Origin of the sequence: Mesorhizobium sp. M0751 (assembly GCF_040320265.1) — a bacterium.
GTDB lineage: Bacteria > Pseudomonadota > Alphaproteobacteria > Rhizobiales > Rhizobiaceae > Mesorhizobium.
On record NZ_JAMYPH010000013.1, the window covers coordinates 53,461 to 162,969 of the forward strand.

Genomic DNA, 109,509 nt, shown 5'->3' on the forward strand with positions numbered 1-109,509 from the left:
ATCTCGAAGAAGGTCAGGTGGCGCGCAGTGTAGCCGACATTGTCGAGGTCGTTGTGCTTGCCGCCGGCGCGAACACTCTTCTGGGCAGTCGTGGCGCGCGAATAGGGCCGCTTCTCCAGACCGGTGAAAACGTTCTTGAACTGCACCATGCCGGCATTGGTGAACATCAGCGTCGGGTCGTTGCGCGGCACCAGCGGGCTCGAGGCGACGACCTCGTGACCTTCCTTGCGAAAATAGTCGAGAAATGCCGACCGGATCTCGTTGACGCCACTCATGAAATACTGCCTTTTCGAGAGAACCGCCGGCTTCCGGCGGAAAATAGACATGGCCTTTTAGCGGTCGCACCGCAGCCTGTCCAGAAACACCAAATGGCTCAAATCCTGGCTTTCACCAGCGCTTTGAAATGCGTCTGCCTCGCCGTCAAACGCCAACCGCCGGCACGGGGCCGGCGGTTCGAAACGCATCGATTACGCAAAATCAAAACATCAAATCGAAACCTGGCTGAGGTTCCGCGAGGCGTCGCCCGGTCCTACATCACCCCGGCATCGTCCTCGAAGCCGTCGTCGCTGCTTTCGGAGCCGCCGTTTTCAAGGAATTTCTCGGCGATCAGCCCGGCATTCTGCCGCAGCGCCAATTCGATCTCGCGCGCCGTGTCGGGATTGTCGCGCAGGAACAGTTTTGCGTTTTCGCGGCCCTGGCCGAGACGCTGCGAATTATAGGAGAACCAGGCGCCCGACTTTTCGACCACGCCCGCCTTGACGCCGAGATCGACCAGCTCGCCGGTCTTGGAGACGCCCTCGCCATACATGATGTCGAACTCAACCACCTTGAAGGGCGGCGCCAGCTTGTTCTTGACGACCTTGACGCGGGTCTGGTTGCCGACGACCTCGTCGCGATCCTTGACCGAGCCGATGCGGCGGATGTCGAGGCGGACCGAGGCATAGAATTTCAACGCATTGCCGCCGGTCGTCGTCTCGGGCGAACCGAACATGACGCCGATCTTCATGCGGATCTGGTTGATGAAGATGACCATGGTGTTGGAGCGCGAGATCGAGGCGGTGAGCTTGCGCAGTGCCTGGCTCATCAGGCGGGCCTGCAGGCCGGGCAGCGAATCGCCCATCTCGCCTTCGATTTCGGCGCGCGGCGTCAACGCCGCCACCGAATCGACCACCAGCACGTCGATGGCGCCGGAGCGCACCAGCGTGTCGCAGATCTCCAGCGCCTGTTCGCCAGTATCGGGCTGCGAGATCAACAGATTTTCGAGATCGACGCCGAGCTTGCGGGCATAGACCGGGTCGAGCGCGTGCTCGGCATCGACAAAGGCGCAGATGCCGCCCTTCTTCTGGGCTTCGGCCACCGTGTGCAGCGCCAGCGTCGTCTTGCCCGAGCTTTCCGGTCCGTAGATCTCGACGATGCGGCCGCGCGGCAGGCCGCCGACGCCAAGCGCGATGTCCAGCCCAAGCGAGCCGGTCGGCACCGTTTCGATCTCGACGACCTGCTCGTTCGCGCCGAGCCGCATGATCGAGCCCTTGCCGAAGGCACGCTCGATTTGCGACAGCGCCGCATCCAGAGCCTTTGATTTGTCCACCGCTTTGTCCTCTACAAGCCGCAAAGAATTCTGAGCCATGATACATCACCCCGTAGTCGTCAATGGAGGCCGGACAATCCCGCAATCCCTAAAAAGAATGTACCTCATTTGTTCTCATTTGTCAATGAGCGCCAAGGGTTTGAAAAATAACGCATATCCATATTTGTTCTATTTTTGTTTCGCAATTTTGCTTCCGGATGTATCCCGCCTCGCATGCGGCGCCGTTGCCGTCACCAACCGAATCGGAGCCGCGATTGCGGGGTTCCGCCCGGCGACCTAGTCTCCTCCCGGGCAACAGCAAAGGGCATTTTGCCGGCATGATGAAATCCCCGACGATCCTGGCCGTGGGCGGCGCCTATATCGAGCGGCGCGGCCGGGTTGCCGGCGCCTTCGTGCCGGCCGCTTCCAACCCCGGCACGATGCGCGAGCATGTCGGCGGTGCCGTCTTCAATGCCTTGCGCTGGGCGGTGCGGCGCGGCGTCTCGGCCTCGTTGCTTTCGGTGCGCGGCGGCGATGCCCTTGGCGACACGGTTTTACGCGCCATCACCGAGGCCGGCATTGCCGACCTGTCGGCGGTGTTCCTCGACCGCACGACGCCAAGCCATACGATGCTGGTCGATAGCGACGGCGGGCTGATCGCCGGCCTTGCCGACATGGTGCTCTACGAACTGGCGCTTCCCAAGCAGATCCGCCGCGCCAAGGTGCGGGAAGCGATCGGTTCGGCGGACGCGGTGCTGTGCGATGCAAACCTGCCGTCTTCCGCGCTGGAGCGGCTGGCGGCACTCGCCGCCGGCAAGCCGGTGTTTGCGCTTGCGGTCTCGCCCAGCAAAGCGGCGCGGCTGACGCCGGTGCTCGACCGTCTGGCCGTGGCGTTCATGAACCGGCACGAGGCCGGCGTGCTCGCCGGCGTTGACATCAATGCTGACGATCAAGGCGTCATCGACGGCCTGAGACGCGCCGGCCTGAAAAGCGGCGTGGTCACCGACGGCGACGGTCCATTGCTCGGTTTCGACCAAACCGGCGCGTTCTCGATCTCGCCACCGCCGCTACAAAAACGGACCGACGTTGCCGGCGCCGGCGACGCATTGGCAGGCGCCACGATCGCTGCCCTGCTGCGCGGCCTGACGCTGCGCGCGGCACTGCGCGAAGGCATTGCCGCCGCGGCGCTCGCCGTCGAGCGCGCCGCCTTCACCAGCGCCAGCTTTGCCGAGGCGCTGGCGCTCGTGCCCGAGGCGCGGGACCTGGTGTGAAATGCGGCCCGGAATTGCCGAAGCATGACGCAGCCTATTTGCCGGCGCGCAGTCCTGCCTCGTAGGCGCGGCGCGCCCAGATCGCCATCTCGTCTGGATCGTCGAAAGCGCTGTCGGGAACGCTCCAATAGGGCATCGACACGAGCTTGCCGTGGCGCGAGCCGGTGTAGGTCCATTGCCGGCACCCGGCCGCTTCGAAATCCGGGGCGCTTTCCGCGTCGGCCTTCAGCATCAATTCGCCACGGATGACGATGGCGACGATGACGCCGTCGAAATAGATGCCCTTGCCGCCGAACAGCTTACGGATGCTGACCGGGCCGAGGCCTTCGAAAAGCTCTTCTATGCGCTCGTTGTCCATGGCGCGATCATGTCACCTGGATTTCCCCTTGTCATCGACGCAACCGGCACCATCCTGACAAGTTCAGAATCAATTTCGTCGGAGTTTCTCATGCCGCTTCTGCTCAAAGGGTCCTGCCGGTGCAATGCCGTGCGTTTCGAGGTGGAAAGCCACACGCCGGTGCCGTTCATGCTGTGCTATTGCTCGATCTGCCGCAAGCAGCAGGGCGGCGGCGGTTTTGCCATCAATCTCGGCGCCGATTACGAGACGCTGAAAATCCAGGGCAAGCGCCATCTCGGCGTCTACCGCGCCGAGATCGAGGACGACGAGCACCCGCAACGCGAGACCTCGACGGGCGAGCGGAATTTCTGCACGAAATGCGGGACGGCGCTCTGGCTCTACGATCCGACCTGGCCGGAGTTGGTGCATCCGTTTGCCTCGGCGATCGACACCCACCTGCCGAAGCCGCCGGAGAAGGTGCATCTGATGCTGAAATACAAGGCGAACTGGGTCGAGCCGGATATCGGCAAGCGCGACAAGGTTTTCGATGTCTACCCGGAGGAGTCAATCGCAGACTGGCACAAGCGAACGGGGATGTGGGTGGATTAGCGTTCTTCTCCCCGTTTACGGCAGGGGAATCGCATATGAAGTTCGACCCCCACTCCGGTTCGCTTCGCGAACCACCTCTCCCCCGCTCGACGGGGGAGAGGAAGCGCTCGCCGCAATGCTTGGCGCCCTTCCTCTCCCTCACGAATGTGGGGGAGAGGTGGCGCGCGAAGCGCGACGGAGTGGGGGAGCGCCATATGCGATGGCCCTGCCGTAAACGGGGAGAAGGGAAGATCAGGCCGAAGCGCGTGCTTCGGCCAGCGCCTTCAGATCAGCCGGCTTCAGCTCGACCGATTCGCCGCAGCCGCAGGCCGAGCTCTGGTTCGGGTTCTTGAAGGTGAAGCCGGTGCGCAGCGTCGTCTGCTCGAAATCCATCTCGGTGCCGAACAGGAAAAGCGCGGCTTCCGGCGCGACATAAACGTGGGCGCCATCGCGCTCGATGTGATCGTCCTTAGTGTTGGGTTCGGTCACCAGGTCGACCGTATATTCCATGCCGGCGCAGCCGCCCTTCTTGATGCCAAGGCGAATGCCGTGCGCATTCTCACGGGTCGCGACGATCTCGCGCACCCGGTCGGCGGCCTTTTCGGTCATGGTGATGACGGCAAAGCGCCCCATGTTTTCTTTCTCCACTTTCGCGCAGGTTCAAGGCCTGCGGAACGTCTCATACCTCAAAATGGTTACAACTGCGTCTTACTGCAAGGGGTTTATTGCCACTGCCCCTTCAACGCGGCTGTTGCGTATGCGACCAGCGCGACAACGGCGGAATCCTGGTCATTTTCCTCCAACGTATAAAAAGCATCATCCAAGGCTTCAAAAGTTATGCCGTCGCCGACGCTTTTACCTACCAAATCCATCCTTACCGACCTGTCTTCGGGGAAATACTCTCCAAACAATGCACAAGCTTGGCGAGTCAAGTCTGCATGTCGCTCCAAGCCTATTGCAACAAAACCCTGAATAGCGCCGCTGGCGGTTATTCCATAAGAATTATAAAAATATTGCCAAAAGCCGCCGTTTAGAACCTGCCAATGCAATAGTTCTACGCAGAGTACATTCTTTATTGGCACGGGTATTTTTGAAATAACTTTATGGTATTCGGCAGGCTCGTCGAGTGCTTCCAGAACTGGATCGCCCCAAAGCTCTACGACTCTCGCCGAAGGCGGAATGTCACCATCGGGCAGTTCGGTCGGCAAGGCATCATCAGCCATCAAATTTTGCCCCGAGGCTCAATACCACCCAACCGCCACCTGCGCCTCTTCCGACATGCGGTCGGGCGACCAGGGGGGATCGAAGGTCATGTTGACCTCGACGCCGGAGACGCCTTCGACGGCGCCGACGGCGTTTTCGACCCAGCCCGGCATTTCGCCGGCCACCGGGCAGCCCGGCGCGGTCAGCGTCATGTCGATCTTGACCGAGCGGTCGTCCTCGATGTCGATCTTGTAGACGAGGCCGAGTTCGTAGATGTCGGCCGGGATTTCGGGGTCATAGACCGTCTTCAGCGCCGAGACGATGTCGTCGGTCAGCCGGGCCAGTTCGTCGGCGGGAATCGTCGATCCGGAAACCGCCGCATTGGTCGTCGTTTCCGAAGCGGTCTCGGCGGTGTGGCTGGCATCATCCATGATCGTCACCCGAAGAACTTTCGCGCCTTTTCCAGCGCATCGGCCAAAGCATCGACTTCGGCCCTGGTATTGTACATGCCGAACGATGCCCTGCATGTGGATGTTACGCCGAAGCGTTTCAACAGCGGCTGGGCGCAATGCGTGCCGGCGCGGACCGCCACGCCCTGCCTGTCGATGACCATCGACACGTCATGGGCGTGGATGCCCTGCAGTTCGAACGAGATGATGGCGCCCTTGCCCGGCGCGTCGCCGAAGATGCGCAGTGAATTGATGGCGCGCAGTTTTTGATGCGCATAATCCTTCAGATCGGCCTCGTGCGCGGCGATGCGCTCGCGGCCGATCCTTTCCATGTATTCCAGCGCCGCACCAAGCCCGATCGCCTGGACGATCGGCGGCGTGCCGGCCTCGAAACGGTGCGGCGGGTCGTTGTAGGTGACGATGTCTTGCGTCACCTCCTCGATCATCTCGCCGCCGCCCATGAACGGGCGCATCCGCTCCAGAATATCCTTCTTGCCGTAGAGCACGCCGATGCCCGACGGGCCGTAGACCTTGTGGCCGGTGAAGACGAAGAAATCGCAGTCGAGGTCCTGCACGTCGATCGGCATGTGCACGGCGCTCTGGCTGCCGTCGACCAGCACCGGAATGCCGCGGGCATGCGCGATGCGCACGATCTCCTTGATCGGCGTCACCGTGCCCAAAGCATTCGACATATGCGTGATGGCAACCAGCTTCGTCCGGTCTGTCAGCCGCTTTTCGAATTCCTCGATGTGGAAAACGCCGAGATCATCGACCGGCACCCAGACCAGCTTGGCGCCCTGCCGCTCGCGGATGAAATGCCACGGCACGATGTTGGAATGGTGCTCCATGATCGAAAGCACGATCTCGTCGCCTTCGCCGATATTGGGCATGCCGAAGCCGTAGGCGACCGTGTTGATCGCCGCCGTGGTGTTCGAGGTGAAGACGATGTTGTCGGTACTCGGTGCGTTGAGAAATCTCTGTACTATCTTGCGCGCGTTCTCATAGGCGTCGGTCGCCGCATTCGACAGGAAATGCAGGCCGCGATGGACGTTGGCATATTCCTGGGAATAGGTGTGCTGGATGGCGTCGAGCACCGCCTGCGGCTTCTGCGCCGAGGCGCCATTGTCGAGATAGACCAGCGGTTTGCCGTAGACTTGCCGCGACAGGATCGGGAAGTCGCGGCGGATCGCCTCGACGTCATAGGGGATGTTTTCGACTTTCTGGTCCATCACAAGCTCTCTCGAGGCACCGCCTCATTCCGTCCAGCACCCCTCATCCGTCTCGGCGCTGCGCGCCGATCCACCTTCTCCCACAAGGGGAGAAGGAAGAAGCGCTCTACCCGTGCGCCACGAACCAGTTGTCGAGCCGTGCTTCAAGCGCCTCGACGATGGCCTCGTCGTCCAGTTCCTCGATCACTTCGGCGACGAAGGCCTTGACCAGCAAGCCGCGTGCGGTCTTCTCGTCGATGCCGCGCGCCATCAGGTAGAACAGATGGCTGTGGTCGATCTCGGTGACGGTCGCGCCATGGCCGCAGACGACGTCGTCGGCAAAGATTTCCAGCTCTGGCTTGGTCGAGAACTCGCCGTCGTCCGACAGCAGAAGCGTGTTGCAGGCCATCTTGGCGTTGGTCTTCTGCGCATATTGGTGGACGTTGATGCGGCCCTGGAAGACGCCGCGCGCTCTGCCGGTCACCACGTTGCGGATGACTTCGGTCGAGGCGGTGTGCGGCACGGCATGGTCGAGCACCATGGTGACGTCGGTATGGGTGTCGCCGGCGAGCAGATTGATACCACGCAGCGTGAATTCGGCGCCCTCGCCGGTCGTCTTCACAACGACCTCCTGGCGGACGAGCTTACCGCCGGCATTCATGACGAACAGCGTCAGTTTCGAATTCTTGCCGAGATGCGCCTTGAACTGGGCGAGATGCGTTGCCGTATCCGGCTGCTCCTGCACGACCAGCCATGTCACATCGGCGCCCTCGCTAAGCAGGAGCTGGCTGACCGAACTGACCAGTGCCACCCCCTCGCCCGCCTGGCGCTCGACGATAACAGCTTTGGCGCCGGCACCGACACGGATGGCCAGGCGTACATGCGTCTGGCCACCGGCCTGCAAATTCTGCAGTTCGAGCGGCTTTTCCAGTTGGGTACCGTCAGCGATGTCGACGAAATAGCCGTCGGCAACAAAGGCAGTGTTCAGCGCACCTATGGCGTCGTCGCTGCCATAGGAATCCAACCCAGGTGCTGCGCTGCCGTCGGTCAGCTTCTCCGACAGGCGCTGCACGGCGACGCCTTCGATATCGGGCAGTTTCGCGCTCGAAACGCCGTTCAGCACCGGCAAAACACTGGAGCCATCGACGATCGGCGCAACGGCTTTCGCGACCGCTGCCGGATCGAATTCCGGCACCGAAGTCAGCAGCCGGCGTAGGTCCGTATAGTGCCAGGATTCGATGCGCCGCGTCGGCAGGCCGCTCTTGATCGCCTCGATGGCGTCGTCGCGCTTCAGCATCACCGCGCCATCGCCGGGCAGCAGCGACAGCCGCTCGCCAAAGGCGTCGATCAGCGCCGTTTCGGCCAATGTTCGCTGGGGTATCGTGTGCATATTCATCAGTATCGCCTTGTTTGGCTTGCCTTCCGGGCCTGCTGGCATCTCACGCGGCTTGCCCGATCACGCCGGCATAGCCATTGGCCTCGAGGTCGAGCGCCAGCGACTTGTCGCCCGACTTGATCACCTGGCCCCTGTAGAGCACGTGCACCGTATCCGGCACGATGTATTGGAGCAGGCGCTGGTAGTGAGTGATGACGACGATGGCCCGGTCCGGCGAGCGCAGCGTGTTGACGCCGTCCGCGACTATCTTCAGCGCGTCGATGTCGAGGCCGGAATCGGTCTCGTCAAGGACACAGAGCCTCGGCTCGAGCAGCTTCATCTGCAGGATCTCGGCGCGCTTCTTCTCGCCGCCGGAAAAGCCGACATTGAGCGGCCGCTTCAGCATCGCCATGTCCATGTTGAGCGAGGCCGCCGCTTCCTTCACGCGCTTGAGGAATTCCGGGATTTTTAGCGGTTCCTGGCCGCGCGCCTTGCGCTGCTCGTTCATCGCCACTTTCAGGAATTCCATGGTCGCCACCCCCGGTATCTCCATCGGATACTGGAAGGCGAGAAAGATGCCGGCGGTAGCGCGCTCGGCCGGATCCATTTCGAGGATGCTCTCACCGTTGTAGAGGATGTCGCCCTCTGTGACCTCATAGTCCTCGCGGCCGGCGAGGATGTAGGACAGCGTCGATTTACCCGAGCCGTTCGGCCCCATGATGGCGGCAACCTCGCCGGCCCTGACCGTCAGGTTCAGGCCGCGAATGATCTCGGTGCCGTCATCGACGATACGGGCATGGAGGTTTCTGATTTCAAGCATTTTTCTTCTTTCCACTACATCACGAGGCAGTCGATCTGCCCGTCGGCCATTCGACCCTTCAATTCGTCCTAATCGAGAACTGATGAATCGGCCCTACATCATCGACAGTCAGACCATCTTGATTTTGCCAGATAAGACACACGGCCAATATGGCAGTAGCCAGCCAGCAAACGAGTCCAACAGCCATTACCTTTCGGCTACTTTTCGTCGTCATCAGCCCACGCTTCCCTCTAGGCTAATTCCGATCAGCTTCTGCGCTTCGACCGCGAACTCCATCGGCAGTTGCTGGATGACGTCCTTGACGAAGCCGTTGACGATCAGCGCAATCGCCTCTTCCTCGGGGATGCCGCGCTGCATGACGTAGAACTTCTGGTCCTCGGAAATCTTCGAGGTGGTGGCTTCGTGCTCGAACTGCGCCGTCGAATTCTTGGCTTCCATGTAGGGCACGGTGTGTGCGCCGCATTGGTCGCCGATCAGCAGGGAATCGCAATTGGTGAAGTTGCGGGCGTTGGTCGCCTTGCGGTGCGCCGATACCTGGCCGCGATAGGTGTTCTGCGAGAAGCCGGCGGCAATGCCCTTGGAGATGATGCGGCTCGACGTGTTCTTGCCGAGATGGATCATCTTGGTGCCGCTATCGACCTGCTGGTAGCCGTTCGAGACGGCGATCGAATAGAACTCGCCGCTGGAATCGTCGCCGCGCAGGATGCAGCTCGGATATTTCCAGGTGATGGCGGAGCCGGTCTCGACCTGCGTCCACGAAATCTTCGAACGATGGCCGCGGCAGTCGCCGCGCTTGGTGACGAAATTATAGATGCCGCCCTTGCCTTCGGCGTCGCCGGGATACCAGTTCTGCACCGTCGAATATTTGATCTCGGCATCGTCGAGCGCGATCAGCTCGACCACCGCGGCATGAAGCTGGTTCTCGTCGCGTTGCGGGGCCGTGCAGCCTTCGAGATAGGAGACGTAAGCCCCCTCCTCGGCGATGATCAGCGTGCGCTCGAACTGGCCGGTGTTCTTCTCGTTCATGCGGAAATAGGTCGACAGTTCCATCGGGCAGCGCACGCCCTTGGGCACGAAGACGAAGGAGCCGTCGGTGAACACGGCCGAATTCAGCGTCGCGTAGAAATTGTCGGAGGTCGGCACGACAGAACCGAGATATTTCTTCACCAGCTCCGGATGCTCGCGGATCGCTTCCGAGATCGAGCAGAAGATGACGCCGGCCTGCGCCAGCTCCTTCTTGAAGGTGGTGACGACGGAGACCGAATCGAACACCGCGTCGACGGCGACGCGGCCCGACTTGTAAACGTTGTCGCTGGCTTCCTCGAGCTCCGACGCATCGGTCTTCTGCACGCCGGCGAGGATTTCCTGTTCCCTGAGCGGAATGCCGAGCTTCTCATAGACCTTCAGCAGTTCGGGATCGACCTCGCTGAGCGAGGTCGGCCCGGGCGTGCTCTTGGGTGCCGCGTAATAATAGAGATCCTGGAAATCGATCTTGGGATAGTGGACGCGCGCCCATTTCGGCTCGTCCAGCGTCAGCCAGCGGCGATAGGCTTCCAGGCGCCATTCCAGCATCCAGGACGGCTCGTCCTTCTTCGCCGAAATGAAGCGGATAATGTCTTCACTCAGGCCCTTGGGGGCCTTGTCCATCGCGATTTCGGTCTGGAATCCGTATTTATACTGGTCGACATCGATCTTTCGGACTCGATCGATCGTCTCCTGCACAGCAGGCATCAGCGTTCTCCATCCACGCCGGGGTCAAGGCCCGGCAGTTTTCAAACTATGGCACCGCAAACGAGCACCCTTGGGCACCCGAAGCAGCGTAAGTTTCATATAGTGCGTTCATGCCGCAAATTCACCCGGCCAAATGCGAACGCACGGCTCTACCAGGCCACAAGGGCCCAAATATTCCGTTGCCGCGCTCAGGCGGCCTTTTCCCTGTTTGCCTTTTCCGTACCGGCTTGCCGCGCGACGATTGTCGCCAGCGCCGAACGAAACAGCTCGATATCTTCAGCGCTGGTCGCGTGGCCGATGGACACGCGCAACGCGCCGAGGCTGTCGCCATAACCCATGGCTTTCAGCACGTGACTCGGCCCGACTTTGCCCGACGAACAGGCCGATCCAGCCGACAGAGCCACACCGGCAAGGTCGAAGGCGATCTGCGCCGTCTCGGCCTTGATGCCGGGAATAGCGAAGAACGTGGTGTTGGCAAGTCTTGGCGCGCCGGTCCCGAAGATTTCGGCGTCCGGAACAAGCGTTTTCACGATCGCCTCGACTTCGTCGCGGCGCTGCCGCACCGCTTCGATCGTTTGCAACCCGGCAAGCGCCTCGCGCGCTGCCGCGCCAAACCCTGCAATCGCCGCCAGGTTTTCGGTGCCGCCGCGATGGCCTTTTTCCTGGCCGCCGCCGCTGACCAGCGGTCTTGGCATCATCAGGTCCGACGCCGCGATAATGGCGCCGACGCCCTTGGGGCCGCCGATCTTGTGCGACGACAGAATCAAATAGTCTGCGTAACCCGCTGACATATCGAGCGGAATGCGGCCGGCAGCCTGCACCGCATCGACAACCAGGATGCCACCCGCCGCCTTGGCGATTTCGGCAATGCGGCCAATCGGCTGGATCACGCCGGTCTCATTGTTGGCGGCGTGGATCGCGACCAGCGGCAAACCGTCGGCCTTGTCACGCGCACTAAGTGCTGACGCCAGGACGTCGAGCCTGACGATGCCGTCGGCATCGACGCCGATCCGCGTTACCTGCCCCGCGGGGAAGCGCCCGCCATTGAGCAGGCAGGGATGGTCGGCCTCGGACACGTAAAGCCGGCTCATGCGGACGGCGCCGCGCCCCATCTGCCAGTCCGGCGTCAGCAGCGTCGAGGCCGCTTCCGTCGCGCCGGAGGTGAATACGACATGCTCGGCTTTGGCGCTGACCAGTCGCGCCACGTCGCGCCTGGCGTCTTCGATCAGCCGCCGCGCAGCGCGGCCCTCGGCATGGACCGAGGACGGGTTGGCGGCGATGTCGAGCGCAGCGACCACCGCCGCGCGCGCCGAGGCAAGCAGCGGCACGCTGGCGTTGTAGTCGAGATAGGCGCGTGCTCCGGCCATTTCCGTCCAACTGGTCCCTTCAAAAGCCGTTCCGCGAAGATAGCGCGTTATTTCCTTGAAATTGCAAGGCAAGACGTCCTATTTACGCGGCTTGCGGCGTGGGTGGCCGAGCCACAGCTTTTGGCCGCCCAGTTTTGAACAATTCTAAACTAGCTTCTAGAAAGACGCTCGCCCTGCGTCAAGGCCTAGGGAAAGTTGTTCCGGGCGCCGCGCAATTTATGCCAAGTGGAGTATTTCATGCCTGAGGTCATTTTCACCGGTCCGGCCGGCCGCCTGGAGGGTCGCTATCAGCCCTCGAAGGAAAAGAGCGCGCCGATTGCCATCGTCCTGCACCCGCACCCCCAGTTCGGCGGGACGATGAACAACAAGATCGTCTACGACCTCTTCTACATGTTCCAGAAGCGCAATTTCACCACGCTGCGCTTCAATTTCCGCGGCATCGGCCGCAGCCAGGGCGAGTTCGACCACGGCACCGGTGAGTTGTCCGACGCCGCCGCGGCGCTCGACTGGGTGCAGTCGCTGCATCCGGATTCCAAGAGTTGCTGGGTTGCCGGCTATTCGTTCGGCTCGTGGATCGGCATGCAGCTTCTCATGCGCCGGCCCGAGATCGAGGGCTTTATCTCGGTCGCGCCGCAGCCCAATACCTATGATTTCTCGTTCCTGGCGCCATGCCCGTCGTCCGGCCTGATCATCCATGGCGATGCCGACAAGGTCGCGCCGCCGAAGGACGTGCAGGGCCTGGTCGACAAGCTGCACACGCAAAAGGGCATTACCATCACCCAGAAGACCTTGCCCGGCGCCAACCATTTCTTTGCCAACCATGCGGAGCTTCTGATCGAGGAATGCGCGGACTATCTCGATCGCCGGCTGGCCGGGGAACTGTCCGACCCACGGCCGAAGCGGCTGAGATAATCGGCGATGTACCAACCACCCCACTTTCAGGAAACACGGCCGGACGTCCTGCACGGGCTGATCCGGGCGCATCCGCTTGGCCTGCTGGTGTCGAACGGCACCGAGGGGCCGGTCGCCAACGCAATTCCCTTTCTTCTAGACGCGCCCTCCTTGCTCAACGCGGATGTGCCGCCGAATGGCAGGCTGCGCGCACATCTGGCGAAAGCCAATCCGCAATGGCGGCTTTTGGCCGACAATCCCCTGGCGCCGGTGCTGGTCGTCTTCCAGGGCGCCGACGCCTATGTGACGCCGTCCTGGTATGAGACCAAGCGTGAAACCGGCAAAGTGGTACCGACCTGGAACTACGCCATCGTCCAGGTGCGCGGCATCGTCACGGTGATCGAAGACCAGGATTGGCTGGCCGAGCAGATTTCCGATCTGACGATGTCGCAGGAGGGCAACCGCTCGGCGCCATGGGCGGTAACCGACGCTCCGGCACCCTTTATCCAGTCGCAGATCAAGGGCATCGTCGGCCTGGAGATCGCAATCACCGAAATCAGCGGTAAATGGAAAGTCAGCCAGAACCGCCCGGCCGCCGACCGCGTCGGTGTCGCCGAGGGGCTCGAGAGCGAGACTGCCAACTCGGCCGACATGGTCCGGCTGGTAAGGTCCTACGGCGGGCTGGACGGCAAGTAATCTGGATTGCTTGCTCGACCGGTTTCAGGCCGGTCGCGGGCTCAATCGACCTTGGTCATCGCCGCCTTTCGCTCGTTGGCGATCAGCCAGAGATTGCGGATATAGATCAACAGGCCCATGGCCTGGCCGGCGATGAACACCGGATCCTGACGCTGGATGGCATAGATCAGCAGCAGGCCACCGCCGAACAGCGAAAAGAACCAGAAGGCGATCGGCACGACGCTGCGCTTGGCCTTTTCCGACGCCACCCACTGCACCAGAAAGCGCATGGTGAAGAAGAACTGGGCGACGAAGCCGAGCAGAACCCAGGCATCGAATTGCTTGACGAAAACATCGTGAAGCCAGGTCGCCAATTCCTGAAGCACGTTACCCATGCCTGATTTCCTCTACTTTGGGCATCCTGCGGCGCCTGCGGCGCAGCCACCAGACGCCGGCAAGATCGAGCACGCCCTGAAGGCCGCGATCGAAGATGCCGTAATTCGATTTGCCGTGACGGCGGGAGCGGTCGACGACGTCGCAATGGACGACGCGGTAGCCCTCCTGGATGACCAGCGCCGGAACAAAGCGGTGGGTGCCGTCGAAGAACGGCAATTTCCTCAAAATGTCGGTGTGGATCGCCTTGAGGCCGCAGCCGGTATCCCGCGTCTCGTCGTGCAGGATGGCTTTTCTCAGCCCGTTGGCGAAACGCGACGCCAGCTGCTTGATCTTGCTGTCGCGGCGCTTCAGACGCTGTCCCTGCGCGGCCCCGACTTCGGGACCAGCCTGCCGCAGTGCGTCGATCAACACTGGGATATAGCCGGGGTCGTTCTGGCCGTCGCCGTCAATGGTGGCGACGATATCGCCGCGCGCCGCCCAGGCGCCTGAGCGCACCGAAAGCGACTGTCCGGCGGATTTTTCATGCCTGAGATGGCGCAGCGGAAACCGGCGAAGCGCTGCTTCTGCTGCAAGCACCGAAGGCGTATCGTCTGTCGAGCCATCGTCGACGACAATGACTTCGAAGTCCCGCCCGGCCATGGCAATGCCGATCTCGTCGAGCAGAAGCGGCAGGTTCGCCGCCTCGTTCCGGCAAGGAATGACGATGGATATCTCCGGCATCTCGACTCTGTCACAGGATATGGCATTCGATCGATGCCGCGCGGTCCAGAGGAAGAGCCCCGCTGGCGCGGCGCCTCATTACGCCAGCCGAAACAATGACGCAAGCAGGCCGCACGCTATCCGCGCGGACACAAAACCGGATTCCACTTTTGCTGATCGCACAAAGCCATCCGAAGCGCGATCGGACGCAAAACCGGATTCCACTTTTGCTGATCGCGCTTGAGTGCTAAACGCCCGCCTTCATGCATAGCCGGGCCGCGTTCGGCCGGAAGCTTTTCGGGAAAGAAAATGTCCGCCTTCAAATCCGATTTCCTGCGCACCATGAGCGAGCGCGGTTTCATCCACCAGACCTCGGACGATGCCGGCCTCGACCAGCTTTTCGCCACGGAAACGGTGAGCGCCTATATCGGCTTCGACGCCACCGCGAGGAGCCTGCATGCCGGGTCGCTGATCCAGATCATGATGCTTTACTGGCTGCAGCAGACCGGCCACCGGCCGATCGCCCTGATGGGCGGCGGCACCTCGATGATCGGCGATCCGTCGTTCAAGGACGAGGCGCGCAAGCTTTTGACGCCGCAGGACATCGAGGACAATCTCGCCGGCATCCGCCGCAACTTCACGCCTTACCTCAAATTTGGCAGCGGCCCGAACGACGCCGTCATGATCAACAATGCCGACTGGCTGATGGACATCAACTACGTCAATTTCCTGCGCGATGTCGGCCGGCATTTTTCGGTCAACCGCATGCTGGCCTTCGATTCGGTCAAGCTCCGGCTGGATCGCGAGCAGTCGCTGTCGTTCCTAGAATTCAACTACATGATCCTGCAGGCCTACGACTTCGTCGAGCTCTACAAACGCCTCGGCTGCCGGCTGCAGATGGGCGGCTCCGACCAGTGGGGCAACATCGTCAATGGCATCGATCTCGGCCATCGCATGGAAGGCGCGCAGCTTTATGCGCTGACGACGCCGCTGCTCACCACCTCCTCCGGCGCCAAGATGGGCAAGTCGGCCTCGGGCGCAGTCTGGCTCGATGCGGAGATGTTGAGCCCGTACGAGTTCTGGCAATATTGGCGCAACACCGAGGATGCCGATGTCGGCCGTTTCCTGAAGCTCTACACGACCCTGCCGCTCGCCGAGATCGCACGTCTCGAACGGCTCGGCGGCTCGGAGATCAACGAAGCCAAGAAGATCCTCGCCACCGAAATCACCGCCATGCTGCATGGCCGCGAGGCGGCGGAGGAGGCCAGCGAAACGGCGCGTAAGACGTTCGAAGAAGGGGCGCTCGCCGAAACACTGCCGACCGTCGAGGTGGGCAGGGCCGATCTTGAAGCCGGCGTCGGCATATTGTCGCTGTTCGTCACCGCCGGGCTGGCTGGGTCGAACGGCGAGGCACGGCGGCATATCCAGGGCGGCGCCGTGCGCCTCAACGACCAGCCGGTTTCCGACGATCGTAGGATGGTGACGCTGCAGGACCTTGGCCCGGAAAACGTCGCAAAGCTATCGCTCGGCAAGAAGAAGCACGTTCTGGTGCGGCCGGTTTGAGCGCCAGCTGAGATTCAGGTGAAACCGGGACGGGACGGGCACAAGCAATGGATCGCTGCATTCCTCGGCCACTGTAACGGCGTGGCAGTTACCTCTAGGCGCTGCTACGCTGAACACACCTCACCCGGCCTTTTCGCCTCACCCGCCTCACCGATACTCGAAGATCGACCGGAAAATCCCGGGCGCGATTACCGACAGCGGATTGATGTCGAGGATTGGCTTGTTGGCGTTGCCCCTGAGCCGGTAGGTGACGCCGATCAGGCCGCGGTCGCGGCCGTTGCCGAGCAGCGCGCCGATCAGCGGCAATTCGCCGAAGATGCGGTTTACGCCATAGGCCGGCATGAACGTGCCGGTCATGTCCATGTTGTTGTTCTGGTCGTAGAGCGTGCCCTGGAAGGTGGTGCCGATGCGCGAGCCGCGCAGCACGCCGTTGCGCAGCTTGAGATAGCCGCTGCCCTTGTCGATTTCGCTGAAACCGCGCTCGAACTTCACCCTCGACGTGTCGAGATTGCCTTTGACCGCCTCGTTGAGGCTGCGGTTGTCGCCGGCCGGCGTCGTCGAGACGATCGAGGCGAGCTTCGGCTCGTTGACGACAAAGAAGTCCTTGGCATCGACCTGGCCTTTCATCGGACCGTCGCCAGCCCCGGTGAGCGCCAGCGTGATCGAGCCGCCTTCCATATGCTCGTAGATGTTGAGGAAGCGCAGTATGGCGCCGGCATCGGCCGACTTCATGTTGAGCGTTCGCAGGCCGCCGCCGGTCGTGTTGCTGACGGTGATCGCGGCTCCCGAACTTGCGGTGGCGCTCACCCTGAGCCCGTTCACCCTGGAGCCGGCGGCGCTGTAGTCGAGCTTCAGATTCGACAGCACCTCGTCGTGGAAGCCGGTCAGGGAGCTAACGTCGGCGCTGACCGAGATCGCATCGACGCCGGTGGTCTTGGTGGCGGTATCGACGTCGGACGTGAATTGCTTGATCAGCGAGCGTGCGTCCAGCGCGCTGCCGCTGACCTCGACTGCATAGGCCTTGCCTGACCGCTTCACCGAGACGGCGACGTCGTCGCCCCTGTTCAACGTGACCTTGCTGAACCGGGCCGAGGACAAGGCGCCGTTGACCAGCACCGCGCTGCCGTCGATGGAGAAGGTCTTGCCGTCGAGTTCGAAATTGGACAGCGTCGTGGTGTCGCCGGTCTTCGCCATGGCGAAGACGACCTTGGCGGGAATGCCGGGGCCCTTGCTCCAGCCGGCCCAGGGAATGTCCAGCCTGGCATTGGTCAGGTCGGCCGACACGTTCTGGTTGCCGGTGCCGCTCTTGTCGATCGCCACCTTGATGGTTCCGGAAAGCAGCGTCGACAGGCCAGGCATGGCGGTGGCGCGCGTCTTGTCGTCGAGCACCAGCGCCACTTTACGACTGCGCGGCGGGCCGCCATCCCTGAGCGGCTCGATCAGGTCGAGTTCGGCCGGAATGCCGTTGAGCAGAGCCTTGGCCGAGATCACCGCCCGGTCGGGCGCGACGGTGATCGAGCCGTCGGCATGGCTGACCGTCTGGCCCTCGAACGGCTTGCCCAGCGACAGGTCCTTGTAGTCGAGCGCCACCAGCCAATCGAGTTTGGACGAGTCGACACCGGACTGCAGCGGAATATCGGCCTTGACGTGGCCCGTCACCGTGCCGGACAGGTCGTCCGGCAGCAGGCCGACATGGCGCATGGCGTTGATCGGGTCAAACGATGCCAGTTCGGCGATTGCCGGCGCCTCGCCGGCGACATCGATATCGAGCGCGCCGATCACCGGCGGATGGTTCGCCGCCTTGACGGTGAGCGTGCCGTTGCTCGCCGCCACGGTGCGGCCGCTCGGCATATAGACGCTGCCCGAGGACAGCGCGACGTCGACGTCGTTGCCGTGGAAGCCGACGACGCCGACGGCATCGCGGATCGGCGGAATGCGGCCGGCCGTGTCGAAGCGCGATCCTTCAACCTGGAATCGGCCGAACACTTCATCGGCGGAAAGCGGCACGCCGTTGCCGAGCCGCCCGGGTACGACCTGGAACTGCAGGCTGCCATCGACGACGCGGCCGCCGAACAGGTTCTTAAGCACCCACAGCCTGGCATTGCGCGCCGAAAACCATGGCCATAATTGCTTGACGTGCGAGACCGGCATGTCGTGGACATTGAGCGCAACCGATATGCCCGGCGCCTGGTTGGCGACGAATGCAACCGAAGCCGTGCCCAGCACTTCGCTGCCCGGTCCAGAGCGGATGCCGATCTGCTCGGCGACCAGCTTTTGGCTCGTCGGCTGGTAGACCCCGGCGATACGGGCAATGAAGCTGAGTGCCGGCTCCGGCGAATCCGAAGGCGCCAGGGTCGAACCGTCGCTGGTCAGGTCGTAACGATAGGATGGTTCCTCGCCCGCTGTGCCGGTAACCGGCTTCGGCCCGATCGAACCGGCGAAATCGAAGGTCGAGCGGCCGGTTTTCACCAGCAAACTGTCGACCTGGATCTTGTTCGAGCCGGCGACGAGCGTCGCATCGAGATCGATGTCGGCCGGGAGCAGGCCGCGCGAACCGAGATCGAGCACCGACCCGGTCAGCGACAGGGCAGCGGTCAGCCGCGAGCCGTTGTCGCCGGCTCCTTCCGACCCCGTCAGCTTCAAGGCGATCGCGCCCAATTTGCCGCCTGCTGCCGCAGCGCCGGCATCCGCCGCCTGGATGCTGGCGTCCAGCGTGGTGATGCGTCGCGTCGCCGGATCGCGGGTGGCGGAAGCGGCGATGGTAAGCGCCCTGCCGTCGACATCGGCGTCGGATGAAAGCTCCATGCTTCCCGGTCCGGACTGCGAGACGGAGGCGTCGGCGATGGTGACCGACTTGACCGATCCGGTCTCGGGCAGTGCCAACTCGACGTTGCGCAGATCGATCTGGCGCATCGAATCCTCGCGCACCGCATCGAGCGCGCGATTGAGATTGGCGAAGACGGCGGCGGAAAGTTTTTCCGGATCGATGAGGCCGTCCTGGTTGCGCAGCCCGGCCGTCCAGTCGCCGCCGGACGGCATCGCCGCCATGACGATGTGCGCGTCGGAAATCCGGGCACTGGTCAGCCGTACCTCGCCCGAAAGCAGCGGGATCAGCCGGATGCCGAAGCGGACCCAGCCGGCATCGGCCATCGGTTTTCCGTCGGCGGTCTTGAGGCTGACATCGCTGACCTGCAGCGCAATGAAGCTCGACCCGTCAAGCGTCAGCCGGGCCGGCCCGACGGCAACGTCGACATCGAAGCCGGCCAATTTCTCGATTGCCGTTTCGGCTTCCGCGCGAAGCCGCTCCGAGCCGAAGCCGGACACGCCGATCGCATAGACGCCGGCGGCGGCCAGCAGCACAAGGGCGAAGAGGCCGGCAAACAGCCGCGCCATCAAACGAACGCCGCGACCGATCGACGCCTGCCCAAGCGGCGGGACGCGGCACGCGGACGGAAAGGTTCCCAGGTCGGTGATCTCGTCACGCCTGAACCTGATCTTCTCGTGCTGCGGCAGCTCCTGATCCACGCAATCTTCCGTTGAAACGAATTCGATCGTGGACGAATCCCCGCTCGATATTATATCGGTGCAGCCTGGCGCGTAACCTCAAACAAGGGCATCGGTATGGCTGACCTCGACGTGGGCGATGTTGCGCCGCAATTCGATCTTCCGCGCGACGGCGGCGGTTCACTCAGCCTCGCCGCATTGCTGGGAAAACCCATCGTACTCTATTTCTACCCACAGGACGACACCACAAGCTGCACCAACGAGGCGATCGGCTTTTCGCAGTTGAAGCCGGAGTTCGAAAAGGCCGGCGCTGTCGTCATCGGGCTGTCGCCGGACAGCATCAAAAAACATGACAAATTCAAGGCGAAATACGATCTGAGCGTCGACCTTGTCGCCGACGAGGAGCGCAAGGTGATCGAGGCTTACCATTTGTGGGTGGAAAAGAAGCTCTACGGCCGCACCTATATGGGCGTCGAGCGGGCGACATTCCTGATTGGCCGGGACGGACGCATCGCCAGGATCTGGCGCAATGTCCGCGTCAAAGGGCACGCCGAAGACGTGCTGGAGGCGGTTCGCGCAATTTGAGAGCTGCGCCAGGCCGCTGCAATTCGATACCCGTTTTGCGCGAAGACAAAACTTTGTTAACCCTAATAATGTGTAATCAGGCTCGTCGTTGGTGTCGTAACGAAAGCTTGGTCCCGTGAACGTAGCCAGTCAGTCAGCGGTCTTCGGCAGACGCAAAGAGCCCCACACGGTCATCATCGCCCGGGGCGACCAGATAAGGCATTTCACCATACGCCCGTGGCTGGCTGCATTTTGCGGCTCGGCGCTGGCGGCGATCGTCATTGGCTATCTGCTGGCGACCTCCTATCTGGTGCTGCGCGACGATCTGATCGGCGCCACGACGGCGCGGCAGGCGCGCATGCAGCAGGCCTACGAAGACCGCATCTCGGCACTGCGCAGCCAGGTCGACCGCATCACCAGCCGCCAGCTTCTCGATCAGCAACTGATGGAAACCAAGGTCAGCGAGCTGCTGGAACGGCAGAGCCAGCTCAGCCTGCGTCACGGCCGCCTCGGCCCGATCCTCGAACGAGCCGAAAACGAGGCCGCAACGCCGCCCGTGCCGACGGCAAAGCCGGACGAACATGCCGACGCGACCGGCAGCATCCAGCCGACGGCCTATTCCGTCGCCAGCCTTGCCGCTCCTGTGGGCGTTGACGACACCAGGCCGTTCTCGCTGTGGTCGACCCGCGCCAATCCGCTGCCGAGCGAAAGCGCGGCCGACCGGGCAGACAAGCTCTTCGTTTCGATCAACAACTCGCTGAAGGCCATCGAGAGCCAGCAGCTCACGCGAATCGCGACGCTCGCCGACAATGCCTACAAGAGCGCCGACGCGATCTCGCAGGCGCTCGAGGCCGCCGGCCTGCCGGTCGACAGCGAATTCGAAAAGAGCGACGTCGGCGGTCCGCTGATACCGCTCGACAGTTCGTTGGTCTTCGACAGCAAGGTCAAGGAGTTGGACGAAGCGCTTGACGCGCTGGATCATCTGAAAAAGGAAGCGCGCCGGCTGCCGCTCGCCAACCCCGCGCCCGGCCATAGCGTCACCAGCCCGTTCGGCGTGCGCACCGACCCTCTCCTCGGCACGGCCGCCTTGCATTCCGGCATGGATTTCAGGGCGCCGGTCGGTATGCCTGCCAAGGTCACGGCAGCCGGCGTCGTCGTCAAGGCCGGCTGGAACGGCGGCTACGGCCGCATGGTCGAGGTCGACCACGGCAACGGTTTTGTGACGCGTTACGGGCATCTCAGCGAAATCGACGTCGCCGTCGGCCAGAAGCTCGATGCCGGAGACGTCATCGGCAAGACCGGCAATAGCGGCCGCTCGACCGGCCCGCACCTGCACTACGAGGTCCGCCACAATGGCGAGGCCATCGACCCGCTGCGGTTTTTGACAGTCGGCAAGAAAGTCGAGCGGTACCTCTAGGAGCCGGGCTCTTCTCAGACGTCCCAGCATTTGAACGGCATCGGGCCGGCGCAGCCACGCCAAAGCGGCCTCACCTAAGTATCCTCGGGCCATCGCCCTTCGCTCTAGTCTCCCAGCAAACATTCGGCCCCAGCCCTTGATGTCTTGCGCCCACAGCGTTGACTCCGACGCAGTTGTAGGATGATATGTATAAGCCTATGCCTTAGCCTAGCAGGCTTGTAATGACCGTTCACGGTATCCCGCCTGAAATTCTGAATGCCCTGGAGAGCGCTGTCGGACAAAGCGGCGTGGCTGCCGAAGCGGCCGGCATGGCGAAATACCTTTTGGACTGGTCCGGGGATCATCGCGGCGGAGCCCTTGCGGTGCTGAAGCCGGCTTCCGTCGGCGAAGTCCAGGCCGTGGTGCGGCTCTGCGGCACGCTCGGGCTCGGAATCATCCCGCAGGGCGGGAACACCGGGCTGGTGGCGGGCGCAATCGACATCGAGACCCGTGGCGCGGTGGTCGTCAGTCTGGAGCGGTTGAACGGCATCCGTCTCGTCGACGCCGACAATTTCATCCTGCAGGCCGACGCCGGCTGCATCCTGCAGCACATCAAAGATGCGGCAGAGGCACAGGACTGCCTGTTTCCGCTGGCGCTCGGTGCGCAGGGAAGCTGCCAGATCGGCGGCAATGCGGCCAGCAATGCCGGCGGCACCAACGTGCTGCGCTATGGCATGGCGCGCGATCTCATCCTCGGCCTCGAAGTCGTCCTGCCCGACGGCGAGTTGTGGAGCGGCTTTTCCGGCCTGCGCAAGGACAATCGCGGCTACGACCTGAAGCAGCTCTTCATCGGCAGCGAAGGAACGCTCGGCATCATCACCGGCGTCGAGCTCAAGCTGTTCCCGAAACCGGCCCGGGTCGAGACCGCCTATCTCGGTCTCGCCTCGTTCGAAGCGGCCATCACCCTGTTCCGGCACGCTCGCCGCGCCTCATCCGATCTGATTTCGGCCTTCGAGATCATCGGTTCGGAGTGCATCGACCTCGCCCGCTTGATCGATGCCGACATCGTTTCGCCGGTCGAGGCTCCCGTCCACGTGCTGATCGAACTCTCCGCCAGCGCTGCGGTCGATCTGCGCTCCATGCTGGTCGATTTCCTGGCCGGAGCGATGGAGAGCGGCCTGGTTGCCGATGCCGTCCTTGCTGAAAGCGTTGCGCAGGCCAGGGCGTTCTGGGCCATTCGCGAGGGCTTGGTCGAGGGCCAGGCAAAACGCGGCTACCATGTGCGCACCGACCTTGCGGTCAGGATACCGGACATCCCTGTCCTCATCGATCAGGCCCGCCAATTCGTGGCGCTGGAACACCCCGGCTGGCTGCCGCAGGCCTATGGCCATGCCGGCGACGGCAATATCCATTTCAACGTCCTGCCACCGCCTGGGCTCGCCGAGGGTGAAGCTCGTGCCCAGGGCGCGGAGATCACCGCCGGACTCTACCAGATCGTCGGCGCACTTGGCGGCTCGATCAGCGCCGAGCACGGTATCGGCCGCACCCGCCATCGCACTTTCTGGGCCGGCCTGGCGCCTGCCCATCGCCAGCTCATCACGGCGCTCAAGAGAACGATCGACCCTCAGGGATCGATGAATCCCGGCTGCCTGCTGCCATCGACGGAGACCTTTCCATGAAGCAAAGACTGGCCGCTATCGGCACGGTGGAGGCGCTGCCGCATCGCGTCGCCGCGTTCCTCAGCCGCGAGATCGAATCCGGCGAGCTCAATCCGGGCACGCGACTGCCGACCGAGCAGCAGCTCTCGGAAAAATTCGGCGTCAGCCGCAACGTAGTGCGCGAGGCGATCGCTCAACTCAGGGCCGATGGCATGATCGAAGCCCGGCAAGGCGTCGGCGCCTTCGTGCTGGCGCCGGAGCAGCGCGCGTCGATCCGCATCGATGGCGAGGCGCTGAAAGCGACCGGGAATATGGAGCGGCTGTTCGAGCTGCGTTGCATACTGGAAGCCGAGTCAGCTGCGCTCGCCGCCGAACGGCGCGGGCAGGAGCACCTCGACGCAATCAAGGCAGCGCTCGACCGGATGAGCGGTGAGGAGCGCTGGGAAGAAGGCAGTATCGACGCCGACCTGTTGTTCCATCGCGAGATCGCGCGGGCGACGGGCAACAACTACATCCACACTTTTATCTCCTTCGTTTGCGAGCAGATCCGCCGCTCGATCCACTACGCGCGCCTCACCAATCCGCTGCACGACCTGGTCGAAGTCAATGTCGGGGAGCATGTGCGCATCTACGAGGCGCTGGTCGCGGGCGATCCAACGGCCGCCGAGGCGGCGATGCGCGCCCACATCGTCGGCGCCGCCTACCGCGTCGGCGTCAAGCTGCCAGCATCGCGCGCCGCGCACAGCACAGGGAGATAGCCATGCCGGTCGGAGGCGCATATGCGATCTCAGACGTCTGCCTGCTTGTCGAAAACATCGAGCGGACGGTTGAATTCTATGTCGAGAAACTCGGCTTTCGCCTGCGGCGCCGCGCCGAGGGCTTTGCCGATTTCCATGGCAAGGGCGTCACCCTGGCGGCGTGGGAGATCGGCCACATCAACCGGCACACCGGCGTCTCGAAGTTGAGGTCGCCGCGCCAGGCGCACAAGGTTTGCGTGGCGGTCAGGCTAGACGCGCCCGGCGAGATCGACCGGCTCCATGGCGAACTGGCAGCCAGGGGCGTCCCCTTCTACGGCCCGCCGGAGGATTATGTCTGGAACGCGCGCTGCGCTTATTTCACCGATCCAGACGACACGCTTTGGGAATTATACGCCTGGCTCGACGGCGGCCCCGGCGACTACCACGACGAACAGCCGTAGGCCGCGCCGCGGGAACGGCGCGCAATGAAGAGACGAGAACGTCTTGCAACAGGAGCGAAAAATGAGTGGGAACAGAGACTACGACATGAACCGCCGCAGCTTCGTGAAAGCCGGCTTCGCCGCGGTCGCGGCAGCTTCGGCCGGAATGCAGCTCGTGCTGACGCCGGGCGCCAGAGCTGGCGGAAAGGTCGTCATCCAGTATGACTGGCTGATGTCCAACGGACAGATCGGCGATATCGCGGCCGTCGCCAACGGCTATTTCAAGGAGGTGGGCCTCGAGGTGGAATTCAGCCCGGGCGGTCCCAATGCGGCGACGGTGCCGCCGGTGATTTCGGGCGCCGCACAACTCGGCCAGTTTTCCGAAACACCGCAGCTCTACGCGGCGCGTGAAAGCGGCGTGCCGGTGAAGATCATCGCCTGCGGTTTCCGCACCGGTCCCTATGCCTTCACCTCGAAGCCTGCCAAGCCGATCCGCGGCGTGGCCGATCTCAAGGGAAAGAAAATCGGCATCCAGCCGACGGCGCGCTTCGTCATCGATGAGATCCTGGCCAAGAACGGCATTGATCCGTCCGAGGTCACGGTCGTCAATGTCGGCTTCGACAAGGCGCCGCTGGTGCGCGGCGACGTCGACGCGATTGGCGGATGGATCACCAACACCCAGGCGCTGAGCGTCGTCGGCGACGACAGGATCGATCTTCTGGTGCGCGATCTCGGGCTGAACTCCTATGCCGATGTCTATTTCGCTACCGACACCGCGATCGAACAGGATGCGGAAACGCTGGCGAAATTCATCGGCGCCGTGGCCAAGGGCTGGGGCTGGGTGCACGCCAATCCGCAGGAAGCCGTCAAGAAGATGGTCGAGGCCTATCCGGAAATGGACCTCGGTTGGGAGCAGAAGACGATCAATCTGGTGCTGAAACTTTCCTTCGACGGTGCAACCGCCAAGGACGGATGGGGAACCTTCGATCCCGCCTCGATCGAGGAGCAGCTGGCACTGCTGGACAAGGTCGGCCAATACCCGAACGGCCGGCCCGCGGCAGCCGATGTCTACACCACCAAGATACTCGAATTGTCGGCCGCCGAGCGACCCAAGCTCGACGCGCCCGCCGCTTGATGGCGAACGCGATCGAGGCCCGCAGGCTGGATGTCGGCTATGGCGGCCGGCAGCCGATGGTGAAAGTTCTCTCCGGTCTCGACCTGTCGGTCGAGGCCGGCTCCTTCCTGTCGATCCTTGGACCTTCGGGATGCGGTAAGTCGACCCTGCTCCGTGTGGTCGCGGACCTGCTCGATCCGCTCGGCGGCTCGATCAGCGTGCTTGGCGACACACCGCATGCGGTCCGTTCGCGGCGCGACGTCGGTTTCGTCTTCCAGGACTCGACCCTGCTGCCCTGGCGCACCGTGCGCGACAATGTCCGCCTGCCGCTCAATGTCGGACAGGGACGCCTGACCCGGACAATCGACGACCGAACCGACGAGCTGCTTGATCTGATGGGGCTAGCCGGGTTCGGTGAGCGTCTGCCGCACCAATTGTCCGGCGGCCAGCGCCAGCGCGTGGCGATCGCCCGGGCGCTGCTCGGGCAACCCAGGCTGCTTTTGATGGACGAGCCTTTCGGCGCGCTTGACGAGATCACCCGCGACCGCCTAAACGACGAGCTTTTGTCTTTGTGGCGGCGCACCGGCGCGACCATCCTTTTCGTTACTCATTCGATCGCCGAAGCCGCCTATCTCGGAGAACGGGTCATCGTTCTTGCCGCCAATCCGGGCCGCCTGGCCAGGGACCTCGATATGCGGCCGTTCAAGCAGGCGGGCAACCGCTGTTCGCGCGAGGATCCGGCGATCGTTGCCGCGATGGCCGAACTGCGCGGCGCGCTGGAACAGGCCTCATGAGGCAGGCGCCCTTGCCATCGGCGCTGGCCGTCGCCCTGCCCGTTTTTGGCGCGGCTTCGATCCTGCTCGCCTGGCAGTTCCTGCTGCCATGGCTCGGCGTGCCGGCCTATATCGTCCCGACGCCGGCGGCCATATCAGGCGTGTTCCGGAAGAGTCTTGCTTTGCTGCTTAGCAATCTCTGGCCGACGCTGATCGAGGCGCTGGCGGGATTTGTCATCGGCAATCTTGCCGGTGTGCTGCTGGCGGTGCTGTTCGTGCACAGCCGCATCCTGCAGGCCGCCTATTTTCCGATCGTGCTGTTCTTCAACACCATTCCCATCCTGGCGCTGTCCCCGATCATCATCCTGATCTTCGGGCTCGGCATGACGCCGAAGATCGTGATCGCTGCGGTGATCTGCTTCTTCCCGACGCTGGTCAACATGATCCGCGGGCTGGACTCGGCCAGCGACAACGAGCACGAACTGTTCCGGGTGCTATCGGCTACGCGCTGGGAGATCTTCTGGAGCCTGCGCCTGCCAAGAGCATTGCCGATGCTGTTCTCCTCGCTGAGAATTGCTTCGGCCACGGCCGTGATCGGCGCCATTGTCGGCGAGTGGATCGGGTCGGATAAGGGCCTCGGCGCGCTCATCATCCAGGCGACCTTCAACTATCAGTCGGACCGGCTCTATGCGGCGATCGTGCTGTCGTCTTCGCTGTCGATCGCGCTGTTTGCGATCGTGGTTCTGCTGGAGCGACGTACCATCCGCTATTGATCATACCCTTGATGGGCCATCCGCCGGCTTCGCTCAGCGCGGCTGTCGATTTATTTTTGAATTCCATTTGACTGAATAAATCTTCGGTGCCAGTCTGGCCTCTCTCGAGGGCGCAAGGCATGGCACTGCGGGGAACCAATCAGGAGTTCGGGCGGCCGTATAACCGGCGCATCGTGCTCGAATCCATCCGCCTTCATGGCCCGATCGCCCGCGGCGACATTGCCAGGCGGGTCGGGCTCACCGTGCAGACGGTGTCGACCATCGTTCGCGAGCTGGAAGAGCACGGTTACGTGCTGTCGCTGCGCGAAGAGCCCAAGGGCCGCGGCCTGCCGCCGGCAACGCTGCGCATCAATCCGGAAGGCGGCTATGCCGTCGGCATCCACGTCACCCCGCTCGGCATCAATGCCGCGCTGATCAACCTCAGCGGCGACGTCATCGAGAGCAGCTATCGCGAAGCCCCAAATGCAACGCCCGACCGCGCTTTCGAGCTGATCGGCGCCATGGTGCTCGAATTGACGGCATTGCGGCCCGGTGGCCGCGTTCTCGGCATCGGCATGGCGCTGCCCGGCCCGTTCGGCGTGGAGTCCATGAGCTTTGTCGGACCGACCACCATGACCGGCTGGAAAGATGTGGCGCTGCGCGAGCGGCTGGCCGCCTCGACCGGACTGCCGGCCTTTTTCGAAACCGACATGGCGGCGGCTGCGATCGGCGAGCGCCTCTACGGCCTCGGCACGGCATATTCCGAATATTACTACCTCTATTTCGGCGTCGGCCTCGGCGGCGTCATGGTGCATGACGGAGCCGCATTGCGCGGCGCCTGGGGAAACGCCGGTGAAATCGGCCACATTCCCGCGGTGCCGGGCGGCGAGCCCTGTCCGTGCGGCAATCGCGGCTGCCTCGAACGGTATCTCTCGCTGGAGGCGCTGCGTCGCCGCAACATCGCCGACACCGACTGGGTCAGCGAGATCGCGCCGATCTTCCGCAACGCCGTCACCATCATCGAAAATCTGTTCGATCCCGAAACCATCATCCTCGGCGGGCTGGCGTCCACCGATCTGCTCGAAAGACTTGCCGGCGCGGCCGCGCACCTGCCCAATTCGGTCTCGGCGCGAAGCGACCGCACGACGCCCCGCGTCAGCGTCGCCAGCGGCGGCCAGCATGCAGTGTTGCGCGGCGCCGCCGCACTTGCCGTTTCGGGGGTGCTTTCGCCCCGCTTCGGCCAGATCTTCACCGCCGAACGCGAACGCGGACGGGATCTCTTGCATAACAAGGGGATCGCGGCATGAGCGAACCGCTGCTGGTGCTCGATAACGTTGCCAAGAATTATGGCGCCATCGAAGCGCTGAAAGGCATCAGCTTTTCGATCGGCAAGGGCGAAGTGGTGGCGCTTCTGGGCGACAACGGCGCCGGCAAATCGACGCTGGTCAAGATCATTGCCGGCGGCCTGGAGCCGACCTCCGGCCGCATGCTGTTCGAAGGCAAGGAATTCCTCGCCAAATCTCCCGCCGAGGCCAAGGCCGCCGGGATCGAGACGGTTTACCAGGACCTGTCCCTTTGCACCAATGTCGACGTGGTCGCCAATTTCTTCATGGGCCGCGAGATCACTAGAAAGGTTCTCGGCATTCCGGTGCTCGACGAGCGCGCCATGGAGCAGGTGGTACAAAAGGCGCTGGCCAGCGCCGGCACCCGCATTCCCTCGCTTCGCACCAATGTCGAGCACCTCTCCGGCGGTCAGCGGCAGGCCATCGAGCTCAACCGCTTCGTGCATTTCGGCGGCAAGCTGGTGCTTCTCGACGAGCCGTTCGCGGCGCTCGGCGTCGAGCAGACGCGGCGCGGCCTCGACATGATCCGTCAGGTGGCGAGCCAGGGCATCGGTGTCGTCATCATCACCCATATCATGCAGCAGGCCTTCCAGGTCGCCGACCGGATCGTGGTGATCCGGCAAGGCGTTGTGGCTGGCGATGTCGCACGCAACAAAACAAGTCCCGACGCGGTGATTAACATGATCACCGGAGAGACGCTCGCCGGTGCCGGACCGGCGAACTGAGGGACAAATGAGGGGTCCGGCGCAAGAGGAGCGAACGACATGAAGAAAATACTTCTTTCCGTCTTCGGTATCCTGGCACTGGCCTTTGCCACGCTCACGCCGGCATTCGCTCAGTCGAAGGGCACCGTCTACTACATGGTGCCGACATTGCTCGATGAGTTCCAGACCGGCTCGGTGAGCGCGCTGGAACTGTTCCTGAAGCAGGTCGGCTACGAGATGAAGACACTGAACGCCGACAACAAGACCGACGCGCAGCAATCGCAGATGAACGACGTCATCGCGCTGAAGCCGGCGGCGATCATTCTTGCCGCCGTCGATTTCAATGCGCTGAAACCGTCGGTCGAGGCGGCCCGTGCCGCCGGCATCCCGGTCGTCGAGTTCGACCGCCAGATCACCTCGACCCCGTCCGACTTCACCTCGGTGGCCGGAACCGTCGAGATCGGCTACGTCGCCGCCGATCAGGCGCAAAAGCTCCTGACCACGAAGAACGGCTCGGTGAAGGGCAAGATCCTGCAGGTGCTCGGCGATCCGGGCGACCCCTACACGCTCGACATCCAGAAGGGTTTCGAGGAGAAGATGAAGGCATTCCCGGACGTCAAGATCATCTCGCTGCCGGCCATGCAATGGGAGGCCAGTAACGCCGGCACCATCGTTGCCGACCAGATGCTCGCCAACCCCGACATCGACCTGATCTTTAGCCATGCCGCGCATCTTTCGGTCGCTGCCGTCGCCTCGCTCGAGGCCGCCGGCAAGAAACCGGGCGACGTCATGCTGATGAGCTCGAACGGCGCTCCGGTCGGCCTCGACCTGATCCGCAAGGGCTGGCTCAATGTCGAAGTCGAGCAGCCGCTCTACGCCCAGGCCGCGGCGGTCGCCATGTTCATGGACAAGGTGGTCAACAAGCAGGAGATCAAGCCCGGCGAATATGATGTGCTTGGCCTGAAATCGACCCTGACCAAGGAAGCGTGGGGGCCGAACATCAAGATCCCCGGCGCTGCGATCACCAAGGAAAATGTCGATAACCCGGCCTTCTGGGGCAACATGAAGCCGCCGACCGAATCCATCAAGCCGGTCGAATAGCAAACTCGCCAGAAGCTCCGGGCCACACAGGCCCGGAGCCAGCCCTGCAGCCCTGGTGCGTTCGAACGGACGCGCACGGGAACGTTGCAGCAATTTTCAACCGCGCCTGATCTTTCCGAACACCGAGTGGCTTTTTTCGGGGTCGGCGCCAACCGGATCCGCAGATGAACCCCCGCACGCGCCAAACCCTCGAGTTCATCCTCGACAATCTCGTCTGGTTCATGCTGGTCTTCGTGCTGGTGGTCTTTTCCATCCTCATCCCGAACTATTTTCAGCTCGGCATCTTCGCCAACATCATCGAGGCGTCGAGCGTGCTCGGCGTGATGTCGATCGGCCTGGCGCTGGTCATCATCGCCGGCCATATGGACCTGTCGGTCGAATCGGTGGCGGCGCTCAGCGCCATGGCGGTCGGCATCCTGTTCTGCTCGTCGGGCATCGGCCTTGGCATCCAGTTGCAGCCGCAATGGCTGATGGTTCCGGTTTCGCTGCTCATCGCGCTTGCCGTCGGCGGCCTGATCGGAGCCTTCAACGGCTATCTGGTGGTCAGGGTGAAGATGAGCGCCTTCATCATCACCCTGGCTTCTTACATCTGGGTGCGCGGCCTGGTGCTGGTCATCTCCGGCGGCCGCTCGGCACAGGACCTTGCGCCGGCGATACGCTGGTTCGCCATCCAGCGCCTGCTCGGCCTGCCGCTCACCGCCTGGATCGCCATTGCGTGTTTCGTGGTGTTCTCGCTGATCATGGCCAAGACGCCCTTCGGCAGGCATTTGGTCATGATCGGCGGCAACGAGACGGCGACCTTCCGCGCCGGCATCCGCGTCAACCGCAACCTGGTCATAGCCTTCGTTCTCGCCGGCGCCATCGCCGGCCTTGCCGGCTGGCTGCTGGCGATCCGCACCTCCGGAGCCAGTGCCAATCTCGGTGCGGGATTCTTGTTCAACGCCTTTGCCGCCGTCGTCATCGGCGGCGTCAGCCTGAAAGGCGGTGTCGGCACCTTGCCCGGCGTCTATGCCGGCGTGCTGCTGCTGTCGGCGATCAACACGGCGATCAATTTGATGGGCCTGCCGGCCAATTTCACCCTGGTGATACACGGCCTGCTGGTGCTTGCCGCCGTGCTGCTCGATGCATTCAGGCAGACCATCCGCCAGAGGCTCGCATGAGCAGCCGACCACAAAACCGGCGACTTTTTGGCAAGGTGGCGCTGGTCATCGGTGCTGCCCGCGGCATTGGCAAGGCGATCGCGCAGCGCTTTGCCGAGGAAGGCGCAAAGCTGGTGCTGGCCGATACCGAGACCGAAGCCGGGCAAGCAACGGCAGATGAGGTCGGCGCCCACTTCATTCGCACCGACATTTCGCAGATGGCCGATGCGGAAGCCGCCGTGGCGCTGGCCCTCGACCGTCACGGTCGGCTCGACATCATGGTGCAGAATGCCGGCATCTATCCCTGGCAATTGCTGGAAAACACCAGTCCCGACGACTGGGACCGGGTCATGGCGGTAAACTTGCGCGGCAGCTTTGTCGCCGCACGTGCGGCGCTGGTGCCGATGAAGGCACAGCATTTTGGCCGCATGCTGTTCACCTCCTCGATCACCGGCCCGCATGTCACCAGCCCCGGCCACGGCCATTATTCGGCGACCAAGGCCGGCATCAATGGGCTGATCCGTTCGGCTGCGCTCGAATTCTCGGGCTACGGCATTACAGTCAACGGCGTCGAGCCCGGCAACATCCTCACCGAAGGCATAGAGCAGCATCGCGGCGCGGCCTTCATCAAGAACATGGAAGACGCCATCCCGCTCGGCCGTCTCGGCAGCCCGCGCGATGTGGCCAATGCCTTCCTGTTCCTGGCCTCTGACGATGCCAGTTACATCACGGGCACGACCATCATCGTCGATGGCGGGCAGCTTCTGCCCGAGGGCAAGGACTTCCGGCTGCTGCCGCCATGATCCTCGATTTCGGCGGCGGTTTCTTTCTGCGCCGGGCGACCGCCGCCGATCACCAGACGCTTGCAATGATCTGTCTCAAGACCGGCGATGCCGGCAAGGACGCCAGCGGCCGCGAGGACGACCCGGACCTGCTCGGCCTGCTCTACACCATTCCCTACCAGGTTCTCGAACCCGATCTGGCCTTTATTGTCGATAGCCCCACAGGTGCGGCCGGCTATCTGCTTGGCGCCGCCGACACAGCCGCTTTCAATGCCAGCCTGGCGTCAGACTGGTATCCGGACCTGCAGCGGCGCGTCGCCGACCCGGGATCCGACAGCTCGCGCTGGCGCGGCAGCGATTGGGCGCGGCATCGGGTCCATCATCCCGATTTCGCTGTTCCACCTGCGCTGGCGGCCTATCCGTCGCACGGCCATATCGACCTGTTGCCGCAAGCGCGCGGGAAAGGCATCGGCAGGCGCGCGATGGCCTTCCTCGAGCAGCGCCTTGCCGCGAGCGGCTCGACCGGCATCCACCTCGAAGTCATGCCGCAGAACGATGGTGCGCTGAAGTTCTACAAGGCAATCGGGTTTGAGGTGGTGCAGGATCCGGAACCAGTGAAGCGATGCGTCTACGTCGGAAAACGGCTTGCGAATAGGGCGGAAGCTGCAGGCTGAGCCGCGGCGGGCAATCGCACAAGTCGCACACGACATCCACGGACATGGAAGGATCGCAGCGTCAACACGGTGCGGGCCAATCGGAGTCGTGGCGGAGCGTCTACTAGTTCAGCGTGGGCGGCAGGGGAACATCCGCGACCGTTTCCCCGGCCACAATGGAGAACACATAAAGCAGATAAATGGTTAGTACCAATAACGCTAGGAATGAGCCGCTGGCAAAGATTCCCGCAACCGTGGTGCGGCGATACGGTTCAACTTTTTCCTTCTTAAAGGTGTCTTCTTCGCTCCGGGTTGTCAAAACCCGTTCGCCTGGAAGCTGGATTTTTTCAGCCTCCTTCGATATCTTATCCGCGAGATCTCCTGCGATCACAGGATCATTCGCAAGATGACTCGTAAGCCATCCAGGAATATTTTCGCTCCCGCCCATGCCCATACGCAAGTAAGGTTTAGTTTTTGTTTGTGATCTCTAGAATTACTGCAAGTTTTAGCTTTCGGCAATCGTTTGCCACCTAAGGAGGCAGCAGATCAGACTTAGGTCCCAACGGGAAGACCGATTGATCAGACCAAAGTCCTAGCACTTATGCTCCCTACCCCGAACCGTGAAGCGTTTGGGAGCGAAGTTACCGCAACAAAGACGAAACCATTGGTTGCATTGATCGCTGGTCTGTTTGCCGGGCAGCTCAGTATCCAGGGTCCGTGTGCCCTACGAGGGACCTTAGCATCGACAACCCACGTGCTTGTTAGCCAATCTCGATACCATCACTCTCGAGACGCCCGCCTTGGCTCTGCGACCGCTTCAGCAGTGAATGCGACGCCTCGATCAGCCGGCGCGATAGGGCGATCGTGTAGCGAAGCTCTTCAATCAGCGCGGTCCCGTGTTCAGTGGCCTGACGAGCACGTGCTACTTGGCTATTGTCGGGCTTGCGAGGGAATTCTTTCACGCTCCGACCTCCAAACCAGGCCGACAATATCGCGAAGACCAACGCCTGGGTAGCGAAGAAGCCCGCCGCATCTTTTCGACGGCGGGGCGATCGAGGAGAAATGATAAGGGATGCCAGATAGTTGCGTCTACCAACCGCCAGTTGGACGATTCTGCGACAGTGCAGGCGTTTGAACCGGACATTGCAAAAGGACAATGCCTGGATGAACACATTGAGGAAAATGGTGGGCGATGACGGGCTCGAACCGCCGACATCTTCGGTGTAAACGAAGCGCTCTACCAACTGAGCTAATCGCCCGCTCCGGGCCGGACCTTTAAGCAGTTAGGACCGGCTTCGCAAGGCCAAATGAGCGGCCAGTGGCTTGGCCGGGGGCCGGTTTCGGCAACAAAGTTCGGCTTGTCAAAAAACCTTCTGCTGTTTGCCGTTATGCTGTCCGGGTCCGCTTGACACCCGCTGGCTTACCCCTTATCCACCGCCCCAACGACGAACACGGCTGACACGTGCTCGTCCATGCGCGGGTGTAGCTCAGTTGGTTAGAGTGCCGGCCTGTCACGCCGGAGGTCGCGGGTTCGAGCCCCGTCACTCGCGCCATTTCTCCTTCGGGCCACGGCCCTTGGTGTCGGAGAAATGTCGACGTTGATTTGTCAAAAACCATCGTCGTTCGTGAGGTAATCCACACGACCTCACCGCCTCGCCGGCAGTGCCTCGACTTCCTGCAGCGTCGGCATGGACGGGGCGGTGCCCGGGCGCGTCACCGAGATGCCGGCGACGGCGCAGGCGAAGCGCACGGCCTGCAAGGGTTCCATCCCCCTCGACAGCGCCGCCGCCAGGCCGCCATTGAAGGCGTCGCCCGCGCCGGTGGTCTCGACAACCGGGCCGGCGGCGACCGCTGCGACATGCTCGGAACGATCGGCCGTGTGCAGCAGCGCGCCCTTTTCGCCGAGCGTCACGATGACGGCGCCAACGCCCTTCTCGAGCAGGCTGTCGGCGGCGCGGCGGGCATCGTCGATGGAGGACACCTTGATGCCGGTCAGTTCCTCGGCCTCGGTCTCGTTCGGCGTGACATAGTCGCAAAGCGTATAGATGCGGTCCGGAAGCTTGGCCGCCGGCGCCGGGTTGAGGATGGTGGTCACCCCTGCCCCGCGCGCGATCTCCAGCGCCCGCAGCGCCGCCTCGATCGGCTGTTCGAGCTGGGTGACGAAGACGCCGGCCGCGCGGATCAGGCCGGCATTTGCCTCGATATCGGCGGGCGAGATCAGCATCGCCGCACCGGGGCTGACGATAATGGCGTTGTTGCCGCTCGTCTCCTCGATGAAGATATAGGCGGCACCGGTGTAGCTTTTCGGCGTGTCGATGACGGCGCTCTTCACGCCGGCGTGCGACCAGGTCTGTCTCGCCATGTCGGCAAAAGGATCGACCCCGAGGCGGGTAAGGAAGGTGATATCGGCGCCGAGCCGGCCGGCCGCCACTGCCTGGTTCGAGCCCTTGCCGCCGGGGCCGAGCGTGAAGGACGTGCCCAGGATCGTCTCGCCCATGCGCGGCTGGCGGGCGGCGCGGTAGGCGGTGTCGGCGACGAAGACGCCCAATATGACAATAGGCTTCATGACAATCGGTCTTCCCGGCATGCCGCTACTCCGCATCCGGTGGCACGACGCCCTTGCGGAAGGCAAAACAGCCATAGAAGCGACGCTCGCCGGTCTGGATGACGCAATAGGCCTTCTTGGCGCGTTCGTAGAAGGCGTAGCGCTCGACCGAGATCATCGGCCAGGCCTTGCCCTCGGCGGCATCGATCTCTTTTTGCACTTCCTGCTGCACGGCAGGGATTTCGACCGGCTTGCCGACGATCTCCATGCGCGCGGCCGCGTCGTCGACGAAGGTGTCCAGCGGATAGAGCGAAAGCACCGCCTTGACCACCTCGGCCGCCGACGCATCGATGCGCAGCAGCCGGCCAAGCACGGTCTGGCGCGCCACCGAATCGGACGGGAAATTGGTGTCGGCGATAATCAGATCGTCACCGTGACCCATCGCCCGCAGCGCCTGCAGCACATCGGCATTGAGCAGGGGATTGATTCCTTTGAGCATGGTATTCCTCGCGAAGTTTGCTGGGGCGAAATCAGAGCCGCTTGCCGGTCTCTGCGTCGAAGAGATGCACCTGGTCGAGCCGTGGTTTCAGGTGCAGTGTGTCGCCCGGCTTGAAGTCGTGGCGCTCACGGAACAGCGCCACCATCTCGCCCTCGCCGAAGCGCAGGAACACCAAAGTCTCGGAACCGGTCGGCTCGACCACCGAAATCTTCGCCGGAACACCATCGGGATGGATTTCGAGATGCTCGGGCCGCACGCCGTAGACGACATTACGGCCATCCTCGACGGCACTGGTCGCCGCAATCGGGAACGGCGTCCCGGCGATCTCGACGACGGGCTTGTCGCCCTTGCGCACGACGCCCTTGAGCAGGTTCATCGAGGGCGAGCCGATGAAGCCAGCGACAAACAGGTTGGCCGGCCGGTCGAACAATTCCAGCGGCGCGCCGACCTGTTCGATGCGACCGTCGCGCATCACCACGATCTTGTCGGCCATGGTCATGGCCTCGATCTGGTCGTGGGTGACGTAGATGGTGGTGGTCTTCAGCCGCTGGTGCAGTTCCTTGATCTCGGTGCGCATCTGGACACGCAGCTTGGCGTCGAGATTGGAGAGCGGCTCGTCGAAGAGGAACACCTGCGGGTTGCGCACGATGGCGCGGCCCATGGCGACACGCTGACGCTGGCCGCCGGAAAGCTGGCGCGGATAGCGCTTGAGGTAGGGGTTGAGGTCGAGGATGTCGGCGGCGCGCTTGACCCGCTCAGTGACCACCGCCGGGTCGGTTTTGCGCAGCTTGAGAGCAAAGGCCATGTTCTGCTCGACCGTCTTGTGCGGATAGAGCGCGTAGTTCTGGAACACCATGGCGATGTCGCGCTTGGCCGGCGGCAGATGGTTGACGACGCGCTCGCCGATGGCGATGGTGCCGCCGGAGACCGTTTCCAGCCCGGCCACCATCCTCAGCAGCGTGGACTTGCCGCAGCCGGAAGGCCCGACCAGCACCACGAACTGCCCGTCGGCGATGTCGACGCTGACATCGTGCAGAACCTTGACGGTTCCGAACGCCTTGGCCACATTGCGGATCGCGACTTGAGCCATCATTCCCCCTTCATTTGCCGTGAAGCTAAACAACGCAAACGGCGAGGGCAAGTCAGTCTCTTATAGATAAAAAACCCATTCACGTTGACACCGCACTTCGTTGTGCGAATAGTGACAACTGCCCGGCTTATGACCCTGTTCCGGGCGCACCGGTACGCTTGTCCGGCACTGAATGCCAAGCGTCGCGGGAGGGAGAATTCGGGCCGCTATTTACGGGAGTCGCTGTCGTTGGGGAACATAATCGGCGCTCCACCATCTGAACCTATTCACAATTGACCTTCTGGGAGGAACGAGATGAAAATCAGCCTTTATAACCAACTTGTCCGCGCCGGGGCCACCCGCCGCGACGTGCTGAAGGGGGCGGCCAGCATGGCCGCGATCGCCGCGGCATCCGGCGCCGGCCTCGGCGCACTGACGCGGCCGGCTTCGGCTGCCAGCGAGCTGCGCACCAAGATCCTGCAGATCCCTGGCGTCGGCAAAGGTCAGCCGACCGATGCCGACTTCCAGAAGGTCGGCGAGCTTTGCCTCGAAGCCACCAAGGCCAACGTTAAGGAAGGCGAATTCGCCGGCGTCGAGCTCTCCTTCATGGGCCTCAACAACCAGAACCTGCACAATGTGCTTTTCCGCGGCTTCCTGAAGCCGTGGGAGGCCTATACCGGCGCCAAGATCAACTGGATCGACCTTGCACAGGCGGACTACAATCCGCGCCTGCAGCAGGCTATCGCCACGAACACAATCGACTTTGATATCGTCGAGATGGGCGCTCCTTTCGAAGGCGATGTCTGCGGCAAGGGCCTCACTTCCGAGATGCCCGACTGGGTAAGGAAGCAGATCGATATGGACGATCTGGTGGCCTATCTGAAGCCGCCGGTCGGCACCTGGAACGGCAAGCAGTATCGCGTGACCGTCGACGGAGACGCGCACAACTTCAACTACCGCACCGACGTGTTCTCCGACTCTGATCTGGCAGCAGCCTGGAAAGCCGATAGCGGCGACAAGGCAGGCCTGACGGAATGGGGCGTGCCGAAGACCTGGCAGCAGGTGCAGGCCGTGACCAAGTTCCTCAAGGGCAAGCAGATGAAGGGCCAGGACGTCTACGGCTACCTCGACGCGCCCAAGGCATGGGGTGGATTCGGCTTCTACTTCCTCGGCAGCCGTGCCAGTGCTTATGCTAAGCACCCTGATGACAAGGCGTGGCTGTTCGACGCCGATACGATGAAGCCGCGCGTCAACAACCCGGCTTGGGTGCGGGCGATCCAGGACGTGATCGACGCGCTGCCCTTCGAACCGCAGGATCAAATCAATGCCGACCCGAACCAGACCTGTTTCTCCCAATTCCTGGGCGGCACTGGTTCGATGCTGGCTTGGTGGGGAGACGCTGGCTCGAATGCGAAGACTAACGACTCCTCGGTCGTCGGCGACGTCACAGGCTTCTCGATCCTGCCGGGCTCGGACGATGTCTATAATTCCAAGACCGGCAAGTGGGACAAGCTCGCCAGCGGCCCGAACTATGCGCCAAACTGCGCCTATCTCGGCTGGGGCGTCTATGTCATGGCCCGCGTCGACAGCGACGAGAAGAAGAAGAAGGCAGCCTGGTCCGCCGCCGCCCATCTCGGCGGCAAGGACCTGTCACTGTGGTGCGCGGCGTATCCGTCGGGCTTCCAGCCTTACCGCAACAGCCATTTCGATATTCCGGAGTGGGTGGCGGCCGGCTACGACGAGGCGTTCATCACCTCGTACCTCAAGTCGGAATCCGACAGCTACAACCATCCGAACGCGGCGATCGAGCCACGCATCCCCGGCATCTTCCAATACTACAGCGCCGCCGAGGATATTTTGGCCAACACCTTCGCCGGCAAGATGAAGGCACAGGAAGGCGCCGATGCCATTGCGGCGGCCTGGGAGAAGCTGACCGACCAGATCGGCCGCGACAACCAGATCAAGCTCTACAAGGCCTCGCTCGGCATGTAGGCTATGTGAAACCGTGGTCCGGCGGCAACGCCGGACCACACCAGACAGCTCCGGCTCCTCGATGAGCCTTCAAACGGGCGAAATTTGTGGCTGACCAGACTTCGACCGTAAACCCGTGGCCGGCGGATGCCGTCCCTTCCGATCTGATTTCCCCTCGCCGCAAACGGCTCGGCTGGGGGCTGATGGCCGTTGCGACGCTTGGCTTGCTGGCGGTAATCGCGCTGGAGATCCTGTACAAGACCGAAGCCGACACCATCGGCTTCGAGACCTGGCGGCCCGTCGTCTATGCCTATGTTCTGTGGGGCCTGGCGATTGGCGCCGGCCAGGTGCTGACCCGCGGCGAGGACGGCCAGCGTGCCCTGTTCCTGCTGCCGGCGCTGCTGTTCACCATCGCCATGGTGATCTTCCCAACCCTGTTCGGTTTCTACATCGCGCTCACCGACTGGAACCTCAGTTCCTTCAGCGGCCGCACGTTCAACGGGCTCGCCAATTTCTGGCAGATGCTGGGCGATCCCTACTACCGCAACGCGCTGTTCAACATGGCGCTCTATGTGCTGGCGGTGTCGGTCGAATATATCATTGCCTTTGGCCTGGCGTTGTTGCTCAACGCGCAGATCCGGGCGCGAAAATTCTTCCGCGTTGTCTTCCTCTTGCCCTTGATGCTGTCACCCGTCGCGGTGTCGTGGATGATCGGCAAATCGCTGATGGAGTACCGCTTCGGACCGGCCGCGACGCTGGCGCGGCATCTCGGCTGGGAAAACCCGGCCTTCTTCTCCAACCCGATCACTGCCCGCATCTCGATCATGGTGCTCGACGCGTGGACCTTCATCCCGTTCATGATGATCATGCTGCTGGCTGGGCTGCAGGCGATGTCGCGCGAGGTGCTCGAAGCCGCGCGGGTCGACGGCGCCAACGCCTGGCAGACCTTCTGGCAGGTCACTTTCCCGCTGATGCTGCCGGTGTCGGTGACGGCGGTGATCCTGCGCATCATCTTCAAGCTGAAGCTTGCCGACATCATCATCACGGTGACGTCCGGCGGTCCGGGCGGTGCGACAGATTCCGTGTCGAGCTTCATCTATCGCGAGTATCGCGACCGCTCGAATGTCGGCTACGGCACTATGCTGGCGATGGCCTATCTGGTCATCATCATTGTGTTCGTCACGTGGCTGTTGAAATTTGCCAACCGCTTCGTGCGCAATGTCAATTGAAGCAAGATCGGGTGAATTGAAACAAGATGAGCGTCCAGACCACCGAATATGTCGCCTCGGAGATCCGCTCGCCGGCGAGCTTCGTCGCCAGTCGCGTCTTCATCTACGGCGCGCTCGCCTTCTGGGCGTTCATCTGCCTGTTCCCGATCTATTGGACGATAACCACCTCGTTCAAGACCGCGGTCGACGTCACTCAAGGTCATTTGATCCCGTTCGTCGATTTCCAGCCGGATTGGAAAGGCTGGCGCTCGCTCGGCCTTTCACCGGACTCGATCTTCCAGACCTCGACCGTGCGCGAGGAATTCCTCAAGCGCTTCATGAATTCGGTGATCACCTCGGTCGGCGCATCGAGCCTCGCCATCATCATCGGCAGCCTCGCCGCCTACGGACTTACCCGCTATCGCTACCATTTCGCCTGGTTCAAGAACGAGGACATCTCGTTCTTCTTCCTGTCGCAGCTGATCCTGCCGCCGGTCGTGTTGGCGCTGCCCTTTCTCGTGCTTTACCGGGAAGTCGGCATGCTCGACACGCGCGTCGGGCTGATCCTGCTCTATACGCTGATGGTGCTGCCGATCGTCATCTGGATCATGCGCGACCAGTTCAATTCCATTCCCGTCGAGCTTGAGGAAGCAGCCCTCGTCGACGGCCTGTCGATCTGGGGCGCGTTCTTGCGCATCGTCATGCCGATCGCGCTGCCGGGCATGGTCGCCGCCTTCATCCTGGCGATGGTGCTGTGCTGGAACGAGTATTTCTTCGCCGCGCTTTTGACCTCGACCGACGCCAAGACCATTCCTGTCATGGTGGCGAGCCAGACCGGCTCGCAAGGCATCAACTGGTGGTCGATGGCAGCGCTTGCCACCGCCGCCATCACACCGCTCGCCGTCATCGGCATCGCGCTCGAGCGTTACCTGATCATGGGCATGACCGCGGGCGCGGTGAAGTAATTGCGCCAGCCTTCCCTTCTCCACAACAAGGGGAGAAGGGAAAAGCGCGCTAACCCGAAAGTGTTGCCCGCAAATGCTCGAGGATCATGGCAACCCCTTTTTGCCCCAGTTCCGCCGAGGCTTCGGAGGCGCTTGCCGTGTACCAGCCGGTGTTGTCGGCGAAGCGATCGGCATCGACCGCTTCCGGGCACAGCGCCAGCATCAGTGACGTCTCGCCGATGCCGGCATGATCGAACGGGTACCGGCTGTGCATTGAAGCCGGCATCAGCGGATGCACCTGCACCCAGTTGAAGAAATTGATGCCCTCGGCGTGCTCGGCATAATAGTCGGCCATCGCCGCAGAGCCCCACCAGCCTTCACCGCGTTCTTTCTCCAGGAAGCGGAAGATCGCCTGCCGGCCGGCGGCCTTGAAGGCGAGATCGGTTGGCATGCCGGCGGCAAAATTTTCGGTCTGGTGGTGAATGATGGCGTGGATGTTGCGGAAGCCGATGCGCAGCAGGCTATAGAACAGTTCTTCCGCAAATGGCGTCAGCACATTGCCGCCGACCTGCACCGAACCCCTGCCCTCCGGTGCTGCAACCGCATAGCTCGCCGCGCCGTAATAGAAGGGCGGCAGAATGACGATCTCGGCTTCTTTTTCGAACAGTTCCAGGCTCTTGACCACCACCAGCGTGTCCATGCCGACGGCCATGTGCTCGCCATGATATTCGAGCACACCGAGCGGCAACACGACCGGCCGGTTCTCGGCGATCGCCTTGCGGATCTGATGCGGCAGCATCAATTCGTAGCGCATGACACCTACTCCATATTGGTGTGGCGGGCGCGCATCGCTTCCGGCGAGACGCCGGTCAGATCCCTGAGCTTCAGCACCATCACTTCGAAGAGGACGAACAGCGCGCCTTCGAAAACCGAGCCCATCGGCAGCACGGATGTCTTTTCCGGGCCCTGGTCGTCGGCCATGGTCTGAGCCGGGATAAGCAGTGTGAAGTCGGCCAGCTTCGCGGCAGTGCTGTCGGCTTGCGCGGTGAGCAGCAGAACGGCGGCACCGGCATCGCGTGCGACCCGCATCAAGGTCAGCACCGTCGACGTCTCCCCCGGGCCGGAACTGGCGAGGAAGACATCGCCCGCGCCCAGCGGCGGTGTGGTCATGTCGCCGACGACCGACACCGGCAGACCGAGATGGTAGAGCCGCATGGCAAAACCCTTGACCTGCAGCACCTCGCGGCCGCAGCCATAGGTGACGATCTTTTTCGCGCCGGCCAAGATGGCGCAAGCGGCGTCGATGCGGCTTGCGTCGATGCGCTCCAGCACGGTGCCAAGCTCGCTCAGCGCAATCCCAAACAGGTTATCGCCGGCGTCCGTCATCACATTTGCACCAGCTTGCAGGTGCCGGAGAACCACTTGAATATCTCAGTCACATCTGCCCCGAACGGCTTGTTTTCATTCATGCTATCACCGCGAAAATCGGTGTCCAACGACACGCAGTGCTTTTGATGCGCCGCAGCCGTGATAGTGTCACGGCAAATCCAAATGAGGAAACGACAGCATATGAAGACACGGCATTTCGACCGCATCGGCAATGGCGGCATCAACTTCACCGAGCTCGGCTTCGGCACTGCGCCGCTCGGCAATCTCTACCGCGCCGTCTCCGATGCGGATGCCAATGCCACCCTGGAGGCGGCGTGGCGGGTCGGCTGCCGCTACTTCGACACCGCGCCGCTTTATGGGCTGGGGCTAGCCGAAACGCGGCTCAATCCGTTCCTGCGTTCGAAGAAGCGCGACGACTACGTGCTGTCCAGCAAGGTCGGGCGCATCATGCGCGCCTGCCCGCCGGAACAGCGCACCGGCATCGGCAAATTCTTCGACACCCCATCGCGCCGCGAGGTCTACGATTACAGCTATGACGGCGTCATGCGCTCCTTCGAGGCCTCGCTGGAACGGCTCGGCGTCGACCGCATCGACATCCTCTTCGTGCACGATGTCGACATCTTCACCCATGGCAGCAAGGAAGCCTCGGACCAGCGGATCCAGGAATTCATGAGCTCCGGCTATTACGGATTGCTGGCATTGCGCGACCAGGGCGTGATCAAGGCGTTCGGCGGCGGCATCAACGAGTGGCAGGTTGCCCAGACGCTGGCCGAGCGCGGCGATTTCGATCTGTTCCTGCTTGCCGGGCGTTACACGCTGCTGGAGCAGGAAGCGCTGCAGTCTTTCCTGCCGCTATGCCAGCAACGCGGCATCGGCATCGTTCTCGGCGGGCCTTACAATTCCGGCATCCTGGCAACCGGGCCCAAGCCCGGCGCCTACTACAACTATTCGGAGGCGCCGCAGGACATCATCGACCACGTCGCTCGCATCGAGGCCGTCTGCAAGCGCCACGGCGTGCGCCTGATCGAGGCGGCGCTGCAGTTCCCGCTGCTGCATCCTTCCGTCGTCTCGGTAATCCCCGGCGGCCAGCGGCCGGGCGAAGTCGAAAGCAATCGCTCGCTGCTCGACGCGAAGCTGCCATCGGCGCTGTGGGCCGATCTCAAGAAGGAAGGCTTGATGCGCACTGACGCGCCGACGGCATAGCGCCGCTTTTTCCAACAGAAAAGAAAAACCGGATATGCCGGCTTTTCTTTTCTCTGAAAGACTTAAGGAGGCGCTTAGTTGACCGCGTCCTTGAGGCCCTTGCCGGCCGAGAACTTCGGCACGGTGCGCGCCGGGATCTTCACTTCCGCACCGGTCTGCGGATTGCGGCCGGTCGACGCGGCGCGTTTTGACACGGTGAAATTTCCGAAGCCGACAAGCCGGACATCGCCGCCCTTTTTCAGTTCGCCGGTGATGACGGAAAACACCGCATCAACCGCCGACTGCGCGTCACCCTTCGAAATACTCGCGGCATCGGCGACAGCGGATACCAGTTCGTTCTTGTTCATAAAAATTCCCTTCCATGAGAAAACCGGAACACTCGACTCATCCGGCAGGAAACGGACTTTAGAAAGAAGCGCCCCGGCAACCAAGTCGAAAAGCGCCAAGAAAGTTGAAAAAAGCCCGGAAATCCGCGGTTCTTCACATGAAAAAGCCGGGCTCAAGGCCCGGCTCTCTCTTTGTGCATTGCAACTTTAGCAAGTGCTAATGCGCCAGCGATTTACCAGCCTCGTCTCCGACATCGACCACGGCCGGCGCATTAACGGGTTCCACCCACTGGATCGGTTCCGGCATGCGCACCAGCGCATGGCGCAACACTTCGCCAACGCGTGAGACCGGAATGATTTCCATGCCGCTCTTCACGTTTTCCGGAATCTCCGCCAGATCCTTGGCGTTCTCTTCCGGGATCAGCACCTTCTTGATGCCGCCGCGCAGCGCGGCAAGCAGCTTTTCCTTAAGGCCGCCGATCGGCAGCACCCTGCCGCGCAGCGTGATCTCGCCGGTCATCGCCACATCGGCCCTGACCGGGATACCGGTCAGCACAGAGACGATCGCCGTCGCCATCGCCACGCCAGCCGACGGTCCGTCCTTCGGGGTTGCACCCTCCGGCACGTGGACGTGGATATCGCGCTTGTCGAACAGCGGCGGCTCGACGCCGAAATCGATGGCCCGCGAGCGGACGTAAGAGGCCGCCGCAGAGATCGATTCCTTCATCACGTCGCGCAGATTGCCGGTCACCGTCATGCGCCCCTTGCCGGGCATCATGACGCCTTCCACCGTCAACAGCTCGCCGCCGACTTCCGTCCAGGCGAGCCCGGTGACCACGCCGACCTGATCGTCGCTCTCGACCTGGCCGAAGCGGAAGCGCGGAACACCAAGGTAATCGGCAAGATTGTCCGCCGTGATGTTGATCGTCTTCTTCTTCGTCTTCAGGATCTCGGTCACCGCCTTGCGACCGAGCTTCATCAGCTCGCGTTCCAGGCTCCTGACGCCCGCTTCACGGGTGTAGGTCTGGATGATGCCGCGGATCGCATCCTCGCCGACGGAGAACTCCTTCGGCTGCAACGCGTGGTCGCGGATCACCTTGGGCATCAGGTGACGCTTGGCGATCTCGATCTTCTCGTCCTCGGTGTAGCCGGCGATACGGATGATCTCCATGCGGTCCATCAAGGGCGCAGGGATGTTCAGCGTGTTCGCCGTCGTCACGAACATCACGCTCGACAGGTCGTATTCGACCTCGAGGTAATGGTCCATGAACGTCGAGTTCTGCTCGGGATCGAGCACCTCGAGCAAAGCCGATGACGGATCGCCGCGGAAATCCTGGCCCATCTTGTCGATCTCGTCGAGCAGGAAGAGCGGGTTGGATTTCTTCGCCTTCTTCATCGACTGGATGACCTTGCCGGGCATCGAGCCGATATAGGTGCGGCGGTGGCCACGTATCTCGGCCTCGTCGCGCACGCCGCCCAGCGCCATGCGGATGAACTCGCGGCCGGTCGCCTTAGCGATCGACTTGCCGAGCGAGGTCTTGCCGACGCCTGGAGGTCCGACGAGGCACAGGATCGGCCCCTTCAGCTTCTTCTGGCGGCTCTGCACGGCGAGGTATTCGACGATGCGGTCCTTGACCTTGTCGAGGCCGAAATGATCCGTATCGAGCACATTCTGGGCAAAGGCCAGATCCTGCTTAACCTTGGAGTTCCTGCCCCACGGGATCGACAGCAGCCAGTCGAGATAGTTGCGCACGACGGTCGATTCAGCCGACATCGGCGACATCGTCCGCAGCTTCTTCAGTTCGGCTTCCGCCTTTTCGCGGGCCTCCTTGGAGAGCTTGGTCTTCTTGATGCGCGCCTCGATCTCGGCGGCCTCGTCGCGGCCGTCCTCGCCTTCGCCGAGCTCCTTCTGGATCGCTTTCATCTGCTCGTTGAGGTAGTATTCGCGCTGCGTCTTCTCCATCTGGCGCTTGACGCGCGAGCGGATGCGCTTCTCGACCTGCAGCACCGAGATTTCGGCTTCCATGAAGCCCATCGCCTTTTCCAGCCGTTCCTTGACGGACAGCGTGGCGAGCATCTCCTGTTTCTCGGGGATCTTGATAGCAAGATGCGAAGCGACCGTGTCGGCGAGCTTGGAATAGTCGTCGATCTGGCTGGCGGCACCCACCACTTCGGGCGAGATCTTCTTGTTCAGCTTGACGTAGTTCTCGAAGTCGGTGACCACGGAACGCGCCAGCGCCTCGACCTCGACCTCTTCTTCATCCGGTTCGACCAGCGCCGCAGCACGGGCTTCATGGAAATCGGGACGGTCGGTGAACGCGACGATTTTCGCGCGCGATGCACCTTCGACCAGCACCTTCACGGTGCCGTCCGGCAGTTTCAGCAATTGCAGCACGTTGGCGAGCGTGCCGATGTCAAAGATGGCATCGGGCTCCGGATCGTCGTCGGCGGCATTCATCTGGGTCGCGAGCAGGATCTGCTTTTCCTGACCCATCACTTCTTCCAGCGCCTTGATCGATTTCTCACGCCCGACAAAGAGCGGAACGATCATGTGCGGGAACACCACGATGTCGCGCAGTGGGAGGACTGCGAAGACGCCGTCGCTGGGAGCCTTGGATAATTTGGCCATTGTCCAACCTTTCATGTCGCGGCCGCCAATCGGCCAACCGCGAATCTCATATTAACGACCGGGGATCGTTCCGCCTACCACCGTTTGTGACGGGAGTTTTACAGCACAGAATTCGGCACCACGGCCTTCTGCCATTAGTTGGAGGCACAGGGGGTAAAGATCAAGGGTCAACACGGTCCGTCCCTCCAATCCGCGGCCATTACGCGGCGCCGTAGGCTGTGTGCGACAGCAAAACGGCGCCCTGCGGCGCCGTTTCAGAAAAATCCATTGCCGGCTCACGTCAGGCGCTGACGTTGCCCTTCTTTTCCTTCTGCTCGGAATAGATGTAGAGCGGCCTGGCGTTGCCTGACACCACCTCTTCCGAAATAACCACTTCGCGCACGCCTTCCAGCGCCGGCAGCTCGAACATGGTGTCGAGCAGGATCGCTTCCATGATCGACCGCAGGCCACGAGCGCCGGTCTTGCGCTCGATGGCGCGCTTGGCGATCGCCGACAGCGCGTTCTCGTGGAAGGTCAGGTCGACATTCTCCATCTCGAACAGCCGCTGATACTGCTTGACCAGAGCGTTCTTCGGCTCGGTCAGGATCTGGATCAGTGCCGGCTCGTCGAGATCCTCCAGCGTCGCCAGGACAGGCAGACGACCGACGAACTCGGGAATGAGGCCGAACTTCAAGAGATCCTCAGGCTCGACCAGGCGGAAAACATCGCCGGTGCGGCGATCCTCGGGCGAAGCGACGATGGCGCCGAAACCGATCGAGGTCTTCCTGCCGCGATCCGAGATGATCTTGTCCAGGCCGGCAAAAGCGCCGCCGCAGATAAACAGGATGTTGGCGGTGTCGACCTGCAGGAATTCCTGCTGCGGATGCTTCCTGCCGCCCTGCGGCGGCACGGAGGCGACAGTGCCTTCCATGATCTTCAAAAGTGCCTGCTGCACGCCCTCGCCCGACACGTCGCGGGTGATCGAGGGATTGTCCGACTTGCGCGAGATCTTGTCGATCTCGTCGATATAGACGATGCCGCGCTGGGCGCGCTCGACGTTGTAGTCGGCCGACTGCAACAGCTTCAGGATGATGTTCTCGACGTCCTCGCCGACATAGCCGGCCTCGGTCAACGTCGTCGCATCGGCCATGGTGAAGGGGACGTCGATGATGCGGGCCAGCGTCTGCGCCAGCAGCGTCTTGCCGCAACCGGTCGGGCCGATCAGCAGGATGTTGGACTTCGCCAGCTCGACGTCGTTGTTCTTGCCGGCATGGGCGAGGCGCTTGTAGTGGTTGTGGACGGCCACCGACAGCACGCGCTTGGCGTAGGGCTGGCCGATGACGTAGTCGTCGAGAACCTTGAGGATTTCCTGCGGGGTCGGCACGCCCTCGCGCGACTTCACCATCGAGGTCTTGTTCTCCTCGCGGATGATGTCCATGCACAGTTCGACGCATTCGTCGCAGATGAACACCGTCGGCCCGGCGATCAGCTTGCGCACTTCGTGCTGGCTTTTGCCGCAAAACGAGCAATAAAGCGTGTTCTTGGAATCACCGCTGTTGTTGCCGACCTTGCTCATTTTCCTGTCCTTTCATGGCCGCCCGCCGATGGTCTGGTTGAAAGGGCGCATATTCAATCTATCGCGGGAATCCGCTGCCGCCAGTGCCCCGGCTCCCGCAACGCATTCCGTACGAAACACAAATCGGAAAACGGGGCAATGATTCGAACAACCCCACGCAAAGCTAAGCCGTCGAAAATCAACATAGCCTTAACGTAGGCAATTGCACCCGTCGAGGGAACAGCCAATTGTGGCCGAAATGCCGCAAGCTGCGCCAAAAGCGCGTGATCCCGCCACTCATTGCCACCGCGGGGCCACCGCGGACCTATAAGGCAATACCTTCGACCGGCTCACGTGACGAAATGACCTTGTCGATGAGACCGAAATCCCTGGCCTCGTCGGCAGTCATGAAATGGTCACGGTCGAGCGTTTTTTCAATCTCATCGTAGCTCTTGCCGGTGTGCTTGACGTAAACCTCGTTGAGGCGGCGCTTCAGCTTGATGATGTCCTGGGCATGGCGCTCGATGTCGGAGGCCTGGCCCTGGAAGCCGCCGGAAGGCTGGTGGACCATGATGCGGGCGTTCGGCGTGGCAAAGCGCATGTCCTTGTGGCCGGCAGTCAGGAGCAGCGAACCCATCGATGCGGCCTGGCCGATGCACAGCGTCGACACGGCAGGCTTGATGAACTGCATGGTGTCGTAGATCGCCATGCCGGAGGTGACGACGCCGCCGGGTGAGTTGATATAGAGGTTGATTTCCTTCTTCGGATTCTCCGCCTCGAGGAACAGCAGTTGCGCGCAGACCAGCGTCGCCATGCCGTCCTCGACCGGGCCGGTGATGAAAATGATACGCTCCTTGAGGAGCCGCGAGAAAATGTCGTAGGCCCGCTCGCCGCGATTGGTCTGTTCGACCACCATCGGAACGAGGTTCATGTAGGTTTCGACGGGGTTCTTCATGGACTATCCCTTTTTGAGGATGGGATTCCGGCGCCGGAGATTTGCAATCGGGCAGAATCGGTTCTGGATCGTTATTGTGTAAATAGGATGCCGGCTCACCCTAGCGCAAGGCCGCCTCTCCTAGCCATCCGGTTAAGTCGAATCAAGGTTTCCAAAGCAAGTTTCGCCCGTCGCCGTGCCGGCAGCCCCTCTCCTGCCGTGGGACGGGGCGCTCATGCTGGTCGTTATTTAGCAGTTTCTTAATCACATCGCTTAACGAAAAGTGGTGAAACCGCTTTTTCCGGCCACGGCTTACCCTACAATTCAACGTTGAACTCGCTTCACGCAGTTCAAACAGGGGAGTGCAATGATCAGGAAAGCTGCTTCCTTGGCCCTTACCGGCATCACCGTTCTCGGCATGGCGTCCGAAACGGCCGCCGGCGGACGCGCGGTCGAATGCTACGAGCAGGTCAACCGGCCGGCCGTCTACGACACGGTCTATGAGGACGTGCTCGTCAGCCCGGCCGGCCAGCAGGTGGAATACGAGGCGCCAATCTACGGGACGCGCGAGCGCGTGGTGCAGATCGCACCGGCGCGCGTCAGCTACGAGATCGTGCCCGCCATCACCCGCACCATCTACCGCACCGTGAGGGTTGCTGACGGCGGCTATTCCTGGGAATGGCGCATCATTCATGGCCGCAAGGTGCTGTGCAAGGTCAAGCACAAGGCGCGCTATGAACGCGTCGCCGAAATCGTCGTGGTTGAGCCGGAACGCCGGCGGCGCGTTGTCCTCCCCGCCGAATACGAGAGCGTCGCCGAAGAGGTGCTGGTGCGGCCGGAGCAGCGACGCATCATCGACGTTCCGGCGTCCTATCAGACAGTGGCTCGCCGCGTGGTGGTCAGGGAGGGTTCGTCGAGCTGGCGGCGCGTGCATATTCCGAGGCATTGCCGATACTAGGCGCTCAGGCCGCCTCGGCCCTGAGCCATTTCTTCAGGCCGTCGACATCGCCATTGCCGACGCAGGCCGCAACCCTTTTGCCAACTGCCGCGCCGAACTTGTAGCCGTGGCCGGAGCAGGCCGAGACGACCAGGCATTTGCCTTTCCGGTGGGCCAGGAACTTCTCGTCGGCGGTGAAGGTATAGGCGCAGGTGACCACTTCGGTGACCTTGTACTCTTCGATGCGGGCAATCGGCGGCGAAAACAGGTTGCGGATCGCCTCACCCTCGCCCGGTACCGGCTGCCGGTTCCAGTCGGCATCACTGGTCGGCACCCTGTGCAGGCCCGAGCCGAATTTCATGCCGGCCCCGCCTGTGGGCGGGATAGCATAGCCGTCGACAGTGCCGCCGACGTCGAGCACAACGGGTGCTGCCTGCCAGGCTGCTTTCAAATCCGCCGGCGGTTCGACATAGGCGAGCGCGGTGCGCCAGGTTTTCAGTTCGCCATCCAGCTCTGGGAACAGTTTTAGCACCCAGGCGCCGGCAGCGACGATGATCCGGTCGGCCTGCATCGTTTCGCCGCTCGCAAGCACGACATGTCCGGCGTCGGCGTCGATCTCGACCACCTTGCTGTTTTCGTAGACATTGGCGCCATTCGCGCGCAGCCATCGGGCGAGGCCCGAGGCGATCTTGCGGCAATGCAACGCGCCACCGTCCGGCGAAAAATACGCATAGCGGAACGAACCGGGCTGTAGGAACGGCCAGCGTTCGACCGCGGCGTCCGGTTCGAACAATTCGAACGGATAATTTCCCGTTTCCATGCCCTCGCGGTATTCCTCCGCCTCATCTCCCGGCTCCCGCGAAATACAGATGAAGCCGCGCGGATCGAGATGGCTTTCGCCGAGATCGGCCCACATCTCGTCCCAGGCTTCGTAGGCTTCGGTGATCAGCCTGCCGTAGCCCGTTCCGGCCCGGTAGGCGCGGCGGATAATGCGATGGTGGTCGCCGGAGGCGGCGAGCGGATTGGGGATCGATCCCTGCTCGACGATCGAGACAAGGTGACCGGCCTTGACCAGAGACCACGCCGTCGAAAGCCCGGCAATGCCTGCACCGACCACGATCACATTCATGAAAACTGTCCTTCCGCAACCGCTTCGGGCGGCTCACCTCACGGGAGGGCAACATACGGTCTGGCACCAGACTGGCAAGCCGCGCTAATGATCTGGCATGACCGAATTGAAGCCGCCCTACCTTGCCTTTGATCCAGCCACGCGTCGCCTGCGGCTCGATCCGCACGAGCCGGCTTTTTTCCAGGACCCTTACCAAGCCTACGCCTTCCTGCATGGCGCATCGAACGCCTTCTTCTGGGAAGAATTTGGGTTCTGGTGCTTTGGCGGCTTCGACGACGTCAACCGTCTGTTGCGCGATCGCCGCTTCGGCCGGCAGAACCCGGCCGGCATTCCGGACAGCCGGGACATCGGCCAGGACCGCACTCATCTCAGCGCCTTCGACGGCGTCGAGGCCAATTCGATGCTGGAGCTGGAGCCGCCCGTCCACACACGGCTCAGAACGCTGGTCAACCGCGCCTTCGTCTCGCGCCAGGTCGAGCGGCTCAGGCCGCGTGTCGAGGCGCTGGCCAATGAATTGATTGACCGTTTTGAACCAGGACCAGGAGGAGTCGACCTGCTGCCGGCGTTCGCCGCTCCCTTGCCGATCACCATCATTGCGGAAATGCTCGGCGTGCCGGTCGACATGGGGCCGCAGCTGCTCGACTGGTCACATCGGATGGTCGCCATGTACATGCATGGCCGCACCCGCGAGACGGAGGACACGGCCAATCGCGCCGCGGGCGACTTTTCCGATTTTCTGCGCGGCTACGTCGCCGAGCGGCGAAAGAGGCCGGGCGAGGATCTTCTGTCGCTGCTGATTGCGGCACAGGACGACGGCCAGAAACTGTCGGAGGACGAACTGGTGTCCTCGGCAATCCTTTTGCTCAATGCCGGCCATGAGGCAACTGTCCACCAGACCGGCAATGCGGTGCGCTCGATCCTTGCGCAAGGCGGCGACCCGCGCCGCTTCTTCACCTCGCCGGAAGCAACAGCCGCGACAGTCGAAGAGTGCCTGCGCTTCGACGCGCCGCTGCACATGTTCACGCGTTATGCCTATGAAGAGATCGAGGCCGGCCCCGGGGTCATCGTGCGCCCTGGCGAGACGATCGGCCTGCTGCTCGGCATGGCCAATCACGACCCGGTGGCCTTTGCCGAGCCCTTCGCCTTCTGGCCGGACCGTGCCGACCAGAAGAACGTATCGTTCGGCGCCGGCATTCATTTCTGCATCGGCGCGCCGCTCGCCCGGCTCGAATTGCAGGTGTCGCTGAAAACCCTGTTCGACCGGCTACCGCAGTTGCATCTTGCCGAACAGCCGCGCTTGCGCGACACCTATCATTTCCATGGGCTGGAGACGCTCGCCGTGCGCTTTTGAGCATTCGGTCCGGCAGGCTCAGCCGCAGGGGTGATCAAAGCTCGATCACATACTCCTTGCGATTCGTTTCAAGCACTTCCCAGCTGCCCTTAAAGCCCGGCCTCAGCACGAAACTGTCGTCGGCCTTGACAGTGCGCGCATCGCCGCCGTCTTCGGCGATCACCGAAACCCCTGACAGGATGTGGCAGAACTCCCACTCATCATATTCGATGCGCCATTTGCCCGGCGTTGCTTCCCAGACGCCGGCAAAGAGGCGGCCGTCCTGTTCCTCGACATTCCAGGTGCGGAATTTCGGATCGCCCGAAATCAGGCGATCCGGCGCCGGCGCGCCAAGTTCCGGCTCGACTGTGTCGACGCCGACGGACAGAAATTTCGGCGTTGCCATGGCGATCAAACCTTGGCGAGGGCCTGTTCCAGATCGGCGACGATGTCGTTGACGTCCTCGATACCGACCGAAAGCCTGACCGTGTCCGGCCCTGCCCCGGCGTTGATCTTCTGCTCGTCGGAAAGCTGGCGATGCGTGGTCGATGCCGGGTGGATGACCAGCGACTTGGTGTCGCCGACATTGGCCAGGTGCGAGAACAGTTCGAGCGCTTCGACGAATTTGATGCCCGCCGCGTAGCCGCCCTTCAACCCGAAGGTGAACACCGCGCCGGCGCCGAGCGGCGAGTACTTCTTCTGCAGCGCATTGTTCTTGTCGCCGGGCAGGCCGGGATAGGACACCCAGGCGACCTTGGGATGGTTAGAGAGCCATCCGGCGACCGCCGCCGCATTGTCGCAGTGGCGCTGCATCCTGAGCGGCAAGGTTTCCAGGCCGGTCAGGATCAGGAAAGCGTTGAACGGCGAAATCGCCGCGCCGATGTCGCGCAAGCCGAGCACACGGGCGGCGATGGCAAAGGCGAAATTGCCGAAGGTTTCGTGCAGGACGAGGCCGCCATATTCGGGGCGCGGCTCCGACAGCATCGGATACTTGCCCGACTTCGACCAATCGAACGTGCCGCCGTCGACGATGGCGCCGCCGATGGAATTGCCGTGACCGCCGATGAACTTGGTCAGCGAATGCACGACGATGTCGGCGCCATGTTCGATCGGCCGCAGCAGATAGGGGGAGGCCAGCGTGTTGTCCACGATCAGCGGCAGGCCGTGCTTGCGGGCAATGTCGCCGATTTTCTCGATGTCGACGAAGACGCCGCCCGGATTGGCCAGGCTTTCGATAAAAATCGCCTTGGTCCTGTCGTCGATCTGGCTCTCGAAGGTCGAGATGTCGTTGGTGTCGGCCCAGCGCACCTGCCAACCGAAATTCTTGAAGGCGTGGCCGAACTGGTTGATCGAGCCGCCGTAAAGTTTTGTCGCCGAAACAAAATTGTCGCCGGGCTGCATCAGATTGTGGAAGACCAGCACCTGCGCAGCATGGCCGGAGGCGACCGCAAGGCCTGCCGTGCCGCCTTCGAGTGCCGCGATGCGCTCTTCCAGCACCGCCTGGGTCGGGTTCATGATGCGGGTGTAGATGTTGCCGAACGCTTTCAGCCCGAACAGCGAGGCGGCATGGTCGGCATCGTCGAAGACGAAGGAGGTCGTCTGGTAGATCGGCGTCGCTCGCGCACCGGTCGCCGGATCCGGCTTGGCGCCGGCATGGACGGCGAGCGTGTTGAAACCGGGCGTGCGGGCCATCGAAAACCTCCCTCAATGGTGAATGGTGAATGGTGAATGGTGAATGGTGAATGGTGAATGGTGAATGGTGAATGGTGAATGGTGAATGGTGAATGGTGAATGGCAAAGTCGGCCAGCCCCACCCTGATTGCAAGCGGCTCATATGCCGCGTTGCCCGCCTTTCAGAAAAATCCTTCTATTCACCATTCACTATTCACTACCTACTTCTGGCGAACGCCGAAACTCTGGAACCCCGGCCGCATCAGCGGCTTCTTCGACGACAGCACGCCTGAATTGACGCCGGTCCAGCCGATCTCGCCGGACAGCTTGCCATATTCGATCTTGGGGCAACGGTTCATCACCACCTTGATGCCGGCGGTTTCGGCGCGTGCGGCCGCCTCGTCATGGCGTATGCCAAGCTGCATCCAGATAACCTTCGGCAGCGGATCGAGCCGCAACACCTCGTCGACAATGCCCGGCACGGCAGAGGAAGCGCGAAACACGTCGATCATGTCGACAGGTCGCGGAACGTCGGCGACCCTCGCATAGGTCATCTGGCCGAGGATCTCCTTGCCAGCCTGGCCGGGATTGATCGGGAACACCGAAAACCCCTTGCCGAGCAGATATTTCAGCACGAAGTAGCTCGGCCGCACGTCATTGGCCGACGCGCCGACCATGGCGATGGTCTTCACCGAATTGAGGATGCCGGCGATGTAGGCGTTGTCGTAGGCGTCGTGGTTCATGCCTCGTCCTCATACAGCGCTTCGGCGAGAAAACCATCTGGATCATTGCAAAAATTGCGCATCATGCGGAAATGGTCGGTATCGCTAAGATCGGTGGGGTCGAGCCCGGACCGGCCGATGCGGAACAGCCGCGCGCCGGGACAGGCCATCAGCAGCGGCGAATGCGTCGCCATGATCACCTGTGCCGTGCCGGACTGGTCCATCCGCCGCAGCATCTTGAGAAGCTCGATCTGCCGCGTCGGCGACAAGGCGCTTTCGGGCTCGTCCAGGATGTAAATGCCTTGCCGGCGGCAGCGCTCCTCGAAGAATCTGATGAAGCCCTCGCCATGCGACCAGGACAGGAAGTCGGGCGGCGCCTCATGTGCGTCGATGGCAGCCTGATCGAGATAGCGGGCGACCGAATAGAAGGATTCGGCGCGAAAGAACCAGCCTGCGGTGACCTTCGGCAGCCAGTGACCGCGCAACGTTGCCGCCAGCGCCGCGCCGCTCTTGTCGATGGCGCGGGAGTGGTCGACCGGCATGTAGCCCTTGCCGCCGCCGGCTTCATCGTAGCCGGCCAGCGCGCCGATCGCCTCGAGCAGCGTCGATTTGCCGGTGCCGTTCTCGCCGACGATGATGGTGATCGGCGTGGTGAATTCGAGCTCGAATTCATGGCCGTGAAAGATCGGCAGGTTCCAGGGATATTTTTCCCAATCGACGACCCGGCTGGGCTCGATCAGGATGCGTTTGAGATAGGGCGCCTTCAGCCGCGTCAGTTGCTTGCGATGAGCCAGAGGGGAACCTCGTCAGGCCGGCAGCGAAATCGATCCGTCTTCCGAGATCGGAAAGGCCGGATTGTGCGCGACTTCCCAGACATGCCCGTCCGCATCGGCGAAATAGCCGTACCAGCCGCCCCAGAAAGCGCGCCCGGCCGGCTTGACGATCTTGCCGCCGGCCTTCTCTGCCATCGCCAGCACTTCGTCGACTTCGGCGTCGGAGCGGGTGTTGTAGGCAAGGTAGACCGCCGACGGCGCCTTGGAGAAGGTAACGCCCGAATCCTCTTCGGCGCTTGGGCGTGGAAACAAGCCAAGAATGGCGCCGCCCATCTGGAAGAAGGCAACGCCGTCGGTGATCCCGGCATGGCGGGTCAGGCCCATCGCCTCATAGAAGCGCGTCGCGCGCTCGAGATCGTCGGTGGCGATGGTGATGATGGAGATGCGCGGATCCATATCCGGCTCCTATTCCTCCGGCCATTCCGCCTTGCGCTTGCCGATGAAGGCGCCAATGCCCTCTTCCGCATCGCGCGCCAGCATGTTCTCGACCATGACGCGCCCGGTGTAATCATAGGCCTCGGCCAGTCCCATTTCCGCCTGCTCGTAGAAGGCTTCCTTGCCGATCTTGACGACCAGGGAGGATTTGGACGCAATGGTTTGCGCGTATTTGGTGACAATCTGATTCAGATATTCGCGCGGCACGACGCGGTTGACCAAGCCGAATTCCTTGGCGGTTGCCGCATCGATCGTCTCGCCGGTCAAAAGCATCTCCATGGCGTGCTTGCGCGAGACGTTGCGCGACAGCGCCACCATCGGCGTCGAGCAGAACAGTCCGATATTGACACCAGGCGTGCAGAAGGTCGCTTCGTGCGAGGCGATTGCGAGATCGCAGCTGGCGACCAGCTGCAACCCGGCCGCCGTCGCCAAGCCGTCGACTTCAGCGATCACCGGCTTAGGATGGCGAACGATTGCCTGCATCAGTGAGGCGCAGGCGGAAAACGTCTTTTCGAAGAAGGCCCTGCCGCGATCGGCATCGGCGCGATGCGTGCTCAACTCCTTGAGGTCATGCCCGGCGCAGAACACTTTGCCGGCCGCCCCAAGAACGATGACGCGGACGGACTTGTCGGCCTTGGCGCGGTCGAGTTCCGTCGTCAGCGCCGCCATCACAGCGAGCGAAAGAGCATTGGCAGGCGGATTGGCGAGCGTCAGGCGCAGCACGCCCTTGTCCAGCCGGGCGGCGACCGGCCCTTCGGCAACGGCAGGCTTGATGGCGACGATTTCGGCCATGGATCGTTCCTCCGCGATTCCGGATCGGTGATCGACTAATCTAGTATGCGGGTCTCGCTTCGTCCAACACTCCGCTTCTGCCATAATGAATGGCTGTTGCCAGAAACCGCAGGCTGCGCTCATACAGGCAGGCGCAAACGAGAGACTGACATGCCTGCCCAAAGCAATCTCAAGCCGGTGCTGACGGCTGCTGATGTCAACGCGCTGATGGCGACCGTTTTCCCGCAACTCAACGACCAGTTCACCTTCTATGAGGCGTTGGAGGTGTTTCCAGGCGGCTGTGTCGTGCGGCTGAATGCCGACGAGCGCCATTTGCGTCCCGGCGGCACTGTGTCGGGTTCGGCGCTGTTCACGCTGGCCGACATAGGCGGCTATGTCTGTGTGCTCTCGCATGCCGGGCCGGATGCGCTTTCGGTCACCACCAGTCTCAACATCAATTTTGTCCGCAAGGCCGAGGCCGGGCCGATCGACGCCATTGCCGCATCCTGAAGCTGGGCAAGAACCTGATGGTGTTCGATATCGACATCGTCGCCGGCCCGGAGGGACACACGGTAGCGCACGCAACGGGCACCTATTCGATCCCGCCAAGGCGGATTCCGGCCTAATGCTTTCTATTGAATTTTTTTGTTGATGTGCATATATGTGCGCATAGGTGATATTTGCTTGAGCGTGACAGCCGCAAAATCGTGAAGCGTCTCAAGGATGATGGTTTCGAGCTGGTTTCCGTACGCGGCTCGCATCACAAGTTCCGAAAGGGCGAGATCGTGGTGATCGTTCCGCATCCGGAGAAGGATCTACCAACCGGTACAGCTCGCGCCATCGCCAAACAAGCGGGCTGGATATAGGTGACCTGAAGCGTCTTGGAGGCCGAGATGAAGAACTATTTCGCGTTGGTCGATAAAGATCCCGACAGCGCGTTCGGCATTCGCTTTCCAGACATTCCGGGCTGCTTTTCAGCCGCGGACGAGGCGGAAGACATCGTACCGAATGCAGTCCAAGCGTTGCAGTTGTGGGCGGAGGACATGCCTGTTCCCGAACCGTCCAGCCATGAGGCGATCGTCGCGCTTGCGGATATACGCAAAGCACTTGCTGAAGGAGGCTATCTGGTGTCGGTACCACTCATCGACAATGACAGCGCCGTCGTGAGGGCGAATGTAACTTTCGAGCGCGGCGTCTTGCGGGCGATCGACGCTGCGGCGCGCGACCGAGGCATAACGCGATCTGCATTCCTCTCCAGCGCAGCTCGCAAGGAAATCGAGGCAAAGCACTGAGATTTGTCTGACACAGAGCCAAGTCGTGATGTGGTAAAATGATACCTTTAACTCAAGTATTTGTTTTTGTTTAGCTTTATCTTCTGGCAGGCATTTCACGCGCCTTGACGCGATAACCACCCTCCCCTATAAGCCCTCACGGAACAGCGGCCCGCAAAGGCCGCCGTTTTGTTATTGGCGACGGCAAGTGCCTTTGCCAATCCAAGCAACAAGAAACGCCTTCTTTTGAAGGTCCGAACCGAAAGCAACAATCCATGGCAACCTTTTCGCAGAAGCCTGCGGATGTGGTGAAGAAGTGGGTGCTGATCGACGCCGAGGGTCTCGTCGTCGGCCGTCTCGCCACTGTCATCGCCAATCATCTTCGCGGCAAGCACAAGCCCACCTTCACCCCGCACGTCGACGACGGCGACAACGTCATCGTCATCAATGCCGACAAGGTGGTGTTCACCGGCAAGAAGTTCACCGACAAGGTCTATTACTGGCACACCGGCCACCCCGGCGGCGTCAAGGAGCGCACCGCGCGCCAGCTGCTCGAGGGTCGTTTCCCCGAGCGTGTCGTGGAGAAGGCCGTCGAACGCATGATCCCGCGTGGCCCACTCGGCCGTCGCCAGATGAAGAACCTCCGCGTCTACGCAGGCACGGAACATCCGCATGTCGCCCAGCAGCCCGTCGTCCTCGACGTGGCCAAGCTGAACGCCAAGAACAAGAAGGTTTCGTAAGATGGCTGAGCTTTCCTCGCTCGCAGAACTCGGAACTGCCACCGGCAACACCAACACCCAGCCGGCAGCACCCGTCCATGTCCAGAAGCTCGACAAATCGGGCCGCGCCTATGCCACCGGCAAGCGCAAGAACGCCATCGCCCGTGTCTGGGTGAAGCCCGGCTCCGGCAAGATCGTCGTCAACGACAAGATGTTCGCCGAATATTTCGCACGCCCGGTCCTGCAGATGATCCTCAACCAACCGATCATCGCCGCCAACCGCGCCGGCCAGTACGACATCGTTGCCACCGTCATCGGCGGCGGCCTTTCCGGCCAGGCCGGTGCCGTGCGCCACGGCATCTCCAAGGCGCTGACCTATTACGAGCCGGCGCTGCGCGCCGTGCTCAAGAAGGGCGGCTTCCTGACCCGCGACAGCCGCGTCGTCGAGCGCAAGAAGTACGGCAAGGCGAAGGCCCGCCGGAGCTTCCAGTTCTCGAAGCGCTAAATACCCTATTTTCTATCGATTTTTCAAAGGGGCTGCGTATTCGCAGCCCCTTTTGTTTGTCGACATGGCAATCCCGCATCTTCAGGTGACCCAAAGTAATATTAGTAGTATCTTAATTACAGGCGCGTTCCAGACCCCAGGGCAGCAGCCAACTTCAAAGAGCGGGAGCTGTGCACGTTGCGACGCGCCGGCAACCTGACGCTCGCGAAGGAGGAGGCAATGCGCATCCATTCCAGCAGTGTATTTCTAGCAGCTGTCGCCGTGACTTGGGCATTCGCCGCGCCTGCGGCCGATAAAAGCGACGAGCAGCTGATCGAGAATGCGATTACAGCGGCACCGGAGGCTGTCGGCAAAAACGCCGCCGTCGTGAATTGGGAGATGAAGACGTTGAGGAAGGGCACCAACGGCTTCACTTGCATCCCGGACGACCCTGGCACTCCCGCAGACGACCCAATGTGCACGGATGAGAACGGCATGGCGTGGATGCACGCGATCATGTCCAAGAAGGAGCCGCCAGCAGGAAAGGTTGCCTTCGCCTATATGCTGAAGGGAGGCGATGCGGCCAGCAATACCGATCCCTTTGCAACCAAGCCGCCGGAAGGGGCCAAATGGCTGCATGACGGTCCGCACGTGATGGTCATGAATGCACCGGACTTGATGGCGTTGTATCCCCACGAGCCGAGTCCGACGCAGCCATATGTCATGTTCCCCGGTACGCCGTACGCGCACCTGATGATCCCGGTCAAATAGTCCAAGCAAGACCTGCCGCGAATCATAGCGGGAGGTCACCTGAGGGAAGGGAGCCGCGCTTATTTTCGGGCGCGGCTCTCCCGGATGTCAGGGCTGGCCGGCCGATACCTTGATGAAATCGATAAACGCCCGCAGCGGCGCCGGTACGAGGCGCCGGCCAGGATAATAAAGGAACGGCCCGGAGAAGCTCTGCCACCACGGTTCAAGCACCGGTTCGAGCGCCCCGCTCTCGAAGTGAGGGCGCAGCCAATCCTCAAACAGGCTGACGATGCCTGTGCCGGCGATGGCTGCATCGACCTTGAGGTCGGTCGCCCCGCCCAGGGTCACGAGAAGCGGCCCACTTGGGTCGACCCGCACCACCTCGCCGTCGCGCTCGAACTCCCACGGCGGCATCGCACGGCTGGCAAAGCGGCCGCGCAGGCAGGCGTGGCCGAGCAGGTCGCTCGGGTGTTGCGGCCGGCCATGACGATCCAGGTAGGCAGGGCTGGCGGCTGTAGCGAAGCGCTGCACGCGCGGTCCGATCGGCACGGCGATCATGTCCTGCTCCAGCCGCTCGTCATAGCGGATGCCGGCGTCGCACCCCGCCGCCAGCACATCGACAAAGCTTTCCTCGGCGATCACCTCCAGCCGGATGCCGGGATAGGCGGCAAGGAACCGCGGGACGATGCCGGGCAGGACCAGCCGCGCCGCGCTGACCGGCACATTGAGGCGCAGCGTACCTGCCGGCCTGTCGCGAAAGCCGTTCACCACGTCGAGGGCCGACTCCACCTCGATCAAGGCAGGACCGAGCCGCGCCAGCAGGCCTTCGCCGGCTTCCGTCAGGACAACGCTGCGGGTCGTCCGGTTGAGCAGCCTGACACCGAGCTGCGTCTCCAGGCGCCGCACCGCCTCGCTCAAGCCGGACGCACTGCCGCCGCTGGCGCGTGCCGCATCCCGAAAACCTTTGGCGCGCGCTACGGCCACGAAGGCGTTAAGATCCCCGAGATCGATCTGCATTGTTCGTCATTCCGCACAGCCCGTGCGAATTGTACCCAATTATCATGAGATCGGACAGCGTCTATCTGTGCACCATTCCTGAAGGAGAAAGACCATGTCCAGCGTCGACCAGTCCGGCACATTCATCCTCGGCGACCGCAGAGTCAGACGGCTCGGCTACGGCGCCATGCAGCTCGCAGGGCCCGGCGTCTTCGGCCCACCAAAAGACCGCGACGCGGCATTGGCCGTGCTGCGCGAAGCCGTCGCGCAAGGCGTCAATCACATCGACACCAGCGACTTCTATGGCCCGCACGTAACCAACCTGTTGATCCGCGAAGCGCTCGCACCCTATCCCGACGACCTCGTTATCGTCACCAAGATCGGCGCCCGGCGCGGCAAGGACGGATCGTGGTTGCCGGCCTTCTCTGCCCAGGAACTCGCCAAGGCCGTGCACGACAATCTGCACAATCTCGGACTCGACGTGCTGGAGGTGGTCAACCTTCGGGTCATGTTCGACGCGCATGGCCCCGCCGAAGGGTCGATCGAGGCGCCGCTTGCGACGCTTGCCGAGCTCCAGCGCCAGGGCCTTGTGCGTCACATCGGGCTGAGCAACGTCACCGCTGCGCAGATCGCCGAAGGCCGCAGGATCTGCAGGATCGTGTGCGTGCAGAACCAGTACAATCTGGCGCATCGGGGCGACGATACCTTGATCGACGATCTGGCCCGCCACGGCATCGCCTATGTGCCGTTCTTCCCGCTTGGCGGCTTCAACCCGCTGCAATCGTCGACCTTGTCCAAGGTCGCGGCACGCCTCGGCGCCACGCCCATGCAGGTCGCGCTCGCCTGGCTGCTTCGCCGCGCGCCGAACATTCTTCTGATTCCCGGCACGTCTTCAGTTGCGCATCTCGGGGAGAACCTCGCCGCGGGCGATCTCGCGTTGCCCAAAGATGCGATCGAGGAATTGGACAGTATCGCCGGCAATGTCCCCGCTCACGCGTAGCGTGGCAATCGCTCTCGTTCGTGCCAGGCGTTAGTTAATGCTGGCCGTGTTGGCCGGCTCGGCCGGGCGCTTCTCACCGGCATAGGGCACGCGAAAACCGTTCGCCGCCAGCCAACCGATGGCGGCCCTCGGTTCGTCGGTCTGGATGATGGTGGCGCCGCGCTCGACCCAGAAGCCGTAGGTCTCGCGCGGCAGGCTGGCCGCGACCGCCAGCTCGTCGCCGCGGCCACCGGCGAGGAAGCCGCCCGGCTTGTTGACGATGGCGTAGGTGTCGGCCCAGATGTGCCAGTCGCCCCTCACCGCCAGCGCGCGCATGTGCGGGCTGAACAGCGGACCGCCGTTCTCGGTCAGCGTCTCTGATCCTGCGCGCCAGTTGATCATCTCGACCGCGCGCACCGGGAAGGCCCGGCTGACTTTCTCGGCAAACATGGCGTCGCGAACCGCGTCATCGGCGATGATCGGCATGAACTGGAAGCCGCTGCCGATCGCGTCCATGGCAGCCCTGACCGTAGTGATCCGCTCCGCATTCCACAGGTTCTCCTTGACGATCACCTGTTCGGCCATGCCGAGGTCGCGCGCAACCGCAATCATGCCCGCCAGGCTATCGACATCGAGCTTGTTGTCGAGATTGACGAGGATCCTGTCCCTGGTCGCCATCAACATTTCCCCCAACGTCGAGACCGTCTCGCCCGTAACGGCGCCGGTGCCTTCGATCACCAGCCGGCAGGTCTTGAGTTCGGCCAGCGTCCGCTTGACCACCTCGCCCCTACAATTCGTGGTGCGGTCGAGCCAGCTGTCATGCATGACGACGAATTCGCCGTCCTTCGAGCGCCTGATGTCGACCTCGACGATTTCGGCGCCCATTGCGATCGACGCCTCGACGGCGGCGATCGAGTTTTCGGGATAGAGCGTCTTGCCGGCCTGCATGCCACCTGCGCGGTGCGCGGCCACGATCACATGGTCGCGCCATTGGTTGGCGTGCTCGAACCGCTCAAGAATCTGCCTGGCGCGCGTTTCGCCTGCCGATGCATGACCAAGGGAGACCGCCAGCGCCGCGGAAAGCAGAAGGCTCAGCCAAATCGTTCGCATGAGACAAGTCGTTCGCACGAGAATCGCTCCGTACCCGAGATCCCACCCCGGTTAAGCGATGCCCGTGACAGGCAGGTGAACGAAGCCGGCTTGCAAAATGCCGGAGACCCAAGTCAGCGCCGGCCGAAGCAGTTGTCGGCGGCGACTTTCGGTTGCTTGCCAGGCAATCTCCTGGCGAGCCATGCGGGGTTCGCCTGGCGAGCAAGGATTTGTGACCGGATCGAATGGCCATGATCCTCCGCAGGGGTCGCAATTCTGAGAATTATGTCCAATAAGGTTGCGCGTCGACGCACAGGAGATCTCTTCATGCCGCCAAGGACCATCGATCACGCCTTCACCACCCGCTCCAGGACGGGTGCGTCGTTCGAGCCTACCTATGCCGGCGCGCTGTCGTTCATGCGGCGCAAATATTCGAAGGACGTGAAGGACGCCGATGCCGTGGTGTGGGGCATTCCCTTCGACGCTGCGGTCACCAATCGGCCGGGCGCCCGTTTCGGACCGCAGGCGATTCGCCGCGCCTCGGCCATCCTCGACAACGATCCGCAATATCCGTTTTCGCGCGACCTGTTCGAACAGCTTGCCGTGGTCGATTATGGCGACTGCCTGCTCGACAGCGGCAATCACCAGAAGACGCCTGCCATGATCGAACGCGAAGCGGCGAAGATCCTGAAATCCGGCGCCTTTCTGCTGTCACTCGGCGGCGATCACTTCGTCACCTGGCCGCTGCTCAAGGCGCATGCCGCCATCCATGGCCCGCTGGCTCTGGTGCAGTTCGACGCACACCAGGACACCTGGCCCGACGACGGCAAGCGCATCGATCACGGCTCCTTCGTCGGCCGTGCGGTCAAGGAGGGCATCATCGACCCCGACCGGTCGATCCAGATCGGCATTCGCACCCATGCGCCCGACACGTTCGGCATCAAGATCCTGTATGGCCATGAAGTGGAGGAAATGCGAGCGTCCGACATTGCCTATGCCATCGTCGACCGTACCGGCGGAAAGAAGACCTACGTCACTTTCGACATCGATTGCCTGGATCCGGCTTTTGCGCCCGGCACCGGAACGCCGGTCGCGGGAGGCCCATCTTCGGCAAAGATCCTATCGGTGCTGCGCCAGATCAACCAGATCGATATCGTCGGCGCCGACGTCGTCGAGGTTGCGCCAGCCTATGATCACGCCGATATAACGGCAATTGCCGGGTCGATGGTGGCCATGCACTATCTCGGGCTGCTGGCGGAACGAAAGGCGCGGCTCGAGGAAATGAACCAGGGCAATCACAGCGTTGCCGGATTGAATCTGGCAAGCGGCATATAGCTTTGAGATAACAGGAATTTTGGCAAGCAATGAAACCGAAAATCTTCATCGACGGCGAGCACGGCACCACCGGTCTGCAGATAAGGGCGCTGCTTGCCGAGCGCGGCGACCTGGAAATCATCTCCATACCGACCGAGCGCCGCAAGGAAACGGCAGCGCGCGCCGAGTTCCTCAACGCCGCCGATGTCGCGATCCTCTGCCTACCGGACGCGGCCGCCAAGGAAAGCGTTTCGCTGATCGCCAATGACACCACCAAGGTGATCGACGCCTCGACGGCGCATCGTGTTGCCGATGGCTGGGAATATGGTTTCGCCGAAATGGACAAGGACCAGGCGAGGAAGATCGCTTCGGCGAAGCGCGTCGCCAATCCGGGCTGTTGGCCGCAAGGACCGATCGCGACGCTGCGGCCGCTGGTTGCGGCGGGGCTGTTGCCGGCCGATTTTCCGGTCACCGTCAACGGCATTTCCGGCTATTCCGGCGGCGGCCGGCCGATGATCGAGGATTATGTCGCCAAGGGGGAGGATGCGCCGGAATTCCTGCCCTACGGGCTCACGCTGCAGCACAAGCACGTGCCTGAGCTCAGGACCTATGCCAAGCTTTCGCACGATCCGATCATGCAGCCGGCGGTCGGCAATTTCGCGCAAGGCATGATCACGGTGGTGCCGCTGCAACTCGGCGGCCTCGACCATGTGCCGACCGGCGCCGAGCTGCATGCGGCGATCGCCGATCATTTCGCTTCCATCGATGGCGGCGTGGTCGAGGTGGCGCCGTATCTGCATCAGGAACGCATGCCTGAGATTGATCCGGAGATCTATAATGGCACCAACCGGATGAAGCTCTACGTCTTCGCCAATGACGATCGAGCGCAGGCGCTGCTGCTTGCGGTCTACGACAATCTCGGCAAGGGCGCCTCGGGCGCCGCCGTGCAGAACATGGATCTGATGCTCGGCCTCTGAATGGATGCGCCGGCATTTCCAAAGCGCTGGAAGGTCGGCGCGCCAGAACTCGTCGCCGAAACGTTCAGCAGCCGCATCTGGAAGGTCGCGCGTGAGGACGGCTCGCCGGCAATCGTCAAGGATCTAAAGCCTTTCGACGATGTCGAGGACGAGTTGCGTGGCGAGCATTTCCTCGCCTGGCGATGCGGCGAAGGCGCGGTGCGGCTGCTCGGCAGCGACGGCCACCGCATGCTGCTCGAATACGCCGGCGAAACCTCGCTGTCACAGATCATTGCGGATGAGGACGACAATGCCGCCACCGCAATCGCGGCGGAGGTGATGGCCAAGCTGCTGTCGCCGTCGACGCACCCTGCCCCGCCTGACCTTCAGCCGCTGCGGACACGGTTTTTCAGCCTGTTCCAAAAGGCGAAGGCCGATCGCGCCGCCGGCGAAAAGAGCCTGTATGTCGAAGCTGCCGAAATCGCGGAACGGCTGTTGTCCAATCCACATGATGCGCGGCCGCTGCATGGCGACCTGCATCACGACAACATCATGCACGGTCCGCGCGGCTGGCTGGCGATCGATCCGAAGGGCGTTTTCGGCGACCCGGGCTTCGATGCCGCCAACATGTTCTACAACCCACTCGACCGAGACGATCTTTGCCTCGATCCGCGGCGGATCGCCCATATGGCGCAAGTCTTTGCAGCAACGCTCGGCCAGACGGCGCCCGCCATACTGGACCACGCGATCGCCTATGGTTGCCTGTCGGCTGCATGGCACCAAGAAGACCGCAATGCGGTCGACGAAAATCGCGAACTGGCGATTGCCGCGGCAATCCGGCGGGTGCGGCTCAGCCTCTGAGAGCGATCTCGTGGGGCAGCGGGTAAGCGCCCCTGGTACCGCGCCAATGCGCGGCGGCGAAGCCCAGCAGAACCAGCGCGAATGCCTGATGCGTCAGGGCCATGTGCAGCGGCACCTGCATCAATAGCGTGCCGATGCCGATCGACGCCTGCACCGCGACAACCAGGAACAGCAGCGTCGCACGCCGGGCATGCGTCGTGCCCGGCAGGCGCCGGCGTGTCGCAATCATGTGCCAGAGCGCGACCGCGAAGATCGTGTAGGCGCCGGCCCGGTGGACGAACTGCACCGTCTTCGGATTTTCGAAGAAATTGCGCCATGCCGGCTCGAGCAGCAGCAGGTCGCCGGGGACCAGCTTGCCGTCCATCAGCGGCCAGGTGTTGTAGCTCAAGCCGGCGTCTAGCCCGGCGACCAGCCCGCCGAGATAGATCTGGACCAGCGCCAGCAGCACCAGGACGCCGGCCAGACGTTGCGTCGAGCGGTCGGCGGCAGGTTCCGAGTGCGGCGCCAGCCCACGCGCGACCACCATGGTCGCCGTGAAGATAAGCGCTGCCAACGTCAGATGCATCGCCAGCCGGTATTGGCTGACCGAAACGCGGTCAGCCAACCCGGACGCCACCATCCACCAGCCTATCGCGCCCTGCAGGGCCCCGAGAAGGAGGATGCCCGACAATTTCGTGCCGAGGCCCCGCTCGATGCGGCGCGTCGCCCAGAAGAACAGCAGCGGCAAGGCGAAGACCACGCCGACACTACGCGCCAGGATGCGGTGCACCCATTCCCACCAGAAGATCGATTTGAACGCCTCGATGCTCATACCCTTGTTGAGTTCGGCATATTGTGGGATCTGCTGGTAGCGCAGGAACTCCTCCTGCCACTCCGCATCACTGAGCGGCGGGATGACGCCGTGTATCGGCTGCCATTCGGTGATCGACAGGCCGGAATTGGTTAGCCTTGTAGCGCCGCCGACCAGTACCAGCGCAAACAGCACTAGGAGCACGACATAGAGCCAACCGCGTACCAGCGCGCGGCTGCGAAGGTCGCGATCGCGGGCGGCGAAAGGCGCGGCATCGGATATGGCAGCAGCCATGGATTTGTCCCGGCAGTTGAAGTCGCGGATTGGTGAACCATCGCAACCCGGCTTGCAAGACCAGACAGCGCGGCACGCCGTCGCGCCGTTTCCGGCGGGTTGCGCGCATCGAATGTTCGGCCTAAGCGATAGCGGTCAACGAGATCGCGCCATGCCCATTCGCCTGAAAAAGCTGATCGGAAGCTTCCTGCTAGTAGTGCTGGTCATAGTCTATGCGCTGGTCGCCTCGATCGTGGCGGTCGCCCAGTTGTCGCAGTCAGGGCCGCTGGCGCACTTCATCTTCTTCCTGCTCAGCGGGCTTTTGTGGGTGCTGCCGGCGATGGGCATCATCAAATGGCTGATCCTGGAGCCGCGGCCGAAGGGGCGAGGCAACAGTTAGATCGTCACAACCGTCTTGCCGGCATTGGCCAGCGGCGTCGTGACGCCCGACAACATTGTTCGGATGTGGGCGACGCTCTGATAGCGGCCATTGACCGAAATGCGCGGCAGGGCATGCAGGAAGCCGGCATGCTCGGCGCGGAGTATGCCGTGGCGGGTCGTCACCGCCGAGGCATAACCGGCATCGCGGACTAGGCCGACTTCGCGGCGGCCGACGGCGCTGGCATAACCGTAGGGATAGGCGAAATGGCGCGGCTCCTCGCCGAGTTTGGCCTGCAATATGCGCTTGACGTCGCCGATCTCATGTCGCGCATCGCTCTCGGAAAGCCGCTTCAGATTGCAGTGATTGACGCTATGTGCGCCGATCGTCACCAGCGGGTGCTCGGCCATGGTGCGGATCTCGTCCCAGTTCATCAGCGTGCTCGGGCGCGGACCACCCAACACGATGCCGTTCGAGCGCGCCAGATCCCGCAACACCGCGCGCTGGTCCTGCTCGCGCACCTTCAGCGTCAGATGAGCGTGCAGGCGCGCATTGGCCTGGACCTTTTTTCCGGGACTCGAGCAGTCGATCGTCACTGCGCCATCCGGCGTCGTCAGAGTCAGGCGATCGCGCGCATTGACGATGTCCTCGACCACGTCCCACCACAAATCGGCAGCGCCGTCGATGAGTCCCGGCGCGACATAGATGGTGATCGGCGCGCCGTGTTTCTCCAGCACCGGCAGCGCCTCGGTCATGTTGTCTCGATAGGCGTCGTCGGCGGTGATCGTCGCAAACTGGCCGTCCTTGTCGCCAGCCTTGATGCGCTCGATGGCCTCGTCCAGCGTGACGAAACTGTAGCCGTTCGCCTTCATGTCGGCGATCACGGCGTCGAGAAACCCAGGCGCGATGTTCAAGTGGCGGTTGACGCCGTTCGGCTTTTCCGGCGTCGCGGTGACCCGATGCAGCATCAGGATGGCGCCGAGGCCGCCGATAAATGGTTTAGCCAGCGGAGCGAGACCGGAATAACGGGCGAGATTGAGCGCCAGTTTGCGGATTGCCTCGCCCCCGTCGATCATTCATTCACCTTTTGCGCCTAAGCTCATCAAGCATGGAATGCGCCTGCGCGGACCCCCAATCGCGACGAATACGCCCTAAGGATTGAGGTATGGTTGACGCCACCGCGTCATTTGACGGCAATCGGCTGGCAAGCAGCGAGGCGTCGCCGTGTGCCTTGCCGGCCGGCAAGGCCGGCCTGTCAACCTCGGTCGCCGATGGTGCGGCGCTGGCGGCGTACGCAGAATTCTGCCATTCGGCGCTTTTTGCCCCGGCGCAGAGCGCAGGCTGGATCCTGAACTGGGCCGCACATACCGGCGCCGACGTTGTCGTTGCGACGCTGCGCGCCGACGACAGGCCGGTCTTCTCGTTGGCGCTGGAGGTCACCCACAGTGGAGCGTTCCGCATCGCCCGCTTCATGGGCGGCCGCCATGCTAACGGCAATTTTGCCGCCGCCGACCCGCAATGGCTGGCGAATGCCGATAGTGCGGCGATCCGCTCGATGCTGGCTGCGATTGCCAAGGCGCGGCGCGACATCGATCTTGTCGCGCTGGAGCGGCTGCTGCCCGATCTCGACGGCGTTGCCAACCCGCTCTCCGCCTTGCCGCATTTTTCGAGCCCCAATCTGTCGCTGGCCGCCAGTCTTGTAGGAGGATTTGATGCGCTGCTCACCCGCGTGAGCGGCAAGCGCAGGCGCAAGAAGCATCGCTCGCAGGCGCGCAAGTTCGAGGCCGTCGGCAGCTATCGTCGCATCGAGGCGAGGACTGCGGACGAGGTGCACATGCTGCTCGATGCCTTTTTCGAGATGAAGGAATTCCGCTTTCGCAAGATGGGTATCGCCAATGTTTTCGGTGAAGGGGAGGTGCGCGCTTTTTTCCGCTCGCTGTTTGCCGACGCGCTTCAAGAAGAAGATCCGTCCTTCGTCCTGCATGGGCTGGAAGTCGCCGGCAAGCTCCGTGCCGTCACCGGATCGAGCCGCTCGGGCAAGCGGCTGATCTGCGAATTCGGGGCGATCGCCGAGGATGACCTCGCACACACCAGCCCGGGCGACTTCCTGTTCTTTGAGAACATCCAGGAAGCCTGCGAGGCGGGTTTCAAAATCTATGATTTCTCGGTCGGCGACGAACCCTACAAGCGATTGTGGTGCGATGTCGAAACGCAGCATTTCGAGGTGCTGGTTCCGCTGACGCTGAAGGGTCGTGCGCTGGCGCTTGCGCTCAGGCACGGCGCAAGCCTGAAGGCATTCATCAAGCACAGCCCAATGGTCTGGAAGCTGACCAAGCTGCTGCGCCGCAAAGCGGTGGGGCGGACAGCACCGGCCGCAGGCGAAGACGACAGCTGATTTCGATTTGAGAAAACTACCTCAGGCGGCCGAGCGCCGTCCCGGCATTGGCCCCGGCGCCACATGGCCGATCGGTGTGACCAGCGTCAGGTCGGGATAGCCGCTCTCGATGAGCGCGACCGCGGCCTGCGTCACCTCGTCGTCCGGCTCCAGCATGGAGAGCAGGACCTCGGTCCCCTCGCCCACCAGGCGGCTGATGCCTTGCGCGTCGGCCGGCCCGCATTCGACCACGACCAGATCATAGGCGGTGGTCAGCGACTGCATGATGATCGGCAGCCGGTCGGCGGCGCGCATGGCGCGAACCGGATCGGCTGTGCCGACGGGAATAACGTGGCAGTCCGAATAGAGATCGGGGTGGATCACATCGCTGAACTGCGCTTGCGAGGCGAGCAGATCGGTGATGCCCGGAAACAGCCCGCTGTCCAGCATCGGCCGCGAGGCGGCGCCCGAAGCGGTGAGATCAAGCAGCAGCACACGTAGCCCGGCGTCGGAGACTGCGCGCGCCACCAGCACCGCCGAGGCGGCCGCCTCGTCGCCTTCCGGCGACACGAATATGGCGCGGGCGGCACCGGTGGCGATCAGTTTTTCCGCGGCCTTGTCGATGTCGACCTCGCCGAGGACAGAACGTGCCGGTTCAATGTCTGCAGCAGCCATTTCAGAGTACTCCGGTTCGATTTTCTCGGCAGCCGCTTCCGCCACCGCGACGGGTTCCGGCTCCACTTTGGTCTCGATAATCTTGTCGTCGTCGGTCTCATCGATCTCGGCGGCTGCCGGTTCGGGCCGGGCAATCGGTGGGTCGGGCTCGGCCATTACGCGTTCGGCCTGGACAGCCGGCATCGCAACCTGCTCGATGCGCTCGAAATGGGCACCGGCGGCCGGACGCATGGCGCGGCCGGAAAACAGTTCCTGCAGCAGCGTGACGATCGCCATGATGAGCAACGAGCCGACAAAGGCCGCACTGACAATCGGACCAATCTTGGGGAAATAGGGTTCGGCCGGCACCTGGGCCTCCGAAAATACGCGAGCATCGACAGGCAGGTAGTTGCGATCCTTGCGTGCAGCCGCCTGGAGATAGCTGGACGAATAGAGATCGAGCTGCTGACGCTTGGTCGCTGCATCACGCTGCAGCGCATCGAGTTCCACCTGCTCTTCGCCGGCGCGGGCGGACGCCGCCTTCAGCGTGTTGACGTCTGCCACGAGTTGAGCCTCTCGCGCCTTCGCCGTCTCGGCCTGCGCCATCAGACCCTTCATGATCTTTTCCGCTTCGTTGCGGATCTGGCGGTCGAGATCGGCGAGCTGCGATTTCAGCGCGCGGATGCGCGGATGGTTGTCGAGCAAGGTGGTGGAAAGGTCGGCGATGTTATTCTTGAGTTCGACTTGCCGCTCGCGCAGGCGCTGGATCAGTTCGGAAGACAACACCTCCGGAACGGCATCCAGCGAGCCGCCATTGCGCAACGCCCTACGCACGCCGTCAGCGGTCGCTTCCGCCGAAGCGCGGTTGGCGCGCACCCGTGACAGTTCGCTCGACAATTCGGACAGCTGCTGAGTGGCAAGCACCGAATTGTTGCCGCCCATCAAAAGATCGGACTGCGCACGGAATGCGGCAACCTTGGCTTCCGCCTCCTTCACCCGGTTCTGCAGATCCGCGATTTCAGGCGCCAGAAAGTCGGTGGCGGCGGAATTCGATTCGAGCTTGGCATTGCCCTTGGAGGCGATATAGGCGTTTGCAATGGCGTTCGGGATCGCGGCGGCAAGCTTTGGATCCTCTGACGAGAACTCGATTGCGATCGCGCGGGTTTTTTCAACGCCATAGACGTTGAGCTTCTCATGCATTGCGTCCAGCACGCGCTCTTCCAGCGGAATCTCGAACGGATCGCTTTTCAAGCCTACAAGGACAAGGGCGCGGCTCAGCGCCGACATCTTCAGCGCCTCGTCGAATTCGGGCAATTTCGCCAGGTTGAGCTTCGTCGCCACCTGCTTGAGGATGTCGGGGGACGAGATGATCTGGACCTCGGTGGCCACAGCCTCTTCGTCGGGAATCGACCGCTCGTTGCCGTTGGCCCCGGCTGGCCGCGTGAACTCCGATTCTCGAGGCCCGATCTCCAGCTTGGCTGCCGCCTTGTATTCGGGCGTTGCAAGCCAGGCGAGCGCAAAGGCCAGGCCGGTTACAACCAGCGCGACGAAAAGGATGCGCAGCCAGTTTCGCGCCAGGCTGGCGAAAAGCTGCCTGAGATCGACGTCGACATCTGCGGCCGCGGATTGAACGGACATGCATCCCTGCTCCGGTACTGAGTCAGCATGCACCGTAAACAACTATGGTAACTCAGCCGTTAATATCGCGGTAAGCACCTGTTAGGCTCTACTAACAAGCCGCAAACAAGAGGCTGAAAACCATCTGCATTTGTCGATCCGGCCCGTATCGGCCGCGCGCCTTTACCGGCCATTAACCCTAACAGGATGATAACCGAGCTCGATCGTTAAGGTTTGCCGCAGAGTCGCCGGCTATTCAAAGGTACGTGTCCGCTCATGAAAAGCACTGCTCCCCTTTTCCGCGCGCTGCTTGCCGTATCGATGCTTTCGGGCTGCTCCAGCTACCGGCCGACGCCGGCCGCATTCCATGAAGTTCTCGACCAGCCTTATCGCCTCGGCGCCGGCGACCGTGTCCGCGTAACCGTGTTCGAGCAGGAAGGACTGACCAATACCTACAGCGTCGACCAGTCCGGCTATCTCTCGCTGCCGCTCGTCGGCAACGTGCCGGCGCGCGGCCACACCGCCCAGCAGCTCGAGGGCGAGATCGCCGAGAAACTGCGCCAGGGTTATTTGCGGGATCCCGATGTTTCGGTCGAAATCGATCGCTACCGGCCGATCTTCGTCATGGGTGAAGTGGGTGCGGCGGGGCAGTATTCCTACGTTCCAGGCCTGACCGTGCAGAAAGCCGTCGCCATCGCCGGCGGGTTCACGCCGCGCGCCAACCAGGAAAGCGTCGACATTACCCGCGACATCAACGGCAAGGTGATAACCGGACGCGTGGTGACCTCCGATCCGCTGTTGCCCGGCGATACAGTCTATGTTCGCGAACGCCTGTTTTGATGTGCTGACCAAGTGGCGGACACACTCAGGATCGTCCACTGCTTTCGCTCACCGGTCGGAGGCATCTTCCGGCATGTGCGCGACCTGACCGAGGCTCAGGTCGCCGCCGGCCATGCCGTCGGCATCGTCTGCGATTCGACGACGGGCGGCGATTTCGAGGAACGGCTGTTCGAACAGATGAAAGGCAGCCTGGCGCTCGGCATTCATCGCACGCCGATGCAGCGGCATGTCGGGCCAGGCGATCTCGCTTCGGCCCGGCGCACCTATAGGATCATAAAAGAATTGCGGCCGGACGTGCTGCACGGGCATGGCGCCAAAGGTGGCGCCTATGCCCGTCTGTTCGGCTCATTGCTGCGGGTATCCAGGTCTCGCGTAGCCCGCCTTTATTCGCCGCATGGCGGCTCGCTTCACTATGACGAGACCACCGCCATGGGAAAGCTGTTCTTCACGCTTGAGCGCTTCATGGCTCGCTTCACCGATTGCCTGCTGTTTGTTTCCGACTATGAGCGGCGGACTTATCGCAGGAAGGTCGGCGAGCCGCCCATTCCGAACGCTCTCGTCCACAACGGCCTGCGCGCCGCCGAGTTCGAGCCGGTGCGGACCGAGCACGATGCGGTTGACCTCCTCTATATCGGCATGATGCGAGACCTCAAAGGCCCGGACATCTTCATCGATGCGCTGGGGCTGGCCGCGACACGCCTCGGCCGCCCATTGACGGCTCTGATGGTCGGCGACGGCGACGACCTGCCGCGCTATCGCGACCAGGTGAATCAGCTCGGCCTCGAGGTCAGCTTCCTGGCTCCGCTGCCGGCCAGGCTCGCCTTCACGCTGGCTGAACTGGTCGTCGTTCCCTCGCGCGCGGAAGCCATGCCCTATATAGTTCTGGAAGCGCTCGCCGCCGGCAAGCCGATCATCGCGACGGCGGTCGGCGGCATACCGGAAATCTTCGACACCGGCTCGCCTGCCCTGATCCGGCCCGACCCGCGCGAACTTGGCAACAAGATAAGCGCCGCATTGGCCGATCTCGACACCTACAGAGGCCTGATGCCCGGCCTCACCGACCTCAAGGCACGCTTCGGCGCCGATGTAATGGCCGCCGAAATCGAAAAGGCCTATTTCGCCGCGCTCAAAAAATAGAGCAACCGGTTTCCACTGGGCTGCTCCTGGTGAAAGCGTCTCCAAAGCCATCTGTTGTTTCAAGGGTTTCTTAGCTCTCTTTTGCTATTCAACTGAGGGAAACCTGCGGACGCCCCATGAACGAAATCGACCCTGCGCGCCGTTTTTCGCTAGACGCGGTGCGCAAATTCGACGCCCCCGCCGAGAACAATACGGCCGGCGGCATGAACGATGTTGCCCGCCAGGTCGCCTCGCAATACCGGCGCGATACGATGTCGCCGATCATGGTGAGCGGCGTCCTGCGCATGGTGGAATTCGCGCTGCTGATGGTGTCAGGTCTTGCCGTCTATTTCTATTATGTCGGCTTTTTCAACTATCTTGCCTGGCAATACTCACTGACGATCGCCGCCACCTCGTTCCTCGCGGTCGTTCTGTTCGACGTCACCGACTGCTACCAGATCGTTGCGCTGATGCGGCCGATCGCCAATTTCGGCCGTCTTCTGCTGGTCTGGGCCGGAACATTCGCATTGATGGCGCTCACCGCCTTCACCATGAAAATGTCGGAAGACTATTCGCGCCTGCTCTTCGGCACGTGGTTTGTCGTCGGTTTCGTGTTGATCCTGGGTCTCCGCCTGGTGATGTCGAAGCTGATCCGGCGCTGGGCGCGAGACGGGCGGATGGAGCGCCGCGCCGTCATCGTCGGCGGCGGCAAGGCGGCGGAGGTACTGATCCGCTCGGTCGAAAGGCAGCCCTACAACGACATCCGCATCTGCGGCATCTTCGACGACCGCGGCGACAAGCGGTCGCCGCCGGTTGTCGCCGGTTATCCCAAGCTCGGCACGATTTCCGAACTCATCAAATTTGCCCGCATCGCGCGCATCGACATGCTGATCGTATCGCTGCCGCTGACCGCCGAATCGCGCGTGCTGCAGTTATTGAAGAAGCTGTGGGTGCTGCCGGTCGACATCCGGCTATCGGCGCATTCGAACGCGCTGCAGTTCAGGCCGCGCGCCTATTCCTACATCGGCTCGGTGCCGATGCTCGATATCTTCGACAAGCCGATCAACGACTGGGATTCGGTCGCCAAGCGCGCGTTCGACATCGTCTTCTCGATCATCGGCATCATCGTGTTCTCGCCGGTGATGCTGGCGACCGCAATCGCGATCAAAATCGACAGCAAGGGGCCGGTGCTGTTCCACCAGAAACGGCACGGCTTCAACAACGAGATCATCGACGTCTACAAGTTCCGGTCGATGTACACCGACAAGGCGGACCCGACGGCGAAGCAGACCGTGACCAGGAACGATCCACGCGTCACCCGCGTCGGCCGCTTCATCCGCAAGACCTCGATCGACGAGCTGCCGCAGTTCTTCAATTCGCTGTTCGGTTCGCTGTCGCTGGTCGGGCCACGACCGCACGCCATTGCCGCGCAGTCGCACAACCTCCTCTACAATGAGGTGGTCGACGGCTATTTCGCCCGTCACAAGGTCAAGCCCGGTGTGACTGGCTGGGCGCAGATCAATGGCTGGCGCGGCGAGATGGACACCAACGAGAAGATTCGCATGCGGACGGAATACGACCTCTATTACATCGAGAACTGGTCGCTCCTGTTCGACTTAAAAATCCTGTGCCTGACGCCGATCCGCCTGCTCAATACGGAAAACGCGTATTGAGCGCGACGGCTTCTGAATTGCCGGCGGCGGCGGTCAACGCCAAGCTGATTGCACTGATTGCGTCGGGGGCGGTTTTCCTCGGCGTCTTCCTGTCCGGCTTCGTCATTGCCGAGCCCGCGCCGTACGACCTCTATATGATCGGGCTGATCGTGGTGTGGCCCTTGTTCGGCCTGCGGATACAGCGCGCGGCCGTGCCGCTGCTAGTGCTGCTGGTTATCATGAACATCGGCGGTATGATCTCGATGACGCAGATGTCGGACCTCGCCGGCACGCCGCTCTATCTCGCCGTCTCGCTGTTCCTGGCCCTCACCGCGGTTTTCTTCGCTTCCGTAACGGCCGTCCGGCCCAGTCTCTACCGGGTGATCTTCGTCGCCTATGTGGTGTCGGCGGTGCTGACTTCGCTGGTCGGCATAGCCGGCTATTTCCATGCCTTTCCAGGAGCGGAGATCTTCACCAAATACGACCGTGCCGCCGGCGCCTTCCAGGACCCGAACGTGTTCGGGCCTTTCCTGGTGCTGCCGGGCATCTACCTGCTCTATCTGCTGCTTACCGGCTCGGTCGCGCGCATGCCCCTATTGGCGGTGCCGGTGCTGATCATCACCGCCGGCATCTTCTTTTCTTTTTCGCGCGGCGCCTGGGGCATGTTCGCCGTTTCGGCGATCCTGCTGACCGGTGCCTTGTTCCTGCAGAGCGCCAGCGGCAAGTTCAGGCTGCGCGTTGTGGTCATGACCATCGCCGCCGTCGGACTGCTGGTCATCGCGATGATCGTCATCCTGCAACTGCCGGGCGTCGCGGAGATGTTCTCGAATCGCGCGCAACTCGAACAAAGCTACGACACCGCCCGCCTCGGCCGCTTCGCCCGCTACACGATCGGCTTTCAGATGGCACTGGAGCATCCGTTCGGCATCGGCCCGCTCGTCTTCGGCAAGATGTTCGGCGAGGACACGCACGACATCTGGCTGAAGATGCTGATGGATTACGGCTGGCTCGGCTTCGTGTCGTTCCTGACGCTGACGTGCTGGACGATCGCCGCCGGCTTCCGAATTCTGCTGCGCAACCGGCCGTGGCAGCCTTATCTTCTATGCGCCTATGTCGCCTTCATCGGCAATATCGGGCTCGGCACCTTCATCGACATCGACCACTGGCGCCATGTCTACCTGCTGCTCGGCCTGATCTGGGGTGCCATCGCGCTCGAATACCGCCACCAGTGGCAGTTGCGGGCGGCGCAGCGACCGGCAATACCCGTTGCTGTTGCTTCAGGCAGGACAGCAACCGAATTCGGTTGACCGGAGCCGGTCTATCACGATACATCGCGACCGGTCCGGAGTGTAGCGCAGCCCGGTAGCGCACTTGACTGGGGGTCAAGGGGTCGTCGGTTCGAATCCGGCCACTCCGACCATTAAAATCCAAAGGCTTAGCCAGTTTTCCCCCAAACTGGCTATACAGACAATAGCCGCATTGCAGCCAGCGCAGCATACGCAGGCGCGTGATCTCATCGAGGAATCGATCACGCATCACTCGGGCGCGAGGCACGGAGGCTGACGGCTAGGCAGAAGCCCACCGAGAAACCGCGCGGAAGTGGCTAGGTAAGGTTTGCTGCGTACGCCAACCTTCACCGTGGGCCCGTGTTCCAGCTTCAATGAAAGAAGGTCCCGCCGCACATGCCAGAACGGCGGGACTCGATCAGGCGCCTTGCATCAGGCAGGGGTGACTCGGGGGTTGGGCATGCCCGGTGCGCGCGGATCGTAGTGAACCCTAGGCGCATCAGCTGCATTGCGTCCACCAACCGTCGGTTGGAAAGGACTAGTTCAATGCCGACGACTGGCCTGGCCTGAACAGGCGCCTGCTCAAGGCTTAGCTTCTTCCCGGGGAGGAGCTTTTTGGTCAGGACAATCGGGATAGGGCAATTCTTCACACGGAGAGGGCCTGTCGCCAACGCGGCCATAATGTTCCGCGAGTTTTGCGAAACCGTAGGCGAAGGCGAAAAGAAGCGCGAGGACAACCGCTATTCGGACGGCCATACCGTATTGTAGCAGGATCCTCCCATTGCAGCGCGCGGCGTTTTGGTACGTTTGAATGTTGAGTTCGAAAAAGGTTGGCTCTAGTTGAATTGCCGTCGTCCGCAGTTGTAAGGGCGAGCGGACGCTTCGAAGATGCCACGCCTTTCGCCCTTTCCGGGAGAGATGCAATGTCGCTTCAAGGAGCTACCTGTCCTGCCGAGCTGACGATGTTGACCAAAGCACTCGATGCCCGATGCCGTGAATTGGGCCTCGCTGACGGCGATCCAGGCAGAGACGTGCTCGGCCGCAGGGTGATGGATTTATTCGAAAGTGGTCAGCTCAGCGCCGAAGATTTGAGACTGGCTCTGAGCGGCGAGATCTTTAACGCCAAGAATCCTCCGGCCGCAGCCGGTGGGCTTTGATACGGCAAGCGGCTATCCGCGCAGCCATTTGAATTACTGGCCCAGCGTAGGCTTCCGTGTGCGCAAGAGCGCGTGTGAACAAATGTGATTTTGCGGTCGGTGCCAGACGGGCTAACTTTACCCATCGAACGAAAGAGGAGAATGATCATGAAGACATTCCTCGCAATGGCCGCGGCACTGACCATGTCCATATCAGCTGCCTCTGCGGATTGCCCCGCGCATTCCAAGGTCCAGGCATCGGTTGACACGCAGACGAAGACAGCGAGCGTCGAGAAGTCCGATATGTCGACTGCCACGGACGCTCAGACGATCAAGAAAGAAGAGCCACAGAAGACCGAATAGCGGTAACGCTCAGCGGGTCCCACGACCCGGATAAATGGCTACTGGCAAACATCCACCCATTCGGCGCCAACGAGTTCCGCCATGCGTTGCGGGCTGAGCCGCACGGCGGCGTTGGTTGCGCCTGCGGCGGGGACGACTTCGTCAAAGGCGCGCAGCGAGACGTCGCAATAGACCGGCAGCGGTGATGGCAGGCCGAACGGACATGCGCCGCCGACGGGATGGCCGGTCGCGGCGAACACCTGCTCGGCGTCCAGCATTCGCGCCTTGCCGCCGAACCGGTCCTTGAACTTGCGGTTGTCCAGCCTGGAGACCCCGCCGGCCACGATCAGCATCGTCTGGTCGCCGGCGCGCAGGCAGATCGTCTTGGCGATCTGCGCCGGCGCTACGCCATGCGCTTCGGCGGCAAGAGGTACCGTCGCCGAGCTTGCCTCCGTGACGATGACGTCAATGTCGGGCGCGTGGGCGGCGAAGAAGGCGCGAACGGATTCGAGGCTCATCTCCAGCAATTTCCGTCTGGCGTCGCCGTGGCGGCCGGCACATCTACTACGTGTCCGAAAAAACGAAGCCCGCCAGGGCGACCCATGGCGAGCTCGTGGAATAAAAGCATGGCACGCCGCTACGACACGGATCGCCTTTTGGCGGGCAACACGGCTTCGTCAAACAGAGCGCTTTCCGGAAACTGAAGCGCGGAGGCAATACGCCGACGTTTCGAGGGATCGGCATCCTTGCCGCTTTCGATGTCGGCAATCTCATAGGCTGCCAGCCCGCACGCCAGGGACAGCTCTTCAATGCTGTATCCACGGGCTTCCCGGGCGGTTCGGACGGCACTGCGTTCAGGCGTAACCGCGCTTGCCGCCAGTTCGGAGTAAGGTTCGCGTTTTGCTATTTGGGGCATTGGCAACTCCGTGGGATGAAAGAGTTAGATCAAATCATGTTGTTGCCTGAGACGATCGGGAGAATGCCCGCTCGTCGGTGATTTGCCAAGCATCAAAGATAGCGTCACGGCATCGTGAACCGACACCGGAATGAAGGCGGATGCCGGCGAGCCGACATCTGGCCGGATCGTCGGCAGACACAGTCCGGAAACAAAATTCTACAGGCCGGAAAAACTGCCGAAAAACTCCAAGGCGATAGTCCCAACTGCAGCGCTCGAGTCACCGACCTGAATCAGTGACGCTCAAATTCCGCCTGCGCAAAAAGGAAACGATGTCATGAAGAAGCCTCTTCTCTCCGCCCTTGGACTTGCAATCGCACTTGCCCTTTCAATGCCGATCATCGGCGCAAGCAGCGCGAATGCAACGACGATGCACACCACCGTCAAGAAGCATCACCGCCATCACTACCATCACCGCGTCCACCACTACCGCCACCACCACAAGAAGGTTGTGGCGAAGAAGTACTGAAAACACCCTCGGGCGAACAACCGGCAAGCAGGCGTTCTGGTCCTTGACCAAGGGCGGCGCGCTTGCCGGGTTTGCGGTGTCGGCGAAAAATGGCGGCGGTCCGCCGACCACCGCCGTTTGCCTATCTCAACGTGCCGACCTTGAACGCGCTCGCGGCGCGTTTTGCTGCCGGCCAGTGAGGAACAGACTGGCAACGAGCCCGACCAGAACCAGCCCGACAGCGGCCGCTGTCGCCGGGTGATCTCGGGCGGTCTGCTCGATCGCCCGGCCTTGCCTTCTGATTGCCGGCAAGGCGTGGCCGAGCCGCTCAGTGATATCCGAATAATAATCCGACGCGGTATCGCGCCCGTCTTCGTAAAAGGCGCCGCCCTGCTTCAACACGGCTTTCTTCAAGGTGGCCAGTTCCCTGGTCAAGGCCGCGACCTGCTTGTTCAGATCGGTGTCGGAGATGCTCGAAAGCGATGCCATGACGTACTTCCTTCATCTGCAGAAGGAAGCCTAACGCATGACCCTGAAGACCGTTCCGGTCAACCCGGCGGGCTCTAGCGAACCTGATCGAGCAGGCGCTTGCATTCCAGCAGGTCGAATAGCGCCTCCTGCAGCAAAGCGCGATTGTCACGGGAAAGTTTTGACGTGTCCGGCGGAACCGGGCCTTCCTCGTCGGTCTTGCCTATGCCGAAAAAACGACGGCTGGGTTTCACCCTCGGCTGGCCGACCAGCATTTCGTCGTCCGGGCCGCGCGGCTGCGCCGCTTGCGTCAGCGGTACCGTGTCAGCCTGTCGGCGCTGCGAGATCGCCTCGACCGCCGCCATGTCGCCACTGCCGACGGCGATCAGAAACTGGTTGCCGTTCTCGCGCAACAGCTTCTGCACGCCCTTGATCGTATAGCCCTGATCGTAGAGCATATGGCGAATACCCTTGATCAGCTCGACGTCCTGCGGACGGTAGTAGCGGCGGCCGCCGCCGCGCTTCATCGGCTTGATCTGGTTGAAACGCGTCTCCCAGAAGCGCAGCACGTGTTGCGGCAAATCCAGATCCTCCGCGACTTCGCTGATGGTGCGGAAAGCATCGGGGCTCTTGTCCATGGGCGAATCCTCACGCTAGAGCATGATCGCGAAAGGCGGGAACCGGTTCGGGCGACATCACGCTTAACAAGGAGAGCAGCTTCCCGTCCCGCCGGAACGGATCACACCCAAATACCGATCCGGCCTACCGAATCGCATCTTATTTCAGCGGTTTATGAAACAATATTCAAGCCCGGCGCAAAAGCAGGGTTTTTTTTCAACCGAAGCCTGGAGCATGATTCTCGGCAAAGCGGGAGTGGACGTCTACTTGCCGCCCTTGGCTTTGCTGCTTTGATGGGAGCGCAGGATACGGTTCTTCAGCACGTTCGATGATTTGAAGGTCATCACCCGGCGCGGCAGGATTGGCACTTCCTCACCGGTCTTGGGATTGCGCCCGATGCGCTCGTTCTTGGAGCGGACATGGAAGGTCGCGAAGGACGACAGCTTCACCGTCTCGCCGCGAACGATCGCTTCGCAGATCTCATTCAGCACCGCCTCGACAAGCTCGGCCGATTCAGTACGTGACAGCCCAACCTTACGATAAACGGCTTCGGCGAGGTCGGCGCGCGTAAGTGTCTTTCCCCCCATACGAACCGTCCCATCAGCTCAAAAACATAAATCGATACAAGCAACGGCAGAACCTAAGTAATTGATCCGTCAAGGTCAAGGACCCGAACCCGATAGTTCGGCACTTACCAGCGGAGCAGAACCGCGCCCCAGGTGAAGCCCCCGCCCATCGCCTCGAGCAGCACCAGGTCACCCTTTTTGATGCGACCGTCGGCGACGGCCGCGGACAGTGCCAGCGGCACGGAAGCCGCCGAGGTATTACCGTGCAAATCGACGGTCACCACCACCTTCCGCTCCTCTATCCCGAGCTTTTTGGCCGAAGCGTCAATAATTCGTTTATTGGCTTGATGCGGCACGAACCAGTCGAGATCGGCGGCGCCGATGCCGGCCTGTGCGAACGTCGCCTCGATGACGTCGGTGATCATGCCGACCGCATGCTTGAACACTTCGCGGCCTTCCATCCTGAGGTGCCCGACCGTTCCTGTGGTCGACGGCCCACCGTCGACGAAAAGCTTGTCTTTGTGGATGCCGTCGGAGCGCAGGCTGGCTGCCAGAACGCCTCGGTCGGCGATGCCGCCTGCCCCCGTGCCTGCTTCCAGCACCATCGCGCCGGCGCCGTCGCCGAACAAGACACAGGTCGAGCGGTCGCTCCAGTCGAGAATACGCGAAAACGTTTCCGAGCCGATCACCAGCACCCGTCTGGCCAAGCCGCCGCGGATATAGAGGTCGGCGGTCGTCACAGCATAGACGAAGCCGGAGCAGACCGCCTGCAGGTCGAAGGCAAAACCGTGGTGCATGCCGAGCCGGTTCTGGATCTCGACCGCCGTCGCGGGAAAGGTGTTGTTGGGCGTCGAGGTCGCCAGCACGATCAGGTCGATGTCGTCAGCCGTCAGGCCGGCGCTGTCGAGGGCTGCGCGCGCTGCCGCCTCGCCCAGCGAGGCCGTCGTCTCGTCGTCGGCCGCAATGTGGCGCTGGCGAATGCCGGTGCGCTGGACGATCCACTCGTCCGACGTCTCGACCATGCCTTCGAAATCGGCATTCTTCATAATGCGGCGGGGCAGCGCGGCGCCCGTGCCGCGCACGACTGATCTGATCAATGCTCTTTCCTATTCCTTTGCGTCGATGACGACGTCGGATTTCCGGATTGTCTGGGCATTCGGATTGCGGGCATGGAACAGGTCGAGATCGGCCTCGATGCGATCAAGCAGATTGTTGCGCACCATGTCGTAGCCAAGCTCGATCGCCGCCGCAAAGCCATCCGAATCAGCCCCGCCGTGGCTTTTCACCACGATGCCGTTCAACCCGAGGAAGACGCCGCCATTGGAGCGGCCGACATCCATCTTCTCGCGCAGGCGATCGAAGGCGGTCTTGGCGAAGATATAGCCGATCCTGGCCATCAGCGTCCGGTTCATCGCCGCGCGCAGATAGCCGGCGATCTGCCTGACCGTGCCTTCCGCCGTCTTCAGCGCGATGTTGCCGGCAAATCCTTCGGTAACGACGACGTCGACACTGCCCTTGCCGATGTCGTCACCCTCGACAAAGCCGTGGTAGTTCATCGAGGCCATGTTGGCCTCGCGCAGCATACGGCCCGCCTCCTTGACCTCCTCCTGACCCTTGATCTCCTCGACGCCGACATTGAGCAGACCGACGGTCGGCCGTTCGATGCCGAAAACCGAGCGCGCCATGCCGGTGCCCAGAATGGCAAAATCAACCAGTTGATGCGCATCCGCGCCGATGGTGGCGCCGACGTCCAGCACCACGCTTTCGCCGCGCAATGTCGGCCAGAGCGCCGCGATTGCCGGGCGATCGATGGTCGCCATGGTGCGAAGGCAGAATCTGGACATTGCCATCAGCGCGCCGGTATTGCCGGCTGAGATGCAGGCGTCGGCAGTGCCTGCCTTGACTGCCTCGACGGCCTTCCACATCGATGATTTCCAGCGGCCATGGCGCAGCGCCTGGCTCGGCTTGTCGTCCATCCGCACTGCAATCTCGCAATGGATGAACTCGCTCACTTCCGCCAGCTTGGGGAATTTGGCGAGTTCGGGCCTTACCACTTCTTCACGCCCATAAATGACGAAGCGTATATCCGGACGGCGGGTGGCGACAGTCATGAGCGCCGGGACGACCACGCTTGGCCCGTGATCGCCGCCCATGGCATCGATGGAAATCCTGATCACGCGGTGTTCATCTCACGGTTGCTTGGCCAGCGGGCTTGCCAAGGTACGGGGCTCGCGAAGGTTCGGCGAAAATAACGGTTTTGGGCTGCCGCACAACCAACTTTTCTCAAATTGGGTCAGCCATCAGGATTTTCCCAACAGTGATCTGAGCTTCTGCTGGAATTCATTCTCCACAGGCTCGGCATCGCCGGCTGCTTCCAGCGACACACCGGGCTTGCGCGGATAGGGATCGATCGCCAAGCCAAAGAACTGCTCGGCAAGCGCCCCGACGTCGATCGTATCGCCCGAAAAGGTTTCCGGGCTGTCCGGGCCTTCGGCGTCGAGCAGGATCTCACCGCCGCCGTCGAAACCTTGCCGCCCGAGCTTGGATTGCTCTGGCAGGAACAGCGCCTCGACCGGCTCGTCGATATGCGCCTCGACCGGGTCAAGGGTGACGATGCAGGCCTGCGTTATATCGGCCTCGACATGGCCGCTGACTTTCACTCCGTTGCGCTTCCAGGGCTCGACCAGGAGTTCGACGCGATAGTTTTCGACCGAAAGCAGCTCGTGCTCGGCGGCCAGCAGGGCGCGCTGCCCGGCGTCGGCATCGATCACCACCGGCAGCCCCTTTTGCGGCAGCCGGGCGACGTTTGCCCGGAATGACACTGGGCTGTGGGTATCAGGATGTTTCATCTTCGCCTCCACTTCGCCACCTTCATTCGGCCTGCCGTCGCTCAAGCGTTGGCCACGGGAAATGCCACCGTGCCGGAAACGATCGATTCGGTCGGCTGTTCCGCGAGTTGCCTGGATGCATCGGCGGCATAAAGTGCCAGTTGCGACGCTTGCGGCCAGGCGCCGGCATCCGGCCGGACATTGCGGGCAAGGGCGGCGGCAAGCGCATCATGGTCATTTCGTTGCAGCGCATCATCATAGGCGGCAGTACGGCCATAAAACATCTTCGCCAGTTTCCGCATGCGCTTCGGCACGCCGACGTCGCCAATGCCAAGTTCCCGCAACGAATGTTCGACATCCATGAAGAACTCGTCGATCAGCACCTGCGCTACCTCTGCCGCGGCACCGCCCTCGCCGCGCAACCGGTGCTGGAACAGGAACATGTGCAAGGACAGCATCTCGAAGCGGCCGAGCGGCGTGTCCGGCACGTTCCAGGCGGAATAAAACACCGTTTGCCGCGCCGCCGCCACGATTTGTGCGTAAAGCGCCTCGGTGATCGCGCGGTTGGCATGACGTTCGCGGCCAAAGAGGCGCTGGAACATTAGAGGGTGGTCTCCCGGGACCGTTTGTTGAAGTGGCCTTGTTGCATCGGCAAGCAAGCTGGTTTACCGGTTTTGCGGCCCAGCGCAAGTTGCGGCCAGCTTATGGAGTTGTAGTTGCGCGCGCTGAAATTCAAGTCGACTTTCCTGCCCAGGCCCGGCGGTGCGGTTTCGCTGCTGGTGATCGCTGCGGCACTTTCCGCCTGCAATTCGTCCAAGATGATCGGCGATCTCAATCCGAGCGAGACGCTGACGCAAGGCTACGTCATCGACCAGCAGTCGATCGACCTGGTGCCGGTCGGCTCAAGCCGCGAACAGGTGCTGCTGGCGCTCGGCACTCCCTCGACGAAGGCGACCTTCGATAACGAGGCCTTTTATTACATTTCTCAGACGCGCAAGCGCTATGTTGCCTTCGACAAGCCGCGGCTGGTCGACCAGCATGTGCTGGCGGTCTATTTTGGCGATGACGGGCGCGTCACCCAGATCGCCAATTACGGCCTGAAGGACGGCAAGGTGTTCGACTTCATCTCGCGCACCACGCCGACCGGCGGCAAGGACCAGAACTTCCTCAGCCAGATCATCAGTGGCGCCAGCAAGCTGGCGCCTGGTGTTCCCGGCGCCAGCGGCGGCAGCACGCTCGGCGGCACCTGATCCACCCCGGCGGTATCGGCTTTCGTTCCTTTCGCTTCCCCGTAAGCGGCACATCTCAGGCAATGAAAAACCCGCGGGAGCGATCCCGCGGGTTTTGTCTTGAGTCGTAGCGGCTGAGCTTAGCCGTGCGCGAGCACGGCCAGCAACAGCAGCGCGACGATATTGGTGATCTTGATCGCCGGGTTGACCGCCGGGCCGGCAGTATCCTTGTAGGGATCACCGACCGTGTCGCCGGTTACCGAGGCCTTGTGCGCTTCGGAGCCCTTGAGGTGCTTGAGGCCGTCCTTGTCGACGAAACCGTCTTCGAACGACTTCTTGGCGTTGTCCCAGGCACCGCCGCCGGAGGTCATCGAGATGGCGACGAAAAGGCCGTTGACGATGACGCCGAGCAGCGAGGCGCCGAGCGCGGCAAAGGCGGATGCCTTCGAACCGGAGATCAGGAGGACGCCGAAATAGACCACCAGCGGTGCCAGCACCGGCAGCAATGACGGAACGATCATCTCCCGGATCGCTGCCTTGGTCAGAAGATCGACGGCGCGCGCATAGTTCGGCTTCGAGGTGCCGGCCATGATGCCCGGATCCTCGCGGAACTGCTTGCGCACCTCCTGGACGATAGCACCCGCGGCGCGGCCGACGGCGGTCATGGCGATGCCGCCGAACAGATACGGGATCAGGCCGCCGAAGATCAGGCCGGCGACGACGTAAGGATTGGAGAGGTCGAAGGAGACGTCGCCCATGCCCTGGAAGTACGGGTATTTGTCGCCATTGGCGGCAAAGAACTTCAGGTCGTTAGAGTAGGCCGCAAACAGCACCAGCGCGCCGAGGCCGGCCGAGCCGATGGCGTAGCCCTTGGTTACCGCCTTGGTGGTGTTGCCGACAGCGTCGAGCGCGTCGGTTGACTGGCGCACTTCCTTGGGCAGGCCCGCCATTTCGGCAATGCCGCCGGCATTGTCGGTGACCGGGCCGAAGGCATCGAGCGCGACGATCATGCCGGCGAGGCCAAGCATCGTCGTCACCGCGATCGCCGTGCCGTAGAGGCCGGCGAGCTGGTACGTCGAGATGATGCCGCCAACGATGACGATCGCCGGCAACGCCGTCGCTTCCAGCGAGACCGCGAGGCCCTGGATGACGTTGGTGCCGTGACCGGTGACCGAGGCCTGGGCGATGGAGTTCACCGGACGCTTGTTGGTGCCGGTATAATATTCGGTGATCACCACGATGAGGCCGGTCACCACAAGGCCGACGAGGCCGCAGATGAACAGGTTCGTGCCGGTGATGGCCATGCCGGCGACGGTGCCGATCTCACCCCAGCCGATGCATGCCGAGGTGGCGACGGCAAGGCCGACGATCGACAGCAGGCCGGTGACGATCAGGCCCTTGTAGAGCGCGCCCATGATCGATCCGCTGGAACCGAGCTTGACGAAGAAGGTGCCGACGATCGAAGTGAGAATGCAGGCGCCACAGATGGCCAGCGGATAGAGCATGGCCGCGCCGAGAACGGCGGTGCCACCGAAGAAGATGGCGGCGAGAACCATGGTGGCGACCACGGTCACCGCATAGGTCTCGAACAGGTCGGCGGCCATGCCGGCGCAATCGCCGACATTGTCGCCGACATTGTCGGCAATGGTCGCCGGATTGCGTGGATCGTCTTCGGGAATGCCGGCTTCAACCTTGCCGACGAGATCCCCGCCGACGTCGGCGCCTTTTGTGAAGATGCCGCCGCCGAGACGAGCGAAGATCGAGATCAGCGAGGCGCCGAAGCCGAGCGAAACAAGCGAGTCGATGACGACGCGATCGTTCGGCTGCAGACCCATAAACTGGGTCAGGATCAGGTAGTAGATCGAGACGCCGAGCAGGGCCAGGCCAGCAACCAGCATGCCGGTGATGGCGCCCGACTTGAAGGCGATCTCGAGGCCGGCAGCGAGGCTGTTGGAAGCTGCCTGCGCGGTCCGCACATTGGCGCGCACCGAGACGTGCATGCCGATGAAGCCAGCGGCACCCGATAGAACGGCGCCGATCAGGAAGCCGATGGCGGCGGTGATCGAAAGCAGCCACCAGGCAAGCAGCAGGACCACGACGCCGACGATGGCGATGGTGGTGTACTGGCGCGCCAGATAAGCTTGGGCGCCTTCGCGGATGGCCGCGGAAATTTCCTGCATGCGTGCATTGCCCTGATCGGCCGCGAGGACCGAACGTGTCGCCCAGATGGCGTAAAGGACTGAAAGCAGACCGCAGGCGATGACAGCTGAAATTATGGTCATTGCCGAATTTTCCTCGATTGGTGGCCCAAAAGAACCCCTCCCCGGGCCGTTGAGACAGGGACGAATTTTCCGCAACCGGAATCCGTCCCTTCGCAGCGGCTTATGCGAAACAGGGCTCGGAACGTCAAGATATTGTTCGGTTCTTGTCCGGCTTTCGCCCAAAAGATCCCGGGTTTCGTCCAAAAGGCTGGACGGCAGTGCGCCTGTCGACACTGCCGCCCGGTTAGATCGATCGAAATCGGCGAACGGTCGTCAGGCTTTGCGCGGGTCGCCGTCCGGCTGGATGACGAAGACCAGCACCACCAGCATGGTCATGTAGAATTTGAACGCCGCTTCCTGACCATTCCATGTCGAAGACTGCCACATGGCGAACCACTCGCCGCCAACGACCATGAAGCCGAAATACCAAACGAGGAAACCCATGGTGGCGGCAATGATGGCGAACTTCTTGGCGTCGTTGAAACCCTGTCCGCTGGCGTTGCGCGCCTGCCAGAGTTGCCAGGCGGCGATCAGGTAGAGCAGACAGGTCAGCGCCTCGCCAATGATGATCAGCCAGTAGCCAGCCGTCCACAGCGACGGGTTGGTGATCGAGCGGTACATCAGTGCGTTGCCGGGAAAGGTCGTGTCCATGCTCAGCACATGCTGGACAAAGGCGAAGTTTGAGCCGTAATCGGTGATGTTGCCGAAGGCGACGAGGAAGGCGAAAGCCGCCAGACACAGACACATGACGATCTTGGAGAAACGCGCGGTCATGGCAAGAACTCCTGCTGAAAGATCGGGGCATCGCACTCATCAATCGCCGAGTCCCGAAGATCGCGCAACGGGTGGGCCAGTGATCATCGTGCTCACAGCCATTGCGAGACACTATGTCGGCAAGCAAGACATTGCCGAGACTGTCGAAGCCCTCGATCTCGACAGCGATTGCGCGGTGGGCGACTTGGTCTCTGTGATTAGAGCCGACACACAGCACGATTTCGCCATCATCCGCCGCCGCTGGATCGCCGGCGAGACGGGCACCGCGCTCGAACTGACGCTCGATCATCCGGCGCGTTCGAGTGGCCGCTGAAAGAAGCGAACTTCGCCCCGAGACGCTACTCGGCCTCGCGCCCCATGCGCCGAGCCGTATAGCGCTCGATCGCCGACAGCCCGTCATAGATCAGCACGGCAAGGGCGGCGACGATCAGGCCGCCCTGCAGGATGAAGGCGAGGTTGTTCGACAGCAGGCCGGCGATGATCACCTCGCCCAATGTCCTCGCCGCCACCGTCGAGCCGATGGTTGCGGTGGCGAGGCTGATCACCACCGACAGCCGGATACCGCCGAGAATGATCGGCGCGCTGAGCGGCAGCTCGACCTTGACCAGCCTTTGCCAGCCAGTCATGCCTGCGCCACGCGCCGCCTCGACGACGTTGGCCGGCAGCGTCGTCAGGCCGGTCAGCGCGTTCTCGAAGATCGGCAGCAAGCCATAGAGAAACAGCGCAATCAGCGTCGGCTTTTCGCCGAAGCCGACCGCCGGCACGGCAAGCGCCAGTACCGCCACCGGCGGAAAGGTCTGGCCTATATTGACCAGACTGCGCGACAGCGGCAGGAATTCGGCGCCGGCTGGCCTGGTGACCAGAATGGCGAGCGCGACCGCAACGATCGTCGCGGCAACCGTTGCGATCAGGACGGTCCGCAGATGCAGCAGCGTCAACGTCAAAAGGCTGCCCTGATTATAGATTACCGGCGCGCTGTTCTCTGTCAGCGGCTTCAGCAGCGGTTCGAACCAGCCGGGATTGGTGACGAAGGCAATAAGCACCACCACCAGGGCAAGCCTGAGCAGCGAGGGAAGCCAAACCTTCATGCCGGCCTCGCCGCGCGCTTAACCAGCCCGTCCACCGTAACGCGGCCAAGCGGCTTGCCTTCGGTATCTTTCACCGGCAGCGCCGGGCGGCCCGACCACAAGAGTTCGGCGAGCGCGTCGCGCTGGCTGGCATCACCGGGGATCGCCTCGCCTTCGGCGGTGCCTTTTTCCACCGCGTCGCGCACCCGGCCAAGCGACAACAGCCGGAACGGTTTTTCGCTGGCACCTACCAGGGTTTCGACAAACGCACTGGCCGGTTTTGCCAGTATCTCGGCCGGCCCGGCATATTGCACCACTTTGCCGCCATCCATCACAGCGATCTTGTCGCCCATGTGAACGGCCTCCTCCATGTCATGGGTGACAAGGATGATGGTGGTGCCGAAGCGCTTCTGGATCGCCAGCAGATCCTCCTGCGCCTTGGTGCGGATGATCGGATCGAGCGCGCCGAACGGCTCGTCCATCAACAGCACGTTGGGTTCCGCGGCAAGCGCCCGGGCGACGCCGACGCGCTGCTGCTGGCCGCCAGAAAGCTCATGCGGATAGCGTGGCCCGTAGGCTTCGGGGTCGAGTTGGTAGAGCCTCATAAGCTCGTCGACTCGAGCCTTGATGCGGTTGGCATCCCAGCCAAGCAATACCGGCACAGTGGCGATGTTCTGCGCCACCGTGCGATGCGGAAACAGGCCGTGGCCCTGGATGGCATAGCCGATGCTGCGACGCAGTTCGTAATCCGGCACCGAGCGGTTGTCTACGCCGTCGAGCTTGATCACGCCCGACGTCGGCTCGACCAGCCGGTTGATCATGCGAAGCAGCGTCGTCTTGCCGGAGCCGGAGGTGCCGACGATGACGGCGATGCTGCGCGGCTCGATCACTATCGACACGTCGTCGACCACTGTCGTCTCGCCGTAGCGCTTGGTGATGCCTTCGATCTCGATCATGCCGTTTCAACCCTGCGCTTGCTGGCGCTCATTTCGATGACTGCATCGAGGATGATGGCGGCGGCGAAGGCCAGCGCCACCGTCGGCACGGCGCCGAGCAGCACCAGATCCATCGCCGTCTGGCCGACCCCCTGGAATACGAATACGCCAAAGCCGCCGCCGCCGATCAACGCGGCAATGGTGGCGAGGCCGATATTCTGCACCAGCACGATGCGGATGCCGGTGAGGATCACCGGGAAGGCCAGCGGAAACTCGACGTCCAACAGCCGCTGGCGGTCGGTCATGCCCATGCCGCGCGCTGCGTCGTTGGCGGCACGCGGCACACCGGCAAGGCCGACCACGGTGTTGGCCACCACCGGCAGCAGCGAATAGAGGAACAGGGCGACGAAAGCCGGCGCTGTGCCGATGCCGCGAATACCGAGCGCGGCAGCTCCCGGCACATGCGAAGCAACCCAGCCGAGCGGTGCGATCAAGAGGCCGAACAGAGCGATCGAAGGAATGGTCTGGATGACGTTCAGTACGTTGAGCACACCGGCCCGCAATTTCTCAACGCGGTGGCAGAGGATGCCAAGCGGCAGGCCGATAATCACTGCTGCCGCCAGTGAACCCAGCGCCAACGTCACGTGCTTGGAGCCTTCCGCCCAAAAACTATCGGCGCGATTGAAATATTCCTTGAGGATCGACAGGCTGTTCCAGCTCCCCGAGACCAGCAGCAGGCCGATCGCCGCTGCGGCGACAACAAGCACGCCGACCCGTGCCTGCGGCGACAGGTTCAGCCTTGTAAGCACGTCGGCGAGCAGAAGCGTGAAGGCGAAGATAAGCAGCCAGAAGCCGGAAGCCGGCGAGATACGGGCGAAGGTGTTGCCGGCGGGCGTCAGGAAGCTGCCGGCAACGCCGATTAGCAGCGCCAGCGCCGCAAATGCAACCACGCTGGCGGCGAGGCGCAGGGCAAGCGGCGTTTTCAGCAGCGCAATGAGCGCCGCTGCGACAACAATCGCCATCAATAGCGGACCGACCGCCGCAGGCAAAGATTCGAGGATCGAGCGAGCCTCGCCAGGTACGATGCGATTGGCGCGGAAGGTGGCGAATGGCGCCGCAAAAGCCGCATAGGCCGATATCGCCGCGATGACCACGCCGAGCTTGTCGAACCGGATGCGCACGCCCTCCCCCATCGGCCGATCCGGCGCACCTCGAAAGCGGCGCCGGAATCGCCTTACTTCAGGAAGCCGTTCTTCTTCAAAAAGTCCTCAGCGACGCCCTTGACCGGCTCGCCGCCAACCTGCACGCGGCCATTCAACTCCTGCAGCGTGACGAGATCGAGCTTGGCGAAGACCGGCTTCAGCAGCGTCTCGATTTCGGGATGCTCCTTCAGCACCGCCTCGCGGATGATCGGCGCCGGCTGGTAGACCGGCTGCACACCCTTGTCGTCTTCAAGCACGACGAGGCCGGAAGGCGCGATGCCGCCGTCGGTGCCGTAGACCATGGCGGCGTTGGCGCCGTTGGTCTGGTTGGCGGCAGCGGCAATGGTGGCCGCCGTATCGCCGCCCGACAGCGTGATCAACTGGTCCGGTTTCAGCGTGAAGCCATAGGTCTTCTGGAAAGCGGGCAGCGCGGCCGCCGAATTGACGAACTCGGCGGAGGCCGCCAGCACCACCTTGCCGCCGCCCGAGGCGTATTTGCCGAAGTCGGAGAGGGTGACGAGCTTGTTGGTATCGGCGACCTCCTTACGCAGAGCGATCGCCCAGGTATTGTTGGCCGGTGACGGGGATAGCCAGACGATCTTGTTGGCGTCGTAGTCGAGCTTCTTGGCAGTCTCGTAGGCCTTGGCGGCATCTTTCCACACCGGATCGTCGGCCTTCTCGAAGAAGAAGGCGGCGTTGCCGGTGTACTCGGGATAGATGTCGATCTCGCCGGCTGTAATCGCCTTGCGTACCACGGGCGTGCCGCCGAGCTGGATGCGGTCGGTGGTCTGGATATTGTTGGCGTTCAGCACCAGCTGGATGATGTTGCCGAGCACGCCGCCCTCGGTGTCGATCTTCGACGACACCACCACCTGGGCGCTTGCCGAGGCTGCCGTGATGCCGAGCGCCAGTACAGCGCCGGCCAGAACCTTGATTGAAAACATCTCACAAATCCCTTGCTGTGAACCGGAATACGGCTGCCGCATATGAGCATGGCTTCGATGTCACGTCGGGGTACACGGTTTCATAAGAAGGGGGATGGACGCAATAATTTTGTTCGGATGCGAGTGACTCCGCTGTTGCCTCGTCCCGACAGCGTGACGTCAGCTGGCCGCGCGCAAGCCCGTCATCTTCAACACGCCCAGCGCCACGAAGCACAGCGCGACAACCGGGAAAATCATCCAGTTCAGCATCTCCCAGCCCCAGGCATTGTAGACCGCGCCCGACATCAGCGAGGCGAAGGCGACGGAGCCGAACAGGACGAAATCGTGGAACCCCTGGACCTTGCCTTTTTCGGATGGCTGGTAGCTGTCGGCCACCATGGCGGTGGCACCGATGAAGCTGAAGTTCCAGCCAAGGCCGAGCAGGATCAGCGTCGTCCAGAACTGCCACAGTGCCAACCCCGACAGCGCGACTATGCCGCAGCCAATGAGCAGCACCAGGCCGATGGCCACGATCCGTTCCGCGCCAAAACGATGGATCAGCGACCCCGTGAAGAAGCTCGGCGCGAACATCGCCATGACGTGCCAGGAAATGCCGAGCGTGGCGTCGTCGGTCGAAAGGCCGCAGCCGACCATGGCCAGCGGCGCGCCGGTCATCACGAAGCTCATCAGTGCGTAGCTGCCGATGGCGCAAAACAACGCCGCGATGAAGCGTGGCCTGGTGACGATTTCTGAGAGCGGCCGGGCGTCGCTGTCGGCAATTTCCACCTTCTCGGTTGCCTTCGCTGGGATGCGCAACAAAGAGAGAATGGCGGCGCCAACCCCCGCCAGCACCAGGATGGAGGCAAACGAGCCGGCAAACTTCACCGGCGAGAACAGATCGCCGGTGAAGATGACGATCTGCGGCCCGAGTATGGCGGTGACGATGCCGCCGGCCAGCACGAAGGAGATGGCACGCGCCTTGAATTCAGGCGGCGCATTGTCGGCGGCGGCAAAGCGGAACTGCTGGACGAAGGCGCCGCCGATCCCGATCACGGCCAAGCCGAAAGCGAACAGCCAGAAGCTGGCATGAAACAACGCCAACGTGGCGACCAGGCCGCCAAGTGCTGTCACCGCCGTGCCGGTCATGAAACCGTCGCGCTGGCCGAGCCGGCGGATGATGGCCGCGGCCGGCAGGGAACCGAGCGCCACGCCGACATTGAAACCGGTGATCGGCGCGGTTGCCAGCGACTTGTCAGCATCGAGCAGGTACTGCCCGGCCAATCCGCCCATGGAAATGGCGATGGGTGCGGCCGAGCCGATGATCGCCTGCGAGGCTGCAAGGATGAAGGCGGTGCGACGCGCTTCCCTGCCCGCCTCAGCGGCGACGACGGCAGTCATAGGGCGTCCTTGCCGCGGCCCTCACCGCGCACCCGGCGCGACACGCGATCAAGCACCGCATTGACCAGTTTCGGCTCGTCTTCCTCGTAAAATGCCTTGGCGATGTCGACATATTCGGAAACGATGACCGCCACCGGCACGTCCTCGCGCTGCATCAGCTCGTAGACGCCGGCGCGCAATATGGCGCGCAATGTGGAATCGAGCCTCGACAGAGGCCAGTCCTCGGTCAGCGCCTGTCGGATGACTGGATCGATGGTCTTCTGGTGCTCGACAACGCCGGCAAGAATGGCGCGGAACCATTGCGCATCGGCTTCGCGATAGAGCGCGCCGTCGACTTCCTTGCCGAGCCTGAACGCCTCGTATTCGGCGGTGATCTCAAACACACCGCTGCCGGCGACGTCCATCTGGTAGAGCGCCTGCACAGCGGCCAGACGGGCAGCACCGCGCTTGTTGGCGTGGCGAACCGCAGGCTGGCCGGGCGAAGCGGGTTCGCTCACGTTCGCTCTCCCAGTTGTTCCTTTAGAGCGATCATGGTCAGCGCCGCACGCGCCGCGAAGCCGCCCTTGTCGCCTTCCGAACGCCTGGCCCGTGTCCAGGCCTGTTCGTCGTTTTCGGTGGTCAGGACGCCGTTGCCGATGCAGACCGCATCCTGCACGGACAGGTCCATCAGGGCACGGCTGGATTCGTTGGCGACGATCTCGAAATGATAGGTGTCGCCGCGGATCACCGTGCCGAGGGCGACGAAACCGTCATAGTTCGTCCCGCCTTCGGAGGCGCCATCGAGCGCGAAGGAAATCACCGCCGGGATTTCGAGCGAGCCCGGAACGGTGACGACATCGTATGTCGCGCCCGCTTCGTCGAGCGCGCTGGTCGCGCCTTCGAGCAGCGCGTCGGCAAGGTCGTCGTGAAAGCGCGCCTCGATGACAAGAAGGTGGGCCTTCTTCTTCGGACGGATGAACGCTTTGCCGTGTTGGGATGTGCCTGCCATAGATGTCTCCGGGGATCGCCGGTGACTTAGGCCGAAGCCGGTTTGATCGCAAGCGGAAGATTGCCGAAGGAACTTACAAGGCCAACTCGGCGGCGGTCGTATCAGGGAATGGGCTTTATGGACGAGCGCCTCAAAGCCCCTCTTTAGCCGCCTCCACCAGTCGCGCCGCGTAGCGGGCCATGGTGTCGATCTCGAGATTGACCCAGTCCCCGACCTGGCGTTCGCCCCAGGTGGTGACCGTCAGCGAGTGGTGGATCAACAGCACGTCAAAGCGGGTGCCTTCCACCTTGTTGATGGTGAGCGAAGTGCCGTCGAGTGCGACGGAACCCTTGGGGGCGATGAATTTGGCAAGCTCGCGCGGTGCTTCCAGGGTAAAGCGCACGGCGTCACCCTCTTCCTTGCGGGCTACGATCTCGGCCATGCCGTCGACATGGCCTGACACGATATGGCCGCCAAGCTCGTCGCCGATCTTCAGCGCCCGCTCCAGGTTGATCCGCGTGCCGGATTTCCAGCCCATCGCGGTCGTCAGCCTGAGCGCCTCTTCCCAGGCCTCGACCTCGAACCAGCGTACGTTGGCGCCATCTTCCGGCAATCCCGTTACCGTCAGGCAGACGCCGCCGCAGGAAATCGAGGCGCCGATGGCAATGGTCTGCGGATCGTAGGCGGTGTCGATACGCAAACCAACGCCTTCCCTGAGCGGCTTCACGGCAGCGACGGTGCCGACATCGGTGACGATTCCAGTGAACATTAGTTTGGTCCCGTGAACATCAGTTCGGTCCTAGATGTCTCTTATCCATTCCGCATATGTATCTTCGCCGAAACGCATGTTGCGCAATTTGCGAAATCCCGGCGGGATATTGCTGGCATCGATCGGCGATGCAATGCCGCCCTCGCCGATCGCGTCCGGCCCCTGAAACAGCACGATACGATCGACCAGTTGTTCGTCGAGGAACGCCTTGGCCACCCTGGCGCCGCCCTCGACCAGGACGCTGGCCATGCCGAGCGCCGCCAAATCCTCGAGCAGTTCCGGCAGCGCAATATCGCCTTCATAGGTCTCAGTGCCGATGAAGCGAACGCCGGCGCGTTCGAGCGCGGCGCGCCGGTGCGGATCGGCCTCGGCGCAGGCAGCGATATAGAGCGGCACGCGGTCGACGCCGGCGACCAGTTTCGAAGTCTCGGGTAGCCTGATCTGACGGTCGAGCACGATGCGTGCCGGCGAACGGCTCTCCAGTCCCGGAAGCCTAACCGTCAGCGCCGGATCGTCTTCCAGTGCCGTGCCGATGCCGATCAATATGCCATCGGCTTCGGCGCGCATCAGATAGACTTCGCGCCGGGCGATATCGCCGGTGATGGAGACCTGTCCCTCGCCTTTCACGCCAATCTTGTTGTCGCTCGAAAGCGCAAGTTTCAAGATCACTTCCGGGCGTTTTTTCAGAGATCGAATCAAATAGCCGGCCATCTGCTCCGCGGCTTCGGCCGCCAGCACTTTTTCCACCACCTCGACGCCGGCGGCACGCAAGATTGTGTAGCCCTTGCCGGAAACACGCGGGTCCGGATCGCTGGCAGCGCCGACCACCCGCGCCACGCCGGCACTGACCAGCGCATTGGCGCAAGGCGGCGTGCGGCCGTGATGGGCGCAGGGCTCCAGCGTTACATAGGCGGTGGCGCCGCGCGCCAGTTCGCCGGCCTCGGCCAGCGCCTCGGTCTCGGCATGCGGCCGGCCGCCGACGGCGGTGACGCCGCTGCCGATGATCATCGGCCCGTCGCCGTCATCGCGTACGATCAGCGTGCCGACTGAAGGATTGGTCGAGGTCCGGCCGGCATTCTTGCGCGACAGCCTGAGGGCCGCCGCCATATAGCGGCGATCGAGGACCTCTTGCTCGGCCGTGCTGCGTTCGGACCCTGCCATGCTCAGCTGGCGTCCTCTTCGCTCTTCAGCTCTTCGCCTCTGGACTCGTCGGTTTTGAGCTCGTCGCCCTTGAGCTCACCCAACACGTCGTGGAAATCCTTGGCCTCGCGGAAATTGCGGTAGACGGAGGCAAAGCGCACATAGGCGACATCATCGAGCGACTTAAGCGCCTCCATGACCAGCCGGCCGACTTCCCCCGAGGCCACCTCGGTCTCGCCCGAGCTTTCGAGCTGGCGCACGATGCCGGTCACCGCCCGATCGATACGTTCCGGGTCGACGTTGCGCTTGCGTACCGCGATCTCGACCGAGCGCAGCAGCTTGTCGCGGTCGAACGGCACCTTGCGTCCAGACTTCTTCACCACGACGAGATCGCGCAATTGGACGCGCTCGAAAGTGGTGAAGCGGCCGCCGCAATCCGGGCAGACGCGCCGCCTGCGGATCGCTGCACCGTCTTCGGCGGGGCGCGAATCCTTCACCTGCGTATCTTCGGACTGACAGTAGGGACAGCGCATGGAGAGCCTTCGGTTCGCGTTTCTCGTAGAGCGAAAGGCTTAGAGGTTTTTGCCACGATGGCAAAGTATGGCCGATGACCGATCGCGCCTCAGAGATAGCGAGGCACGAGCAAAATTGCGAGAGCGGCAATCAGTTGGACGGCAATACGCCAATCAGGGAGCGACGTCGCCGGTCGGGAAGCCGCAGGACGTGCCGAGATAGCGATAGGCCTTGGTGAAGCCGTCCATCGATATGGTCGCGACCGGCTTGTCGGCGAAGCTGACATCAAGGGCGCTGGTACGGCGCATGGCACGCAGTATGGCGAGCGTGGTCTCGGGCTTGTTGTTCATTATCCACTGGCCGTCGGCGATAAGATGAAAACCAGCCTTGATCTTGTCGTTGACGTCGCGGAACACCGCCGGGATGTTGTCGCCTTTGGGCAACTCACTGTTTTTCACGGCGATGATGAGGCTCGGATAGCCCCCTGGCGGCAGTACGTCGCCATTCGAGATGGCCAGCGTGAGGGTGCCACTGGTCCCGTTGGCGTCGAAAAAGACCGTCGAGGCGGCGCAGGTCTTGCGCACATCCTCGCCGGTGTTGACCTCGTCCACCGTGGTGGACCACCTGCCGAAGGTCTCTGTCTTGGGTGCTGCCGGGGTCGGCTCGGTCTGCGCAAAGGCCGCGCCGAGTAGCTGCGAGGTGGCTAAGGTGAGCAAGGCAGCGCCAACACTGGCGAAACGGAAAATTCGCATCATCATCAAGCGTCTCCGAGATGCAGCCGTGCCCAGTTGATCGGCGCCGTGACGGTTGGGGGAACGACGCCCTGCGTCAACCAAGATACGGGTAAAGCGGAAAACGATCCGTCAATGCCGCCACCTTGGCCTTCACGGTTGCCTCGACGGCCGCATTGCCCTCGTCGGAATTGGCGACCTTCAGTCCATCCAGCACTTCGGCGATCAGCTTGCCGATCTCGCGGAACTCGGCCTGGCCGAAGCCGCGCGTGGTGCCGGCCGGCGTGCCGAGCCGAACGCCCGAGGTCACGAAAGGCTTTTCCGGGTCGAAGGGGATGCCGTTCTTGTTGCAGGTGATGTTGGCGCGGCCAAGGGCAGCCTCGGCGCGCTTGCCGGTGGCGTTCTTGGGGCGCAGGTCGACCAGCATCAGATGGTTGTCGGTGCCGCCGGAGACGATGTCGAGACCGGTCTCCTGCAGACTGGAGGCCAGCGCCTTGGCATTGGCGACGACGCTCTCGGCATAGATCTTGAAGCTCGGCTTCAGCGCCTCGCCCAGAGCCACCGCCTTGGCGGCGATGACATGCATCAGCGGGCCGCCCTGCAGGCCAGGGAAGACCGCCGAATTCATCTTCTTGGCAATGTCCTCGTCATTGCAAAGGATCATGCCGCCGCGCGGCCCGCGCAGCGATTTGTGCGTCGTGGTGGTGACCACATGGGCATGCGGCAGCGGCGAAGGATGCATGCCGCCGGCGACCAGGCCGGCGATGTGGGCCATGTCGACCATCAGATAGGCGCCGATCGAATCGGCGATCTCGCGAAAACGCTTCCAGTCCCAGACACGTGAATAGGCTGTGCCGCCGGCCAGGATCAATTTGGGCCTGGTCTCATGGGCGGTCTTCTCGATTGCGTCCATGTCGAGCAGATGATCGTCCCGGCGCACGCCATAGGAGACGACCTTGAACCATTTGCCGCTCATATTGACCGGCGATCCATGCGTCAGGTGTCCGCCGGAATTGAGGTCGAGGCCCATGAAGGTGTCGCCGGGCTGCAGCAGCGCCAGGAACACCGCCTGATTCATCTGGCTGCCGGAATTCGGCTGGACGTTGGCGAAGTTGCAGCCGAACAGCTTTTTCGCGCGTTCAATGGCCAGTTCCTCGGCGACATCGACGAATTGGCAGCCGCCATAGTAGCGCTTGCCCGGATAGCCCTCGGCATATTTGTTGGTCATGATCGACCCCTGTGCCTCGAGCACGGCACGCGAGACGATGTTTTCCGAGGCAATCAGCTCGATCTCGTGGCGCTGGCGGCCGAGTTCGTTGCGGATGGCGCCGAAAATCTCGGGGTCGGCATCGGCAAGCGTGGTTTCGAAAAAGGATTCGAATTTGTTCGACACTGCCGCTGCTGTTGCCATGGGCTGAAATCCTCAAGGTTCGGGGTCTGTCGCGCCATTAACACAGTTGCTTTCGGCCCGCCACGTTTGCAGCGCGAAATTTGCTGGCCGGATTGCGCCAGCACCCTGAAAGCACGTTAATTTCCTCGCCTGCCGGCTGGCAGCAGGGCTTCGCGTGATCTCCTGAACAGCGCCGCATGGTTTGCATATGATCCGTGGCGAACCGATTTTCGGAATCATGCGCAACGCTCAGAGCCAGTCGGCGACAATAAAAAAGGCCGCTCTCCCGGCGGCCTTTTGCAAATGAACTCAGCTGCTTAGAGCGCGGATGTGATCTGCAGCTCGTTGGCTCCGTCGAGGCCGTAAATGTCGTCGCGGAACTGCACCACGCCCGGCCCCGTCGACCAGGCCGAGACGTAGAGAAAATAGACCGGCACCGGATTGGTGACCTGCACCGGCGTGTTCTCCCCGGTCTTGATCGCCGCCTCGAAATGCTGGCGGTCCCATCCCGGTGTGTCGCGCAGAATCCAGGTGACGAGGTCGCGCACGTTCTGGACCCGCACGCAGCCAGAGGAATCGAAGCGCATCAGCTTGCCGAACAGGCTCTGCTGCGGCGTGTCGTGCATGTAGACGCCGTCCGGGCTGGGGAAATTGATCTTGACCGAGGCCATCGCGTTGCCGGAACCGGGATCCTGGCGGAAGCGGTATTTGGCGGCATCGTCGGTCGACCAGTCGACCGTCATCGGGTCGACCTCGCTGCCGTCCGGCGCAAACAGGCGGATATGGCTGTCCTTGAGATAGTTTGGGTCCTTCCGCATCAGCGGAATGATGTCCTTGCGCACGATCGAGACCGGCGCGTTCCAGTACGGATTGACGATGATTTCGTTGATCTTGGAATTGACGATCGGCGTCTGGCGATCGATCTTGCCGACGATTGCGGTGTGGCGCAGCACGACGCGGTCGTTCTCGACAGCCTCGATCTGCGCCGCCGGGATGTCGACCAGCACATAGCGGTTGCCAAGCGTGCCGGCCCGCTCACGCAGCCGCTGCAGATTGGTCTGCAGCTGACCAAGCCGAACCGGCGCCGACACGTTCATTGCCGCGAAAGTATATTTGCCCGTGGTTCCGTCGGCCGGCAAGCCGTGACGCAACTGGAAGCGCTTGAGCGCCGAGTCGACGTAAGAATCGAATGCTTCCGAGAGCCCGGCGCTCTGCGCCAGGTCGCCCGATATCATCAAGCGCCTGCGCAGCGGCACCACATCGGGATCCTCGACGCCAAGCTGCAGCTTCTTGGTATCCGGAACCTGCTCCCAGCCGCCTTGCGCGACGATATTCTGATACTGCATGATCGCCTGCTCGGTGAAGGACACCGTCTGCAGGCTGAAGATCGGCAGCGTCGAGGCAACCTTGCCGCCTTCGCTGGCACGCGCGTCGAATTGGTCGTCCCAATTGCCGCGCGCCGAGGATTTCAGGATATCCCCGATCACATCCTGCGCACTGGCGCGGCCGGCGACCATTGCGGCTGCGAGCGCGGGGGCTCCTGAAAGGAAGAAACGGCGGCTGGTTCTCATGGACGTTCCAGACATTCTTGCTACAATTCAACCCACCGGGCGGTCTCGCCCGCACTCTAGAGTCGGCTTCTTAACAATTAGCCAACCATGGCCCGCATCACTTCGGTGTAAAACCACATGGGAAGTGATTTGAGCACAGGACAAATGCACGGCTTTGGCCCCAGCATCACCCGCATCTTCGGTTCCATTGGAATATGGCGGCAACGTGGCTGTTGCTCGAATTTGGAGCGGCCCGCGTGACGAAACGGAAAGACCGGTGCTTTTCGGCACCGGCCTTTGGTCTGCTCCGCGGCAGCGCTTCCGTGGTCCAGCTTCAGATCTTGCTGTGGCGGATGCGACTACATCCGATAGGCGATGGTATCGTTCCAGAACCGATCCAGCCGCTGCAGGGCGCGGTTCATCTGCTTGAACTCTTCGGTGTTGATGCCGCCAACCTGCTCGATCGAACCGACATGGCGCTCGTAGAGGCCGGCGACGACTTCCGCCACCTCATTGCCCTTCGGCGTCAGCGAGACCCGCACCGAACGGCGGTCGATGCGCGAGCGCTGGTGGTTGATGAAGCCGAGATCGACCAGCTTCTTCAGATTGTAGGAGACATTCGAGCCAAGATAATAGCCGCGCGAGCGCAGTTCGCCGGCTGTCAGTTCCGAATTGCCGATGTTGAACAGGAGCAGCGCCTGGATGGCGTTGATGTCGGAGCGGCCGTTGCGGTCGAATTCGTCCTTGATCACATCAAGCAGACGGCGATGCAGCCGCTCGACCAGCTGCAGCGATTCCATGTACAGCGAACGGATCGCCTCGCGGCGGTCATCGGATACGTTGGCGGTCTTCGCCGCCGGACGCGAATTGATCATTGTCTTTGCCTCTCGTTTGTCGCCCGGTGATTTTTTGTTCTTCACCTTGATCGCGACACTATCGAATACTCATAAAATTCGACTTAAACGCCAAGGCTAACAAGAGCTTACCGGTAAGGGGTTTCGAAAGAGGCTTAACGGACGGTCACCCGAGCAAGGATAATTAACCTAAAGATTTAGCCAACGATCCTGGCCGGAATTGCTATCGCCGGGCTTGCCGCTTCTGGATCCAGATCACCACGCGGAACACTATGTAGAGCAGCGCTACCGCAAGGTGCGAAGCGACGATCAGCGGCCGGTGGCCGAACAGCTGGGGGAAGCCGGCATACATGACGCTCTCGGTCACCGCGCAGATGAACCAGATCACCGGCCCCCAGGACGCCAGCATCCAGAGGCCGGCGGCAGCGAATGGAAAAAACACCGCCAGCACCACCGCCGCCACCTGCCAGTGCACCGGCATCAGGTCGAAGCGCCACAACGGGCCGGGGTAAAAGCCGATCAGCCGGATCCAGTACAAGATGCCGAACAGCAGGCAGTAGCCGGCGATGACGCGCTGGAACCAAGCGAAGATGACCTCGACCGTCGAGGGCTGCAGCACCACGCGTCTCGAGGCGACCTCGCTCACAGCTTCAGTTCCCGTTCGCCGAGCGGTGCGAAATAGACGTCGACGTCGGCGGCGCTGACGTCATCGATGCCTGCCGGCCGCCATTGCGGCGTCGAGCCCTTATCGATGATGGCGGCGCGGATACCTTCATAGAAGTCGTGCCCGGCAAGCATGCGGTTGAGGATACGGAACTCCATTTTCATGCACTCGTCCATCGACAACTTCTGCCCGGCGCTGATCTGGCGCCATGCAACATGCAGGCTGGTCGGTGAACGGGTGCGGATGGTGGCCAGCGTCTTTGCGGCGAACTCGTCGGCAGTGGCTGCCCGCTCCAGACTGGCGACGATATCGGCCAGCGACGGCTGCGCGAAATGCCGGGCGATGGCCTCCAGCGTCGGTCTGTCGGTCTCACGCCTAGCCGGGACGAAGCAGCCGCGCAGCACTGATTCCGGATCGCCACTTTCCGCCAGCCGGTCGAGAAAGCCGGCCCGGTCCTCCGCCTTGATCGTATGGGTGGCGAGGCCCGACCACAAAGCATCACCGTAGCGGATGCGGTCGCCGGTCAGCGCCAGATACATGCCGAAGCTGCCGCCGAGATCCGGCAACAGATGGCTGGCGCCGACATCCGGGAAAAAGCCGATGCCGACCTCGGGCATGGCAAACTGCGCGTTCTCGGTCAGCACCCGCTGCGAGCCATGGAAGGAGATGCCGACGCCGCCGCCCATGACGATGCCGTCGATCAGCGCGACATAGGGTTTCTTGAAGCGGGCGATGCGGGCGTTCAGTCGGTATTCATCGGCGAAGAAATCGACCGGAGGCTTTCCTGCGCGGCCGGCTTCGTAGATGTGGAGGATGTCGCCGCCCGCCGAAAACGCCCTGCCCTCGGCCTTGACCACGACAACGTCGACGCCGTCGTCGCGCTCCCAACTGCGCAGCGCCTTGTCCAGCGCCTTGACCATGCGGTGGGTTACGGCATTGAGCGCCTGCGGCCGCGTCAGCGTGACGACGCCGGCCCTGCCCAATCTTTCGAAGCGAATCTCGTCGCCTCCGCCAAAATCCATCGCCAGAGACTCCCTCCCCGCGCCCCGCCGGGAGTGAAGTGCTAAAGCGTGGCGCATGGCCGCGTCAATGGCGGCGCCCAATCCGCGGCTTGGTCGTCGGCGTCACCCGGTGCTAATGCTGGCGCTTTGAACCGGGAGGTTGAATCATGCCTTGGTTGCTGCGCCTTGCTGTTGTGGTGGTCGGCCTGATCGCTGCGAAGACTCCTCCCGTATCGGCCGAAACCGTCAACGAGCTCTATCAATCGCAGACCATCGTCACCGGCCAGGGCGAGGTCAACAGGCAGATCGGTTTCAAGGCCTGCCTCGATGCGGTGCTGGTTCGTGTGTCCGGCGATCAGCGGCTGCCGAAGAGAACTGAGATGGCGGCGCTGCGCGACAAGGCCGGCAGCTTCGTTGCCGAATTCCGTTATCATGACCGTCTCGAAGGCATTCCGGTCCATGACGAACAGGGCACTCATGACCGGCCGCACGATCTCACCTGCCTTTATAAGCCCGAAGTCATCGATCCGGTGCTTGCCGCGCTTGGCAGCAAACCATGGCTTGGCGAGCGGCCACGCTTGGCGATTTTCCTCACCGCGGAGCAAGGCGCGAGACATTTCGCGCTGAACGCGGACGATCAGCGCGGCGCGGCGATGCGCGAATCCTTTGCCAATGCCACCGGTCCACTGGTCATGCGGATTGTATTTCCCGCAGCGTCGCTGCTCTCCGCCTCAAAGCTGGGCGACCGAAGCCTCAGCCATGCCGACATGGCGACATTGGACCAGCTTGCCCGAAAGGCCGGCGCCGACCAGGCGCTCGCCGGCAGCATCGTCTGGAGCGACAAGGAACTTGGCTGGGTCGCAGATTGGCGGCTTGCCATGAACGGCAAGGCTTATAAATGGCAAGTGCGCGGTGTCAGCTTCGACGAGGCATTCCGCGTCGCCATGCGGGGTGCTGCGCAGATCCTGTCGGGCAATGGTCAACCAGAATAGCCAACAGGACCGCTGGCACAATCGTGTCGCATTGGTCAGCAGCGGAAGCTCGTGGTAAAAGCCGCCCGATCCGGAGTTTTTGCGATGAACAAATTCACCCCTGCAAAGCCTGCCGGCGCGCGCAGCGTCGACGAGATCACCGGCAGCCGGCGGCTGCGGCGCATGCGCAAGGCCGATTGGTCGCGCCGCCTTGTCCAGGAGAACCGGCTCTCGGTCGACGATCTGATCTGGCCGATCTTCGTCGTCGACGGCAAACAAGTGCGCGAACCGATCGCCGCCATGCCCGGCGTCTTCCGCCTGTCGCTTGACCTCGCCGTCAAGGAGGCTGAGCGCGCGGCCAAGCTTGGCATTCCGGCGATCGCCACTTTCCCCAATGTCGAGCTCGGCCTGCGCGATCAGACCGGTTCGCACATCCTCGATCCGGAAAACATTATCAACCGCGCCACCCGCGCCATCAAGCACGCGGTCCCGGAGATCGGCATCATCACCGACGCGGCGCTCGATCCGTTCACCTCGCATGGCCATGACGGCATCTTGCGCGAGGGCATTATCGTCAATGATGAAACGGTCGAGCAGGTGACAGCGGCGGCCGTCATCCAGGCGGCGGCGGGGGCTGACATCATCGCCCCCTCGGACATGATGGACGGTCGGATCGGTGCCATCCGCGATGCGCTCGACGCCAATGGGTTTCAGGATGTAGCGATCATGTCCTATGCGACCAAGTTCGCATCCGCCTTTTACGGCCCCTATCGTGAGGCGGTCGGCACCGCCGGCCTGCTCAAGGGCGACAAGAAGACCTATTACATCGACCACGCCAATTCCGACGAAGCGGTGCGCGAGGCCAAGCAGGATCTCGCCGAGGGCGCCGACATGCTAATGGTCAAGCCCGGCCTGCCCTATCTCGACATCATCCGCCGGCTGAAGGACGAGTTGCAGATGCCGACCTTCGCCTATCAGGTCTCGGGCGAATATTCGATGATCAAGGCCGCCGCCGGCAACGGCTGGATCGACGGCGAAAAGGCGATGCTGGAATCGCTGCTCGCCTTCAAGCGCGCCGGCTGCGACGGGATTCTCACCTACTTTGCGCCCGAAGTGGCGGCGATGCTCAAGGGGTAGGTGATCGCGTCGTTTTGGGACTTTGGTGCATGGGATGGGGCCTGTGGCAAACCTTCGGGATTGGCCGAATCCTCCCTCCCCCTCGTCATCCTGGGGCGGAGCAGGAGCGAAGCTCCGTCGCGGAGACCCCAGGATCCATGCCGTGACCTGGCGGCAGTGCTCCGGCGGATCGAAAACCGAACGCACCCATCCGGTGCTGCGAAAAAGTTCGAACCATTCCGGATTGGTCTTCTTGATCTCCATTCGCGTGGTTCGTCGTTCTGGGCCGCTGCATTCTTCGGCCGATGTCACGGCATGGATCCTGGGGTCTGCGCCGCGTCGCTTCGCTCCTTGCTTCGCCCCAGGATGACGACGGGATGGTCGGTTATGGCCAATCGCCAGCGTTGGGAGATTGGCGGTCGTGGCCCAGCCGTTCATCGCTCGCCGGCGATCAAATACCGCTTGCAAAATGCAATCAGTTAAGCTACTCCGATAACTGCTTGCATCTCACAATTGGTTATCGAGGAGGCTCTCATGTCCAAACTTCGCGTCAGCGCTTTCACCCTGTCGATCGACGGCTTCGGCGCCGGTCCCGACCAAGACCTGAAGAACCCGCTGGGTGTTGGCGGGGAAGCCCTGCACGGATGGATGTTCGGCACCCGCACCTTCCGCAAGATGGTCCTCGGCAAGGCTGGCGGGACCACGGACACTGACGAGGCGTTCGCGGCGCGCAGTTTCGAAAATGTCGGCGCATGGATCCTGGGCCGCAACATGTTCGGGCCGATCCGCGGCGAATGGCCGGATGACAGCTGGAAAGGCTGGTGGGGTGACAACCCGCCCTACCACGTGCCGGTCTTCGTGCTCACCCACCATCCGCGTGATCCCATTGTCATGGAGGGCGACACGACCTTCTATTTCGTGACCGACGGCATCCTCTCAGCGCTGCAAAAGGCGAAAGCAGCGGCTGACGGCAAGGACGTACGGCTCGGCGGCGGCGTCGCCACGATCCGGCAATATCTCCAGGAAAAGCTCATCGACGAAATGCATCTGGCAATCTCACCGGTCCTGCTAGGCGCCGGCGAGAGCCTTTTTGCCGGCATCGACATGCCCAAGCTCGGCTATCGCTGCAGCGAGCAGGTCGCGACGCCGAAGGCCACGCATGTCATCATCGAGCGCGATTAGGAAGTAGCGTGGGCGTTTTTGTCTGCGCTGCTGGCGAAACCCTTGGTGCAAGCCCCTTTCTCCCCGTCACTATACGGGGAGAAATGCCCGGCAGGGCAATGAGGGGCGGCGCAAGCGATCAAATATTACGCTGCCTCACAATACCACCGAGGGCAATATAACGTCAGAATAAGTTTAGTCCACGAAGTGATTTGAGCGGGTTCAATTGTTGAGGTTGGCGCCGCCCCTCATCCGCCTGCCGGCACCTCCTCAGTACTTCTCCGGCACATACAGTTCGCGCGGCAGTACCTGGCGCTCGTATTCGGGATTGAAGACGCGCTCCGGCAGTGTGATCTCCTCGTGCGGCACCTCCTCATAGGGCATTTGCTTGAGGAGATGGTCAATGCAGTTCAGCCGTGCGCGCTTCTTGTCGTTGCCCTCGACGATGAACCACGGGGCTTCCGGGATATTGGTGCGGGCGAAGGTCTCTTCCTTGGCCTTGGTGTACTGCTCCCAGCGCACGCGCGACTGGAGGTCCATCGGTGATAGTTTCCATTGCTTCATCGGGTCATGGATGCGCATCAAAAAGCGCATCTGCTGCTCCTCGTCGGTGATCGAAAACCAGTATTTGACAAGCGTAATGCCTGAGCGGACCAGCATGCGTTCGAAATCCGGAACGTCGCGGAAGAACTCCTCGACCTGATCCGGCTGGGCGAAGCCCATTACCCGCTCGACGCCCGAGCGGTTGTACCAGGAGCGGTCGAACAGCACGATCTCGCCGCCGGCCGGCAGATGCGGAACGTAGCGCTGGAAATACCATTGCGACTTCTCGCGCTCGGTCGGCGCCGGAAGTGCTACGACGCGGCAGATGCGCGGATTAAGCCTCTGAGTGATGCGCTTGATAACGCCACCCTTGCCCGCCGAGTCGCGGCCCTCGAAGACCACGACGAGCTTCTTCTTGTGATAAGCGACCCAGGATTGCAGCTTGATCAATTCGGATTGCAGCGTGATGAGATCGCGAAAATACTGCAAGCGGTCGATCGATGGCGGATGCGCATTCTTGTAGATCTTGGCGATCTCCATCGACAGCGCCGGCTCCGAGATTTCCAGCTCATAGTCTTCATCGAGCGTGTCGGCGAGTTCCGCTTCCAGCCAGTCCCTGGCCGGGGAATTCTGTTTTATCTCGGTCATTTGCGCTGCTCCTCTCGCAGGCCTTGCCGGCCTCTGTCAGGCGCTCCGCCGTCCGGCCCCGGCGGCCGGAAATCGAAGCGCTGGACCGATGTTAGTATAGGCCGGCAATGACGGTTTTATTGCAGCCACTGCTGCGCTGGCTGTGCGTTCAATGCGCAAGATGTGATCGAGCTTGCCATGCGGAACGGGCGACAAGCGGAACAAATTATCCTACAAATACCCGGTTCATTGAGGGCTGTCGTTTGCAACGCCCTTTCCCGATAAATCGTGAGGATACGACATGGAATACCGCACTCTCGGCCGTTCCGGGCTGAAGGTTTCGACGCTGACCATGGGCACCATGACCTTCGGCGGCGGCGGCGCGTTTTCGGCGGTCGGCAAGACCGACCTCGACGAGGCGCGCCGGATGATCGACCTTTGCATCGATGCCGGCGTCAATGTCATCGACACCGCCAACGTCTATTCGAACGGGGTGTCGGAAGAGATCATCGGCGAGGCGCTCGGCGGCAAGCGCAAGGGCGACGTGCTGATCGCCTCCAAGGCGCGCATGCGGATCGGCAAGGGCCCCAACGATGAAGGCCTGTCGCGCTACCATCTGATCCGCGAATGCGAAAGGAGCCTGAAGCGCCTCAGGACCGATGTCATCGACATCTATTTCCTGCACGAGTGGGATGGCCTGACACCGCTTGAGGAAACCATCGCCGCGCTCGACACGCTGGTCGCGCAGGGTAAGGTCCGTTATGTCGGCTGCTCCAATTATTCCGGCTGGCAGGTGATGAAGGGGCTGGGTATCAGCGACCGTCATCACCACCCGCGCTTCGTCACTCAGCAGATCCATTACACACTGGAAGCGCGCGAGGCCGAGTATGAATTGTTGCCGATCTCGGTCGACCAGGGACTCGGCGTGCTGGTCTGGAGCCCGCTTGCCGGCGGGTTGCTGTCCGGCAAATACCACCGTGACCAGCCGACCGCCCGACAGCTCAGCGGCTGGTCGGAACCGCCGATCCGCGACGAGGACCGGCTGTGGCGGATCGTCGACGTGCTGATCGATATCGGCAACAA

The 109,509-nt window shown here is 62.4% G+C and carries 115 protein-coding genes, 3 tRNA genes and 1 pseudogene (2 of these 119 cut by a window edge); 52 read left to right on the forward strand and 67 right to left on the reverse strand.

Features of this window, described 5'->3' with window-relative positions:
* Together alaS and recA are read right to left on the reverse strand one after the other, a co-directional pair.
* Positions 1–275: the 5' end (the start) of an alanine--tRNA ligase gene (gene alaS, locus NKI19_RS20170; protein ID WP_352492469.1), read on the reverse strand. Its footprint begins 2,392 nt before the window's first position; the window shows 275 of its 2,667 coding nt (coding positions 1–275); the start codon lies at positions 273–275; its stop codon lies off the left edge, out of view.
* Positions 276–529: 254 nt separating this feature from the next.
* Positions 530–1,627, reverse strand: coding sequence for a recombinase RecA (gene recA, locus NKI19_RS20175; RefSeq protein WP_023674696.1), 1,098 nt, complete (start codon positions 1,625–1,627; stop codon positions 530–532).
* A gap of 278 nt (positions 1,628–1,905) precedes the next feature.
* Here recA and NKI19_RS20180 point away from each other — a divergent pair, with 278 nt between their 5' ends.
* On the forward strand, positions 1,906–2,838 hold the full coding sequence (locus NKI19_RS20180; protein ID WP_352492470.1) for a PfkB family carbohydrate kinase: 933 nt from the start codon (positions 1,906–1,908) through the stop codon (positions 2,836–2,838).
* 34 nt (positions 2,839–2,872) lie between these two features.
* Here the strand turns inward: NKI19_RS20180 and NKI19_RS20185 are convergent, their stop codons facing one another.
* The gene (locus NKI19_RS20185) at positions 2,873–3,196 is read right to left on the reverse strand and encodes a TfoX/Sxy family protein (protein ID WP_352492471.1); all 324 of its coding nucleotides are present in this window, start codon (positions 3,194–3,196) and stop codon (positions 2,873–2,875) included.
* A 90-nt stretch (positions 3,197–3,286) separates the two neighbouring features.
* Here NKI19_RS20185 and NKI19_RS20190 point away from each other — a divergent pair, with 90 nt between their 5' ends.
* Positions 3,287–3,784, forward strand: a complete 498-nt coding sequence (locus NKI19_RS20190; protein ID WP_352492472.1) for a GFA family protein — start codon at positions 3,287–3,289, stop codon at positions 3,782–3,784.
* 231 nt (positions 3,785–4,015) lie between these two features.
* Here the strand turns inward: NKI19_RS20190 and sufA are convergent, their stop codons facing one another.
* The 8 genes from sufA to NKI19_RS20230 form a co-directional block, all read right to left on the reverse strand.
* Positions 4,016–4,396 carry a Fe-S cluster assembly scaffold SufA gene (gene sufA, locus NKI19_RS20195; RefSeq protein ID WP_352492473.1) on the reverse strand — a complete coding sequence of 127 codons (381 nt, stop codon included), beginning with the start codon at positions 4,394–4,396 and terminating at the stop codon, positions 4,016–4,018.
* Between the two features lie 89 nt (positions 4,397–4,485).
* Positions 4,486–4,986, reverse strand: coding sequence for a DMP19 family protein (locus tag NKI19_RS20200; RefSeq protein WP_352566129.1), 501 nt, complete (start codon positions 4,984–4,986; stop codon positions 4,486–4,488).
* An 18-nt stretch (positions 4,987–5,004) separates the two neighbouring features.
* The gene (locus tag NKI19_RS20205) at positions 5,005–5,397 is read right to left on the reverse strand and encodes an SUF system Fe-S cluster assembly protein (protein WP_292663164.1); all 393 of its coding nucleotides are present in this window, start codon (positions 5,395–5,397) and stop codon (positions 5,005–5,007) included.
* 5 nt (positions 5,398–5,402) lie between these two features.
* Positions 5,403–6,644: a cysteine desulfurase gene (locus tag NKI19_RS20210; RefSeq protein ID WP_352492475.1), complete on the reverse strand. Its 1,242-nt coding sequence runs from the start codon at positions 6,642–6,644 to the stop codon at positions 5,403–5,405.
* A gap of 106 nt (positions 6,645–6,750) precedes the next feature.
* Positions 6,751–8,019 (reverse strand): Fe-S cluster assembly protein SufD, encoded by a 1,269-nt coding sequence (gene sufD / locus NKI19_RS20215; protein ID WP_352492476.1) that lies wholly within the window; start codon positions 8,017–8,019, stop codon positions 6,751–6,753.
* 43 nt (positions 8,020–8,062) lie between these two features.
* Positions 8,063–8,818 carry a Fe-S cluster assembly ATPase SufC gene (gene sufC / locus NKI19_RS20220; RefSeq protein ID WP_352492477.1) on the reverse strand — a complete coding sequence of 252 codons (756 nt, stop codon included), beginning with the start codon at positions 8,816–8,818 and terminating at the stop codon, positions 8,063–8,065.
* 213 nt (positions 8,819–9,031) lie between these two features.
* Complete coding sequence (gene sufB, locus NKI19_RS20225) at positions 9,032–10,549, reverse strand: Fe-S cluster assembly protein SufB (RefSeq protein WP_352492478.1); 1,518 nt, start codon at positions 10,547–10,549, stop codon at positions 9,032–9,034.
* Positions 10,550–10,737: 188 nt separating this feature from the next.
* Positions 10,738–11,916 (reverse strand): cysteine desulfurase family protein, encoded by a 1,179-nt coding sequence (locus NKI19_RS20230; protein ID WP_352492479.1) that lies wholly within the window; start codon positions 11,914–11,916, stop codon positions 10,738–10,740.
* A gap of 237 nt (positions 11,917–12,153) precedes the next feature.
* On the opposite strand from NKI19_RS20230, the gene NKI19_RS20235 reads away from it, so the two are divergent.
* Together NKI19_RS20235 and NKI19_RS20240 are read left to right on the forward strand one after the other, a co-directional pair.
* Positions 12,154–12,828 carry an alpha/beta hydrolase gene (locus tag NKI19_RS20235; protein ID WP_023674683.1) on the forward strand — a complete coding sequence of 225 codons (675 nt, stop codon included), beginning with the start codon at positions 12,154–12,156 and terminating at the stop codon, positions 12,826–12,828.
* Positions 12,829–12,834: 6 nt separating this feature from the next.
* A complete protein-coding gene (locus NKI19_RS20240) occupies positions 12,835–13,503 on the forward strand; it encodes an FMN-binding negative transcriptional regulator (RefSeq protein ID WP_352492480.1) in 669 nt (222 codons plus the stop codon).
* A gap of 41 nt (positions 13,504–13,544) precedes the next feature.
* Here the strand turns inward: NKI19_RS20240 and NKI19_RS20245 are convergent, their stop codons facing one another.
* The 3 genes from NKI19_RS20245 to NKI19_RS20255 form a co-directional block, all read right to left on the reverse strand.
* Positions 13,545–13,877, reverse strand: a complete 333-nt coding sequence (locus NKI19_RS20245; protein ID WP_023674681.1) for a lipid-A-disaccharide synthase N-terminal domain-containing protein — start codon at positions 13,875–13,877, stop codon at positions 13,545–13,547.
* Complete coding sequence (locus NKI19_RS20250) at positions 13,870–14,598, reverse strand: glycosyltransferase family 2 protein (protein WP_254817622.1); 729 nt, start codon at positions 14,596–14,598, stop codon at positions 13,870–13,872. Before NKI19_RS20250 ends, NKI19_RS20245 begins: the two co-directional genes overlap by 8 nt.
* Before the next feature lie 116 nt (positions 14,599–14,714).
* Positions 14,715–14,900, reverse strand: a complete 186-nt coding sequence (locus NKI19_RS20255; protein WP_352492481.1) for a hypothetical protein — start codon at positions 14,898–14,900, stop codon at positions 14,715–14,717.
* Here NKI19_RS20255 and tyrS point away from each other — a divergent pair.
* On the forward strand, positions 14,887–16,140 hold the full coding sequence (gene tyrS, locus NKI19_RS20260) for a tyrosine--tRNA ligase (RefSeq protein WP_352492482.1): 1,254 nt from the start codon (positions 14,887–14,889) through the stop codon (positions 16,138–16,140). The genes NKI19_RS20255 and tyrS overlap by 14 nt on opposite strands.
* A 147-nt stretch (positions 16,141–16,287) precedes the next feature.
* On the opposite strand, the gene NKI19_RS20265 is transcribed toward tyrS, so the two are convergent.
* Positions 16,288–19,665 carry a hypothetical protein gene (locus NKI19_RS20265; RefSeq protein ID WP_352492483.1) on the reverse strand — a complete coding sequence of 1,126 codons (3,378 nt, stop codon included), beginning with the start codon at positions 19,663–19,665 and terminating at the stop codon, positions 16,288–16,290.
* 96 nt (positions 19,666–19,761) lie between these two features.
* Here NKI19_RS20265 and NKI19_RS20270 point away from each other — a divergent pair, with 96 nt between their 5' ends.
* The 14 genes from NKI19_RS20270 (at position 19,762) to NKI19_RS20335 (ending at position 32,821) form a co-directional block, all read left to right on the forward strand.
* Positions 19,762–20,229 (forward strand): peroxiredoxin, encoded by a 468-nt coding sequence (locus NKI19_RS20270; RefSeq protein WP_352566127.1) that lies wholly within the window; start codon positions 19,762–19,764, stop codon positions 20,227–20,229.
* A 115-nt stretch (positions 20,230–20,344) separates the two neighbouring features.
* On the forward strand, positions 20,345–21,625 hold the full coding sequence (locus NKI19_RS20275; protein WP_352492485.1) for a M23 family metallopeptidase: 1,281 nt from the start codon (positions 20,345–20,347) through the stop codon (positions 21,623–21,625).
* 221 nt (positions 21,626–21,846) lie between these two features.
* Complete coding sequence (locus NKI19_RS20280) at positions 21,847–23,283, forward strand: FAD-binding oxidoreductase (RefSeq protein ID WP_352491923.1); 1,437 nt, start codon at positions 21,847–21,849, stop codon at positions 23,281–23,283.
* Complete coding sequence (locus tag NKI19_RS20285; RefSeq protein ID WP_352491922.1) at positions 23,280–24,020, forward strand: FadR/GntR family transcriptional regulator; 741 nt, start codon at positions 23,280–23,282, stop codon at positions 24,018–24,020. The genes NKI19_RS20280 and NKI19_RS20285 overlap by 4 nt, the downstream gene beginning before the upstream one ends.
* Before the next feature lie 2 nt (positions 24,021–24,022).
* Positions 24,023–24,460: a VOC family protein gene (locus tag NKI19_RS20290; protein ID WP_352491921.1), complete on the forward strand. Its 438-nt coding sequence runs from the start codon at positions 24,023–24,025 to the stop codon at positions 24,458–24,460.
* Between the two features lie 85 nt (positions 24,461–24,545).
* Positions 24,546–25,574 (forward strand): ABC transporter substrate-binding protein, encoded by a 1,029-nt coding sequence (locus NKI19_RS20295; RefSeq protein WP_352491931.1) that lies wholly within the window; start codon positions 24,546–24,548, stop codon positions 25,572–25,574.
* Positions 25,574–26,347, forward strand: a complete 774-nt coding sequence (locus NKI19_RS20300; protein WP_352491920.1) for an ABC transporter ATP-binding protein — start codon at positions 25,574–25,576, stop codon at positions 26,345–26,347. Before NKI19_RS20295 ends, NKI19_RS20300 begins: the two co-directional genes overlap by 1 nt.
* Positions 26,344–27,099: an ABC transporter permease gene (locus NKI19_RS20305; RefSeq protein WP_352491919.1), complete on the forward strand. Its 756-nt coding sequence runs from the start codon at positions 26,344–26,346 to the stop codon at positions 27,097–27,099. Before NKI19_RS20300 ends, NKI19_RS20305 begins: the two co-directional genes overlap by 4 nt.
* 119 nt (positions 27,100–27,218) lie before the next feature.
* The gene (locus tag NKI19_RS20310; RefSeq protein ID WP_352491918.1) at positions 27,219–28,385 is read left to right on the forward strand and encodes an ROK family transcriptional regulator; all 1,167 of its coding nucleotides are present in this window, start codon (positions 27,219–27,221) and stop codon (positions 28,383–28,385) included.
* Positions 28,382–29,146: an ATP-binding cassette domain-containing protein gene (locus NKI19_RS20315; protein WP_352477330.1), complete on the forward strand. Its 765-nt coding sequence runs from the start codon at positions 28,382–28,384 to the stop codon at positions 29,144–29,146. Before NKI19_RS20310 ends, NKI19_RS20315 begins: the two co-directional genes overlap by 4 nt.
* A gap of 39 nt (positions 29,147–29,185) precedes the next feature.
* Positions 29,186–30,226, forward strand: coding sequence for a sugar ABC transporter substrate-binding protein (locus NKI19_RS20320; RefSeq protein ID WP_352491917.1), 1,041 nt, complete (start codon positions 29,186–29,188; stop codon positions 30,224–30,226).
* 164 nt (positions 30,227–30,390) lie between these two features.
* Entirely contained in the window at positions 30,391–31,386 is a 996-nt protein-coding gene (locus NKI19_RS20325) for an ABC transporter permease (protein ID WP_352491916.1), read from the forward strand.
* Complete coding sequence (locus NKI19_RS20330) at positions 31,383–32,168, forward strand: SDR family oxidoreductase (protein WP_352491915.1); 786 nt, start codon at positions 31,383–31,385, stop codon at positions 32,166–32,168. Before NKI19_RS20325 ends, NKI19_RS20330 begins: the two co-directional genes overlap by 4 nt.
* Positions 32,165–32,821, forward strand: a complete 657-nt coding sequence (locus NKI19_RS20335) for a GNAT family N-acetyltransferase (protein WP_352491914.1) — start codon at positions 32,165–32,167, stop codon at positions 32,819–32,821. Before NKI19_RS20330 ends, NKI19_RS20335 begins: the two co-directional genes overlap by 4 nt.
* A gap of 103 nt (positions 32,822–32,924) precedes the next feature.
* Here NKI19_RS20335 and NKI19_RS20340 read toward each other — a convergent pair whose 3' ends face one another.
* From NKI19_RS20340 to NKI19_RS20350, 3 genes are all read right to left on the reverse strand, one after another.
* Complete coding sequence (locus NKI19_RS20340) at positions 32,925–33,248, reverse strand: hypothetical protein (RefSeq protein WP_352491913.1); 324 nt, start codon at positions 33,246–33,248, stop codon at positions 32,925–32,927.
* 313 nt (positions 33,249–33,561) lie between these two features.
* Positions 33,562–33,762 carry a hypothetical protein gene (locus tag NKI19_RS20345; RefSeq protein WP_352491912.1) on the reverse strand — a complete coding sequence of 67 codons (201 nt, stop codon included), beginning with the start codon at positions 33,760–33,762 and terminating at the stop codon, positions 33,562–33,564.
* Between the two features lie 221 nt (positions 33,763–33,983).
* A tRNA-Val gene (locus NKI19_RS20350) sits at positions 33,984–34,059 on the reverse strand.
* A gap of 217 nt (positions 34,060–34,276) precedes the next feature.
* Here NKI19_RS20350 and NKI19_RS20355 point away from each other — a divergent pair.
* A tRNA-Asp gene (locus tag NKI19_RS20355) sits at positions 34,277–34,353 on the forward strand.
* Between the two features lie 92 nt (positions 34,354–34,445).
* Here NKI19_RS20355 and rbsK read toward each other — a convergent pair.
* From rbsK to NKI19_RS20370, 3 genes are read right to left on the reverse strand one after another with little or no spacing between them, the layout of a single operon-like run.
* Complete coding sequence (gene rbsK / locus NKI19_RS20360; protein WP_352491911.1) at positions 34,446–35,366, reverse strand: ribokinase; 921 nt, start codon at positions 35,364–35,366, stop codon at positions 34,446–34,448.
* 25 nt (positions 35,367–35,391) lie between these two features.
* On the reverse strand, positions 35,392–35,844 hold the full coding sequence (locus tag NKI19_RS20365; protein WP_352491910.1) for an RbsD/FucU family protein: 453 nt from the start codon (positions 35,842–35,844) through the stop codon (positions 35,392–35,394).
* Between the two features lie 31 nt (positions 35,845–35,875).
* On the reverse strand, positions 35,876–36,934 hold the full coding sequence (locus tag NKI19_RS20370; protein ID WP_352456634.1) for an ABC transporter ATP-binding protein: 1,059 nt from the start codon (positions 36,932–36,934) through the stop codon (positions 35,876–35,878).
* 294 nt (positions 36,935–37,228) lie between these two features.
* Between NKI19_RS20370 and NKI19_RS20375 the strand changes: the two genes are divergently transcribed.
* The 3 genes from NKI19_RS20375 to NKI19_RS20385 all read left to right on the forward strand — a co-directional run bounded on the left by NKI19_RS20375 (position 37,229) and on the right by NKI19_RS20385 (position 41,057).
* The gene (locus NKI19_RS20375) at positions 37,229–38,905 is read left to right on the forward strand and encodes an ABC transporter substrate-binding protein (protein WP_352491909.1); all 1,677 of its coding nucleotides are present in this window, start codon (positions 37,229–37,231) and stop codon (positions 38,903–38,905) included.
* An 86-nt stretch (positions 38,906–38,991) separates the two neighbouring features.
* Positions 38,992–40,113, forward strand: coding sequence for a carbohydrate ABC transporter permease (locus tag NKI19_RS20380; protein WP_352491908.1), 1,122 nt, complete (start codon positions 38,992–38,994; stop codon positions 40,111–40,113).
* Between the two features lie 26 nt (positions 40,114–40,139).
* Complete coding sequence (locus NKI19_RS20385) at positions 40,140–41,057, forward strand: carbohydrate ABC transporter permease (protein ID WP_352491907.1); 918 nt, start codon at positions 40,140–40,142, stop codon at positions 41,055–41,057.
* Between the two features lie 49 nt (positions 41,058–41,106).
* Here NKI19_RS20385 and NKI19_RS20390 read toward each other — a convergent pair whose 3' ends face one another.
* Entirely contained in the window at positions 41,107–41,850 is a 744-nt protein-coding gene (locus NKI19_RS20390) for a creatininase family protein (RefSeq protein WP_352491906.1), read from the reverse strand.
* 5 nt (positions 41,851–41,855) lie between these two features.
* Entirely contained in the window at positions 41,856–42,422 is a 567-nt protein-coding gene (gene hxlB, locus NKI19_RS20395) for a 6-phospho-3-hexuloisomerase (RefSeq protein ID WP_352491905.1), read from the reverse strand.
* A 183-nt stretch (positions 42,423–42,605) separates the two neighbouring features.
* On the opposite strand from hxlB, the gene NKI19_RS20400 reads away from it, so the two are divergent.
* A complete protein-coding gene (locus tag NKI19_RS20400) occupies positions 42,606–43,628 on the forward strand; it encodes an aldo/keto reductase (RefSeq protein WP_352491904.1) in 1,023 nt (340 codons plus the stop codon).
* A 74-nt stretch (positions 43,629–43,702) separates the two neighbouring features.
* Here NKI19_RS20400 and NKI19_RS20405 read toward each other — a convergent pair whose 3' ends face one another.
* From NKI19_RS20405 to NKI19_RS20420, 4 genes are all read right to left on the reverse strand, one after another.
* The gene (locus NKI19_RS20405; protein WP_006201846.1) at positions 43,703–43,975 is read right to left on the reverse strand and encodes an HU family DNA-binding protein; all 273 of its coding nucleotides are present in this window, start codon (positions 43,973–43,975) and stop codon (positions 43,703–43,705) included.
* A gap of 196 nt (positions 43,976–44,171) precedes the next feature.
* Positions 44,172–46,583, reverse strand: a complete 2,412-nt coding sequence (gene lon / locus NKI19_RS20410; RefSeq protein WP_352491903.1) for an endopeptidase La — start codon at positions 46,581–46,583, stop codon at positions 44,172–44,174.
* Positions 46,584–46,863: 280 nt separating this feature from the next.
* On the reverse strand, positions 46,864–48,138 hold the full coding sequence (gene clpX, locus NKI19_RS20415) for an ATP-dependent Clp protease ATP-binding subunit ClpX (RefSeq protein ID WP_006332719.1): 1,275 nt from the start codon (positions 48,136–48,138) through the stop codon (positions 46,864–46,866).
* Positions 48,139–48,442: 304 nt separating this feature from the next.
* Positions 48,443–49,072 carry an ATP-dependent Clp protease proteolytic subunit gene (locus tag NKI19_RS20420; RefSeq protein WP_023674655.1) on the reverse strand — a complete coding sequence of 210 codons (630 nt, stop codon included), beginning with the start codon at positions 49,070–49,072 and terminating at the stop codon, positions 48,443–48,445.
* 346 nt (positions 49,073–49,418) lie between these two features.
* On the opposite strand from NKI19_RS20420, the gene NKI19_RS20425 reads away from it, so the two are divergent.
* Complete coding sequence (locus tag NKI19_RS20425; RefSeq protein WP_352491902.1) at positions 49,419–50,009, forward strand: hypothetical protein; 591 nt, start codon at positions 49,419–49,421, stop codon at positions 50,007–50,009.
* Positions 50,010–50,013: 4 nt separating this feature from the next.
* On the opposite strand, the gene NKI19_RS20430 is transcribed toward NKI19_RS20425, so the two are convergent.
* Positions 50,014–51,117 (reverse strand): NAD(P)/FAD-dependent oxidoreductase, encoded by a 1,104-nt coding sequence (locus tag NKI19_RS20430; protein ID WP_352491901.1) that lies wholly within the window; start codon positions 51,115–51,117, stop codon positions 50,014–50,016.
* 97 nt (positions 51,118–51,214) lie between these two features.
* Here NKI19_RS20430 and NKI19_RS20435 point away from each other — a divergent pair, with 97 nt between their 5' ends.
* The gene (locus NKI19_RS20435) at positions 51,215–52,468 is read left to right on the forward strand and encodes a cytochrome P450 (RefSeq protein ID WP_352566126.1); all 1,254 of its coding nucleotides are present in this window, start codon (positions 51,215–51,217) and stop codon (positions 52,466–52,468) included.
* A 34-nt stretch (positions 52,469–52,502) separates the two neighbouring features.
* Here the strand turns inward: NKI19_RS20435 and NKI19_RS20440 are convergent, their stop codons facing one another.
* The 6 genes from NKI19_RS20440 to NKI19_RS20465 form a co-directional block, all read right to left on the reverse strand.
* The gene (locus NKI19_RS20440) at positions 52,503–52,853 is read right to left on the reverse strand and encodes a cupin domain-containing protein (protein ID WP_352566124.1); all 351 of its coding nucleotides are present in this window, start codon (positions 52,851–52,853) and stop codon (positions 52,503–52,505) included.
* Between the two features lie 5 nt (positions 52,854–52,858).
* Positions 52,859–54,139 (reverse strand): O-acetylhomoserine aminocarboxypropyltransferase, encoded by a 1,281-nt coding sequence (locus NKI19_RS20445; RefSeq protein ID WP_352491898.1) that lies wholly within the window; start codon positions 54,137–54,139, stop codon positions 52,859–52,861.
* A 200-nt stretch (positions 54,140–54,339) separates the two neighbouring features.
* Positions 54,340–54,861, reverse strand: coding sequence for a CoA-binding protein (locus NKI19_RS20450; protein ID WP_352491897.1), 522 nt, complete (start codon positions 54,859–54,861; stop codon positions 54,340–54,342).
* Entirely contained in the window at positions 54,858–55,634 is a 777-nt protein-coding gene (locus tag NKI19_RS20455) for an AAA family ATPase (RefSeq protein WP_352491930.1), read from the reverse strand. Before NKI19_RS20455 ends, NKI19_RS20450 begins: the two co-directional genes overlap by 4 nt.
* 12 nt (positions 55,635–55,646) lie before the next feature.
* Entirely contained in the window at positions 55,647–56,069 is a 423-nt protein-coding gene (locus NKI19_RS20460) for a VOC family protein (RefSeq protein WP_352491896.1), read from the reverse strand.
* 9 nt (positions 56,070–56,078) lie between these two features.
* Positions 56,079–56,900, reverse strand: coding sequence for an enoyl-CoA hydratase (locus NKI19_RS20465; protein ID WP_352491895.1), 822 nt, complete (start codon positions 56,898–56,900; stop codon positions 56,079–56,081).
* 150 nt (positions 56,901–57,050) lie between these two features.
* On the opposite strand from NKI19_RS20465, the pseudogene NKI19_RS20470 reads away from it, so the two are divergent.
* The 6 genes and pseudogenes from NKI19_RS20470 (at position 57,051) to NKI19_RS20495 (ending at position 60,124) form a co-directional block, all read left to right on the forward strand.
* Positions 57,051–57,505 (forward strand): annotated as a pseudogene (locus NKI19_RS20470) (PaaI family thioesterase).
* 54 nt (positions 57,506–57,559) lie between these two features.
* Complete coding sequence (locus tag NKI19_RS20475; RefSeq protein WP_352491894.1) at positions 57,560–57,745, forward strand: type II toxin-antitoxin system HicA family toxin; 186 nt, start codon at positions 57,560–57,562, stop codon at positions 57,743–57,745.
* 27 nt (positions 57,746–57,772) lie between these two features.
* On the forward strand, positions 57,773–58,171 hold the full coding sequence (locus tag NKI19_RS20480; protein ID WP_352491929.1) for a type II toxin-antitoxin system HicB family antitoxin: 399 nt from the start codon (positions 57,773–57,775) through the stop codon (positions 58,169–58,171).
* 254 nt (positions 58,172–58,425) lie between these two features.
* Positions 58,426–58,890 (forward strand): 50S ribosomal protein L13, encoded by a 465-nt coding sequence (gene rplM, locus NKI19_RS20485; RefSeq protein ID WP_023674645.1) that lies wholly within the window; start codon positions 58,426–58,428, stop codon positions 58,888–58,890.
* A gap of 1 nt (position 58,891) precedes the next feature.
* Entirely contained in the window at positions 58,892–59,374 is a 483-nt protein-coding gene (gene rpsI / locus NKI19_RS20490) for a 30S ribosomal protein S9 (protein ID WP_352491893.1), read from the forward strand.
* Positions 59,375–59,593: 219 nt separating this feature from the next.
* A complete protein-coding gene (locus tag NKI19_RS20495) occupies positions 59,594–60,124 on the forward strand; it encodes a hypothetical protein (protein WP_352491892.1) in 531 nt (176 codons plus the stop codon).
* Between the two features lie 87 nt (positions 60,125–60,211).
* Here NKI19_RS20495 and NKI19_RS20500 read toward each other — a convergent pair whose 3' ends face one another.
* Entirely contained in the window at positions 60,212–61,120 is a 909-nt protein-coding gene (locus NKI19_RS20500) for a LysR family transcriptional regulator (protein WP_352566123.1), read from the reverse strand.
* A 94-nt stretch (positions 61,121–61,214) separates the two neighbouring features.
* On the opposite strand from NKI19_RS20500, the gene NKI19_RS20505 reads away from it, so the two are divergent.
* Positions 61,215–62,099, forward strand: coding sequence for an aldo/keto reductase family oxidoreductase (locus NKI19_RS20505; RefSeq protein WP_352491891.1), 885 nt, complete (start codon positions 61,215–61,217; stop codon positions 62,097–62,099).
* A 30-nt stretch (positions 62,100–62,129) separates the two neighbouring features.
* Here NKI19_RS20505 and NKI19_RS20510 read toward each other — a convergent pair whose 3' ends face one another.
* Positions 62,130–63,188 (reverse strand): glycerophosphodiester phosphodiesterase family protein, encoded by a 1,059-nt coding sequence (locus NKI19_RS20510; protein WP_352491890.1) that lies wholly within the window; start codon positions 63,186–63,188, stop codon positions 62,130–62,132.
* 306 nt (positions 63,189–63,494) lie between these two features.
* On the opposite strand from NKI19_RS20510, the gene speB reads away from it, so the two are divergent.
* From speB to NKI19_RS20525, 3 genes are read left to right on the forward strand one after another with little or no spacing between them, the layout of a single operon-like run.
* Entirely contained in the window at positions 63,495–64,502 is a 1,008-nt protein-coding gene (gene speB, locus NKI19_RS20515; RefSeq protein WP_352491889.1) for an agmatinase, read from the forward strand.
* Positions 64,503–64,531: 29 nt separating this feature from the next.
* Positions 64,532–65,458 (forward strand): N-acetyl-gamma-glutamyl-phosphate reductase, encoded by a 927-nt coding sequence (gene argC / locus NKI19_RS20520; RefSeq protein ID WP_352491888.1) that lies wholly within the window; start codon positions 64,532–64,534, stop codon positions 65,456–65,458.
* Positions 65,459–66,298: an aminoglycoside phosphotransferase family protein gene (locus NKI19_RS20525; RefSeq protein WP_352566121.1), complete on the forward strand. Its 840-nt coding sequence runs from the start codon at positions 65,459–65,461 to the stop codon at positions 66,296–66,298.
* On the opposite strand, the gene NKI19_RS20530 is transcribed toward NKI19_RS20525, so the two are convergent.
* A complete protein-coding gene (locus tag NKI19_RS20530) occupies positions 66,288–67,382 on the reverse strand; it encodes a COX15/CtaA family protein (protein ID WP_352566119.1) in 1,095 nt (364 codons plus the stop codon). The two genes, NKI19_RS20525 and NKI19_RS20530, sit on opposite strands and share 11 nt — an antisense overlap.
* Before the next feature lie 151 nt (positions 67,383–67,533).
* Between NKI19_RS20530 and NKI19_RS20535 the strand changes: the two genes are divergently transcribed.
* The gene (locus tag NKI19_RS20535) at positions 67,534–67,761 is read left to right on the forward strand and encodes a DUF2842 domain-containing protein (RefSeq protein ID WP_023674629.1); all 228 of its coding nucleotides are present in this window, start codon (positions 67,534–67,536) and stop codon (positions 67,759–67,761) included.
* On the opposite strand, the gene NKI19_RS20540 is transcribed toward NKI19_RS20535, so the two are convergent.
* A complete protein-coding gene (locus NKI19_RS20540) occupies positions 67,758–68,816 on the reverse strand; it encodes a polysaccharide deacetylase family protein (protein ID WP_352566117.1) in 1,059 nt (352 codons plus the stop codon). The genes NKI19_RS20535 and NKI19_RS20540 overlap by 4 nt on opposite strands.
* A gap of 89 nt (positions 68,817–68,905) precedes the next feature.
* Here NKI19_RS20540 and NKI19_RS20545 point away from each other — a divergent pair, with 89 nt between their 5' ends.
* Positions 68,906–70,135: a GNAT family N-acetyltransferase gene (locus NKI19_RS20545; RefSeq protein WP_352566116.1), complete on the forward strand. Its 1,230-nt coding sequence runs from the start codon at positions 68,906–68,908 to the stop codon at positions 70,133–70,135.
* A 21-nt stretch (positions 70,136–70,156) separates the two neighbouring features.
* Here the strand turns inward: NKI19_RS20545 and NKI19_RS20550 are convergent, their stop codons facing one another.
* Positions 70,157–72,406: a GumC family protein gene (locus tag NKI19_RS20550; RefSeq protein ID WP_352566115.1), complete on the reverse strand. Its 2,250-nt coding sequence runs from the start codon at positions 72,404–72,406 to the stop codon at positions 70,157–70,159.
* Between the two features lie 255 nt (positions 72,407–72,661).
* Here NKI19_RS20550 and NKI19_RS20555 point away from each other — a divergent pair, with 255 nt between their 5' ends.
* From NKI19_RS20555 to NKI19_RS20585, 7 genes are all read left to right on the forward strand, one after another.
* The gene (locus tag NKI19_RS20555; RefSeq protein ID WP_254817578.1) at positions 72,662–73,225 is read left to right on the forward strand and encodes a polysaccharide biosynthesis/export family protein; all 564 of its coding nucleotides are present in this window, start codon (positions 72,662–72,664) and stop codon (positions 73,223–73,225) included.
* Between the two features lie 12 nt (positions 73,226–73,237).
* Positions 73,238–74,362, forward strand: a complete 1,125-nt coding sequence (locus tag NKI19_RS20560; protein WP_352566113.1) for a glycosyltransferase family 4 protein — start codon at positions 73,238–73,240, stop codon at positions 74,360–74,362.
* A gap of 116 nt (positions 74,363–74,478) precedes the next feature.
* The gene (locus NKI19_RS20565) at positions 74,479–76,014 is read left to right on the forward strand and encodes an undecaprenyl-phosphate glucose phosphotransferase (RefSeq protein ID WP_352566112.1); all 1,536 of its coding nucleotides are present in this window, start codon (positions 74,479–74,481) and stop codon (positions 76,012–76,014) included.
* Positions 76,011–77,300: an O-antigen ligase family protein gene (locus tag NKI19_RS20570; protein WP_352566110.1), complete on the forward strand. Its 1,290-nt coding sequence runs from the start codon at positions 76,011–76,013 to the stop codon at positions 77,298–77,300. The genes NKI19_RS20565 and NKI19_RS20570 overlap by 4 nt, the downstream gene beginning before the upstream one ends.
* Positions 77,301–77,336: 36 nt before the next feature.
* Positions 77,337–77,413, forward strand: a tRNA-Pro gene (locus tag NKI19_RS20575).
* A 789-nt stretch (positions 77,414–78,202) separates the two neighbouring features.
* Positions 78,203–78,436 carry a hypothetical protein gene (locus NKI19_RS20580; protein ID WP_352566108.1) on the forward strand — a complete coding sequence of 78 codons (234 nt, stop codon included), beginning with the start codon at positions 78,203–78,205 and terminating at the stop codon, positions 78,434–78,436.
* A 147-nt stretch (positions 78,437–78,583) separates the two neighbouring features.
* Complete coding sequence (locus NKI19_RS20585) at positions 78,584–78,778, forward strand: hypothetical protein (RefSeq protein WP_352566106.1); 195 nt, start codon at positions 78,584–78,586, stop codon at positions 78,776–78,778.
* Between the two features lie 38 nt (positions 78,779–78,816).
* Here the strand turns inward: NKI19_RS20585 and NKI19_RS20590 are convergent, their stop codons facing one another.
* Positions 78,817–79,275 (reverse strand): YbaK/EbsC family protein, encoded by a 459-nt coding sequence (locus NKI19_RS20590; RefSeq protein WP_352566104.1) that lies wholly within the window; start codon positions 79,273–79,275, stop codon positions 78,817–78,819.
* A gap of 119 nt (positions 79,276–79,394) precedes the next feature.
* Positions 79,395–79,673 carry a helix-turn-helix domain-containing protein gene (locus NKI19_RS20595; RefSeq protein ID WP_352566102.1) on the reverse strand — a complete coding sequence of 93 codons (279 nt, stop codon included), beginning with the start codon at positions 79,671–79,673 and terminating at the stop codon, positions 79,395–79,397.
* 316 nt (positions 79,674–79,989) lie between these two features.
* On the opposite strand from NKI19_RS20595, the gene NKI19_RS20600 reads away from it, so the two are divergent.
* Positions 79,990–80,181 carry a hypothetical protein gene (locus NKI19_RS20600; RefSeq protein WP_023674514.1) on the forward strand — a complete coding sequence of 64 codons (192 nt, stop codon included), beginning with the start codon at positions 79,990–79,992 and terminating at the stop codon, positions 80,179–80,181.
* A 126-nt stretch (positions 80,182–80,307) separates the two neighbouring features.
* Here NKI19_RS20600 and NKI19_RS20605 read toward each other — a convergent pair whose 3' ends face one another.
* The 7 genes from NKI19_RS20605 to NKI19_RS20635 all read right to left on the reverse strand — a co-directional run bounded on the left by NKI19_RS20605 (position 80,308) and on the right by NKI19_RS20635 (position 85,242).
* The gene (locus NKI19_RS20605; RefSeq protein WP_352566101.1) at positions 80,308–80,649 is read right to left on the reverse strand and encodes a hypothetical protein; all 342 of its coding nucleotides are present in this window, start codon (positions 80,647–80,649) and stop codon (positions 80,308–80,310) included.
* Between the two features lie 74 nt (positions 80,650–80,723).
* Positions 80,724–81,266 carry a MerR family transcriptional regulator gene (locus NKI19_RS20610; protein WP_023674511.1) on the reverse strand — a complete coding sequence of 181 codons (543 nt, stop codon included), beginning with the start codon at positions 81,264–81,266 and terminating at the stop codon, positions 80,724–80,726.
* Between the two features lie 243 nt (positions 81,267–81,509).
* On the reverse strand, positions 81,510–81,833 hold the full coding sequence (locus NKI19_RS20615; protein WP_352491876.1) for an integration host factor subunit alpha: 324 nt from the start codon (positions 81,831–81,833) through the stop codon (positions 81,510–81,512).
* A 104-nt stretch (positions 81,834–81,937) separates the two neighbouring features.
* Positions 81,938–82,909: a beta-ketoacyl-ACP synthase III gene (locus NKI19_RS20620; RefSeq protein WP_352491875.1), complete on the reverse strand. Its 972-nt coding sequence runs from the start codon at positions 82,907–82,909 to the stop codon at positions 81,938–81,940.
* A 9-nt stretch (positions 82,910–82,918) separates the two neighbouring features.
* Positions 82,919–83,989: a phosphate acyltransferase PlsX gene (plsX, locus tag NKI19_RS20625; RefSeq protein ID WP_352491874.1), complete on the reverse strand. Its 1,071-nt coding sequence runs from the start codon at positions 83,987–83,989 to the stop codon at positions 82,919–82,921.
* Between the two features lie 123 nt (positions 83,990–84,112).
* The gene (locus NKI19_RS20630) at positions 84,113–84,661 is read right to left on the reverse strand and encodes a YceD family protein (protein ID WP_352491873.1); all 549 of its coding nucleotides are present in this window, start codon (positions 84,659–84,661) and stop codon (positions 84,113–84,115) included.
* Positions 84,662–84,702: 41 nt separating this feature from the next.
* Positions 84,703–85,242, reverse strand: a complete 540-nt coding sequence (locus NKI19_RS20635) for a ubiquinol-cytochrome C chaperone family protein (RefSeq protein WP_023674506.1) — start codon at positions 85,240–85,242, stop codon at positions 84,703–84,705.
* Positions 85,243–85,356: 114 nt separating this feature from the next.
* On the opposite strand from NKI19_RS20635, the gene NKI19_RS20640 reads away from it, so the two are divergent.
* A complete protein-coding gene (locus tag NKI19_RS20640) occupies positions 85,357–85,890 on the forward strand; it encodes an outer membrane protein assembly factor BamE (protein WP_352491872.1) in 534 nt (177 codons plus the stop codon).
* Between the two features lie 119 nt (positions 85,891–86,009).
* Here the strand turns inward: NKI19_RS20640 and NKI19_RS20645 are convergent, their stop codons facing one another.
* Both NKI19_RS20645 and NKI19_RS20650 read right to left on the reverse strand, forming a co-directional pair.
* Complete coding sequence (locus NKI19_RS20645; protein ID WP_352491871.1) at positions 86,010–88,151, reverse strand: sodium-translocating pyrophosphatase; 2,142 nt, start codon at positions 88,149–88,151, stop codon at positions 86,010–86,012.
* Between the two features lie 252 nt (positions 88,152–88,403).
* On the reverse strand, positions 88,404–88,904 hold the full coding sequence (locus tag NKI19_RS20650; protein WP_352491870.1) for a DUF2165 family protein: 501 nt from the start codon (positions 88,902–88,904) through the stop codon (positions 88,404–88,406).
* Between the two features lie 79 nt (positions 88,905–88,983).
* Between NKI19_RS20650 and NKI19_RS20655 the strand changes: the two genes are divergently transcribed.
* The gene (locus tag NKI19_RS20655) at positions 88,984–89,217 is read left to right on the forward strand and encodes a hypothetical protein (protein ID WP_352491869.1); all 234 of its coding nucleotides are present in this window, start codon (positions 88,984–88,986) and stop codon (positions 89,215–89,217) included.
* Between the two features lie 25 nt (positions 89,218–89,242).
* Here NKI19_RS20655 and NKI19_RS20660 read toward each other — a convergent pair whose 3' ends face one another.
* The 16 genes from NKI19_RS20660 to NKI19_RS20735 form a co-directional block, all read right to left on the reverse strand.
* A complete protein-coding gene (locus NKI19_RS20660) occupies positions 89,243–89,992 on the reverse strand; it encodes an ABC transporter permease (RefSeq protein ID WP_352491868.1) in 750 nt (249 codons plus the stop codon).
* The gene (locus NKI19_RS20665) at positions 89,989–90,927 is read right to left on the reverse strand and encodes an ABC transporter ATP-binding protein (protein WP_352491867.1); all 939 of its coding nucleotides are present in this window, start codon (positions 90,925–90,927) and stop codon (positions 89,989–89,991) included. The genes NKI19_RS20660 and NKI19_RS20665 overlap by 4 nt, the downstream gene beginning before the upstream one ends.
* Complete coding sequence (locus tag NKI19_RS20670) at positions 90,924–92,099, reverse strand: ABC transporter permease (RefSeq protein ID WP_352566099.1); 1,176 nt, start codon at positions 92,097–92,099, stop codon at positions 90,924–90,926. The genes NKI19_RS20665 and NKI19_RS20670 overlap by 4 nt, the downstream gene beginning before the upstream one ends.
* Before the next feature lie 41 nt (positions 92,100–92,140).
* Positions 92,141–93,052 (reverse strand): glycine betaine ABC transporter substrate-binding protein OsmF, encoded by a 912-nt coding sequence (gene osmF / locus NKI19_RS20675; RefSeq protein WP_352566097.1) that lies wholly within the window; start codon positions 93,050–93,052, stop codon positions 92,141–92,143.
* 159 nt (positions 93,053–93,211) lie between these two features.
* The gene (locus NKI19_RS20680; RefSeq protein WP_352491864.1) at positions 93,212–94,429 is read right to left on the reverse strand and encodes an MFS transporter; all 1,218 of its coding nucleotides are present in this window, start codon (positions 94,427–94,429) and stop codon (positions 93,212–93,214) included.
* The gene (gene nusB, locus NKI19_RS20685) at positions 94,426–94,926 is read right to left on the reverse strand and encodes a transcription antitermination factor NusB (protein WP_352465538.1); all 501 of its coding nucleotides are present in this window, start codon (positions 94,924–94,926) and stop codon (positions 94,426–94,428) included. The genes NKI19_RS20680 and nusB overlap by 4 nt, the downstream gene beginning before the upstream one ends.
* Complete coding sequence (gene ribH / locus NKI19_RS20690; protein WP_352491863.1) at positions 94,923–95,417, reverse strand: 6,7-dimethyl-8-ribityllumazine synthase; 495 nt, start codon at positions 95,415–95,417, stop codon at positions 94,923–94,925. The genes nusB and ribH overlap by 4 nt, the downstream gene beginning before the upstream one ends.
* A 130-nt stretch (positions 95,418–95,547) precedes the next feature.
* Positions 95,548–96,165, reverse strand: coding sequence for a riboflavin synthase (locus NKI19_RS20695; protein ID WP_352491862.1), 618 nt, complete (start codon positions 96,163–96,165; stop codon positions 95,548–95,550).
* A gap of 30 nt (positions 96,166–96,195) precedes the next feature.
* Entirely contained in the window at positions 96,196–97,326 is a 1,131-nt protein-coding gene (ribD, locus tag NKI19_RS20700; protein ID WP_352491861.1) for a bifunctional diaminohydroxyphosphoribosylaminopyrimidine deaminase/5-amino-6-(5-phosphoribosylamino)uracil reductase RibD, read from the reverse strand.
* Positions 97,327–97,328: 2 nt separating this feature from the next.
* Positions 97,329–97,838 carry a transcriptional regulator NrdR gene (nrdR, locus tag NKI19_RS20705; protein WP_352491860.1) on the reverse strand — a complete coding sequence of 170 codons (510 nt, stop codon included), beginning with the start codon at positions 97,836–97,838 and terminating at the stop codon, positions 97,329–97,331.
* Between the two features lie 153 nt (positions 97,839–97,991).
* The gene (locus tag NKI19_RS20710) at positions 97,992–98,576 is read right to left on the reverse strand and encodes a hypothetical protein (RefSeq protein ID WP_352491859.1); all 585 of its coding nucleotides are present in this window, start codon (positions 98,574–98,576) and stop codon (positions 97,992–97,994) included.
* Between the two features lie 70 nt (positions 98,577–98,646).
* The gene (gene glyA, locus NKI19_RS20715) at positions 98,647–99,960 is read right to left on the reverse strand and encodes a serine hydroxymethyltransferase (protein WP_352449301.1); all 1,314 of its coding nucleotides are present in this window, start codon (positions 99,958–99,960) and stop codon (positions 98,647–98,649) included.
* Positions 99,961–100,256: 296 nt separating this feature from the next.
* Positions 100,257–101,510, reverse strand: a complete 1,254-nt coding sequence (locus NKI19_RS20720) for a L,D-transpeptidase family protein (protein WP_352491858.1) — start codon at positions 101,508–101,510, stop codon at positions 100,257–100,259.
* Positions 101,511–101,848: 338 nt separating this feature from the next.
* Positions 101,849–102,364 carry a transcriptional regulator LdtR gene (gene ldtR, locus NKI19_RS20725; protein ID WP_023674486.1) on the reverse strand — a complete coding sequence of 172 codons (516 nt, stop codon included), beginning with the start codon at positions 102,362–102,364 and terminating at the stop codon, positions 101,849–101,851.
* Positions 102,365–102,566: 202 nt separating this feature from the next.
* Positions 102,567–102,989 (reverse strand): DUF6163 family protein, encoded by a 423-nt coding sequence (locus tag NKI19_RS20730; protein WP_352491857.1) that lies wholly within the window; start codon positions 102,987–102,989, stop codon positions 102,567–102,569.
* On the reverse strand, positions 102,986–104,029 hold the full coding sequence (locus NKI19_RS20735; protein WP_352491856.1) for an enoyl-CoA hydratase/isomerase family protein: 1,044 nt from the start codon (positions 104,027–104,029) through the stop codon (positions 102,986–102,988). Before NKI19_RS20735 ends, NKI19_RS20730 begins: the two co-directional genes overlap by 4 nt.
* Positions 104,030–104,175: 146 nt before the next feature.
* Between NKI19_RS20735 and NKI19_RS20740 the strand changes: the two genes are divergently transcribed.
* The 3 genes from NKI19_RS20740 (at position 104,176) to NKI19_RS20750 (ending at position 107,277) form a co-directional block, all read left to right on the forward strand.
* A complete protein-coding gene (locus NKI19_RS20740; RefSeq protein ID WP_352566095.1) occupies positions 104,176–105,000 on the forward strand; it encodes a DUF8605 domain-containing protein in 825 nt (274 codons plus the stop codon).
* 84 nt (positions 105,001–105,084) lie between these two features.
* Positions 105,085–106,116: a porphobilinogen synthase gene (hemB, locus tag NKI19_RS20745; RefSeq protein WP_352491854.1), complete on the forward strand. Its 1,032-nt coding sequence runs from the start codon at positions 105,085–105,087 to the stop codon at positions 106,114–106,116.
* A 513-nt stretch (positions 106,117–106,629) separates the two neighbouring features.
* Entirely contained in the window at positions 106,630–107,277 is a 648-nt protein-coding gene (locus NKI19_RS20750) for a dihydrofolate reductase family protein (RefSeq protein WP_352491853.1), read from the forward strand.
* Positions 107,278–107,526: 249 nt separating this feature from the next.
* On the opposite strand, the gene ppk2 is transcribed toward NKI19_RS20750, so the two are convergent.
* Positions 107,527–108,447 (reverse strand): polyphosphate kinase 2, encoded by a 921-nt coding sequence (ppk2, locus tag NKI19_RS20755; protein ID WP_352491852.1) that lies wholly within the window; start codon positions 108,445–108,447, stop codon positions 107,527–107,529.
* Positions 108,448–108,727: 280 nt separating this feature from the next.
* On the opposite strand from ppk2, the gene NKI19_RS20760 reads away from it, so the two are divergent.
* On the forward strand, positions 108,728–109,509 hold the 5' portion of the coding sequence (locus NKI19_RS20760) for an aldo/keto reductase (protein ID WP_352491851.1). Its footprint extends 262 nt past the window's final position; only the first 782 of its 1,044 coding nucleotides appear in the window; it begins with the start codon at positions 108,728–108,730; its stop codon lies off the right edge, out of view.

What these genes read in the sequence shown, in the direction of transcription:
- NKI19_RS20425 (WP_352491902.1), top strand. Translation starts at nt 49,419, where the DNA reads ATGATCAGGAAAGCTGCTTCCTTGGCCCTTACCGGCATCACCGTTCTC.
- NKI19_RS20240 (WP_352492480.1), top strand. Translation starts at nt 12,835, where the DNA reads ATGTACCAACCACCCCACTTTCAGGAAACACGGCCGGACGTCCTGCAC.
- clpX (WP_006332719.1), bottom strand. Translation starts at nt 48,138, where the DNA reads ATGAGCAAGGTCGGCAACAACAGCGGTGATTCCAAGAACACGCTTTAT.
- NKI19_RS20375 (WP_352491909.1), top strand. Translation starts at nt 37,229, where the DNA reads ATGAAAATCAGCCTTTATAACCAACTTGTCCGCGCCGGGGCCACCCGC.
- argC (WP_352491888.1), top strand. Translation starts at nt 64,532, where the DNA reads ATGAAACCGAAAATCTTCATCGACGGCGAGCACGGCACCACCGGTCTG.
- NKI19_RS20325 (WP_352491916.1), top strand. Translation starts at nt 30,391, where the DNA reads ATGAACCCCCGCACGCGCCAAACCCTCGAGTTCATCCTCGACAATCTC.
- NKI19_RS20565 (WP_352566112.1), top strand. Translation starts at nt 74,479, where the DNA reads ATGAACGAAATCGACCCTGCGCGCCGTTTTTCGCTAGACGCGGTGCGC.
- NKI19_RS20290 (WP_352491921.1), top strand. Translation starts at nt 24,023, where the DNA reads ATGCCGGTCGGAGGCGCATATGCGATCTCAGACGTCTGCCTGCTTGTC.
- NKI19_RS20250 (WP_254817622.1), bottom strand. Translation starts at nt 14,598, where the DNA reads ATGCCGGAGATATCCATCGTCATTCCTTGCCGGAACGAGGCGGCGAAC.
- nrdR (WP_352491860.1), bottom strand. Translation starts at nt 97,838, where the DNA reads ATGCGCTGTCCCTACTGTCAGTCCGAAGATACGCAGGTGAAGGATTCG.
- NKI19_RS20460 (WP_352491896.1), bottom strand. Translation starts at nt 56,069, where the DNA reads ATGGATCCGCGCATCTCCATCATCACCATCGCCACCGACGATCTCGAG.
- NKI19_RS20305 (WP_352491919.1), top strand. Translation starts at nt 26,344, where the DNA reads ATGAGGCAGGCGCCCTTGCCATCGGCGCTGGCCGTCGCCCTGCCCGTT.
- NKI19_RS20270 (WP_352566127.1), top strand. Translation starts at nt 19,762, where the DNA reads ATGGCTGACCTCGACGTGGGCGATGTTGCGCCGCAATTCGATCTTCCG.
- sufC (WP_352492477.1), bottom strand. Translation starts at nt 8,818, where the DNA reads ATGCTTGAAATCAGAAACCTCCATGCCCGTATCGTCGATGACGGCACC.
- speB (WP_352491889.1), top strand. Translation starts at nt 63,495, where the DNA reads ATGCCGCCAAGGACCATCGATCACGCCTTCACCACCCGCTCCAGGACG.
- NKI19_RS20405 (WP_006201846.1), bottom strand. Translation starts at nt 43,975, where the DNA reads ATGAACAAGAACGAACTGGTATCCGCTGTCGCCGATGCCGCGAGTATT.
- NKI19_RS20660 (WP_352491868.1), bottom strand. Translation starts at nt 89,992, where the DNA reads ATGAAGGTTTGGCTTCCCTCGCTGCTCAGGCTTGCCCTGGTGGTGGTG.
- glyA (WP_352449301.1), bottom strand. Translation starts at nt 99,960, where the DNA reads ATGGCAACAGCAGCGGCAGTGTCGAACAAATTCGAATCCTTTTTCGAA.
- NKI19_RS20235 (WP_023674683.1), top strand. Translation starts at nt 12,154, where the DNA reads ATGCCTGAGGTCATTTTCACCGGTCCGGCCGGCCGCCTGGAGGGTCGC.
- recA (WP_023674696.1), bottom strand. Translation starts at nt 1,627, where the DNA reads ATGGCTCAGAATTCTTTGCGGCTTGTAGAGGACAAAGCGGTGGACAAA.
- sufD (WP_352492476.1), bottom strand. Translation starts at nt 8,019, where the DNA reads ATGAATATGCACACGATACCCCAGCGAACATTGGCCGAAACGGCGCTG.
- NKI19_RS20295 (WP_352491931.1), top strand. Translation starts at nt 24,546, where the DNA reads ATGAACCGCCGCAGCTTCGTGAAAGCCGGCTTCGCCGCGGTCGCGGCA.
- NKI19_RS20450 (WP_352491897.1), bottom strand. Translation starts at nt 54,861, where the DNA reads ATGAACCACGACGCCTACGACAACGCCTACATCGCCGGCATCCTCAAT.
- NKI19_RS20540 (WP_352566117.1), bottom strand. Translation starts at nt 68,816, where the DNA reads ATGATCGACGGGGGCGAGGCAATCCGCAAACTGGCGCTCAATCTCGCC.
- NKI19_RS20580 (WP_352566108.1), top strand. Translation starts at nt 78,203, where the DNA reads ATGTCGCTTCAAGGAGCTACCTGTCCTGCCGAGCTGACGATGTTGACC.
- NKI19_RS20510 (WP_352491890.1), bottom strand. Translation starts at nt 63,188, where the DNA reads ATGCGAACGATTTGGCTGAGCCTTCTGCTTTCCGCGGCGCTGGCGGTC.
- NKI19_RS20185 (WP_352492471.1), bottom strand. Translation starts at nt 3,196, where the DNA reads ATGGACAACGAGCGCATAGAAGAGCTTTTCGAAGGCCTCGGCCCGGTC.
- NKI19_RS20585 (WP_352566106.1), top strand. Translation starts at nt 78,584, where the DNA reads ATGAAGACATTCCTCGCAATGGCCGCGGCACTGACCATGTCCATATCA.
- NKI19_RS20590 (WP_352566104.1), bottom strand. Translation starts at nt 79,275, where the DNA reads ATGAGCCTCGAATCCGTTCGCGCCTTCTTCGCCGCCCACGCGCCCGAC.
- rbsK (WP_352491911.1), bottom strand. Translation starts at nt 35,366, where the DNA reads ATGAAGCCTATTGTCATATTGGGCGTCTTCGTCGCCGACACCGCCTAC.
- NKI19_RS20430 (WP_352491901.1), bottom strand. Translation starts at nt 51,117, where the DNA reads ATGAATGTGATCGTGGTCGGTGCAGGCATTGCCGGGCTTTCGACGGCG.
- NKI19_RS20735 (WP_352491856.1), bottom strand. Translation starts at nt 104,029, where the DNA reads ATGGATTTTGGCGGAGGCGACGAGATTCGCTTCGAAAGATTGGGCAGG.
- NKI19_RS20435 (WP_352566126.1), top strand. Translation starts at nt 51,215, where the DNA reads ATGACCGAATTGAAGCCGCCCTACCTTGCCTTTGATCCAGCCACGCGT.
- NKI19_RS20610 (WP_023674511.1), bottom strand. Translation starts at nt 81,266, where the DNA reads ATGGACAAGAGCCCCGATGCTTTCCGCACCATCAGCGAAGTCGCGGAG.
- NKI19_RS20340 (WP_352491913.1), bottom strand. Translation starts at nt 33,248, where the DNA reads ATGGGCGGGAGCGAAAATATTCCTGGATGGCTTACGAGTCATCTTGCG.
- NKI19_RS20530 (WP_352566119.1), bottom strand. Translation starts at nt 67,382, where the DNA reads ATGGCTGCTGCCATATCCGATGCCGCGCCTTTCGCCGCCCGCGATCGC.
- NKI19_RS20330 (WP_352491915.1), top strand. Translation starts at nt 31,383, where the DNA reads ATGAGCAGCCGACCACAAAACCGGCGACTTTTTGGCAAGGTGGCGCTG.
- rplM (WP_023674645.1), top strand. Translation starts at nt 58,426, where the DNA reads ATGGCAACCTTTTCGCAGAAGCCTGCGGATGTGGTGAAGAAGTGGGTG.
- osmF (WP_352566097.1), bottom strand. Translation starts at nt 93,052, where the DNA reads ATGTTTTCAATCAAGGTTCTGGCCGGCGCTGTACTGGCGCTCGGCATC.
- NKI19_RS20335 (WP_352491914.1), top strand. Translation starts at nt 32,165, where the DNA reads ATGATCCTCGATTTCGGCGGCGGTTTCTTTCTGCGCCGGGCGACCGCC.
- NKI19_RS20615 (WP_352491876.1), bottom strand. Translation starts at nt 81,833, where the DNA reads ATGGGGGGAAAGACACTTACGCGCGCCGACCTCGCCGAAGCCGTTTAT.
- NKI19_RS20720 (WP_352491858.1), bottom strand. Translation starts at nt 101,510, where the DNA reads ATGAGAACCAGCCGCCGTTTCTTCCTTTCAGGAGCCCCCGCGCTCGCA.
- NKI19_RS20440 (WP_352566124.1), bottom strand. Translation starts at nt 52,853, where the DNA reads ATGGCAACGCCGAAATTTCTGTCCGTCGGCGTCGACACAGTCGAGCCG.
- hxlB (WP_352491905.1), bottom strand. Translation starts at nt 42,422, where the DNA reads ATGACGGACGCCGGCGATAACCTGTTTGGGATTGCGCTGAGCGAGCTT.
- rpsI (WP_352491893.1), top strand. Translation starts at nt 58,892, where the DNA reads ATGGCTGAGCTTTCCTCGCTCGCAGAACTCGGAACTGCCACCGGCAAC.
- NKI19_RS20390 (WP_352491906.1), bottom strand. Translation starts at nt 41,850, where the DNA reads ATGCGCTACGAATTGATGCTGCCGCATCAGATCCGCAAGGCGATCGCC.
- NKI19_RS20420 (WP_023674655.1), bottom strand. Translation starts at nt 49,072, where the DNA reads ATGAAGAACCCCGTCGAAACCTACATGAACCTCGTTCCGATGGTGGTC.
- NKI19_RS20285 (WP_352491922.1), top strand. Translation starts at nt 23,280, where the DNA reads ATGAAGCAAAGACTGGCCGCTATCGGCACGGTGGAGGCGCTGCCGCAT.
- NKI19_RS20665 (WP_352491867.1), bottom strand. Translation starts at nt 90,927, where the DNA reads ATGATCGAGATCGAAGGCATCACCAAGCGCTACGGCGAGACGACAGTG.
- NKI19_RS20635 (WP_023674506.1), bottom strand. Translation starts at nt 85,242, where the DNA reads ATGTTCCAGCGCCTCTTTGGCCGCGAACGTCATGCCAACCGCGCGATC.
- NKI19_RS20445 (WP_352491898.1), bottom strand. Translation starts at nt 54,139, where the DNA reads ATGGCCCGCACGCCCGGTTTCAACACGCTCGCCGTCCATGCCGGCGCC.
- ldtR (WP_023674486.1), bottom strand. Translation starts at nt 102,364, where the DNA reads ATGATCAATTCGCGTCCGGCGGCGAAGACCGCCAACGTATCCGATGAC.
- NKI19_RS20505 (WP_352491891.1), top strand. Translation starts at nt 61,215, where the DNA reads ATGTCCAGCGTCGACCAGTCCGGCACATTCATCCTCGGCGACCGCAGA.
- ribD (WP_352491861.1), bottom strand. Translation starts at nt 97,326, where the DNA reads ATGGCAGGGTCCGAACGCAGCACGGCCGAGCAAGAGGTCCTCGATCGC.
- NKI19_RS20630 (WP_352491873.1), bottom strand. Translation starts at nt 84,661, where the DNA reads ATGAAACATCCTGATACCCACAGCCCAGTGTCATTCCGGGCAAACGTC.
- NKI19_RS20480 (WP_352491929.1), top strand. Translation starts at nt 57,773, where the DNA reads ATGAAGAACTATTTCGCGTTGGTCGATAAAGATCCCGACAGCGCGTTC.
- NKI19_RS20710 (WP_352491859.1), bottom strand. Translation starts at nt 98,576, where the DNA reads ATGATGATGCGAATTTTCCGTTTCGCCAGTGTTGGCGCTGCCTTGCTC.
- NKI19_RS20465 (WP_352491895.1), bottom strand. Translation starts at nt 56,900, where the DNA reads ATGGCCGAAATCGTCGCCATCAAGCCTGCCGTTGCCGAAGGGCCGGTC.
- NKI19_RS20550 (WP_352566115.1), bottom strand. Translation starts at nt 72,406, where the DNA reads ATGTCCGTTCAATCCGCGGCCGCAGATGTCGACGTCGATCTCAGGCAG.
- NKI19_RS20180 (WP_352492470.1), top strand. Translation starts at nt 1,906, where the DNA reads ATGATGAAATCCCCGACGATCCTGGCCGTGGGCGGCGCCTATATCGAG.
- lon (WP_352491903.1), bottom strand. Translation starts at nt 46,583, where the DNA reads ATGGCCAAATTATCCAAGGCTCCCAGCGACGGCGTCTTCGCAGTCCTC.
- NKI19_RS20320 (WP_352491917.1), top strand. Translation starts at nt 29,186, where the DNA reads ATGAAGAAAATACTTCTTTCCGTCTTCGGTATCCTGGCACTGGCCTTT.
- NKI19_RS20210 (WP_352492475.1), bottom strand. Translation starts at nt 6,644, where the DNA reads ATGGACCAGAAAGTCGAAAACATCCCCTATGACGTCGAGGCGATCCGC.
- tyrS (WP_352492482.1), top strand. Translation starts at nt 14,887, where the DNA reads ATGTCCGCCTTCAAATCCGATTTCCTGCGCACCATGAGCGAGCGCGGT.
- NKI19_RS20750 (WP_352491853.1), top strand. Translation starts at nt 106,630, where the DNA reads ATGTCCAAACTTCGCGTCAGCGCTTTCACCCTGTCGATCGACGGCTTC.
- NKI19_RS20545 (WP_352566116.1), top strand. Translation starts at nt 68,906, where the DNA reads ATGGTTGACGCCACCGCGTCATTTGACGGCAATCGGCTGGCAAGCAGC.
- NKI19_RS20645 (WP_352491871.1), bottom strand. Translation starts at nt 88,151, where the DNA reads ATGACCATAATTTCAGCTGTCATCGCCTGCGGTCTGCTTTCAGTCCTT.
- NKI19_RS20190 (WP_352492472.1), top strand. Translation starts at nt 3,287, where the DNA reads ATGCCGCTTCTGCTCAAAGGGTCCTGCCGGTGCAATGCCGTGCGTTTC.
- NKI19_RS20365 (WP_352491910.1), bottom strand. Translation starts at nt 35,844, where the DNA reads ATGCTCAAAGGAATCAATCCCCTGCTCAATGCCGATGTGCTGCAGGCG.
- NKI19_RS20555 (WP_254817578.1), top strand. Translation starts at nt 72,662, where the DNA reads ATGAAAAGCACTGCTCCCCTTTTCCGCGCGCTGCTTGCCGTATCGATG.
- NKI19_RS20400 (WP_352491904.1), top strand. Translation starts at nt 42,606, where the DNA reads ATGAAGACACGGCATTTCGACCGCATCGGCAATGGCGGCATCAACTTC.
- NKI19_RS20300 (WP_352491920.1), top strand. Translation starts at nt 25,574, where the DNA reads ATGGCGAACGCGATCGAGGCCCGCAGGCTGGATGTCGGCTATGGCGGC.
- NKI19_RS20245 (WP_023674681.1), bottom strand. Translation starts at nt 13,877, where the DNA reads ATGGGTAACGTGCTTCAGGAATTGGCGACCTGGCTTCACGATGTTTTC.
- NKI19_RS20370 (WP_352456634.1), bottom strand. Translation starts at nt 36,934, where the DNA reads ATGGCTCAAGTCGCGATCCGCAATGTGGCCAAGGCGTTCGGAACCGTC.
- NKI19_RS20740 (WP_352566095.1), top strand. Translation starts at nt 104,176, where the DNA reads ATGCCTTGGTTGCTGCGCCTTGCTGTTGTGGTGGTCGGCCTGATCGCT.
- ribH (WP_352491863.1), bottom strand. Translation starts at nt 95,417, where the DNA reads ATGGCAGGCACATCCCAACACGGCAAAGCGTTCATCCGTCCGAAGAAG.
- NKI19_RS20230 (WP_352492479.1), bottom strand. Translation starts at nt 11,916, where the DNA reads ATGGCCGGAGCACGCGCCTATCTCGACTACAACGCCAGCGTGCCGCTG.
- NKI19_RS20650 (WP_352491870.1), bottom strand. Translation starts at nt 88,904, where the DNA reads ATGACCGCGCGTTTCTCCAAGATCGTCATGTGTCTGTGTCTGGCGGCT.
- hemB (WP_352491854.1), top strand. Translation starts at nt 105,085, where the DNA reads ATGAACAAATTCACCCCTGCAAAGCCTGCCGGCGCGCGCAGCGTCGAC.
- sufA (WP_352492473.1), bottom strand. Translation starts at nt 4,396, where the DNA reads ATGGGGCGCTTTGCCGTCATCACCATGACCGAAAAGGCCGCCGACCGG.
- NKI19_RS20500 (WP_352566123.1), bottom strand. Translation starts at nt 61,120, where the DNA reads ATGCAGATCGATCTCGGGGATCTTAACGCCTTCGTGGCCGTAGCGCGC.
- NKI19_RS20535 (WP_023674629.1), top strand. Translation starts at nt 67,534, where the DNA reads ATGCCCATTCGCCTGAAAAAGCTGATCGGAAGCTTCCTGCTAGTAGTG.
- ppk2 (WP_352491852.1), bottom strand. Translation starts at nt 108,447, where the DNA reads ATGACCGAGATAAAACAGAATTCCCCGGCCAGGGACTGGCTGGAAGCG.
- NKI19_RS20525 (WP_352566121.1), top strand. Translation starts at nt 65,459, where the DNA reads ATGGATGCGCCGGCATTTCCAAAGCGCTGGAAGGTCGGCGCGCCAGAA.
- NKI19_RS20495 (WP_352491892.1), top strand. Translation starts at nt 59,594, where the DNA reads ATGCGCATCCATTCCAGCAGTGTATTTCTAGCAGCTGTCGCCGTGACT.
- NKI19_RS20385 (WP_352491907.1), top strand. Translation starts at nt 40,140, where the DNA reads ATGAGCGTCCAGACCACCGAATATGTCGCCTCGGAGATCCGCTCGCCG.
- NKI19_RS20310 (WP_352491918.1), top strand. Translation starts at nt 27,219, where the DNA reads ATGGCACTGCGGGGAACCAATCAGGAGTTCGGGCGGCCGTATAACCGG.
- NKI19_RS20595 (WP_352566102.1), bottom strand. Translation starts at nt 79,673, where the DNA reads ATGCCCCAAATAGCAAAACGCGAACCTTACTCCGAACTGGCGGCAAGC.
- NKI19_RS20695 (WP_352491862.1), bottom strand. Translation starts at nt 96,165, where the DNA reads ATGTTCACTGGAATCGTCACCGATGTCGGCACCGTCGCTGCCGTGAAG.
- NKI19_RS20600 (WP_023674514.1), top strand. Translation starts at nt 79,990, where the DNA reads ATGAAGAAGCCTCTTCTCTCCGCCCTTGGACTTGCAATCGCACTTGCC.
- sufB (WP_352492478.1), bottom strand. Translation starts at nt 10,549, where the DNA reads ATGCCTGCTGTGCAGGAGACGATCGATCGAGTCCGAAAGATCGATGTC.
- NKI19_RS20605 (WP_352566101.1), bottom strand. Translation starts at nt 80,649, where the DNA reads ATGGCATCGCTTTCGAGCATCTCCGACACCGATCTGAACAAGCAGGTC.
- NKI19_RS20670 (WP_352566099.1), bottom strand. Translation starts at nt 92,099, where the DNA reads ATGGGGGAGGGCGTGCGCATCCGGTTCGACAAGCTCGGCGTGGTCATC.
- NKI19_RS20680 (WP_352491864.1), bottom strand. Translation starts at nt 94,429, where the DNA reads ATGACTGCCGTCGTCGCCGCTGAGGCGGGCAGGGAAGCGCGTCGCACC.
- NKI19_RS20280 (WP_352491923.1), top strand. Translation starts at nt 21,847, where the DNA reads ATGACCGTTCACGGTATCCCGCCTGAAATTCTGAATGCCCTGGAGAGC.
- NKI19_RS20200 (WP_352566129.1), bottom strand. Translation starts at nt 4,986, where the DNA reads ATGGCTGATGATGCCTTGCCGACCGAACTGCCCGATGGTGACATTCCG.
- NKI19_RS20315 (WP_352477330.1), top strand. Translation starts at nt 28,382, where the DNA reads ATGAGCGAACCGCTGCTGGTGCTCGATAACGTTGCCAAGAATTATGGC.
- NKI19_RS20205 (WP_292663164.1), bottom strand. Translation starts at nt 5,397, where the DNA reads ATGGATGATGCCAGCCACACCGCCGAGACCGCTTCGGAAACGACGACC.